The organism is Aeromonas sp. R1-2 (assembly GCF_040908505.1).
Lineage (GTDB): Bacteria > Pseudomonadota > Gammaproteobacteria > Enterobacterales > Aeromonadaceae > Aeromonas > Aeromonas veronii.
Window position 1 is genome coordinate 1 of record NZ_JBFODU010000028.1, and the last position, 109,173, is coordinate 109,173.

The window sequence follows — 109,173 nt, forward strand, 5'->3', positions numbered from 1 at the left end:
TGACTCATCAGCGCCAGCTGCTGCTCGAGTTCCTTGATGCGCTGTTCGGGCGTCTGGTTGTCGGGGTCAGGCATGGTGATGCTCCTGCCGGCGCGTACAGAAGCCCCCTGGCTCCAATCTTGCCGACCATGTTTACGCAACCATACCAGAACGGTGGAGCGGCCCTGAATGCCATAACGCACCTGAGCCTGTTTGTAGGTGAGCTCGCCTTTTTCAATCTGCTCGACCAGTGCCAGTTTAAAAGTCAGCGAGTAATCGCGCTGTGTCCGTTTCACACCTTGTCCCATCGGGTTCTCCATTTATTGGGGGGAAAGGTGTAAACCATATTCAGGACGGGACAGAGATAAAAAAAGAGGCCGCATCATGCGGCCTCTCGCGTTTCTGTTTGCCGGGGATCAGATCCCCGCCAGTTCCAGTGCCTGACGATAGTACTCGTTGGCCTTGTTGGTAAGGCGGCGCTTGTCCATCAGCTGGCCGAGGGCGTGGTAGGCGGCGGCGCTCGGCGCCCGCTCCACCTCCTGCTCCAGCAGCTTCTGGGCATCATCCAGCTGACCTGCCAGCAGATAGAGCTGGGCCAGTGCGGTGTCCACCTCCGGTTGCCCCTGCTGTTTTTGCAGCAGTGCCAGCAGCGGCTGGTAGCTGTCTAGTTTCAGCTTGGGCAGACGAGCCAGCAACTGGGGCATCGGCTGTTTGCGCAGCGCCTCCTGCCACAGGGTGGCAGCCTCGCCGTCGGCACCCAGCTGGCGCAGCAGATCGCCGTAGCAGGCCAGCAATTCTGGCTCAAGGCGCAGCTTGCGCGGCAGATCCTGCCATACCGCTTTGAGGGTCTCGAGGCTGCCGGCAGCCTGTTGCAGACGACCAGACCAAGCCTGTTGCAGCAGATCTTCTTCCTGTTTCGGGGTCAGCTTGCCCACCTTGTGCAGTGTCGGGATCAGGTCGCACAGGGCGCTCCAGTCCTGACGGGCCAGATGCACCTGACGCAGCTGATCCAGCACCATGGGGTGGCGCGGGTTGAGGGCGTAGACTGACTCCAGCATCGCCAGCGCGGTATCGTACTGGCCCTGCTCGATCTGCAATTGGGTTTGGGTCAGGGTGAGCGCCAGCTCGGCCTTGGGGTTCTCCTCCTGCGCTTTTTGCAGGTATTGATCCCGGCGGGCGTCGTCACCACGGGCCTGTGCCGCCTTGGCGGCGCTCAGGTAGTTGAGCAGCGGGGTGTCGCTGTTGCTGGCCCCCTTGATCAGCAGCTTTTCAGCCTGACTGTAGTGCCCTTCGGCCATTGCCAGGGTTGCGGCGACGGTCTGTTGATTGGCCTTGCGGCGGCGGCGCGAGCCGTACCAGCCAAGGGTCTTGCGGCGCAGGCCGAATACCCGGCCCAGCAGCCACTCGACGATCAGCAGGGCACCGTAGAACAGCACGGCCAGGATCACCGCGCTGGTGACGGAGGATTCGATGGTGTAATTGCCAAGGGCAATCAGCACATAGCCCTTGTTACCGGAGGCTTGCGGGCCAAAGATCAGCCCTGCGACCATCACGGCGACCAGAATGATTATACGGATCATGGTGCCCTCCTCAGCTGCTGGCCAGAATGCGTTGCAGGCGTTCGGTCAGTACCTGCTCCAGCATGGCCTGGGTCTTGAATTGGGCCGGATAGTCGATCTGGATCTGCTCACCCTTGAGCTTGTCGATCTCGCCCTGCATGTAGCGGGTGGCGCTGTTGTCGGTGTCGAAATACTGGGTCAGCCAGCGTTGGGCCTTGTCCAGGCTGTCTTCGTAGAGCGCCTGCTGCTCGCGATAGACGGAGAGCTGGGCCTGCAACAGCTTGGTTTTGAGGTTTTCACGCAGGAAGATCTCCTGCTGCGGCGAGAGCAGCGCCTCGACCGCGCCATCGCGGCGACGGATGGTGACGAAGTTCTCGGTGAACTTGACCCAGTTTTTCTTCAGGTTGCTCTCCCACTCGTCGGGATTGGTGCTAACTGCCTGATCCGGCTCGGCCTTGGCTTCCGGCATGCTGACGGTGGAGAGGGGCAGCAGCTCGATCTGGTCGGACAGCGCCGCCAGCTTGAGGGTCAGCCCCTCGCGGTCGATGCGCGGCATCCCCTTGAGCTTGGCGATATCCTCGGCCAGCGCCTTGCGGATCGGCATCAGGCTGGGGTCGTTGAGGGCGGCGATGCGCTCGTCAGCGTTGCCGAGCAAGGTGATGGCGGAGACGAGGTCATGCTCCAGCCACAGCTTGCGGCCCGCCATTCGTACCAGATATTCGGATTCGGCCAACATCCAGTCGTTGGGGCGCTTGTCGTTGAGATCCAGTACCCGATTCTGCAGGCCCTGCATCTCCCCCTGCAACCGCTGCTGGGTTTGATCCAGTGCGGCCAGCTGCTCGGCATCCTTGCTGCTGGTCTGGTCGATCTTGCTCAGGGCGCTCGCCAGCTGCTGCTTGAGCTGGGCCAGTTCGGCCTGCTGGGCCACGGCATTCTTGTGACCGTGCAGATAGAGACCGCCGGTCAGGCCAAGGGCCAGCAGGATGGCAACCCCTCCCAGTACGGCACCGGAGCGGCTCTTGCTGCCATTGACCGCAGCGGTCGGCTGGGGTTTGACCTGGGATTCTTGTTGTTCTGTCATTCCATCTTCCTCAGTTCCAGTGCGGCCGTCAGGGCCTGGTTGGATGCACCTTGGGCAATCGTGATATGGATAAAGCCCGCTGCGCTGGCCATCTCGGCCACGCGCGGGCTGGGGACCACCAGCAGGCGGTCAAAAAGCCAAGGCCGCTGGTGGTCGGGAACCAGCTCCAGCAGCCGTTGCAGCAGTTCACCACTGGTAATGAGCAGGCTGTCCAGCCCCGCTGCCTGCCAGTGGTGGGTCAATCTGTCCCCGTCCAGCTCGGGGTAGTGGCGCTCATAGGCCGCACAATAGTGCACCAGAGCACCGCGTGAGGCCAGCGTGCTGGCAATGAGATCCCGCCCGCCATTGCCGCGCAGGATCAGTACCCGTTTGCCTGCTACCTGCTGCAGTGCGGGCAGGGCCAGCAGTCCTTCGCTGCGCGGGTCATTCGGGCAACTTGCCGTGATGCCTATGGCTGCAAACGCATCTGCGCTGGCCTGACCCACCGCAAAGTACTCAATATGTGGCCAGGTCTGACCAGTTTGCAACAGAAAATCGTGTGCAAAATGAACGGCATGGATGCTGACGGCGATAACCACGTCAGCACTGCGCAACAGGTCGGGCAGGAGAGGGAGTTCACTGCCCGCCACGGTTTCCAGCAGCGGGCTGCAGAGTGGTGCATGGCCGTGCTGGCGCAGCAACTGCACCAGCTCGGCGGCCTGGGCGGCCGGACGCACCACCAGCGGGATCATGTGCGGTAGACCTCGGCCAGGATCTCGTCGGCACCGGCGGCCAGCAGGCGCTGGGCCAGTTGCTCGCCGAGGGCCTCTCCATCGGCCAGCGGACCGCGGATCTCGTCGCGGATCACCTGGGTGCCATCGGGACTGCCCACCAGACCACGCAGCCAGATCTGCTCGCCCTCGACCAGTGCGTAGGCACCGATAGGCACCTGACATCCCCCTTGCAGGGCGCGATTCATGGCGCGCTCGGTCAGCACCCGGGCGCGGGTCTCGGCGTGCTCCAGCGGCGCCAGCAGAGCGTGCAGCTCAGTATCGTCGAGGCGGCATTCGATGCCGACAGCCCCCTGACCGTTGGCGGGCAGACTCTGCTCCGGCTCGATAAAGGCGGTGATGCGGTGCGCCATCTCCAGTCGTTTCAGACCGGCGGCGGCGAGGATAATGGCGTCGTACTCACCGGCATCCAGCTTGGCGAGGCGAGTGTTGACGTTGCCACGCAGGTCGCGGATCACCAGATCCGGGCGGGCGGCGCGCAGCTGGCACTGGCGGCGCAGGCTGGAGGTGCCGACCACGGCCCCTTGCGGCAGTTCGGCAATGGCCTTGAAACGGTTGGAGACGAAGGCATCGCGGGGATCTTCCCGCTCGCAGATGGTGTGCAGGCCGAGCCCCTCGGGGAACTCCACCGGCACATCTTTCATGGAGTGAACGGCGATATCGGCCCGCCCTTCCAGCATGGCGGTCTCCAGCTCCTTGACGAACAACCCCTTGCCACCGACCTTGGCCAGCGGGGTATCGAGGATCTTGTCACCCTGAGTGCTCATGGGCACCAGTTCGACCTGCAACTGCGGGTGCAGGGCTTCGAGCCGGTCTTTGACAAAGTTGGCCTGCCACAGGGCCAGCGGGCTCTTGCGAGTGGCAATTTTCAGGGTTCGGGCTGCCATATCAATCAGTTGTTTCATTTTTAGAAGGAAATCGATATTACCACCCTTTGCCCGGGCTTTCATGGCGGAGCCGGCAAAAGCGGGGCCAAGCTCAAAAATGCATGCTGAAAATGATTTTCATTAAGCAAGTGGTGTTGATTAATTCATTGAATGTATTGGAATTTAATGATTTCCCCTGATACTTGATGTGGTCATACCAGAAATAATCTGGCGTTTAGCTGAAGGCTTGTTTACCACCGCTGTTTGCATTGTTAACATGATCACACTTTTTTGACGTATCCCCCTTTTGGTGCGTCATTTTCACTTAGGTGATAGGCAGGGCATTGCAGGAACACATCGATACGCTGGTTGCGCGTTATGACGATATTACCCGTCTCAAGACGCAACGGGCGTTAGGCCTCATGAGTCGCTATGGGCAGCAGGTATTCCAACTGCTGCCTGTCATGCTGCACTTCAATCATCCCCTGCTGCCCGGTTATGTCTCCGGTGATGTCCCTCATGGCATCTGGAGCTTCAGCGCCACAGCCGAGCAGCAAGCCTTTATCGATGACCTCTGCCGCAACGCCAACTGCCAGAGTGGTCTTGCCACCCATGATCGGGCCATTCAGGGGCTCTACTCCATGGGCAGCACCTCCTCCATCGGTCAATGCTGTCACTCCGATCTCGATATCTGGGTCTGCCACGTGGCCGGTTTGTCGCAGGAGCGGCTCGATCTGCTGGAGCTGAAATGCCAGCAACTCTCCAAGTGGGCCGAACAGCGCGGGGTCGATCTCAACTTCTTCCTGATCCCGGAAGACAAGTTCCGCCAGACCAACGATGCCCAGATGCAGGGGGAGAGCTGCGGCAGTGCCCAGCACCTGCTGCTGCTCGACGAGTTCTACCGCAGTGCCATGCGTATCGCGGGCAAACGCTTGATCTGGTATCTGGTGCCCACCGAGTGTGATGATCACTACGATGCGTATGTGAACGAGCTGTTCGAGAGCGGCAAGCTCAAGCAGGACGACTGGCTCGATCTAGGCAGTTTTGACCGTATTCCGGCCGAAGAGTATTTCGGCTCCGCCCTGTGGCAGCTCTACAAGGGGATCGACTCCCCCTACAAGGCGGTGCTCAAGTCGGTGCTGATGGAAGCCTACTCGCACGAGTATCCCAATACCCGCCTGCTGTCGATGATCGGTCGCGACTGGTTCCAGCACAACGAGGGGATGCACTACCGGCTCGACAACTACTGTCTGATGCTGGACAAGGTGACCAACTACCTCAAGTCCATCGGCGACATGGCGCGGCTCGATCTGGTGCGCCGCTGCTTCTACCTCAAGGTGTGCGACGGGCTCAGCCATCCCAAGGATGATCACTCCCCCGAGTGGCGTCGCGAGCAGATGAGCCAGCTGGTCTCCTACTGGGGCTGGAGTCAGGACAAACTTTATCAACTCGATCATCGCCATGAGTGGAAGATCGAAGAGGTGAAGATCGCTCACGCCGAGCTGCTGGAAGCCCTGATGCAGAGCTACCGCAACCTGATCCAGTTCGCCCGCCGCAACAACATCAGCGAGTCGATCAACCCGGAAGATATCGGCATTCTGTCGCGCAAGCTCTACGCCGCGTTCGAGAGTCTGCCGGGCAAGGTGCAGCGCATCAACCTCAAGATCGCGCCGGATCTCAGCGAGCCGGATCTCAGCTTCGTGCAGGTGCCGCACGGTCGCCTCAATCGCGCTGGCTGGTATCTCTACAAACATTCGCTGGAGCCGGTGGACATCATTGGCCGCGCGCCGCTGGAGTTCAACGGCTACATCAGCAAGCTGGTCTCCTGGGCCTACTTCAACGATCTGCTGACCCCCCAGTCGCGGGTGCACCTGTTCAATCAGGGCTCGGATCTGCACATCGACAATCTGCACCAGTTCTGCCGCGATCTCTCCGGCTGCTTCCCCGAGAAGTACCCGCTCGCTACCAACCTGGCCCTCAGTCGGCCGTGCGAGATCCGTCAGCTCTCCATCTTCCTCAATCTGGAGATGGACCCGACCAGCCATTGGGTCGGTCAGGTGATCGAATTTGACGCCAATACCGTGGATGTCTTCTCGTTCGGTCGCAATCAGGAGTGTCTGGTCGGTTCGGTGGATCTGGTCTATCGCAACTCCTGGAGCGAGATCCGTACCCTGCACTTCCAGGGGGATGAAGCCGTGGTCGATGCCCTCACCACCATCCTCGGCAAGATGCATCAGGATGCCGCCGCCCCCGAGATGATCGAGGTGTTCTGCTACAGCCAGCACTTCCGCTCTCTGGTGCGCTCCCGCTTCCAGACCCTGGTGGCGGAATGTATCGACCTGCGCCTGGCCCGCGACAAGCAGCAGCTGGTCAAGACCATGGCCCTTGGCCGCGAGAAGTACGGCATCTTCTTCGAGCGGCGCGGGGTGTCGGTGAAGAAGCTGGAAAACGCCATCGATTTTTACCGTCACATCTCCCACAACAAGCTGGATCACCTGCCGCTGCGGCTCGACAAGACCCACAGCCAGCATCTGCCGAGCATCGTCGATGCCTACGCCAGCGAAGGGTTGGTGCAGTTCTTCTTCGATACCCGTGATGCGGGCACCAACATCTATATCCTCGATGAGGCGAACCGGGTGGAGATCTACCAGCACTTTGCCGGCAACAAGGATGAGCTGGTGGCGGGGGTCAACCGCTTCTACACCTCCAATCACGAGCGGTTCAGCGATGATGGGCAGTTCATCAACTTCAACCTGCCCCAGTACTACGAGATAGTACAAGTGAATGGCGAGCTGGATGTGATCCCCTATCGCAGTCAGGGCACTCTGCGCGAACAGGTGCCGCCCGCTCGGGAAGTGGGCTGACCCGTCAGTTGGAATCGCAATAAAAAACGGCCTGCAGATGCAGGCCGTTTGCTTTGCCGGAAGGGCTCACGCGCCGAGGCGGGCCAGCAGCCAGCTGCGAATGTCGTCGAGCTGAGGGCGGCAGATCTCGTGACGCATCGGGTACTCGTGCCACTCGGGGGCGAGTCCGGCAGCTTCAAGCCGGTTCTTGGCATCCCAACCGAGCGACAGGCTCACCACATCGTCGTAGATACCGTGCATGTAGCAGATGGGCAGGGCGCGAGCAGCCTCGCTCATCTCGCCGAGCAGCTTGTCTGGGGTAGCTAGATAGGTGGACATGCAGAGCAGGCCTGCCAGCGTTGCCTGATAGCGCAGCGCGGTGAAGGAGGCAATCACCCCGCCCTGAGAGAAACCTGCCAGCACGATATGCTCGGGGGAAAACCCGTCGGCCACCAGCTGATCGAGCAATGCGGCAATCTGGTTGGCCGATTCACGGACATGGGACTCCACGGCCCGCTCGGCGGGATCCTCGAAGCTCCTGATGTCGTACCAGCCGCGCATCTTGTAGCCCATGTTGATGGTGATGGGGCGCTCGGGGGCATCCGGCAGCAGGTGACGCACCGGCAAGTCGGCGGGCAGATCCAGCGCGTCCACCAGCGGGGCGAGGCCGGCGCCGGAATCACCCAGCCCGTGCAGCCAGATCACCGCGTGACGGGCGCCCTGCGGGTGCAGGTCGATCATGGGAACACCACCTCTTCGCCCGCCTGGGCGGAGCAGGATTGGCTCAGCAGCGCCTTGAGCTCGTGGCCGAAGCGGTTGTCGATCCAGGTGTCACCCTGCAGTTCGAAGTGGAAGCCGTTCTCGCGGGTGGCGACCCAAATCTGGTGCAGTGGCTCCTGCTTGTTGATGATGACCTTGGTCTTGTTCTCGAAAGAGAGGGTCAATACGCCGCCGTTGCGTTCGCAGTCGATATCCGGATACCCCTCGTCGAGCGTGTCTTCCACATATTGGAAAAAGGCGTCGGTCAGGGCGTGATACTCGTGATCCTTCATCGGTTTATCCTGTTGCTTTTAACAATGTGAGTGCGATTATAGAGGGCCAAAAATTTTTTCGCAGCGAACCATTATGATCACCCAGTTCACCAAGTGTCTGCTTGCCACTCTTCTGTCCCTCGGGTTGGCCGCGTGCGGTCTGAAGGGGCCGCTCTATATGCCGCCCCCCGAGCAGCCACAGAGCCAGAGTACACCGCAAGCAGTACCGCCTGCGACCACTGAGGCTGCCACCGAGGCCGCGCCGCACTAATGCCGCACCCATTCTAGGAAGGAACCGCCCCCTTGGATCACTTTAACTACGACGCCGACGGCCAGCTTCAGGCCGAGCAAACCTCGCTGCAACAGCTTGCCGAGCAGTACGGTACCCCGCTTTACGTCTACTCCCGTGCGACCCTCGAGCGCCACTGGCACGCCTTCGACAAGGCCGCTGGCGATATTCCCCATCTGATCTGCTACGCGGTGAAGGCCAACTCCAACCTGGCGCTGCTCAACCTGCTGGCCCGTCTGGGCTCGGGGTTTGACATCGTCTCCGGTGGCGAGCTGTCGCGGGTACTGGCGGCGGGCGGTGATCCGGCCAAAGTGGTCTTCTCTGGGGTCGCCAAGAGTGAAGCCGAGATGCGCCTCGCGCTGGATAAAGAGATCCTCTGTTTCAATCTGGAGTCGGAAGCAGAGCTGGAGCGCCTCAATCGGGTGGCGGGCAGCATGGGCAAGAAGGCTCGCGTCTCGGTGCGGGTCAATCCGGATATCGATGCCGGTACTCACCCCTATATCTCCACTGGCCTCAAGCAGAACAAGTTCGGCATTCCCATCGAGCTGGCGCCCGCCATCTATCGCAAGGCGGCCGCGATGGCGAACATCGAGATCGTCGGGGTGGATTGCCATATCGGCTCGCAACTCACTGAATTGAATCCCTTTATGGAAGCGGCTGACAAGCTGCTGCGGCTGATCGACGGTCTGGCAGCGGAAGGCATTCATATCCATCATCTGGACGTGGGCGGCGGCCTTGGGGTCAACTACGGTTCCGAGCAGCCGCCTCATCCGACCGAGTACGCCGAAGCGCTGAAGCAGAAGCTGGCGGGCCGGGATCTGACCCTGCTGTTCGAGCCGGGCCGCGCCATCGTCGCCAATGCCGGCGTGCTGCTGACCCGGGTCGAGTACCTGAAGCCGGGCGAGACCCGCAACTTCGCGCTGATCGATGCCGGCATGAACGACATGCTGCGCCCTTCGCTCTACGGCGCCTGGATGAACATCATCGAGGTGGATAGCCGTGCCGGCCATGCTCCCGCGATCTATGACGTGGTGGGCCCGGTGTGCGAGACCGGTGACTTCCTCGGCAAGGAGCGCACCCTGGCGATTGCCGAGGGGTCGCTGCTGGCGGTGCGTTCGGCCGGTGCCTACGGCTTTACCATGTCATCCAACTACAACACCCGTCCGCGCGCAGCCGAAGTGCTGGTGGATGGTGCCGAGGCGCACCTGATCCGCGAGCGGGAGCAGTTGGCTGATCTCTGGCGCGGTGAGCACCTGCTGCCCTGATGGCGCAGGCTGGGACAATGATTTCATAACGGTTGACGGTGAGTTTTTACAGCCCTAACAGCACAGGAATGCACGATGTGGATAGATTGTTCCAGGATGCATGGGGCTTTGGACAACGACTTCATGGCGCTTGGCGACCCTTGGTTTGGTGAATTTTTACAGCCCTAACAGCACAGGAATGCACGATGTTGATAGATTTTTCCAAGATGCATGGCTTGGGCAACGACTTCATGGTGGTGGATGGCGTCACCCAGAAGGTATTTTTCAGCAATGACGTCATCAAGAAGCTGGCAGATCGCCACTTCGGGATCGGCTTTGACCAGCTGCTGCTGGTGGAGCCGCCCTATGACCCTGAACTCGACTTTCACTATCGCATTTTCAATGCCGATGGCAGCGAGGTGGAGCAGTGCGGCAACGGCGCCCGCTGTTTTGCCCGTTTCGTGCGTCTCAAGGGGCTGATCAACCGGGATCGCATCGCGGTCAGTACCGCCCGGGGTCGCATCGTATTGCAGCTGGAGGGGGAGAATCAGGTCACGGTCAACATGGGTGTTCCCCAGTTTGAGCCGGGCAAGATCCCGTTCCGGGCCCAGAAGGCAGAGAAAACCTATCTGCTGCGGGCGCAGGAGCATACCGTGATGTGTGGCGTGGTCTCCATGGGCAATCCCCACTGCGTCATCGAGGTGCCTTCGGTCGCCGATGCGCCGGTCGAGACGCTCGGTGCCATCATGGAGCGCCATGAGCGTTTTCCCGAACGGGTCAACGTCGGTTTCATGGAGATGGTCAACGCCACCGAGATCAAACTGCGTGTATTCGAGCGGGGCTGTGGCGAGACCCTGGCCTGCGGCACCGGTGCCTGTGCGGCGGCGGTGATTGGCATCAGTCAGGGCAAGCTCAAGGAGCGGGTCACCGTCAGTCTGCCGGGCGGCAAGCTGACCATCGCCTGGAAGGGGCCGGGCCAGCCGGTCTATATGACAGGTCCCGCCGAGCATGTGTTTGACGGCCAGATAGAGGTTTAGCCGATAAAGGTTCAGGTACGGGGGGCGTTGGCCCCCTTTGCCCATTATGTCGGGGCAGCGAGCCCCATTTCTCTGATGGATCAACCAATTTATGAGCGAACTCAAACGGCAGGAGCAATCGGTGGATGAAGCCACTGTGCTGGAGTACCTGGCCCGTTATCCCGAGTTTTTCCAACGCCATGCCGCCGTGCTGGACCGGATCCGCATTCCCCATGAACGCAAAGGGTCGGTCTCGCTGGTCGAGCGCCAGCTGGAGCGTCAGCGCGAGCGGATCGAACAGCTGGAGCAGGAGATCACCGAATTGATGGGGATCGCCAGCGAGAACGAGCGGATCTTCCGGGTCTATGCCGATCTCTACGGCGAGCTGTACGGTTGCCAGACCCTGTTCGAAGTGAGTGCCGTGATGGGCAAGGCCTTTGTCCAGCGGCTGCGCCTGACCGGGCTGCGACTCTGGCTCAACCCCAAGAAGTTTACCCTGAGCGGGCCCGAGCAGCGCTTTCTGGCACAGGGCAAGCAGCTCGAATCCCTGCTGGGTCAGCGTCTGCCGGGGCAGGATTACTACTTTGGCCGCCTGAGCCAGAGCGAGAAGCAGGCGCTGTTTGGCCACGATGTGCTGGTCAACTCGGTGGCCCTGATGCGGCTCGGCGATCTCGGTGTGCTGGCCTTCGCCAGCTCGGATCCCGGCCACTTTACTCCCCATAACGACACCCTGCTGCTGGGCCAACTGGGGCGCCTGCTGCAACTGCGTCTGCCCGAGTTGACTCATGGCTAGAACACCGGCCAAGTCGCCCGCCAAAGCTCCCGTCATCACACCGCCACTGCCCGCGGCACTGGTGGACGAGCTGGCGGCCTTTATCGAATACCTGAGGGTCGAGCGTCAGCTCAGCCCTCATACCCGCAATAACTATCAAGCCCATCTGGAGGCGATGACCGCCGAGCTGGTGGCCCTCGGGCTCACTGATTGGGGTCGGCTCGAGGCGAGTCAGGTGCGCACTCTGGTGACCCGGATGCACAAGGGGGGCCTTGCTCCTCGTTCCCTTTCCACCAAGGTTTCTGCCCTGCGCAGCTTTTGCGACTGGCAGGTGCGGCAGGGGCGGCTGACCGCCAATCCGGCCCGTGGCATCGTCACTCCCAAACAGGGGCGGCCGCTGCCGAAAAACCTCGATGTGGACGAGATGCACCAGCTGCTCAACATCACCGACGAGCAGGATCCGCTGGCGGTGCGGGATCGCGCCATCATGGAGCTGATGTACTCTTCAGGGCTGCGTCTGGCCGAGCTGGTGGGGATCAATCTGGTGGATCTGAAGCTCGACGACCGCCAGCTCAAGGTGACCGGCAAGGGCTCGCGGGAGCGGGTGCTACCCATCGGCCGGATGGCGGTCGAGTGGCTGCAGAAGTGGCTCAAGGTGCGCCCGCTGCTGGCCGGGGACGAGAGCGAGGCGCTGTTTGTCTCCAGCCGCAAGCAGCGGCTCTCGGCCCGCTCGGTGCAAGCCCGCCTTGATGGCTGGGGCAACAAGCAGGCGCTCAACGCCCACGTCCATCCCCACAAGCTGCGTCACAGCTTTGCCACCCATATGCTGGAGTCCTCCGGCGATCTGCGGGCGGTACAGGAGCTGCTGGGTCATGCCGACCTCTCTACCACCCAGATCTATACCCACCTCGACTTCCAGCATCTGGCCAAGGTCTACGACAGCGCTCACCCCAGGGCCAAGCGTGACCCGGATGCGCAGGACGATGAATAACGGGCTATGAGCCCCCGTTGCAGAGGAGAGTCCATGCACTTCTATCGCCGCTGGCAGCCGGTTGCTGCCATCTCGTTTGACCTCGATGACACCCTCTATGACAACGGCCCCGCCATCGTGCGCGCCGAGCAGTGGATGCTGAGCCATCTGCGCAACGAATATCTGGCTACCGCCATGCTCGACAAGCCGCGCTGGCTGGATCTCAAACGCGCTGTGCTGATGGCACGGCCCGAGCTGCGCCACGATGTCAGCCTGGCGCGCCTGCAGACCATCCGTACCGCCATGGTCGAGGGGGGGATGGCCGACCAGCAGGCCAGCCGCGAGGCGGAGCAGGTGTTTGCTGCGTTTCTGGCAGAGCGCTCGAAGATCGAGGTGAGCGAGTCCACTCATCAGCTGCTGGCCAGACTGGCCGAACGCTATCCGCTGGTGGTGATCACCAACGGTAATCTGGATCTGGCGCAGGCAGGGCTGGATCGCTACTTCACGCTGGTCTGCAAGGCGGGGGTGGGTGCCAGGATGAAACCGGCACCGGATATGTTTGAGCAGACCCGCAGCACCCTCAAGTTGCCAGCGGGGCGGATCTTACATGTCGGGGATCACCCCGAGACCGATGTACTGGGTGCCCGCTTGCACGGCTTTCGCGCCGCCTGGCTCAACGAACGGCAGCAACCGTGGCAACAGCTGCAACTGTTGCCGGACGTTGAGCTGACGGCACTGGAGGAGCTGGCCGAGCTGCTGCTCTGATGGCGCTGGCGGGTGGCCCGGCTCAGGCGGTAATGGCTGTCATCGAATAGCGATATATGGCAAGGGGTTACGCCCGCTATTTACGACAAACCAGCCCGAGCAGGGTGTAGCGATCGCGCTGGTTGACGCGGCAGTAACTGATGCCGACGGGTAGCGGCTGCTGCAGGGTGATGGCGCTGTTCTGATAGCGGCAGACCAGATAGAGCGGGCGCAGGCTGCTATCGAGCTGACTCCAGTAGTGGATCTCGTCGCTGTCGCCATTATCCGGTTTGAGTTGTGCCAGCTCGGCAGGATCTCCGTCGAACAGGGCCAGATTATCGAGCCGGTGGCTGAGGGTTTCGTCCGGTTTGCCATCGTCATTGCGGGTGAACGCCTGCCAGCCCTGCTGCGGGGTCAGCAGCTGTTGGCGAGTCTCTATGGTGGCGGGACAATCAAATTGCAGGCTGGCGGCAAGGGCCAGGGTTGTCAGTAACATGGCTGCGGTTCTCTCTTCACGTCCTCAATATCGTGCCATGCTACGTCATCTTCCACCGAACAGCTTCATCAGTTTATCAAGCAGATCAAGCTGTTGTGGTGGCTGTTTCATGGCTTCCGCCTCCCGCTCCAGCAGCGCCCGCTGCTCCTGCTGGCGGTCGCTCAGCACCCGGTAGAGGGGCTCGACCAGCGCCTCGCGCTGCATCACCAGCTCCTGAAACATTGCCTGATTGATGCGATAGGTTTCGACGGTGGCCACCGCCCGTACCGTGAAGGAGCTGGGCTCGCCGGTGAGCAGGCTCAGTTCGCCAAAAAAGTCCCCCGCGTTGAGCGTACCAAGCTTCAGCTCTCGCCCTTCGACATTGACCACCATCTCGGCTTCCCCTTTGACCAGCACGAACAGCCAGCTGGAGACATCTCCCTGCTCCAGCATGATGTCGCCGCTGACGAAGGGGGCGAACTTCACCTGATCGGCCAGCTGGAGCAGCTCGTTCTCTTGCAACATGGCAAACAGTGGCAGCTTGCGCAGGGTATCGGTTCGTTCGGCGGTGTGGCGCTTGTGGCGGGCATCCAGATGCTGCTTCTCCTTGGCCATAAAGACATTGAAGATCGGCGGGGTGAGGCGGCGATCGTTGCGGCGCAGGGCGGCATCGATCAGGCTGCGCACCATGGAGTCGGTCGGATCGTCGCGAGCCAGGTCAGTGAGCCAGTAGCGCACCGCATAGCGGGCAATCCCTCCTTCGACGTTCATCAATAGGCAGTCCGGTTGCGGGTGTTTGGCGACACAGGGGAGCTTGGTCTCTCGCAGGGATTTCTCGATCAGCGCGATGATCTGGGTCGGCAGGGTATCCAGGGTCAGATCGAACCAGACCCAGCGCCGCCACTGCAAGGGTTCGCCGCGACGGCGCCCGAGCACGGTGAAGCGCTGTTTGAGCAGGTGGCTGTTGGGGATGACCACCGTCTCCCAGTTGCGGGTCTCGATGGTGGTGGCACGCCAGTTGATCTCCACCACCCGGCCCTGGGTGGTGTCGACTTGCAGCCAGTCACCGATGGCGATGGAGTTGTCGAGCTGAATGGAGACCCCGGCCAACAGGTTGCCAAGGGTGTCCTGCATGGCGAAGGCGATGACCGCGGTGATGACCGCCGAGGTGGTGACTATCTCCCCGAGCGCCATGCCGGAGGCGTAGAGGCGAAACAGACCCCAGCCGATATAGCCGATGGTGATGACGATATCGGCGATGATCCGAGGGATCCGCACATGGCAGAGGGGGAGCAGAAATTCGAACAGCAGGATCCCCCATATTTTGACCAGTATCAGGCCGGCCAGCAGGGTGGAGATCTCGATCAGCAATTGATGGGGCAGCGGCAGTTTGAACCAGCCCCCTTCCAGCTGGATCAGCAGGATCACCACCGCGCTAATCATCACGAAACTGAGCTCGGAGAGCAGCTCCCGTCGCTGTCCCGGACGGCGCCAGAAGTGGATCAGCATCAGGGAGAGGGTGAGCAGGGTCCAGAATGGGTGTTCGCCAATCCAGATCAGCGTCGGTAGCGCGGTGAGGTTTTCGCCAGCCATAGCAGCACCTTATTGTGGTTTTATTTCCAGCATAGCTGCTGCGGCGCGGGGAAATGGTGCGTTGGGGCGGCAATTTATTTATCCTGTGCAGAACCGGGCAAAGGAGTGCGATTGAGTGAAATTTTCAAAGAAAATCATCTGTTTGATGGCCCTGTTGCCATTGGCGGGCTGCGACCTGCTGGCCGAGAAGTATCGGGTCGAATTCCGGGATGGCTCCTGGCGTGAAATAGCCATTACCCCCTTCTCCAGCGAGGCGCGCTGGCGCGAGGGGTGTGCCACCGGCGAGGTGCTGAGTGATATGAAGGTGCCTATCAAGCGGGGTGACACGGTCAATGGCCGCGAGCAGTTGCTGATTGGCGGCGAGAAGTTCGAACTGGATGACAACAACCTCTACCGCAGTAACGGCATGGTGTTTGGCCATTCGCCTGACCATATCCAGCGCGGGCTCAAGGGGATGGATATCTGCCGTACCCTGCGCCCCGAGCGGGGCGGACTGCCCAAGCTCAAGGCGCGCGGGTTTGGCGACTGAATCGATGAGGGGTTAACTCGCTGCCATCAATGCACAGCGTTGGCGGCAGGCATCGCCAAAGGCTTGAAATATCTTGATGGAGTGGGGGTTTTCATTGGCCTTCCACTCCGGATGCCACTGCACTGCCAGCAAAAAGGGTGACAGTGCGGGGGCATGAAGTGCCTCGATCAGCCCATCTTCGGCGTGGGCCAACGGCTCCAGACCCTTCCCCAACCGGTTGATGCCCTGTCCATGCAGGGAGTTGACCGGAATCTGTTCTTCCCCCATCAGTTCGGCAAACCAGCTGCCCGGCAGCAGTTTGATCTGATGGCTGGGTCCATACTGCTCGTCGACCGGATCGTCGGCATCCTCCCGGTGATCGTCATAACCCGGCTCGTTATAGACCTTCTGATGGATGTCTCCCCCCAGCGCCACGTTGATCTCCTGCATGCCGCGGCAGATCCCGAGGATCGGCAAGCCACGGGCGAGCGCCCCCGTTATGAGGGGCAGATCGAACAGGTCGCGATCCCGATCCTGCTGTTTCTCCGGCGTGAGGTTCTCCTGGCCGTAGAGGGCCGGATCGATATTGGAACCTGCACCACTCAGATAGACCCCATCGGCGAGATCCAGATACTGCTCCAGATCGGTGGTGCCGCAGCAGGTGGGCACCAGCAGCGGGACGCAGCCGCTTATCTCCACCAGCGGCATGATGTATTTGTGGGTCATCACCTGATAGGCGTGGCCGTTGCGGGGCTGGGCGCCCATGGTCATCAGCACGACAGGTTTACGGGTGGCGGGAGGCTGGGGATTTGGCATAGGGCACCTTGATTATCCTTGGCGTTGAAGTCTCATCCTGCGCCTTGGGCAGGCCCTTGCAAACCGCTAGGGCAAGGGCATGCCTCAAGGCATGGTCATGGGATCCCGCGTCGGGCCGGGTGGCAGAATCGTTGGTCAGCCTGGGCAGCGACAGCCTGGATCCTCTCTTCAGTCTGCCAAGGACGTTCAATATGTCAAACAAAATGATGCGAAATTGTTAACGGTTTTATTTTGAACTGCTCTGAAGGGGCGATTTAACGGGGCTGTTGAGATGGGCCGTTATGGCTGGGGTAGCAAAGTGGTGGATATATTAAACGCGCAGGGATGGCGGGGGATGTGGAGAGGAAAAGGCATCAAGATAAACACGCCTCCGCGAGGGGAGGCGTGTTTCGGGGATCACAGCAGGTCTTCGATCTCGCCGCGCAGATACTGGTACATCTCGCGGTAGGCGACCGGCGGCTTGTTCAGCTCCCGCTCCTTGTTGGCGGAGCGGATCAGCTGGCGTAGCTTCTGGCGATCCAGCTCGTGGAACTGGGACATCAGCTCATTGAGGGCGCTGTCACCTTCGGTGATCAGGCGCTCGCGCCACTGCTCCAGCCGATGCAGACGTGCATTCACGGTGGAGTGACGGTTCTTGATGATAGAGAGCGCTTCGGCAATCGGCTCGATATCGCGGCTGCGCATCAGGCGGCCGATGAACTGCAGATGGCGACGGAAGGACTCATCCTTCTTCGGCTTGAGTTTGCGACCCAGCTCGACAGCTTCTGCAAGCTCTTCATCCAACGGGATTTTTTCCAGCTCGCTGTGGCTGAGGGAGACGATCTCTTCCCCCATTTTCTGCAATGCTTCGGCATCGCGCTTGAGCTGGCTCTTGCTGGGGCCCCAGTCTTCGAACTCGTTGTCGTCTTGATATTGACTCATCGGTCTCTTGATTCCTGTCATTCACGTTTGGCTGATATGTTACCAGCTTCTCCCGCTGGGCGCAGGGGTCTGATATGCTTACCCCCCTTTCCTTCTTTCATACAGATGTGAGTTATGGATCAGCAAGACCAAATCCGCCAGGATCAAGCCCATCTCGAGGCCGTGGTTGCCGAAGCCCTGGAGATAGCCAAAGGACTGGGCGCCTCGCTGGCCGAAGTCTCCATCAGCAAGCAGACCGGGTTGTCGGTGAACACCCGGGGTTGTGAACTGGAAAGCATTGAATTCAATAAGGATGGCGCCCTCGGCATCGCCGTATATCGCGATGGTTGCAAGGGATCCTCCTCGACTACCGATCTGAGCAAACCCGCCATTCGTGCCGCCGTTGAAGCGGCCATCGAGATTGCCCGCCACACCTCGGCGGATGATTGCGCCGGTCTGGCGGACGCCGAGCTGCTGGCCTGGGATGCCCCCGACCTGCAACTGTGTCACCAAATCGAGCTGGATCCCCAGCGCGGCATCGAGCTGGCCATCGAGTGCGAGCGGCTGGCGCTTGGTCGCGATGCCCGTATCAAGCACTCCGACGGCGCCGGTTTCTCCAGCCATCTTGGCATCAAGGTCTATGGCAACAGCCACGGCTTCGTCAAAGGCTACGCGGCGTCGCGCAACTCGCTGAGCTGCGTGCTGATCGGCGAGCAGGATGGCGATATGCAGCGTGATTACGGCTACTCCTCCAGCCGTACCCTCGACGGGCTCTGGAGCCCGCAGCGCATCGCCGATGAGGCAGTGGAGCGTACCGTCTCCCGCCTCGGCGCCCGCAAGATCTCTACCCGTCATGCGCCGGTGCTGTTCCACCCTGACACAGCCTCCGGTCTGTGGGGCCATCTGGTAATGGCCATCAGCGGCGGCAACCTCTATCGCAAGTCGAGCTTCCTGCTCGACAAATTGGGCAAGCAGATCCTGCCCGAGTGGCTCACTATTCAGGAGTTCCCCCACCTGCTGGGCGGGCTCGCCAGTACCCCATTCGATGGCGAAGGTGTGCGTACCCGCGACATGGATATCATCCGTAACGGCGAGCTGATGAGCTGGCTGCTTACCTCCTACTCCGCTCGCAAGCTGGGGCTGACCACCACGGGGCACGCCGGTGGCATCCACAACTGGCAGGTCTCCAATACCGGCCAGGATTTTCAGGGCATGCTGAAAGAGATGGGCACCGGTCTGCTGGTGACCGAGCTGATGGGGCAGGGGGTCAATATCGTCAATGGCGACTACTCCCGCGGCGCTGCCGGTTTCTGGGTCGAGAATGGCGAAATAGCCTATCCGGTCGAGGAGATCACCATCGCCGGCAATCTGGCCGAGATGTTCAGCCATATCGTGGCGGTAGGTCGTGACGAGGATGAGCGATCCAGTCTCAAGACTGGCTCGGTGCTGGTAGAGAATATGAAGCTAGCGGGCCACTGATCCCGGTTTCAACAGAACCGAAACCATGAAAAAGGCCCCCTCGCCAACGCGAGGGGGCCTTTTTATCGGCCTGCGATCAGGGGGCTATCAGCCCTTGATGCGCTCGATGCGGCCACCCAGACCCTGCAGCTTCTGCTCGATGTCTTCGTAGCCACGGTCGATGTGATAGATACGGTCGACGATGGTGGAGCCTTCGGCCACGAAGCCGGCCAGTACCAGACTGGCGGAGGCGCGCAGATCGGTCGCCATCACCTGGGCACCCTTGAGTTGCTCGGTGTCACGGCAGATGGCCACATTGCCCTGCAGTTCGATGTCTGCACCCATCCGTACCAGTTCGGGAACGTGCATGAAGCGGTTCTCGAAGATGGTCTCGGTGACCATGCCGGTGCCTTTGGCGACGGCGTTCAGCACAGTGAACTGTGCCTGCATGTCGGTCGGGAAGGCCGGGTAGGGGGCAGTCTTGATGGTGACCGGCTTGAGGGTGCGGCCAGTCATGTCGAGGGTGATCCAGTCTTCACCCTTCTCAATCAGGGCGCCAGCCTCTTCCAGCTTGACCAGTACCGCTTCCAGCAGAGTCGGGTCTGTCTTGCGGCAGGTGATCTTGCCGCCGGTGACCGCTGCGCCCACCAGGAAGGTACCGGTTTCGATGCGGTCAGGCTGCACACTGTAGTTGCCGCCGTGCAGACGCTCGACACCGTCGATGGTCAGGGTGTCGGTGCCCGCGCCCTGGATCTTGGCACCCAGGGTATTGAGGAAGTTAGCCAGATCGACCACTTCCGGCTCGCGTGCGGCGTTTTCGATCACGGTGCGGCCATCAGCCAGGGTGGCGGCCATCATCAGGTTTTCGGTACCGGTCACGGAGACCATATCCATCAGGATGTGAGCGCCTTTCAGGCGGCCATCGACACGGGCCTTGATGTAACCATCTTCGATGGTGATCTTGGCGCCCATCAGCTCCAGGCCGTGGACGTGCAGGTTGACCGGACGGGCACCGATGGCGCAACCGCCTGGCAGGGAGACATCAGCGGCGCCGAAACGGGCGGCCAGCGGGCCCAGCGCCAGAATGGAGGCGCGCATGGTCTTCACCAGCTCGTAGGGAGCGACATGGTTGTTCACCGCACCGGTCAGCACTGTGACGTTGCCGTTGACTTTGGTGGTCGCGCCCAGCATCTCCAGCAGCTTGATGGTGGTGCCCACATCTTTCAGGCGCGGCACGTTGGAGAGGTGTACCTCTTCATCACAGAGCAGGGTCGCGAACAGGATCGGCAGCGCGGCGTTTTTGGCGCCGGAGATGGTCACTTCGCCGTTGAGAGTACAACGACCATCGATTTTGAATTTGTCCATTTTTACTTCGTTACCAAATCAGGAGGGCAATAGGAATTTACGTTCGCGTTTCCACTCGGCGTCGGTGAACGCCTTGATGGAGAGGGCGTGAATGGCGTTGCTGGCGATCTTGTCCATCAGCGGGGCATAGATGGCCTGCTGCTTCTTGACCCGGCTCATGCCGTCAAACATGTCACCGACGGCGATCACTTGGTAGTGACTACCGTCCCCTTTGACATGGACTTCGGACAATGGCAGAGCCTCAAGGAGTATCGCTTCAATTTCAGAGACTTGCATTATGCGTCCTCAGTTGTGAGCGGGGTTGACTGAAACAGCCCGGCCACCCCGTAGAGGTTGGCCAGGGTATAGAAATCACTGGAGGCGCCCACCAGTTGTGGTGTGGCGCCTCGCGCTAATACGGCTTTGGCCCATTTGACCAGCAGGGCCAGTCCGGCGGAGTCGAGGGTGGTGACGCCGCCGAGCTCGAGCTGGTCGTCCTGCCACCATTCAGCGCGGCGTTGCCACAGGTCATTGACCTGTGGCGCCTGCAGCTCACCGCTGAGGGTCATGGTTTGAGTACCAGCGGCTTGGCGTTGTGTTCGCGCAACTGGGCGATCACCGCATCGATGCCATTCTGGCGAATGAGGCCGCCCAGCTCGCTCTGTTTGGCGGAGAGCAGGCTGATCCCCTCTGCCACCATGTCGAAGGCTTTCCACTCGCCGGTCTTGTTGTTCTTGCGCAGCTTGAACTCGAGGAAGATGTCCGGTTTGCCGGCCTCTTTCACGCTGACGTTGACGGCGGTGATGTTGCCGCTGGGAGCTTTGCCCGGCTCGACCTTGACGGTCTGCTTGTCAAAATGGGCCAACGCGTCGGCGTAGGAGCTCACCATGTACTCAGTAAAGACTTCGACAAAGGCATTGCGTTGCGCCTCTGTGGTCTGCTTGATCTGGTTGCCGAGCACCTTGTAGGCGGCGAAGCGGTTGTCCACATAGGGCAGCAGCTCTTCGCGGATGATCACCCGCAGGTGATCCGGATTGCTCTTCACTTGGGCCTGATCGGCTTTCAGGCGGGCAAAGGTCTGCTTGGCAGCCTGATCCACCAGCGCATTGGGGTCGGTGGCATCGACTGCGGCCTGGGCAGACAGGGAAAAGAGCATGCTGGTCATCAGACCCAGCAGCAGGGCGATTTTCTTGAACATGATTACTCCTTCTTGCTGTCTGATTTGCTGTCGGAGGATTGGCTGTAGAGGAACTTGCCAATCAGATCTTCCAGCACGATGGCGGATTTGGTGTCTTCAATCAGGTCGCCATCCTTGAGCATCTCGGTGCCCATCTCCTCATCGCTGAAGCCGGGGGCCAGACCGATGTACTGCTCGCCGAGCAGACCGGAGGTGAGGATGGAGAGGGAACTGGTATCGGCAAACTGGCCAGCGCTCTTTTGCATCATCAGGGTCACTTCGGGCACCTGGGTTTTCGGGTCCAGTACGATGTCGCTGACCCGGCCTACCACCACGCCGCCGACCTTGACCGGCGAACGGACTTTCAGGCCGCCGATATTATCGAAATGCGCGCGCAGGGTATAGGTTTCTCCTTCCGGTTTGAAGCTCAAACCGGCCACTTGCAGGGCCAGTGCCAGAATGGCACCGATGCCAGCCAGCATGAAGGTGCCGACCAGGAATTCTACTTTGCTGAACTTCATCTTTACCTTATCCAAACATGACTGCAGTGAGTATAAAATCCAGGCCGAGCACGGCGAGGGATGAGTGGACCACGGTACGGGTCGTGGCCTGACTGATCCCGGCCGAGGTCGGCTTGGCATCATAGCCGTTAAAGAGCGCAATCCAGGTGACCACCAGGGCGAAAATCAGGCTCTTGATGGCGCCCTGCATGATGTCCTCATGCCAGTCGACGGAGGCCTGCATGGCAGACCAGAAGCCCCCTTCGTCCACGCCGAGCCAGTCCACACCGACCAGCTTGCCGCCGAAGATACCGATCAGGCTGAACATAAAGGCCAGCAGCGGCATGCTGATGACGCCAGCCCAGAAGCGGGGGGCAACCACCCGGCGCAGCGGGTCGACCGCCATCATCTCTAGGCTTGAAAGTTGCTCGGTGGCCTTCATCAGGCCGATTTCAGCGGTCAGGGCCGAACCGGCACGGCCGGCAAACAGCAGCGCCGTGACCACAGGCCCCAGCTCCCGCAGCAGGGAGAGGGAGACCAGCGGCCCCAGACTCTGCTCGGCGCCGAAATCCTTCAATACGTTGTAACCCTGCAGCGAGAGCACCATGCCGATGAACAGGCCGGAGACCAGAATGATGGCTACCGACTGTACGCCCACCACATACAACTGCTGGACAAGCAGCGGGAAATGCTTTCGCGGTTCGGGTTTGCCCGCCAGCGCATGGAACAACATGATGGTGGCGCGACCGACGGAGCTGATAAACCGCACTCCGACCCGCCCCAGCTTGCTTATTTGACTTATCAACATCAGAGATCCTGTAGCAGATCGCCTGCCGGAAAATGAAACGGAACAGGACCATCGGGCAATCCTTTGAGGAACTGCTCGACTTCGGGATTGTGCTCCTCGCGCAGCTGGTCCGGCGTGCCGTGCGCCACCACCTTGCGATTGGCAATTATGTAGGCGTAATCGGCGATGCTCAGCACCTCTTTCACGTCGTGGGTGACGATGACGGAGGTGATACCGAGGGCATCGTTCAGCTCCTTGATCAGCTTGACCAGCACCGCCATGGTGATGGGGTCCTGCCCGACGAAGGGCTCGTCATACATGATGAGGTCGGGGTCAAGGGCGATGGCCCGAGCCAGCGCTGCCCGGCGCGCCATGCCGCCGGAGAGCTCGGAGGGCATCAGTTTCGCTGCGCCGCGCAAGCCCACCGCCTGCAGTTTCATCATGACGATGGTGTGGATCAGCTCCTCCGGCAGGCCGGAGTGCTCCCGCAGCGGGAAGGCCACGTTGTCGTAGACCGTCATGCCGGTAAACAGGGCGCCGCTCTGGAACAGCATGCTCATCCGTTTGCGCACTTCATAGAGGCGCGAACGGGAGAGGGTGGGGATATCTTCCCCGTCAAACAGAATGTGACCGGACTCCGGCTTGAGCTGGCCACCGATCAGCCGCAGCAGGGTGGTTTTACCGATGCCGCTCGGGCCCATGACGGCGGTCACCTTGCCACGAGGAATGGTCAGGTTGATCCCGTCATACAACAGCCGATCTCCGTGACTGAAGGTCAGATCGGAGATGGTGATCAGGTCATTGTTCAAACAATTGTCCATCCGGTGTAAATGAGGTGCGAATTTTATGGGGTAGTCTAGGTCTAAGCAACAGCAAGGAACAACTATTGAACAGGCTGCAAGCCCATTTGCACGACAGTTTTCTGTAACAAAGTGCGTCATTGAGAGCGGGACTTGCCATCCGATTCGCTTATCCGGGCAGACTTTTTTATAATCCCGCAGCTAATTTCGGCCCGGAGCTGTGTCTTTATGTCTGTAAAGCCTGAGAAAGTGTCTGAACTGTTCGATTTTCGTCGCAGTGCCCGCGCGGTGCTGGACACAGAAAAGCAAGCCATTGATGGACTCTATCAGTATCTGAACGACGCCTTCGACAAGGCGTGCGAAATGGTGCTGCGCTGCGGTGGCAAGATAGTGGTCACCGGCATGGGCAAATCGGGCCATATCGGCAGCAAGATCGCCGCCACCCTCGCCAGCACCGGCACACCGGCCTTCTTCCTTCACCCGGGAGAAGCGAGTCACGGCGATCTGGGGATGATCTCCAGTGGCGACCTTATCATCGCCATCTCCAACTCCGGCGAGAGCGACGAAATCCTGGCCCTGCTGCCGGTACTCAAGCGCCGCGGCATTCCGCTCATCTGCATGACCGGTAATCCGGCCTCCACCATGGCCAAAGAGGCCAACGTGCACCTGTGTATCAAGGTGGAGAAAGAGGCCTGCCCGCTGGGTCTGGCACCCACTTCCAGCACCACGGCAACCTTAGTCATGGGCGATGCCCTGGCGGTCGCCCTGCTGGAAGCACGCGGTTTTACCGCCGATGACTTCGCCCTCTCTCACCCGGGCGGTTCCCTTGGCAAGCGTCTGTTGCTGCGGGTTGGCGATCTGATGCACAGCGGCGAGCTGTTGCCCCGGGTGGGGATAGATGCCACCATCAGCCAAGCGCTGCTGGAAGTGAGCCGCAAGGGGCTCGGTATGACGGCGGTGGTCGATGGCAATGGCCTGCTGGCTGGGCTCTTTACCGATGGCGACCTGCGCCGCATTCTTGACCAGCAGATCGATATCCATCACACCCCCATCAGCCGTGTGATGACGGCCAACTGTGTTACCGTAGGTCCAGAGATGATGGCTGCAGAAGCCGTCAAGCTGATGGAAACGAGAAAAATCAACGGATTACTGGTCGTGGATGAAGAGAAACGCCTGCTCGGCGCCTTCAACATGCACGACCTGCTGAAAGCCGGAGTAATTTGATGCAAAACGTACCGACCCTCTATGGTCCGGTGACGCGCAGCCAGTTCGACAAGGCGGCGCAAATCCGCCTGCTGGTGTGCGATGTGGACGGGGTGCTCTCCAACGGCCTCATCTACATGGGAAACAACGGCGAAGAGCTGAAAACCTTCTGCACCCGCGATGGTGCGGGCATGCGAGCGTTGCTCAATGTAGGGATCGAGATCGCCATCATCACTGGGCGCAACTCCCGTATCGTCAGCGATCGGATGAAAAGCCTGGGGGTGGCTCATGTGGTGCAGGGGGCTGATAAAAAGCTGCCTCACTTCGAAGCGCTGCTGGCCAAGCTGGGGCTGACTGCTGAGCAGGCCGCCTATATGGGCGATGACACCATCGATCTGCCGGTGATGGCCGCTTGCGGTCTGGGTATCGCGGTAGCCGATGCCCATCCGCTGGTGTTGAGTCGTGCCGATATGGTGACCCGGCTTGGCGGTGGCATGGGCGCGGTGCGCGAGGTGTGTGACCTCATTTTGCAGGCGCAGGGCCACGACGATTATCAGCCCGAGGCTTCGGTATGAGCAGACAGACTCTGTTGTTTGCCCTGCTGTTTCTGGTCGCGCTGGTTGCCTGGCAGTTGGGCAAGGTTGAGCTGGTGCCTGAGAGCGCCGTCAAAATCGAAAACTATCAGCCGGATTTTGTCGCCAAAGATCTGGTGACCACCCGTTTTGATATCAACGGCAAGCGCACCGAGCGGTTGGAGTCGACCTACGCCGAGTATTATCAAATCCTCGAGCAGGCCACCTTCGACAAGCCGGTGGTCTACATGTATGACGATCAGGGTGCCGCCGAGTGGAAGGTGACCGCCGAAACCGGCGTGCTCAACACCGGCGACAACGTCATCCTGCGGGACAAGGTGCATCTGGATGGTCTGCTGCCCACCTCTTTCATTTCCACACTGGATACCCCCTATCTGGAGCTGGATCTGGTGACGCAGGATGTGCGCAGCAACCGGGAAGTGAACATTCTGGGTCGGGATTTCCAGACCCAAGGAGTTGGCCTCAAGGGCCATCTGGACCGCAAATATTTTGAGTTACTGGATCAAGGCCATGCCATCTATTTCAATGAAAAACGCTAATCTGGCCCTCGCAGCCCTGTTGTTGTGTGGTGCGGTGACTGCCAAAGAGTCCGACTTTGCCGAGAAGGTCTACGTCGATGCCGTCAAACAGGTGGCCGAGATGCAGGACAACCGCATCACCTTCGAAGAGGATGTGACCATCAATCAGGGCACCATCCGGATCAAGGCTGACAAGGTGGTAGTGACCCGCTCCGGCGAGAAAGGGGCGGAGGTGATGACTGCCTACGGCAAACCCGCCACCTTCTTCCAGATCCTGGATAACGGCAAGCCGGTCAATGCCCACGGCAATACCATCCGCTACGAGCTGAAGAACCGGCTGGTGACTATCACCGGCAACGGTCAGCTCAAGCAGGAAGATAGCCAGGTCAATGGCGATCTGATTCGCTACGACATCGTCAAACAGAAGATGATTGCCGAGAGCAAGAGCCCGAGCCAGCGGGTCAAAACCGTGTTCCTGCCGGATCAGGTAGAGAATTTCGACAAGCCCGCCGACCAGAAGAAGCAGGGAAAATAAGCCATGGCAGTGTTAAAAGCAGTGGGCCTGCAGAAGAGCTACAAGCGCCGCATGGTGGTGAGTGACGTCAGCCTTGAAGTGGGCACCGGCCAGATTGTCGGCCTGCTCGGCCCCAACGGGGCGGGCAAGACCACCTCCTTCTACATGATCGTGGGGCTGGTACAGCGCGATGCCGGTCTCATCACCATCGACGATCAGGACATCAGCCTGCAGCCCATGCATGTGCGGGCGCGTAACGGCATCGGTTACCTGCCGCAGGAGGCCTCCATCTTCCGTCGCCTGTCGGTGTTCGACAACCTGATGGGCGTGATGCAGACCCGCAAGGGGTTGAGCCGTGAGGAGCGTGAAGACAAGGTTCAGCAACTGCTGGAAGAGTTCAATATCACCCACATTCGCGACAACCTGGGTCAGAGCCTCTCCGGCGGTGAGCGCCGTCGGGTAGAGATCGCCCGTGCGCTGGCGGCCGAGCCGCGTTTTATTCTGCTGGATGAACCCTTTGCAGGGGTTGACCCGATTTCTGTGATAGACATCAAGAAGATCATTCAGCATCTGAAAGATAGAGGCCTTGGCGTCTTGATTACCGACCACAACGTCAGAGAGACTCTGGACGTATGTGAGAAGGCCTATATCGTCAGCCACGGCAAGATGATTGCCGAAGGTGCACCGGCTGACATCCTTGCCGATGAGCAGGTCAAGCGCGTCTATTTGGGCGATCAATTCAGTCTATAGTAAGGGGGCATGCCTTCATTTCCTTTGACGAGTGCCTCGCTGAACATAAGGATATCCCGACGTAGATGAAGCCGACATTACAGTTGCGTCTCGGTCAGTCCCTGACCATGACGCCGCAATTACAACAAGCGATTCGTCTGCTCCAGCTCTCCACTCTGGAACTTCAGCAGGAAATTCAGCAAGCGCTCGAAAACAACCCTCTGCTGGAGCAGGAAGAGAGCGAGGCGCAAGAGACCAGTCCGGAAGCGCCGGTCGATGCCAGCCAGCTGGATTCCAGCGATGCCATGGCCCAGGAGCAGATGCCGGATGAGTTGCCGGTGGATACCACCTGGGACGAGGTTTACTCTGCCGGCACCGCCCAGAGCGCGGGCCCCATCCATGATGGGGAAGATAGCGTCTATCAGGGTGAAACCACCGAAAACCTGCAGGATTATCTGTTGTGGCAGATGCGGCTCACACCGTTCAGCGATGTGGATGCCGCCATCGCGCTCGCCATCATCGATGCCATCGACGAATCCGGTTATCTGACCGTTGCGCTGGAGGATATTCAGGCTGCCGTCACCAGCGATGACGTAGAGGTGGAACTCGATGAGGTCGAGGCGGTACTCAAGCGGGTGCAGCACTTCGATCCGGTCGGTATTGCTGCCCGTTCTGTGCAGGAGTGTTTGCTCATCCAGCTGGATCAGTATGACCCGCAGACCCCCTGGCTCAACGAGGCCAAGGAGGTGATCCTCGAGCACATGGAGCTGCTCGGCAACCGGGATTACCGCACCCTCGCCCGCAAGACAAAACTCAAAGAGAGCGACCTCAAGGAGGTGCTGGATCTGATCCAGCTGCTGGAGCCGCGCCCCGGCAATGGCATCATCCAGAGCGACTCCCAGTACGTGATCCCCGACGTCTCCGTGGTCAAGAAGGGCAGCAAGTGGGTGGTCGAGCTCAATCCCGACTCTGCCCCCCGCATCCGGGTCAACGAGACCTATGCCGCCATGGCCCGCAACGCCCGCAGCAGCACGGATACCCAGTTTATCCGCTCCCATTTGCAGGAAGCCAAGTGGTTCATCAAGAGCCTGGAAAGTCGCAATGACACCCTGCTGAAAGTGGCCAGTTGCATTGTCGAGCAGCAACAGGGCTTTTTCGAGTATGGTGAAGAGGCGATGAAGCCGATGGTGCTCAATGACATCGCCGAAGCGGTAGAGATGCATGAGTCGACCATCTCCCGGGTGACGACCCAGAAGTACATGCATACCCCCCGTGGTATTTTCGAATTGAAGTTTTTTTTCTCCAGCCATGTGAACACCGAAGGAGGAGGAGAGTGCTCATCGACCGCAATTCGCGCGCTCATCAAGAAGCTGGTCACGGCAGAGAATCCTGCCAAGCCGTTAAGTGATAGCAAGATCGCGGATTTGCTGGCCGAACAGGGTATTATGGTGGCGAGACGCACGATCGCTAAGTATCGCGAATCCTTGTTTATCCCACCTTCCAATCAGCGCAAACGCCTGGTTTAGGCAAACAAAAGGATGATGTTATGCAAATTAACCTGACCGGACACCATGTCGAGATCACCGAAGCTCTACGTGATTATGTGAATAACAAATTTGCCAAACTCGAGCGTCACTTCGACCACATCAACAATGTTCATGTGGTGCTTAGCGTGGAAAAACTGAACCAGATAGCGGAAGCCAAATTGCACGTCAGCGGTGGCGAAGTGTTTGCCAACTCTGAACATGCCGATATGTATGCTGCGATAGACACCTTGCTCGACAAGTTGGACAGGCAGATCATCAAGCACAAAGATAAGTTAAATAAAAAATAACCATGCAACTTGAACACATACTGAGTCGGGACTGCACCAAGAGTGCAGTCCCTTGTACCAGCAAGAAACGCGCCCTCGAAATCATCAGCGAGCTGGCCGCCGAACGCCTTGGCACCTCCCGTCAGGCGCTGTTTGAATGCTTGCTGGCCCGCGAAAAAATGGGTAGTACCGGGATCGGTGCCGGTATTGCGATCCCCCACGGTCGCATTGACGATGAGTTCCCGCCAACCGCGATCCTGATGACCTTTGCCGACCCTATTCCTTTCGACTCCATCGACAATCAACCGGTTGACCTGCTGTTTGCCTTGCTGGTGCCGGAAAGCGAGTGCAAGCAGCATCTCAAGACCCTTTCTCTGATGGCTTCCAAGCTGGGTGACAAGGCGGTTTGCCGCCAGTTGCGTCAGGCAACCAGCGACGAAGAGCTCTATCAGATCATGACCTCGGCCTGACAGCAGGCCAAGGATGAGACACCCGTTTTGGCGTGAGGGAACAAGATGCAGTTAATCGTGGTAAGTGGACGTTCGGGCTCCGGTAAAACGGTAGCCCTGCGAGTGCTGGAAGATCTGGGTTACTACTGTGTGGACAACCTGCCGGTCAATCTGCTGCCCCAGCTGATTGTGTCGGTGGAGAGCCAGTATGACAAACTGGCGGTCAGCATCGATGTGCGCAACCTGCCGAGCGATCCGGAGAAACTGGAAAATCTGCTGGCTCAGGTGCGCAATGAGGGGCGGGTAGAGTTCTCCAGCTTTTTCTTCGATGCCGACAACGGCACCCTGCTCAAGCGCTATGGCGAGAGCCGCCGCCTGCACCCCCTCTCACGCAACAAGCTGTCGCTGGATGAGGCGATTCGGGAGGAGACCCACCTGTTGGCGCCCATCTCCTCGACCGCTGACCTGCGCATCGACACCACCACCCTCAGCATTCATGACCTGAGCGAGCTCATTAAGACCCGGGTGCTTGGGAAGAAAGAGAACGAGCTGGTGCTGGTGTTCGAGTCGTTCGGCTTCAAGTACGGCATTCCCAAGGATGCCGACTTCGTGTTCGATGCTCGCTTCCTGCCCAATCCGCACTGGATCCCCGAGCTCAAGCCGTTCACTGGCAAGGATGAGCCGGTCGCCAACTACCTCTCGGCGCAGGCTGACGTGATGCTGTTTACCCAGCAGATCGAAAACATGCTGGTGACCTGGTTGCCCCATCTGGAGCGCAACAATCGCAGCTACCTCACGGTCGGCATCGGTTGCACCGGCGGTCAGCACCGCTCGGTCTTTATTGCAGAACGGCTGGCCAGTGCATTCCGTTTGCTCGGCAAGAACGTGCAGATCCGCCACCGTACTCTCGACAAGAGTGCCCCCCAATCCTGACGGACCAATAGGACGACCCGATGACTGTTTCCGCCTCGGTTGAAGTGAAAAACAAGCTGGGTATTCATGCCAGACCAGCCATGATGCTGTTCGAGCTGGTGCAGGGTTTCGATGCTCACGTGCTGCTGCGCAATGAAGATGGTGTGGAGGCCGATGCTGACAGTATCATCGGCCTGCTGATGCTGGATTCGGCGCAAGGGCGGCAGGTGGAAGTACAGGTTGAGGGGCCCGAAGAGGTCGAGGCCCTGGCAGCCGTGGTGGAGCTGTTCACCTCCGGCTTCAATGAGGAGTAGTCACTCCTCGTTATATGTTATGAACCGGTACGCGCCAGCGCTTTGAAGCTGGCAAAATCGCGACAAGCCAGCAGATTCCTGCTGGCTTTTTCATTCATCAGTGCCAGAAACAGGTCGTAGAGACCCATCGCCTCCTCGTAGTCGGCCTTGCTGATGGCCAGCACGAAGATGAGCATCGCGATTTCCCCGTTGCTCCAATCGATCCCCTGTGGTGCCAGTACGGTGTAAACCAGAGTACGGCGCGCCAGCAGACCGAGGGAGTGGGGCAGGGCGATCCCTTCTCCCAACATGGTGGAGACGATCCGCTCCCGCTCCTGCAGTGAGGCTCTGAAGCCGCTTTCCACCAGGTCTTCCGCCTCCAGCTGATCACAGATACGGGTAAACAGTTCGGCCTGGGTAAGGGGTTCTTTTACCACCATGAAGTGGTCGGCATCGAAATATTTGTCGAGCATGTAGGGGCGGGTGCGGTCGATCAGCACCAGCTTGCCAAGCTGCTCCAGCTGGTATTGGGTCGGGAAGGGGGCAACGAGTACCACGGGGGCGTTTTTTTCGTTCACCTTGACGGTACTGATGACAAAGTCCTGCGCGATCTGCGCCAGACCTTCGTAATCCCGCACCGACTCAAGCGTGGTCAGCTGCAACTGGGGATACTCCCGCTTGATGCGTGCTTCCAGCACCCGGAAGGTGGCGTTGCCCGCATCGCAAAGCAATAGCGCCTGCGGGCGGCGGGTATAGCCGATGTCGTAATGGCGCTCCAGCCCGACCCCGATATGGATCACCAGATAGCCGATCTCGTGATGGGTCAGTCGGTAGGGGGTCTGCTTGATCCACTCCGAAATGGCCGCCAGCGTGATGTCGTAGGCGAGGGGGTAGTACTGCTTGATATGATCTGCCAGCGGGTTGTGGTTGCCAATCTGGTATTTAACCCGCAGCAGCATGGCGCTGATATGGGTTTGCAGGTCGGCCCGCAGCTGTTGGTCGCCTCGCAGGTCGTAAGGGTAGTGTTGATGAATGTAGGTCAGCAGATGTTCCACCAGCTGTTCGCTCTCGGCGGCCATGGCAGGGCTGAGCTGGGGAGTATCGGCAATCAGGCGCGCCTGGATTTGGATAGCGAGACCGGCGATCTCGTCCTCTACGGGGGGCGTCAGGGTGGGTAATACCGCATATATATCGCGAGATACTGCCAGCAGCGGCAGAGTCAGATCCTCGCTGGCGAAGTGGTGCAACTCGTGACCGGATGCCTGACGCAGCAGGGCAACGGCGCAGTAGATGGTGAGCTGCTGCAGGCTCTCGTCAGCGAGACGCAGCTGATGTCGGGCAAGCTGGGCATGGATGTGATTGCCCACTACCTCCATCGTCTTGCTGGGGCAAAGGTTGGGTAGCAGGGTTTGCAACTGGTTGTTGTGCAGCAACTCCTGATAGAGCAGCTGGGTCAAACAGGCACGGATCGCCGTCTCCTCCCCCTGAATGCGCATCCCCAGGCGGGGTTTGCTCTCGACGCTGAGCCTGAAGTGGCTGAGCTGCTCACGGACTTCCGCCATATCCCCCTGCAGTGCCGCCCGGCTCAGATACCAGGTATCAGCCAGCTCATCGAGCTTGATCCCCTGCTCTGCCGTCAATAGCAGGATCTGCAGGTGCAGCACCCGCTCCCGGCTGGTGCGTGGCAGGCCGCTATCCTGACCCTGGGCCGCCAGCAGGGCGTCGAACAGTCCCTGATTGTAGATCTTGAGTTGGTAGCCGCTGCCACGCTGGTGGATCAGGTGGGCGCCGTGGGTGGCAATCAGTTCGTTGAGGGTCGCCACATCGGTGCGCACCGTGCGGGTGGAGACATTGAGGCGGCGAGCCAGCTCCTCCTGTGGCAGCGGTTCGGCGTGGAGCTGGATCAGCAGTTGATGGAGCCTGGGGTGTGGCAGCTTGATCATAGGGGGTATGCAAGACTCCTGTTGCGAGATAAAGGGTCGATGTTAACAAGTGGGTCATCAACAAGCCAGGCACCGGTCAGTGATTAAACCGGCGCCTGTGACTGCCATCAGGCCAACAGTCGTTTCACTATGGCCAGCAGAGTGCGAACATCCTCGGGGCGAGTGTGCCCGCTCGCGCTGTCGATGATGGAGCTGTAGACGTGGGGGATAACCTTTTCGACTCCGGCATCCAGCGCAATCCGCACTATCTCCTCGAAGTTCTCCAGATCGATGCCGCCGGTGGGCTCCAGCCAGAAGCCGTGGCGGGCACAAGCCTCGGCAACTGCCTGATACTCGTCGCGGCAGGCCAGCCCACCCATGGGGAAGAACTTGACTGAGCTGCCGCCCATGTCCTTGAGCAGGGCAATGGCGGTATCGATGGGCACTATGCCATCGGGCTGCCCGGCGCTGAGTGGACCGGTGGAGATCTTTACCATGCCCGGCATGCCGGTAGGGGAGATCAGCCCATTCACCAGCGTTTGTGATTGGCCGAGCAGCGCCCGGCTGGCGCCGACACCGGTGAACACCTGATTGACGTGCTGGGGCTGCAGCTGGCATGCCAGCTCGGCCACCATGGCGGATTGGCGTGGATCGCCGGCGCCCAGTCCGATGGAGAGGGCGTTGTCGATAAGCTTGGCGTACTCCTTCATATCGGCAACTGCGGAGGGAATATCCGGGTAGTTCTTGGAAAGCACACCGACCAGTACGTGGCCTTCGGCTGCGTCGTACACCTCGACGGCATTCTCTTTGGAACCTGCCAGCACGTTGAGACAGACCCGATCACGGTAGTAGTTGGGGGTAAGGGACATCAGCGATTCTCCTGAACGAGGTTGGCAATGGCAGAGTGGATTTGGTCGAGCTGGGGCACGGTGACGCTGCGCACATCGATCTCGATGTGCCCCTCGTTGGCCTTGTAGCCGCGGCAGTAGATGGCAGGCGTGCCCTGTTGCAGACGGCTGACGACCTGCACTGTGGTCATGCCGATCTTTTGGTGGTCAAAAGCGATATCGGTGCGGGCAATGTCGCGTCCTGCGCTGTCCCATACCACCTTGGCGGTGACGCCGGGCAGCAGGTTGAGGCGCTCGATGAAGGGGCTCATCTTGGCGACCATGGCGGCGCCGCTCTCTTTCTCTTTGGCCAGATAGCGCTCTATGGCGTGGGTCAGGCCGAGGATCCCCTCCTTGCCCACCTTCATGGCGCGACCGATGCCATTGGCCTGCTGTTTGACCCACTCCACGTACTGACGCTTGCCCAGCACCAGCCCGCTGGTGGGCCCTTCAATGGCCTTGGCGCCGCTGTAGATGACCAGGTCCGCCCCCTGGTTGTAGTAGAGGCGCAGATCCTCCTCGGCGGCCGCATCGACGATGAGCGGGAGCCCGTGGGTCTTGGCCACCTCGGCGGCCTCTGCCACCGACAGAATGCTCTTCTGCACGCAGTGGTGGGACTTGATATAGAGGATGGCTGCTGTGTTGGCATTGATGGCGGCTGCCAGCTGGGAAGGGGAGCACTCGTTGGCGTAACCGGCTTCCACTACCTTGCCGCCACCCAGATTGACCATGGTACCGACCGGGGCGCCGAAGTTGACGTTATGCCCCTTGGGCAGCACGATTTCACTCGGCACCTCATGGGGATGGGCATGCAGGTGCTCGAGGCGGTAGGGATCGCCGCGCACTATCATGGCGGCGACTGACTGGGCGATGCCGGCGCTGGCACAGGAGACCACCACCGCATCTTCCACATTCAGTAAACCAGCCAGATAGGTGCCGGTCTTGTTGACCAGATCCTTGACCTCGAAGTAGTGGCCCAGGCCAAAATTGACCGCATCGACCACCTCCTGCTCGGGGGTGGAGACGCCGAGAATGGTCATGCGCCCGGAGGCGTTGATCACCGGTTTGAGCTGATATTTCTCATAAACAGAAGACATGGTGTGATTTCCCATAGTGAGTCAGAACCAGTTCGCCACCGACCAGGGCGGCGAGAGGCTGCAGTTGTTGGTCACCGCTGCGGGACTGTGCTTCGGTATCCATAAACAGGGTCGGGCCGCTGGCGACCTCGAACAGGGTCAGGTCGGCATCGGCGCCCACCTCGAGCCGCCCCTTGCCGGATAGGCGCAGGGCATCGGCCGCTTGATGGGTGACGCAGGCGAGCACTTGCTCCAGTGTCATGCCGATGGCGAGAAATTTCGACATCACGTGGGCCAGACTGTAGACCGGCCCCTTGATGCGGTTCTTGCAGTAGATGTCTGAGCTGATGGTGCGGGGCAGGATCCCCTGCCGGATAGCCAGCTCCGCCACCTCGAAGCTGAAGCTGGCGCCGCCGTGGCCGATGTCGAGCAACAGGCCCCGTTTCATCGCCTCGCGCACCGCGACCCGCAGCTCGCCAGCCGGAGTCAGGATGCGGTTCGGTTTGCCGTTGAAGCAGTGGGTCAGCAGATCACCATCCCCCAGCAGAGCGACGATCTCGTCCAGATCCGGCGGCGTGTTGCCCACGTGTACCATCAGCGGCAGCTGGTCGTGAGCCTGCTGCAGCGCCTTGGCCATGCGCAGCGGTTGCAGGCCGTTTTCACCGACCACGCTGCCGCTCATCCGCGCCTTGATGCCGACAATAAAGTCGGGGTGGCGGCGAATGGCTGCCGAGGCGAGATCCATATCGAGGTCCCGGCTATCCGCCAGCTCGTTCTGGCGCAGCAGACCGATACGGGAGATGTTGAGCAGGGCATGCACCCGGGTCTTGCAGCCCGCAGCGATCTGCTGGAAGCCATCCACATCGTCGGCTCCGGTGCTGCCCGCGTCGATGACGGTGGTGACGCCGGACTCTACGCCCACCTTGTCCGGCTCATCGTGATAGATGGGGGAGGCGGGGTAGCAGTGGGTGTGGCCGTCGATCCAGCCGGCGCTCACATGCACCCGGCCGGCGAGATCCAGTGTCTGCCGTGCCGTTGCCGTCTTCGGTAGGGAGCCGATGGCGGCGATTTTGCCCTCCCCGATGGCGATATCGACGAGCTGGCCATCTCCCTGGCGCCCCGCTTTGATGATCATGTCGTACATGCTGATAACCTCTGGCGAGCCGCCCCGCAGGGCGGCTGGTACTTACACAAGGGCGACCGGGAAGAAGGTACCCAGCAGCATGGCCCCCAGAATGGCACCGCCGGTGATGGGCTTGCCCCACACGTAGAACAGCAGGGCACCCAGCAGGGAACCTATACCGATGGGGATGGAAGCGCCCATGGCGGAGAGGATGATGAGGGGACCGAGAAAGCGGCCAGAGCTATTGCCAGCTCCCATCATCACGTCAGCACCGTAAGTGGAGTTGCTCTGGTTGATGGTGAACTTGCGCGCCAGAATGATGACGTAGCCGATGGCCAGACCAATCCCCATGCCGGTTGCCAGCGAGGCACCGAAGTTCTCCACCGGATAGACGATGCCGGCTCCCAGCAGCAGGGCGGGAACGCCCAGTCCGACCCCGGTCTGGATAGCGCCGCCGATATCCAGGATCCCCACCAGGGATCCCTCGATGATGCGGGCGAACAGGAAGCTGGCACCGAACGCGGCTACCGCGCCGTAGGCACCCGTGTCCATTCCGGCTTTCAGCATGGCGACGAAGGCTACCTCGTTGAAGGCACCGACCCCGTACAGATAGAACATGTGGGTACCGGCAAAGACCCCGGCCGAGAGCAGGCCGACGAAGATAGGGAATGACCAGTCGGCATACCAGAAGTTGTTTTTCAGTTTCTCATCCATGGTGTGACCCCTTATTTGCCGCTCAGCAGGTTATGGACACTTTCCAGCCACAGGGGGACACCCATATGGAAGGATTCAATCAGTTTCATGTCGAAGCCGCGGAAGAATCCGCTCAGCACGAACAGCAGGACGATGGCTGCCATCATCACCTTGGTGACATGGTTCCAACCGCTCTCTTCCACACCCTTGCCGATCAGGATGCCGAGCACCAGACCCGGTACCGCGTTGCCCATGATGAGTTGGGCCAGACCGCCGAAGATGGTGGCCCAGAAACCGGATTTCTTGCCCGCTTCGATGGCGGCCAGCCAGAAGATCACCGGCATGACGGTATTGACCAGCAGGTTGGCAGCCGGTACCAGCACCTTGACCGCAGTGACCTGCAGGGCGGCCGGGACGGCAGCAGCCGTACTGTTGAGGAAGGCGACCACGATGGCACCTATGATGCCGCCAGCGATGGCCATCTTTTTCGGGTCGTGCAGAGTGGTGGCGAGATCCCGATTTTTGAACAGCAGTGCCGCCGTGGCCCAGTGCGGGATGATGCGGTGATCCACATCCTGGGTGAAGGCGCCTGCCGCCACGGTCGAGGCCCAGGCGTTGAAGAAGAAGCCCAGACCAAACGAGAAGTGGGAAGCGGGATCCCCCTCGCAGGAGTTAAGTTCGCCCAGGGTGCGGAAGGCACCCATGCCCTGTACGGTCGGGGCGTGGAACATCCGCGCCGCGCCGGCCCCCACCCCGACGCCAACCAGGCCGCCAATGATGAGTGACTTGATAAAAATGATTAGAAACATCCAACGTATCCTTCTTGTGGGGTTGTGCCTGCGCAGGCATCACACCTGGGTGAACGTCACCTTGGCGACATCCAGACTGGTGACCTGAACCTTGATCTCCAGCTGGACGCGGTATTCGCGGTGCTGGCGCGGCAGGAAGAAGAACAGGAACTTCTCCACCCGGACCGACTCCTCGGCTTTGAGCACCTGTACATCGACCGGCTCAATACGCAGCAGTACCTGCTGGTTGTCCTTGAGCAGTGTGGGTTGCACCTGGCTGAGGGCGGAGGCAAACGCCTGCTGGCGGGTCGTCCCCTTGCCGTTGACGATGACCTGGGTGGTGAAGTTCTCTTTCATCAGGCGCGTCCGTGCTTCTTGGCGAAGGCTTCGACCAGCTTCTGGCCCAGCTCTTCCTTGTCCATGAAACCGAAGCCCAGCACCACGCACCCTTCGTTGATGGCGGTGACGCCCTCTTCAACAGAGCGCATGCCGTAGCGGCACTTGTAGCCGTATTTGGTCTGGGCGGTGATCGCCCCGGCGCCGCCGCTGCCGCAGAAGGAGATGCCGAGATCCGCCTGCTCCTTGTTCATCACGTCGCCGAGCTTCATGTCAGCGGCCATGCCGGGGATGATGGTCACGTTGGCCCCGGCAGCTTCCGCGCCTGCGCCCACTTTCTGACCCTTGCCGAGACGGTCTCCAATCACGAGTTTGATGGCTGTCATATCGATTTCTCCTTGAGTTACTGGTTCTGCACCGAGCTGAGTTCGTTTTCTTTGGCGACTTCAAAATGGACGGACAAGAGGTGTGCCTCCTCATAAGCAAGCTGGTCCAGCCAGCTGACGACCTGTTCGGCGAGACGCAGTGAGAGGGGGGAGATCTCTTCAAACAGGCTGAGGTCAACTTCTGGCAGGGGCTCACCGCTGTGGGAGCGCCACACCATGGCTTTGACATGGGAGGCCAGCATCTGCTGCTGTACCTCGTTGGGGATGATGCCCTGTTCGGCCAGCAGGGGATAAATGCGCGCGAGGATATGATCGGTCTGGCGCAGCAACTCCGGGCTGTTCGGGGTCAGGGTCTGGTCGTGAGTCTCTGTTTGCAATGTCTGCTCTCCAAGGCTGGCAGAAGGTATGGCGTTACCCTAAGCCTGCGCGTCGATGTGGAGGAGGCAGTGTTTTTCCGATTCGAAGCGGAAATTCCTGAGGAAATGGCCCCAAAGTGAGCGTTTGGATACTGAAAAGACAAAAAGAGTGCTTATTGGGGCCGGTTTTGTGTGATCGGTAGCGCACAAATCGGGGGGCGGGGGCAGGGCAAGCGTTGCGGGAAACTGTGAGTCATCTCACGGTAGAAACGTTGCCGAGAGGGCAGATATGGAAAAGGGCGGTTTCCCGCCCTTCTCATTAAAAGGAGTGACGCTAGCTGGCCGATGCGGCGCTCGAGCTGGCCGTTCTCTGCTGATAGCGCAGGTCTTCCTCTATGGTGACCACCACTTCCAGCGGCTTGCCGGAGCGGAATACCGAGATGGTCAGCTTGGTGCCGGGGCGGCTCTCGACAATCTTGTCCATGGCGCTGCGCACGCCACTGATGGCCTCTCCGTTGATCTTGAGCAGCACATCCCCTCGCTGCAAACCACCTTTGGCCGCCGGGCCGTTGGGATCCAGACTCTCCACCACCAGACCACGCAGGTCGCCGAGGTTCATCATCCGCGCGACTATGGGGTTGATCTCGACGCTGGAGATCCCCAGGTAGCCGCGGATCACCCGGCCGTTGGCGATCAGCTCATCCATGATCCGTTTGGCCAGCCGGTAGGGGATGGCGAAGCTGATGCCGTAGCTCTCCTGATTGCCGTTGAGGTGATAGGTGGCGGTGTTGATACCCACCAGATCGCCACGGCCGTTGACCAGCGCGCCGCCCGAGTTGCCCTCGTTGATGGCGGCATCGGTCTGCAGCAGATCCTGACGGCCATTGCTGTCGGGCCCCATACTGGAGAGGCCGGTACGGCCGGTCGCACTGATGATGCCCTGGGTGATGGTCTGGCCGACGTTGTAGGGGTTGCCGATGGCGAGCACCACATCCCCCACTTCTGGCAGTCGCTCGGGATCCTGCGGGATCACCGGCAGGTTGTCTGACTCGATATAGAGCACGGCGAGGTCGGTGAGCTGGTCGGTGCCGACCAGCTCGGCACTGAAGACGCGGCCATCCTGCAACGCGACGATGATCTGGTCGGCATCGGCGATGACGTGGTAGTTGGTCAGCACATAGCCGCGCTGGTTCATGATGACGCCAGAACCCAGCCCTTGCGGGCGCAGTTCCCCCTGATTGCCCTGATTGGGGGCAAAGCTGCGGGTGTAGATGTTGACGACGGCAGGGCCTGCCCGATGGGCTGCATAGGAGAAACTCAGTTCACGGGCATTGGTGATGATGCCGGGCAGTTGGGCACCACCGCGAAAATGGGGAAACAGCAGCAACAGCAGCGCCGCGACGGTCAATCCAAAACCGACAGACTTGCCCAAGTAACTGACTAAAGGGGGGATTTTCATGTCATTCTCATCCGTACAGGCTGCGCGCAGAGAATAACACTATCGATGGATAAAAATCACCCGCGGTGAAGGCCGCGGGTGATGGAGGGGTTGGCGAACAACTTGAGCGTTAGCGGATCACCAGATAGAGCGAGGAGTCGCCACGCTGGATGTTGAGCGCCAGCACGTCAGGCTTGTTCTTGAGCGCCTTGGTCAGCTCGCCCAGGGTGTTGATGCGCAGGCGGTTGACCCCGATGATGATGTCACCCTTCTGCAGGCCGGAAGCGGCTGCCGGAGAGCGAGGATCAATATCGGCCACCGCGACACCGGAGACCGGGTCGGTAGTGGTGCTCAGCTTGGCCCCTTCCAGTGCCGGATGCAGCGCACTGGCGCGTACTTCGCTGTCATCAGCCTGCTTCAGGGTCACCTTGGCGGTTTGCGACTTGCCATCGCGGATCAGCCCTAGTTCGACCTGCTTGCCAGCGCCCATGGTGGCGATCTTGGCGCGTAGCTCGCCGAAGGAGCGAACCGGTTTGCCATCGATGCTGACGATGATATCGCCGGCCTTGATGCCCGCCTTGTCGGCCGCCGAATCAGGCATGACCTGATTGACGAAGGCACCATCCTTCTTGTTGTAACCGAAGGTTTTGGCGATGTCGGAGGTAAGTTCGGTGCCGGTAATACCCAGCTGGCCGCGACGTACTTCACCGTACTTGACGATCTGCTCGGTCAGATCCCGCACCATGTTGGAAGGGATGGCAAAGCCGATGCCAATGTTGCCGCCGTTCGGGCCCAGAATCGCGGTGTTGATACCGATTAGCTCGCCACGCAGGTTGAGCAAGGCGCCGCCGGAGTTACCGGAGTTGATGGCCGCATCGGTCTGGATGAAGTTCTCCAGATTCTCGATGTTGAGGCCGCTGCGGCCCAGCGCACTGACAATACCGGAGGTGACGGTCTGGCCCAGACCAAACGGGTTGCCGATGGCTAGCGCATAGTCTCCCACCCGCAGCTCGTCGGAGTCGGCAAACTTGATCTGCACCAGATCCTCGGCCTTGATTTGCAGCAGGGCGATGTCGGACTGCTTGTCTTCACCGATCTTCTTGGCCGCGTACTCACGACCATCCTTCAGATTGACCTTGATCTCGTCCGCCTCGTGAACCACATGGGCGTTGGTGATCACGTAACCCTTCTTGGCATCGACGATGACACCGGAGCCGAGCGCCTGGAATGGCTGCTCGCTCACCTGTTCATCGGGCATGTTGGGGCCGAAGAAGAACTTGAACTGTTCCGGCAGACGCTGACGGGTAATTTTTTTGCCAGAAACCGAGATATTGACCACCGCTGGGGTGACCTGTTCGAGAACAGGCGCCAGGCTTGGCATCTCCTGATTTGAACCTAACAGGGAAGGCAGTGCAGCCTGAGCAGGGGCCGCAGACATGGCGATACCGACACTGAGGGCTAGCACACTGAGCATGGAAAGAGGTTTACGCATATGAAAAACAGCTCCCAGAAAAAGTTGCATTGCAATCGTCAAGGTCAGACCACGGGACTGGCCAATTAGTTCCGCGAGGAACTAGTTTGGTTGCTTGAGCAGTCCGGAAGAGGCGCCAGCATAGTCGCGAGGCGGAACGCCCGGCTCTTCTGCCACATTGGCAGGGGCTTCTTCTACCAATGACTCGCGGAACAGCGGTTCCTGCGCCTTGGCCAGGAATTTGCTCTGCTCGGCCATGTGGCGATAGAGGGTCTGATACTGCTCGGCCAGTTGCTCCATCAGGGCGGCACTGTCGGCGAAGTGGGTGTTGATCTGGCCCTGATAACTCTCGAGCTCCTTGTGGGCCTTCTTCAGTTCCTGTTCGAGACGGCCAGCATCGCGGCTACGCACCGAAAAACGGCCGAGAACGATACCGATAATCAAGGCCGCGACAGCCAGCAGGATCCCAGTTAACAGACTCATAGATGCTCCTTGTTACAGCTAAAACAGAGTGGGTTTATGCGGTCGTCATAACCGCCATGCCTTGATGGCACTATACCGTGCGTCCTGAGGCCGTGATACCATTTTGTCCTCGATTCAGGGACTTGGAGAGGCGCTCAAGGATGACACCGCAGCAAAAATACCAGCAGGATCTGCTGCGCCCCGGCTTTGTGGCCGACCCCGCACAGGGGATGGCCATTAGCAGGCTGGAGCGACTGTATCAGGATTTGCTACGGCGCCCGACTCCGACCAGATCTCGAGGGCTGCTGGGGTGGCTACAAAAGCCCAAGCCGCCGGAGCCCGTCCTCGGTATCTATATGTGGGGCGGAGTGGGCCGAGGCAAGACCTGGCTGATGGATACTTTTTTCGACAGCCTGCCGGGGACGCGCAAGATGCGCAGCCATTTCCACCGCTTCATGCACCGCATTCACGATGAGCTGCAGGGGCTGAGCGGGCAATCCGATCCCCTCAAGCTGGTGGCCAGCAAGCTTGCCAGTGAAACAGACATCATCTGTTTCGACGAATTTTTTGTCTCCGACATCACCGATGCCATGTTGTTGGGCACGCTGTTTCAGGAGCTGTTTGGTCACGGTGTCGTGCTGGTCGCCACTTCAAATATTCCGCCGCATGATCTTTATCGCAACGGGTTGCAGCGAGCTCGTTTTCTGCCTGCTATCGAGCTGATCGAGCGCCATTGTGAGGTACTTAACGTGGATGGTGGTATCGACTATCGCCTGCGTACGCTGGAACAAGCCGAGATTTATCACTGCCCGCTGGATTTGCAGGCAAAAGCCAATCTTGACCACTATTTTCAGCAATTAACCGGCGGACACACGGCTTGCGAGGGGACGTTCGAGGTCAATCATCGTCAGCTGACGTCGCTCGGGATGGGGGAAGGGGTGCTCTATATGGAATTTGAGCAACTTTGCTGTACTCCCCGCTCCCAGAACGACTATATCGAGCTGGCCAGGCTGTTCCATACCGTTCTGCTGGCCAATGTGCAACCAATGGGCACAGGCACGGATGACGCGGCTCGCCGCTTCATTGCCATGGTCGATGAGTTCTACGAACGGCACGTCAAACTCATCATGTCGGCGGCGGTTCCCATGACAGAACTCTACGGCGAAGGGCTGTTGAATTTTGAATTCAAACGCTGTCTTTCGCGGCTTCAGGAAATGCAATCGCACGAATACCTTGCCAGAGTGCACCTTCCTTAGTCACAATACCGCGCCTGCCAGTCGGATGGGCATCTGCGGCAGGTAGGGCCGGGCGACATTTGCTGGTTTCATGGCAGTGAAATTAGCAGGTGATATTTAAGGCAACTTCACTTATAATCGCCCGGCCCACGTTACAGCTGTCGATAAGACAGCAACACTTTAAGCTTTACTTGTATTCGAAGGGGTACAGGTAGGCCATCGTTTGTTGTTTGTGGGAGAGCCCCCATAAGCAATTGGGTCTGTAACAGGTAATTGGGTTTAACTTAATGAAAACTTTCGTTGCCAAGCCAGAAACCGTAAAACGTGACTGGTACATTGTGGACGCAGAAGGTAAAACTCTGGGTCGTATCGCAACCGAGATCGCTGCTCGTCTGCGTGGTAAGCACAAAGCTGAGTACACTCCGCACGTTGACACCGGTGATTACATCATCGTTGTAAACGCTGAGAAGGTACACGTAACCGGTAAGAAATTTACCGACAAAATGTACCACGCTCACTCCGGTTTCCCGGGTGGTATCAAGTCAATCAGCTTCGACAAGCTGATTCAGCGTAAACCGGAAATGGTAATCGAAGCAGCCGTCAAAGGCATGCTGCCGAAAGGTCCTCTGGGCCGTGCCATGTTCCGTAAACTGAAAGTTTACGCAGGCGCCGAGCATGCTCATGCTGCTCAGCAACCTCAAGTACTGGATATCTAATCGGGAACTGGCAACATGGCAGAAAATCAATACTACGGTACCGGCCGTCGCAAAAGCTCCACTGCTCGCGTATTTATCAAAGCGGGTAGCGGCAAGATCGTAATCAACCAGCGCTCTCTGGAGCAGTACTTCGGCCGTCCGACTGCCCGCATGGTAGTTCGTCAGCCGCTGGAACTGGTTGAGATGACCGAAAAACTGGACCTGTACATCACCGTTAACGGTGGTGGCATCTCCGGTCAAGCTGGTGCGATCCGCCACGGTATCACTCGTGCTCTGATGCAGTACGACGAAACCCTGCGTTCCGAACTGCGTAAAGCTGGCTTTGTTACTCGTGATGCCCGTAAGGTTGAGCGTAAGAAAGTTGGTCTGCACAAAGCTCGTAAGCGTCCGCAGTACTCCAAGCGTTAATTCGCTTTTGGTACTCACTCTTTCGAGTGTCAAAAAAGCCTGGCAACTGCCAGGCTTTTTTTATTGGTAATATTACCGACATCAATGCTAACCACGCGTCACAAAAGACAAAAAATTGTTTCTTTATTGTTTTCATTGCTCACCGCTCTTTCTTGTCAAGTTGTTATCTTTTCTTTAAAATTTCCCCTGTTTTCTGTGGCAATTGTAAATCCAGCTTCCGCCGCTGTTGTCACGGGAAAAATGGGGAACAGGGACACTATAAGAATGTGCGGAGTCCACATGGGAGAGTTTTTGGATGAGCAATGCGCCAGTTGATACCGGTCGCCGCAGATTTCTTACCTGGTCAACGGTTGCCGTTGGTGGGGTAGGAGCTGCGTTTACCGCAGTGCCGTTTATAAAGTCATGGAATCCGAGCGCCAAGGCCAAAGCAGCCGGTGCGCCGGTTGAAGTCGATATCAGCAAGTTGGAACCGGGTCAGCTCATCCGTGTCGAGTGGCGAGGCAAGCCTGTCTGGGTGGTGAAACGCACCAAACAGACGCTGGATGCCTTGGCCGCGCATGATGACAAGCTGCGGGATCCCTCATCTGAAGAGCCGCAGCAGCCTGACTATGCCCATAACGGGTATAGGTCGATTAAGCCCGAAATTTTTGTCGCGGTCGGTATTTGCACCCACTTGGGGTGTTCACCTTCCTATCTGCCTGACAGCTTTGGCGAGCAGGTGCAGGGCGTTACGTCCGGCTTCTTCTGCCCGTGCCATGGCTCCAAGTTCGACATGGCCGGCCGTGTGTTCCAGGGGGTGCCTGCACCGCTGAACCTGGTCATTCCGCCCTATCAATTCATTAATGACACCACCATCCAGGTCGGTGCCGATGGCAAGGAGGCCTGACCATGTTGAGTAAACTGATGGGCTGGATCGATTATCGATTCCCGCTCACGGCCATGTACAACGACCACATGGCCAAGTATCCGGCACCGAAGAACCTGAACTTCTGGTACTTCTTCGGCTCGCTGGCCATGCTGGTGCTGGTCAATCAGATCATCACCGGTATCTGGCTGACCATGAACTACAACCCCTCCGCGGAAGGTGCGTTTGCCTCCGTGGAGTACATCATGCGCGATGTGGAGTACGGCTGGTTGCTGCGTTACATGCACTCAACCGGTGCGTCTGCATTCTTCATCGTGGTCTACATGCACATGTTCCGTGGCATGATCTATGGCTCTTATCAGAAGCCTCGTGAACTGCTATGGATCTTCGGCATGCTGATCTTCCTGGTGCTGATGGCGGAAGCCTTTATGGGCTACTTGTTGCCCTGGGGCCAGATGTCATTCTGGGGTGCCCAGGTCATCATCTCGCTGTTTGGCGCCATTCCGGTCATCGGTGACGATCTGACCCTGTGGATCCGCGGTGACTACGTGATCTCCGGTGCGACCCTTAACCGCTTCTTTGCGCTGCACGTCATCGCGTTGCCGCTGGTGCTGGTGATGCTGGTTGCCATGCACATTCTGGCGCTGCACGAAGTAGGCTCCAACAACCCGGACGGTATCGACATCAAGAAGCACAAGGACGAAAACGGCTGGCCGCTGGATGCGGTGGCGTTCCACCCTTACTTCACCGTCAAGGATATGATCGGTGTGGCAGGCTTCCTGTTCTTCTTCTGCGCCATCATCTTCTTCAAACCGGATATGTGGGGTTACTTCCTCGAGAAGCCGAACTTTGAAGTGGCCAACGGTCTGAAAACTCCGGAGCACATTGCGCCTGTGTGGTACTTCACGCCGTTTTACGCCATTTTGCGGGCGGTGCCGGACAAGCTGCTTGGCGTCATCATGATGGGTCTCTCCATCGTGGTGCTGTTCCTGCTGCCGTGGCTGGATCGCTGCAAGGTGCGCTCGGTGCGTTATCGCAGCATGCTGCACAAGCTGAACATTGCCCAGTTTGTGGTCTGCTTTATCATCCTGGGGGTGTTGGGGGTGCTGCCATCGACGCCGACGTTGACGCTGGTTGCCCAGATCTGTTCACTGGGATATTTCGGGTTCTTCGTCCTGCTGTTCTTCTATAGCAAGAATGAAAGCACCAAGCCGCTGCCGGAGAGGGTGACATTTAAATGAAAAGAATAATATTTGCAGTGCTGACCCTGCTGCCATCTCTGGTATTTGCAAGTGGCGGAGCTGTTCATCTGGACAAAGCCAATTACGATCTGAGTGACAAGGCATCGCTGCAACGTGGCGCGGCCACCTTCATGAACTATTGCGCCGGATGCCACTCTACCCAGTATCAGCGTTATAACCGGGTCGCAGAAGATCTCGGGATCCCCGAAGATTTGATGAAAGAGAACCTGATTTTCACCGGCGCAAAGGTCGGTGACCTGATGAAGAGCGCCATGTCAGAGAAGGATGCCGCCAAGTGGTTTGGTGCGCCGCCCCCCGATCTGACTCTGGTTGCCCGGGTGCGCGGTGCAGACTGGATCTACACCTATCTGCGTTCCTTCTACGTGGATGAGACCCGTCCGTTCGGGGTGAACAACGCCGTGTTCCCGTCCGTGGGCATGCCCCATGTGCTGGAGCCGTTGCAGGGAACCCCCCGTGCAGAGTTCGCTACTCACACGGTCGACGGAGTGGAAACCCAGCAGGTTGTCAGCATCAAATCTGACGGTAATGGTGAAATGGATGACGAAGAGTATGATCAGACGGTACTGGATCTGGTAAACTTCTTGGTCTACTCGGCTGAACCGGTACAACAGGAGCGTGAACGCATGGGCTTCTGGGTGCTTGGATTCATCGTGATCTTCTTCATCTTCACTGTGCTGTTGAAGAAGGAATTCTGGCGCGACGTTCACTAAGCGACCAGATACGGGTAATATAATGCACGGCAATGAAGACCAAGATGCTTCATTGCCGTTTCTGCTTTTTAATGACGGGAGGGTTCAATGGCTGTAGCTGCCAATAAGCGTTCGGTAATGACGCTGTTTTCCGGTGCCAACGATATGTTCAGCCATCAGGTGCGTATTGTCCTGGCGGAGAAGGGTGTTAGCGTGGATATCTGCCAGGTTGATCCAGCCAATCTGCCGGATGAGCTGGCCGAGCTGAACCCGTACAACTCTGTACCGACCCTGGTTGATCGTGAGCTGGCACTCTACACCTCGCGCATCATCATGGAGTATCTGGACGAGCGCTTCCCGCATCCGCCCCTGATGCCTGTTTACCCGGTTGCCCGTGGTAACAGCCGTCTGATGATGCACCGCATCGAGCTGGACTGGTACTCATTGGCCGACAAGATCATGGCCGGTACCGATGCTGAAGCGGCACGCAACGAACTTCGTGACAACCTGCTGGCCATCGCGCCGATCTTCGGTGAAATGCCCTATTTCATGAGCGAAGAGTTCGGTCTGGTGGATTGCTACATGGCACCGCTGCTGTGGCGTCTGCCGAGCCTTGGCATCGACCTGACCGGTCGTGGCGCCAAAGAGCTGAAGGCCTACATGGTTCGTCTGTTCGAGCGTGAGTCCTTCCAGGCTTCCCTGACCGAAGCCGAACGCGAGATCCGTGCTGGCGTATGAGCATGGAACCGACAATGACACCGAGCCGCCCGTACTTGTTACGGGCGTTCTTTGACTGGTTGCTGGACAACGAACTGACCCCTCATTTGGTGGTCAACGTCAACATTCCCCATGTGATGGTGCCGATGCAGTTTGCTCAGGACGGGCAAATTGTACTGAATATCGCACCCCGAGCCGTGATGCAATTTCACATGGATAACGAGGCTATCAGCTTCAGTGCCCGCTTTGGCGGGGTCTCCCAGCAGGTCTATATCCCGATGGCAGCCGTACTGGCTATTCATGCCCGGGAGAACGGCGTGGGCACCATGTTCCCGCCCGAGCCGGGTTACGATATCTGGCTGGAGCAGGCTGAAGCGCCGGTGGAGCCTGAGCCGGAACCGCCGCGTCCAAGCGGTCGTCCAACCCTGAAGGTGATCAAATAAAAAACGCAGCCGATTGGCTGCGTTTTTTTATGTGCGGTCGGGCTTAGTTCTGGGCGAACTCGAAGGCCTTGATCACGCGCTTCACGCCGGTGACATGGCGGGCGATGTTGACTGCCTGCTCTCCCTCCTGGCGAGTCACCAGACCAATCAGGAACACCTCGCCGTTCTCGGTGACCACCTTGACCTTGGTGCTGTCGAAGTTCTTGGTGCCGAACATGTCGGCTTTCACCTTGGAGGTGATCCAGGAGTCATTGCTGCGAGTGGTGAAACTGGCAGGTTGGCCGATGCGCAATTCGTTGTAGACGTGGCGGACCCCTTCGATGCGACTGACAATTTTGCCCGCCTCAATCTTGTAAACGTCAGAAGGTGTCTGGCCGACCAGCAGGACGCGGCCATTGTTGCTGTAGACGCTGATCTTGCTGGCTGCGCTGAGGGGTTTGTTGTCGGCCAGCAGATTGGCCGCTTTCAACTCGATGGTCTGGTCATCCCACTGCGCGCCCAAGGTTCGGCGATCGCCAGAGGCCTTGGCAGTCCCTGCGGCGCCGCCAACAACCAGGGCTGCGCAGCCTTGCAGCAGCAGGGTGCTAACCAGCAGACCGAGCAGGATAGTGTGCTTTTTCATGGTTTCAATCTTCCTGTTGCGGGAAAAGAGTCTGGTCGATGAGATCACACAGGCAGTGCAGGGTCAACAGGTTCACTTCCAAAATGCGAGGGCGACGGGCGGAGGGAACACGGATCTCAACATCGTTCGGGCCGAGCAGACCAGCCATTTCGCCACCGTCACCCCCGCTCAGCACCACTATGGTCATGTCGCGGGAGAGGGCGGCTTCGGCGGCCTTGATCAGGCTGCGGCTGTGGCCAGAGGTGGTGATGACCACCAGAATGTCGCCAGGCTGGCCCAGCGCGCGGATCTGCTTGGCGTAGACCTCTTCAAAACCGTGGTCGGTGGCGATGGCGCTGATGGTCGCCATGTCCGGGGTCAGGGCCATGCCGGGCAGGGAGGGGCGCTGGGTCTCGTAGCAGTTGACCAGCTCGGAGATAAACAGTTGCGCCAGTGCGGCAGAAGGACCGTTACCGCATGCCAGCACCTTGTGGCCATTGAGCAGGCAGATGGTGATCATCTGGGCTGCAGTATGGATGGCATCCGGCAGCGCCTCGGCGGCGGCTATCTTGGTCTGGATGCTTTCGGTGTAGTTCTCTTTGATGCGATCAGTCATAGGGTCCTCTTAAAATGCGTTCTGGATCCAGGCTGGCTGGTCGCCTTCGAACGCAATCACATCGAATCGGCAGGCCTGATTGGCCTCGTTGATGGCATGTTGCTTCAAATAGTGGCGCGCTGCCAGCATGATCTTGTGCTGTTTGCTGCGGGTGACCGAGCTGGCGGCCCCGCCATGGCTGCCGGTGGCCCGGTAGCGCACCTCAACAAACACCAGGGTCTGGCCCTGGTGCATGATGAGATCTATTTCACCGCCACGACAGCGGTAGTTGCGAGCTACCGGTTGCAGGCCCCGAGCCTGCAACCAGCGTTCAGCGACTTGTTCAAAGTGCTGTCCCTTGCTCGTTGGTGAGGGGAACAGGCTCGGCAACTGCTGGCGCATCCGTTTCCATAGTCCTTTCATTGGAGGGCTCCTCCAGTTGCTGAACGGCGTTCTCGTCGACCAGTTTGCCGTTCTGGTAAGTACCCCAGCTCAGCATCCGCACGATATTGCCCTGGGCATCCACGCTCAGCTGACCGCTCATGCCGGCCTGCTGCATGCCACCCACCTTGCGCATCTGCTGCAGGTTCTCAGCCAGACTGACGGCATCGTAGCCCATGGCAAACAGACGCAGCAGGTCACCCTGAGTCTGCGGCCAGAGCAGGGCGATCTGCTCGCGCTGTTTCTCGTAGCCGCCCAGCAGCAGCGGCATATCGGCGATATGCATGCCGTTGAGCTCGGAGGCGACCTCGGTGGCTGCGCTGTCGTAGCCACGGGAGCTGGTGTAGATGGGCAGGCTGCCCATCGGATTGACCGAGACATCCACGTAGGGCTTGATCATCCGGGTTTCCAGGCTGTTGGCCACCACATAAACGGCATCGATGCTGCGCGGTGCGGCATCAGAGAGTTGCACTACCTCGCCAGCACGGGCGGTAGAGCGGCCGCTCAGGGCATTCTTGACCATCCCCTGCACTTCGTTGCGGGCACCGAAGGTGGCAACGACTGGCTTATCCTGGCTCAGGGTAGCCCAGCTCTGCTCGAACGCCTTGATACTGCTGTAACCGATCCGCCCCTGGGCGGCGATCAGCAGCGGTTTGCGGTAGCCCTGTGTGTAGAGGTACTGGGCTGCCTGCGCGGCATCTGCGGCGGCAGAGAGGGAGAAGTAGTAGGTGGTGTCGTTGACGACCGGCTTGTCCAGCTCGTTGAGCGCCAGTACCGGCACTGTCGGATTGGCCTTGAGCAGCTCCTCGACCCGGTCTTTCAGCAGCGGGCCGATGATCATGTCTGCCCCTTCCTGAATCGCCTGCTTATAAAGGTCGCCGGTCGACTTGCTCTGGGTGTCGTAGAAGTTCAGGGTGAATTGCCCCTGATTTTCCTTATAAGACATCAGCATACCGTTACGGATGGCGGCACCCTGCGGCTCCAGATTGCCGGAGAGGGGCAGCAGCACAGCGATCTGTTGCACCGAGGTGCTGGCAGTTGCGGCGAGATCACCCAATCCTGCCGGCATATCTTTCTGGGCCGGATGGTTGGGGAAGTCGCGCTTCCAGCCTGCCAGCTGGCGGGCCAGCAGGTTCGGCTGGGCGCCAAACTCGTTGACCAGTGCCGCCAGTCGCAACCAGCCGGTGGTCACATCAGGGGCTGGTGCTTCTTCCAGTGCCTGCAAGGTGGAGGGGGTCATGCTTTTGAGCAACGACCAGATTTGCTGATGGTTGGTCGCCTGCTCGCTCTGATTGAGGTAGGACTCCAGTGCAATCAACGACTTGGCTGCGCCAAATTTGTTGTTGATGTCGAGCTGCAACACCACGCGCTGGCGATACCAATCCTTCTGGGTATCGGCATCCAGCACCACCTCGGGTTTGCCTTCCAGCAGGATCAGCGCCTGATTGGCGTGGCCTTGCGCCAGCAACAGATGGGCTTGCAGCAGTTGCAACTGCGCCTTCTGAACGGGGTCCTTGGCCTGCTTCTGCAATTGCTGGAACAGTGCCGAGGCCGGTTTGGCCTGGCCCAGCGCCAGATAGCTGCGTGCCGCCAGCATCTGCCAGGTAAAGGCTTCGGCCGGCTTGGCCGGGTCCACCTGCTCAAGATACCACTGGGCATTCTTGGTCAGATTGGAGAACGCAGAGGGCATGCCTGACGGCCCTGACGGTTGATTGGGCTCCGACGCACAGGCGGCGAGCAGTACTGCCGCGAGTATGATGCCGAAGAGTCGTGATACACTTAGCTGCTTTGTAACCCGGTTCAAGTTCATTCCCCGACCAGTGTTGAAGTTCCCCATAGTGTAAACGGGCCAATATGGCGACACAATTGTCGGGGCACTCGGAGATCCCATGAGTGACATCCCAACCCTGTATATAGTCCCCACTCCGATCGGCAATCTGGCGGACATCACCCAGCGTGCATTGGACATTTTACGCAGTGTCGATCTGGTGGCAGCCGAAGATACCCGTCATACCGGTATCCTGCTCAGCCACTACCAAATCTCGGTGCCGACCTTCGCCCTGCACGATCACAACGAGCAGCAGAAAGCCGATGTGCTGATCGGCCGGATCAAAGAGGGCAAGAGTGTTGCGCTGGTCTCCGATGCCGGCACTCCGCTCATCAGCGACCCCGGTTATCACTTGGTCACCCGCTGTCGTGAAGCCGGGGTCAAGGTGGTGCCGCTGCCCGGTCCCTGTGCTGCCATCACCGCTCTGAGCGCGGCCGGTCTGCCCACTGATCGCTTTGCCTTTGAAGGCTTCCTGCCCGCCAAGAGCAAGGGACGTGACGATCGCCTGCAAGCCGTTATCGAAGATACCCGTTCGCTGGTGTTTTACGAATCTCCGCGCCGTGTGCAGGATACAGTGGAAGCGATTGCTCGCATTCTCGGTGAGCGTCAGGTGGTGGTGTGCCGCGAGCTGACCAAGACCTTTGAGTCGATCCACGGTCTGCCAGCGTCCGAAATGCTGGCCTGGCTTGGTGAGGATGACAACCGCTGCCGCGGCGAGATCGTGCTGGTCGTGGCTGGCGCCTCCAAAGAGGAAGAGGATCTGCCGGCCGAGGCGATCCGCACTCTGGGGCTGCTGGTAACCGAGCTGCCACTGAAAAAAGCGGCCGCCCTGACCGCCGAGATCCACGGCGTGAAGAAGAATGCCCTCTATAAATACGGCCTCGAGCACTATTGAGTCGGTTAATAGGTCATCAGACTGTTTTTTGACCTGCGCAATCCCTTGTATCGACAATCAGTCAACCTGTAAACGGGGGCCAAGCGCGATAAATGGCTGTAAACGGGAATTGCCGGTTTACCCCGTGCGTATCGCAAGGCTATAATCCGCGCCTCGGAGTTGGCTGGGCAATCGCTGCTTCGTCGTTGTGTCCCTCGGGACAGACGGGCGGAGGGGAGGAAAGTCCGGGCTTCACAGGGCAGGGTGCCAGGTAACGCCTGGGGGGCGCGAGCCTACGACCAGTGCAACAGAGAGCAGACCGCCGATGGCCCGCAAGGGATCAGGTAAGGGTGAAAGGGTGCGGTAAGAGCGCACCGCGCGACTGGCAACAGTTCGTGGCACGGTAAACTCCACCCGAAGCAAGACCAAATAGGCCCCTATTGGCGCGGCCCGCGTTGGGGGCGGGTAGGTTGCTTGAGCCAGCGAGCGATTGCTGGCCTAGAGGAATGATTGCTACCCGGGGCAACCCGGTACAGAACCCGGCTTACAGGCCGACTCCGACCTCATTCCGCGTGAACCGTCACGCTAAAATCCCGGTGCCTAACGGCACCGGGATTTTTATTATTCACGCCGAGATGCACCGCATGGCGGCTTTCTGGAATTTGTAATAAAGTTCTCACCCTTTTTGGTCGATATACGTCGGCTGGACTGTCTGTATCTATCACACTGCTGGCCTGATGAGCGACCCTGTGGCAGTAAGGCGAGATGAAATGGTTAAGGTGGATTATTAATGTCATCAAGCAGCGCAATGCTCACACCTTCCCGGCTGCTTAGCGCAGAACGGGGCAGAACCCTGCCTCATTATGATCTGTTGGGTGTCGAGCGGCTTAATCACGCCCGCTTGAAGCAGGTCAATGGCCAGTTGAGCACATTTTCCCTGCAAGCTGCGAGTTGTATGGCCCAGCTGTTCAACAGTGCGGAGTGCGAACTGAATTATGGCGAGTTTGCCTTTTCCGGTCCGGCAGAGACAGATGGCGCTGATATCTGGGTCGAAGCGAGAAGTCCGCTTGAACCACAGCGTGCCGTCTATTTCTCGATCGCACCTCTGGTCATCTATCGTCTTGCGGTCCTCTTTTTCGGCGGCACCTTGCAGCAAAAAGAGGAGCATGTTCAGTCTGGCAAAGGGCTGACCGATACCGAACAGCGGCTGTTATTGCGGCTTTGCCAGTATCAGGTTGATATCTGGTGTGCTTGTCTGGGGTTGGGGGATCTGAAGTGGCAGTTGCATGTTGTGCCACGGGATTCCATCGCCCACCGCCAGCTCTGGACCACGCAGGCAACCCTGCAGGCAGGTAATTGCACTCATCACTGGCAGATGTGGTTGCTTCCCCCCGAGGAGTTCATTTCTCCGGTCAGTCATTCATTGCCGGCAGGTCAGTTGGAACAGGCTCTGACTCATGTCCCGGTTCGTCTGCGGGTGGTGATGGGCCAATTGTCCATGACGCTGGCGGATCTTGAGTGTCTCCAGGTGGGTGATGTGCTGTCACTGGACTTGCCTGAAGTTGTGCCAGCACTGATTGGCAGCCGTCCCTGCTTCAGTGGACGAATCGCAGAACACAAAGGCAGCCTGGTCTATCAGGTCGCGACGGTTGTAGAGGAGTAAATTGAATCATGAGCGAGCACAATATGAATGATCCGCTGGATCTGGATGGACTGGATCAACTGTTTGGTGACGACATCAGTATGCCTAGCGCTGCAGACTACTTGGCCCCCACCAGTAGCAGCAAACAACGGGATCTCTCCTTCTTTCGCCAGATCCCGGTCAAGGTGACGCTGGAAGTGGCCAGTACCGAAGTGCCGCTCGGCGATTTGATGCGCGTCGAGGAGGGGGCTGTCATTGAGCTGGACAAGCTGGCGGGCGAACCGCTGGATGTGCGGGTGAATGGCCGTCTGCTTGCCAAGGGCGAAGTCGTCGTTGTGAATGGCAAATATGGTTTGCGCCTGGTTGATGTCATCGATACCAACCTGCTGGGTGGCATGGACGACTGATGCGCTATCTGCTGCTGACGCTGCTGTTATTTTCGCTGCCCGGCTGGGGGGCGGACATGACCCTGTTCTCGGTATCGCCAGGCGCTTCAGGGGGCGAGGACTACAACATCAAGTTGCAGATCCTCTTCTTTATGACCCTTTTGGGTCTGCTCCCGACCTTGTTACTGATGATGACCAGTTTTACCCGGATCATCATCGTACTGGCCATATTGAGACAGGCACTTGGCCTGCAGCAGAGCCCTCCCAACCGGGTGCTGATCGGCATCAGTCTGATCCTGACTGTGGTGATTATGCGTCCGGTCTGGACGGACATGTATCAGAATGCATTTGTCCCTTATGACCAGAATGAAATAACCCTGTCAGAGGGGATCGCCAAGGCAGAAAAACCCCTGCGCAAATTCATGCTGGCCCAGACCCGTGAACCGGATCTGGAGCAGATGCTGCGCATCTCTGGCGAACCAACTACGGTCGCCAAAGAGGATGTGCCTTTCGGGGTGCTGTTGCCCGCGTTTGTATTGAGTGAGTTGAATACCGCATTTCAGATTGGCTTTATGCTGTTCATTCCCTTTCTGGTGATCGATTTGGTGGTCGCCAGCGTCTTGATGGCGATGGGGATGATGATGCTCTCCCCGCTGATCATCTCGTTACCCTTCAAACTGATGGTGTTTGTGCTGGTCGATGGCTGGTCGATGACCGTCGGCACCTTGGCCGCCAGCTTTGGTGGGGGAGGCTGATATGACCCCTGAGCAGAGCGTTGCCCTGGTTGGTGGCGCGGTCAATCTGGTGGTGACCATGGTCTCGGTGCTGATTGTACCGGGCCTGATCGTAGGTTTGGTGGTCAGTATTTTTCAGGCGGCCACCCAGATCCAGGAGCAGACGCTCAGTTTTCTTCCCCGTTTTATCGTGACTCTGATGACCCTTATCTTTACGGGTAACTGGCTGTTGTCGCAGATAACCACCTTGTTCCAGGATCTTTTTCTTAAAATCCCCGGGTTTATCGGATGAATTCGCTGCTGTCCCTCAGTGCTGCTGACCTGACCGCATGGTTGGGACAGTGGTGGTGGCCGTTTATCCGGATCGGTATGGCATTCTGGGTGATGCCGGTCTTTGGGGATACCCGGGTGCCTGCGCAAGTTCGCCTGATGCTGGCGTTCATCATCAGCCTGCTGCTCGCCCCCATGATGAAGGATATGCCGGTTGTCGATCCTTTCAGTGCCGGTGCGCTGGTCCTGGCGGTGGAGCAGCTGCTGTTTGGTTTGCTGTTTGGTCTGTGTGTCCAGTTGCTCTATATGGTGATGACCACTGCGGGGCAGATCCTCTCCATGCAGATGGGGCTCGCGATGGCGGTGATGAATGATCCGGTCAACGGGGATTCTGCACCCATCATCAGTCAGGTCATGATGGTGTTTTGCGCCTTGCTCTTTCTGGGGCTGAATGGCCATCTGGTGGTACTGGATATTCTGGTGCAGAGCCTGCGTAGCTGGCCGCCGGGTTCATCTCTGGATCTGATCGATATGAAAGGTGTGATCGGGTTGTTTGGCTGGTCTATCGGTGCCGCCCTGTTGCTGACGTTGCCTGCCGTTGTCGCCATGTTGATGGTTAACCTGACCTTCGGGGTGATGAACCGGACCGCCCCTTCGCTCAATATCTTTTCCCTCGGTTTTCCCATGACCCTGTTGCTCGGGTTGCTTACCATGGCGCTCTCCATCAGTGGTGTGCCCTCCCGTTATCTGGATTTGGTTACCCATGTGCTTGAACAGCTGCGAGGCTTGACCCCGGCATGAGTCAGAACAGCGCACAGGACAAAACCGAAGAGGCCTCCAGCCAGAAACGCCAGAAAGCGAGGGATGAGGGGCAGATCGCCCGCTCAAAAGAGCTCAGTTCTGCCGGTTTGCTGCTGCTTGGCGGGTTGGTGATGCAGTGGATGGTGCCGGGGTTTGGCCAGTTCTTTGCCGAGTTGATGAAGCGTCCGCAGCGTTTTGACTGGCAAGGAGCCCGTGACCCGCAGATGATGATCCATTGGTTGGGTGAAGCGCTCATAAACATGCTGTGGGTGCTGCTGCCCCTGTTTGGTTTTCTGGCCCTGATGCTGGTGTTGCTCAGCATAGTGCCGGGCGGTATGGCGTTGACCTGGAAAAAGCTGCTACCCAGCGGCGAGAAGATGAACCCTTTGAAGGGGCTGGGGCGCATGTTCTCCAAGAACAGCCTGATGGAGTTGCTGAAGTCACTGCTCAAGGTGACGCTGATCGGCGGCACGCTGGCGTTGATGTTAAATCATCAATGGCCTTCCTTGTTGATGATGAACCGGATGCCCCCTCAGGCGGCCCTCGAACAGGCGCTACGAATCCTCTCCCAGGCATTTATTCTGCTGGGGAGTGTACAGATGCTGATTGCCGTGCTGGATGTACCCTATCAGCGCTGGTCGCTTAACAAGCAGCTCAGGATGACCAAACAAGAGGTCAAGGATGAGCACAAGAACAGCGAAGGGCGTCCCGAAATCAAAGCCAAAATCCGCCAGGTACAGGGAATGCTTGCCCGCGCGCGTATCGAACAGCGGGTACCACAGGCGGATGTGATCATCGTTAACCCGACCCATTATGCGGTGGCCATAAAATATGATGCGGCTCGTGCCAATGCCCCTTTCGTGATTGCCAAAGGGGTCAACAGCATGGCCGAGCGGATCCGTCAGGTTGCCAAGCAGCATGACAAGATGGTGATGAGCTTGCCCGAGTTGACGCGAGCCATCTATCACTCGACCAGGGTGGATCAGGAAGTCCCCGCAGGGCTGTACACGGCAGTTGCCTATGTATTGAATCATGTATTGCAGTTAAGGGCGTATGAGGCAGGCAAGGGGAGGAAACCGACCCCTCTTGCCCCGTTATATGTACCGCCCGAGTTACGTCAACCTGAGAGGTAAGTTGTGAACTGGCGTGTATTCACCCAATCCTATACCGCAATTCCGCTGATGTTATTGGCCATTCTGGCCATGATGATCCTGCCTCTGCCCGGTTGGCTGCTGGATGCGCTCTTTACCTTCAACATCGTGTTGGCGGTACTGGTGTTGCTGGTATCCGTCTCGGCCCGCAGACCACTCGATTTTTCGGTATTCCCAACCGTGTTGCTGGTTGCCACCTTGATGCGGCTGTCGCTGAACGTGGCCTCTACCCGTGTGGTGTTGCTGCACGGTCATGAAGGGCATGAAGCGGCCGGTAAGGTCATTCAGGCGTTCGGTGAAGTGGTGATCGGTGGCAACTATGTCGTCGGTCTGGTGGTCTTCGTGATCCTGATGATCATCAACTTTGTGGTGATCACCAAGGGGGGCGAGCGGATTTCGGAAGTATCCGCCCGCTTCACTCTGGATGCTATGCCCGGCAAGCAGATGGCCATCGATGCCGACTTGAATGCCGGCACCATGGATCAGCATCAAGCCAGGGCTCGCCGTGAGGAGATCGCGCGCGAGGCGGACTTCTATGGTGCGATGGATGGTGCTTCCAAGTTCGTTCGTGGTGACGCGATAGCTGGCATGCTGGTGCTGATCATCAACCTGGTGGGTGGGTTGGCCATCGGTATCTTCCAGCATGCCTTGCCCGTTGCCGAAGCCTTCCAGCGTTATGCGCTGCTGACCATTGGTGATGGTCTGGTTGCCCAGATCCCGTCCCTGCTGATGTCGACTGCTGCGGCCATTATCGTGACCCGGGTCAGTGATGAGGGGGAGATGGCTGATCAGGTTGGTCAGCAGATCCTGGCATCGCCTCGCGTTATCTATACCTCTGCAACCATCATGCTGATCCTGGGTCTGGTGCCCGGAATGCCGATGCTCGCATTCCTCAGTTTCGCAGCTGTACTGGCCTGGACAGGTTGGAGTGTCAGCAAGCGAGTCGTCAATGTGCCGGATCTGGATGCAGCGCAAGAGCTGACTCGTCAAATGATTCAGCCTGAACAGCAGGCACTGGAGTGGCAGGATTTGCCGCCAGTCGATACGGTCGCCATCGAGCTTGGTTATCGTCTGGTGCCATTGGCTGAAACGGATAAAGGGGCTGAACTGCTTGCACGAGTGCGCGGGATCCGCAAAACCCTCTCCGAGCAGTACGGTTTTCTGCTCCCCGAGATCCGGGTTCGCGACAATTTGCAGTTGCAGCCGGATCAGTACCGGATCAAGTTGTCCGGTGTCGCGTTGGCGATGGGGAATGTGGATTGTCAGCGCTTGATGGCCATCAGCAGTGGTGAGACCTATGGCGCTTTAGATGGCGAGTTGACTCAGGACCCGGCCTACGGCATGAGTGCGGTCTGGATCTCCCCTGAGCAAAAGGCCAAGGCCCTTAATCTTGGTTACTCGGTGGTGGATTCGGCCACCGTGATTGCCACTCACGCCAGCAAGTTGTTGCGTGAACAACTTGATGCACTTTTTGGTCACGATGAAGTTGGCAAACTGGGCCAATACCTCGCCAGTCAGTCCCCCCGGTTGGCTGAAGAGCTGAATCTGGCGCTGACCCAGATGCAGCAATTGAGAGTGTTTCGTCAATTGCTAAAGGAGCAGGTCAGTCTTACCGATATACGAACCGTTGCCACGACGCTACTGGATGCGAGCGAGCTGACCAAAGACCCTGTCTTGCTGGCATCCGATGTGCGCTGTGCCTTGAAGCGCCAGATTGTGCGGCAGGCCATTGGTAATCGCGATGTGCTGGCTACGTTTACGCTGGATGATCGCCTTGAGCAGACATTGCTGGCTGCAATGAATCAGTCACAACAGCAGGGCAAAATCCAGCTGGACAGCTTCCCGGTTGATCCACAATTGCTGGCCCAATTGCAGCAAAATATGCCGTTGGTGAAGGAGCAGTTGCAGCAGTTGGGACATGCCCCCGTATTGGTTGTTATGCCGCAACTGAGACCGCTTATGGCCCGTTATGCCCGGTCATTTGCAAAAGGCCTCAAAGTGCTTTCCTACAATGAGATACCTGAAGAGCTACGGGTGGAGGTAATTGGTACACTTGGTTAATTACTGTTGGATAAATATCCTGAAGGGAAGTGTTTTTTCCGCCCCTGCTTGAATTGCCGTATGAATACTATATGATGTGGCGAAAATTGACGCAGCAATGTGTGAAAGTTAAATAACAAAAACAATATTAATTGTGTTGCCACACGCTTAGCCCATCAGGCTGGGCGTGTTATCACATTGTAAGGGCAAACTGAACTGAAAAGTCAGGACGCAAAGCCTCCGGTCTAACAGCAGGAAAGCTAATGACAGCGGGGTTACCAAGGTGAGTTTGGATACAATTCCGTTACCATCTAGATACAAATTGCACCTTTGTAAGTGCGAATTTGTATTTCTCCTTTGTGTCTGATAATTCAGCTCTATTGATTGTTCTATCCACAATCACAGGTGTCGGACGTCTATGTCTTCGGGATTACCAATAAATACAACAATCGGGTTGTGTGGCGATAGCTTGGCTGGGCCCCATATATTATTGATTCAGCCGCTAATAGTTGCCGAAAATGAGGTTGAAAAAATCCTATCCAAGGAAGGCATCAGGGTATCAAGCGTTAATTCTGTTAAACAATCAAAGGGCATTATTGCTGATGGTAATGTCAATTTGATCCTGCTCGATATGGATGCTATGACCGAGCTTGGGCCGCGTATTCTGCGTGAGTTTGAAGGGCTCGATTGTGTCATTATGGTTAATGAGCATCAGGCCGCAATTGCTGCAGAAGCCATGTGTGCCGGGGCTGTTGACTATATTGTCAAACCCTTCTGCCCCCAGCAATTGCTCGATGCTGTCCGTGGTGCTCTACGCCTTCGTCAGGCGATCCCCAATCTTATCGCTGTGTCGCCCATGAGCCTGCAGGTCTTGCAACTGGCCCGACGAGCAGCCAAAACCTCTGCCACCATTCTGATCGGTGGTGAGTCAGGAACCGGTAAAGAACGGTTGGCCCGTTATATTCACGAAATGTCTGCCAGAACGGAAAAACCATTTCTGGCGATTAATTGTGCAGCAATTCCTGAGGCAATGCTTGAGTCAATTCTTTTTGGCCACAATAAAGGTGCATTTACCGGTGCTGTTTCTGCCCAGCCCGGAAAATTTGAGTTGGCTCAGGGGGGGACCCTGTTGCTGGATGAAATATCAGAGCTTCCTTTGAACCTGCAGGCTAAATTATTACGGGTGCTGCAAGAAAAAGAAGTTGAGCGACTTGGCAGTAATCAAACGATTGCTCTTGATGTTCGAATCATTGCCGCCAGCAATAAAGATCTGCGCAAACTGGTTGCATGTGGGCTATTTCGTGAAGACCTTTTCTATCGTCTTGATGTATTGCCAATGAATTGGCCCGCATTGCGTGAACGTCCTGAGGATATTATTCCGCTGGCCAACTACTTTATTGAGCGTTATGCATCCCAACAGGGCTATCGCCTGAGTGAGCGTGCCTGTCAGTTGTTGCTGTCATATGAATGGCCAGGAAATGTACGAGAGCTGGATAATGTTATGCAACGGTCATTAATCATGGCGCGTGGTTTGCATATACAGTCCGTCGATTTGATGTTGCCAAATTGTATTCTTCCAGAAGAAACAGTCGCAGCAGACACGTGGCATGCTCCCGAGGGGTTAAGTGAAACCCGGCGGCATGCCGAGTTCCAATTTGTATTAGAGACCTTGCGCCGCTTTCGTGGCCATCGTACCCGCACAGCCGATGCACTGGGCATGACAACCCGGGCATTGCGCTACAAGCTTGCGGCGATGCGTGAGCAAGGCATTGATATTGAACAGCAGATTCAAGCAGAGGGATAAAGAGTGAAGATTCAGATGATGTCATCACAAGTGACACTACTGCAGCAGATGCAGGAGATGCAGCGTGTCGCAAGCCAGACCCCTTCTATCGAATCCAATGATCTGTCGGGAGCATCATTTACTGATGCTATGCGGGATGTGGTCGGGCGTGTCAATGAACAGCAGAATGTCGCGTCAAAATTAATGGCATCGGTCGATGCTGGGCAGAGCGATGATCTGGTGGGCGCCATGGTGGCGAGTCAAAAAGCCGGCTTGAGTTTTTCAGCCTTGATGCAGGTTCGCAACAAGCTGATGACCGGTTTTGACGACATTATGCGCATGCCGCTCTGAGGTAACAGATGACTGAACTGGTAACGTCTCCTCAGGGGGCAGCCCCTGATTCGCTCAAAATCAGGCTACAAGAGGGATTACGCAACTGGCGTACCCTCTCCCGTGACAATAAATCGATCCTGACCATTGCTCTGCTGGCTGCCATTGTGGCAGGCACCATAGTCGTTATCCTGTGGACCTCCAGCAAAAACTATGTACCCCTGTATGGCAAACAGGAGCTATACGATACCGCCAACATCATGGAGATGCTGGAGAAAGAGCAGGTGCCTTTCCGTCTGGAAAAGAGCACCGGTCAGGTACTGGTTCCTGAAAACCAGCTGGCTCATGTCCGGATGGCGCTTGCTGCACGAGGGGTGCGTGCAGCCATGCCTTCTGGTCTGGAAGGGCTGGACAACGTAACCGGACTGGGTACCAGCGAATTCATGGAAGGGGCGCGTTATCGTCATGCCCTGGAAGGGGAGCTGGCACGTACTATCATAGCGCTCGATGCCGTGCGCAGTGCCCGTGTTCATCTGGCTATTCCGAAACGCACGCTGTTCGTGGGGCGCGATGAGGAGAAACCCAGCGCATCGGTAATGCTCGATATGCAACCGGGCCAATCCATCGAAGCGGGTCAGGTCGAGGCGATTGCCAATCTGGTGGCGGGCAGTATTTCCGGAATGAAACCTGGTGCTGTGACCGTGGTGGACCAATCTGGCCAGTTGCTCAGCGCAGAGCTGGGGGACAAGGTCGGTTTTGGCAAGCAAAGTGTCCAACAGATGGAGTATGTCCGCAAGCTGGAACAATATATCCGTCAGCGTGCCAATGACATGCTCTATCCCATGTTGGGCAGCACCAATTTCAAGGTGCAGATCGCGGCAGACGTGAACTTCAATGCCGTCGAAGAGACCCAGCAGCAGCTCGATCCGCAAGGTGTGGTGACTCAAGAGTCCAACAAGTCCGACAAGACTATCGATGCGCTGGCGATGGGGATCCCGGGGGCGTTATCCAACCGCCCGCCTGAAACGGCGGCAAAAGATGAAAAGGCTGGTGCTGACAAAGGCAATGCAAATGCCAATACCGCGACACAACAGAACGACACTCGTACCGAGCGTCAGGAAATCAGCAAGCAGTACGAAAACAGTCGCACCATAGTGCACACCCGTTACCAGCAGGGGCGGCTGGAGCGAATTAACGTCTCCATTCTGCTTAACCAGCAGATCGCACCAGAAGGAGGTTGGAGTGCCGAGCAACTGACACAGATCCGTCAGATGGTGGAGCGTGCAGTCGGTTTCGATGAGACGCGTGGCGATCAGATCAGCCTGCAGGCCTTCGATTTCAATGGTGCAGTACAAGTAGCCGCTCCCGAATCCAGCTGGTGGGAAACCCCTTATTGGCAAGACTCCCTGCGTTATCTGGTCGGCGGTTTGCTTGGCCTGACACTGGTCTTCTTCGGTATTCGGCCGTTGGTGAAACATCTGGTTCGTACCCAGCAACAGCCGGATATGGAAATGAGTGAGACTGAGGAAGATCTGGAGCCCACTGTCGGATTGTCCATGCGCAGGGATGACGATGATCCCCAGCTGACGTCTGCACTTTCAAATAGTCTGATCCGTACTGACAACAAGATGGAGCCCCAGTTCTCGTCACTCGATATGGAGTCGTTGCCGGAACCTGGATCCGAGCTGGAGGTTCAGCTCAAGCATTTGCAGTTGCTGGTTGAAAAAGATACCGCCCGGGTGGCGGAGGTTGTCAGAGCATGGGTGAGTGGCAATGAACAGCGTTAACTTGAATCAGAGTGCCGTTGATATCGATATCGACAACCTTGAGAAGGCCGCCATCTTGTTGCTGAGCATGGGGACCGAGTCTGCTGCCAAGGTAATGCAAAAGCTCTCCCGTGACGAGGTGCAACGTTTGATTTCCAAGATGGCCTTTCTCTCTGGCGTCAGCTCGATGGAAGCCAAGTGGACGTTGCAGCAGTTCTTCAATCACTACCGTGAGCAGAGCGGAATTGGCAGTGCTTCACGGGAGTATCTGGAACAGACGCTGGATCTTGCTCTGGGGCAACGACTCTCCCGTAGTCTGCTCGACAGTCTGTACGGCGATGTGATGAGCCAGGATATCCAGCGTCTGCAGTGGGTACCTGCCGATGTGCTTGCCCGTTTCTTCCGCAACGAGCATCCCCAGATGCAGGCTGTGCTGCTGGCCTTCCTGCCGCCCCAGACTGCGTCCGCCGTGCTTGATGCCTTGCCCGGCTCGGTGCATGACGATTTGCTGGTGCGCGTCGCCAGTCTCACCAGTGTCAGTGAACATGTGCTGGGCGAACTCAGGCTGACACTGGATCGCTGTCTCACCTATGTGGCGGATCAATCCGGTGCCAAGGTAAACGGGGTACGGCAGGTAGCCGATATTCTCAACCGTTATCAGGGGGACAAGGAGCAGATGCTCTCCCTGTTGCGTGAACACGACGGTGACATGGCGCTGGAAATCGAGAAGAACATGTTCGATTTCATGGCGTTGCGCCGTCAGAGCGACGACACCTTGCAACGGTTGGTGCAGGAGCTGCCCAGCGAATTGCTGGCATTGGCTCTCAAGAACACCGAAACCAGTTTCCGCAAGGTGGTGTTGGGTGCCATGCCGAAGCGGATGGCTCAGGCGCTGGACGATCAGATCCAGAACCAGGGCAGTGTCTCTTTGCGCAAGGTCGAGCAGGCAAGGGAAGAGGTCATGCAACTGGTCCGCGAGTTGGTGGAGCAGGGCGAGATCGAGTTCCAGCTGTTCGAAGAGCCCACCGTCAGTTAACAGGAGGCATTCATGAGTCACAATGTGCGCAAATTGATGCCTGGGGCGACCCGTCTGTATCGTTTCCCTGCGCTCGGTCAGAGTGGGGAAGAGGCACGGAGTCAGCAAGAACAGTTTGAATTCGGCTATCAGCAGGGGCTGGAGCAAGGTCATGACGAAGGCTATCAGGCTGGCTATCAGCAAGGGCTGACCAGCGGCCTGCAGGAAGGCGAGAGCACCGGTTTGCAACAAGGGCAAACCCGCGGGTTTGCTCAGGGCCTTTCGGAGGGGCGAGCCGCCTTCGAACAGGCAATGGTGCCGTTTGCCAAGCTGCAAGAGCAGTGGGAGTCACTGAGCCGGGCCCGGATGGCCGAGCAGAAAGAGCTGATTGCCCAGCTGGTGGCGCAGGTGGCCAAGCGGGTCATCATGGCCGAGTTCACCCTCAATCCGCAGCAGGTGATGAATCAGGTCGAACAGGCGTTGGCTACCTTGCCGAGTGGGTCGGAAGAGCTGGTGATCTACCTCAATGAGGGAGACCGACAGCGACTCGCCGAGCAGGGGGTGACTCGCTGCGAAGGGTGGCCATTGCAAGTTGATGCAGCACTTGGGGTAGGCGATGCCCGTATCGAAACGCGCGCTGCCGTCGTCGAGGTAAGCACCAGCTCCCGCCTGGCAACCTGCATCGAACAGCTCAACAGCTCGCTGGACGTGCCGCAAGATGCATGAAGCCTTGCAGCAGGCACTGACCAGTGCGCTGGACAATCTGGATGAGCTACCCGCATTTCGTCGCTTTGGCCGGTTGGTGCGAGTCACCGGTTTGACTCTGGAAGTAGTCGGCTGCCAACTTGTGATGGGGCAGCGTTGTCGTGTCAGCACGGCAAGTGGCGCCCCCTTGCTGGCCGAGGTCGTCGGTTTTAACCGGGATATCTCTTACCTGATGCCGCTGCAGCCGATGAGTGGCCTCTTCGCGGGGGCTCAGGTCGAACCGATCGATGGAGAGGAAACCGTTCGGCTTGGTAGTCATCTGCTGGGGCGGGTACTCGATGGACTGCTGCAGCCCCTCGACGGGCAGCCGTTACCCGATGTTGGTGACAGTGTCCCCCTGTTTGCTCTTCCCCCCAATCCGCTATTGCGAACTCCGGTACGTGAACCGCTGGATGTCGGTATCCGCGCCATCAATGGCCTGCTGACGGTTGGCAAGGGCCAGCGTTTGGGGCTGTTCGCCGGCTCGGGGGTAGGCAAGAGTATGTTGCTGGGCATGATGACCCGAAATACCGCAGCCCAGATTGTGGTGGTGGGACTGATTGGTGAGCGGGGCCGTGAAGTGCGCGAATTCATCGAACACAGTCTGGGGGCGGAAGGTCTGGCTCGCGCGGTGGTCATCGCGGCGCCAGCGGATCAATCTCCCCTGATGCGGTTGCGAGCAGCCCAGCTATGCCACCGGATTGCCGAGTATTTCCGTGAGCAGGGGCAGGATGTGCTGCTGCTGATGGATTCACTGACTCGCTATGCCCAGGCGCAGCGGGAAATTGCGTTGGCTATCGGTGAACCCCCCGCGACCCGGGGTTATCCGCCCTCGGTATTCAGCATGCTGACCCAGCTGGTGGAGCGAGCCGGTAACGGCACACATCCGGATGGCAGTCTGAGTGCGTTCTACACAGTGCTGGCGGAAGGGGATGACCAGCAGGATCCGGTGGTCGATGCGGCGCGCGCCATTCTCGATGGTCATATCGTGCTGACCCGCCGTCTTGCGGAAGAGGGCCACTATCCCGCCATCGATATCGGTGCCTCGGTCAGTCGGGTTATGCCGCAAGTCGTACCTGCCGAATGGCAAAAGCTGGCGGTCACCTTGCGCCAGCTGTGGGGACGCTATCAGCAAGTGCGTGAGCTGCTGCCACTGGGTGGTTATCAACCCGGGGCCGATCCGCAGATGGATGAAGCTGTTCAGCGTTATCCGGGGATTGCGGCATTTCTGCAGCAAGGCTTGCATGAAGAGATGGCCTTTGAACAGGTGATGGTTGGTCTCAAGCAGGTGCTGGGGCAGGGATAAGGATTCGTTATGCTGAAGTCTTATCTGGGGTTGCAACAGGAAGAGCTGGAAAATCTTGGCGCCGAGCGTCAGCGTTTGCGGGAGCTGGCGTTGCGGGAAGAGCTGCGAGCACACAAATTGCAGGAAGTGATCTCCTCGCTGCGACCCGGTTCCGACAAGTTTCACCCTTTGCTATGGCAAAACAAGCAACAGATGGATGGCCAGTTGCGCCGTTTGCTCTCCCATCAGGTGCAGCAATCTGCGCTGGCCAGACTGGATCTGGAGCGCCACGAAGGGGAACTTGTCCGGCAGTTCGGGCGGGTCAAGGGGCTGGAGCTATTGCTGGCACGACGTGATGATGTTGCTCGCCAGCAGCAGGAGAGGCGGGATCAACTGCAGCTGGATGAGCTGGCGAGTTTGCGTCACCTGACCCGCCAAGAGTAAGGGAGTAAGGCGCAAGGTTAATCCGTAATGCTGTCCGGGTCGCGATAACCTGACTCTTGTCCCAACAGCGAATGAATCGTCTCCATCTGGCCTGCCAGCAGGCGGCCATTGAGATCATTCTGGCGCAGACACTGGTGCAGCAGCTGTTCAAGCTGTTGCCATTGATTGGTTACCGTGGTGCGCAGGGGAAGTGGCAGCTTGGCTATCAGGGTGGCCATCCCCTTCTCATCGGGTTTGAGGCCCAATGTCTGCAGCTGCTGGCAGCGTAACTTTGCCTGTTGTGTCACTTTGGCCATCAGCGCGGTCTGCTGCTCGTTATGGACTTGCAGGCCATCGACATCATGGCTTGCCAGCAGTGCATGTTGGCGCAGCAACAGGGCGGTGAGTTCGGTATAGTGGCTGTAATCCTGCTGGATCCCGAGGATCAATGCCTTGACGGTGGCCTTGGTATCCACGCTCATCGGCGATGCATATCCAGAATGGCCTGACCCAGCGCATCCAGATCGATTTCCAGCTTGCCTTCACTGATGGCTTTGCGGATCTCGTTGACCTTGTCCATGTCGACGTCGGATGTGGTGGCCAGCTGGCTGCGGGCGTTGGCTACTGACTGCGCTGTGCTGCTGATCCGGGTTTCGGATGACTGTGCGGATCTGGTTTCCGGCTTGGTCGTGACATCCGGTTTGCGGCCAGGCTGGTTTTGAATATAGAGCGAGTCAGTACGGGTAATTTTCATAACATAAATTCCTGATGGTCTGTCTATGACAAGCGACCCAAGGCTTGTCGAACTTGAATCAAATTGCGATCTTGGTTCAAAAACGGGTTTCAACTTCCCCTATATCAGTCACCCATGCCTGTATCTCTTTGCCAGAGCTAAGATTTTTCACTCTGATCCCGTCGCCTATTTCGCCATTATCGAGGGCCTCCCCTCTGGTTGTGGCGGAGAACTCACCTTTCCCTGCGCGGATCAGTACCCCTTCCCCCTGTTTGACCGCCCAACTTTTTTGTAAGTCCAGCTCACCGATGAGCTGTCCGCTTCTCAGATGCCGGTTGCTTTTATGGCCCAGCAGGGAGTGATTGCTCGGGGTAAACCCGCGCTGTATGCGGCTGACATCCAACTCTTTCTCTACCAGATCGCTGGCGCTGATGGCCTGGCCTTTTGCGATATCTCGTGCAGCAACCCAGACCGGCAACAGTAGCGAGACATCTACCCGCCCGCGCACCTGCCAGACGGGATCTGTGCATTCGATGAGATAGGGGCGTCGTCCCCAGGGTTGCCGATACTGGCCACCTGCTTGTAACGAGAGTGAGTGTGAGGGACAGGGAGGAAGGTGCTCGGCGGAAGGAGCAAGCCAGACCTTAAACTCCCCTGAGGCTGCGGGCCATCCCTGTTGGGTGACGTAGTCATCAAGACTCTGGCGGGCATCTTGTTCAAGCAACTGTTCAAGCATGGCGCTTTGCACCTGCGGGGCACCGTGCGCGAATGCGCTCAGCAGTAGCCAGAGGATGCCGCTCCATTTCCACACGGGAAGTCGCACTTCCTCATTTTTCATCTGCTTGCGGCGGATGGTGCATGGTAACCGCTTGAAACTAGGTATCTTCATGGTTGGCATGAGTCTTGATAAGGGTAACCCCGGTCTGAGTGAACGATAAAGGATGAAGCATGAGTATCTCATTTGACAGCGCCCTCGGCGTACACCCTTATGCCCTCGATGTCAGGGCGGAGCGGGCGCGTATTCTGGCGGGAAATCTGGCCAACGTGGATACACCGGGCTATCTGGCTCGGGATGTCGATTATAAGACGATTCTGGGCCGTGTCGCGCAGCAAGTTGCTGCGGGCGAGGAGAGTCAGGCCATCAACCAGGGCACCATGCGTGACGATATGCGTCACCCCCTCTATCGCATTCCTTATCAGGTCTCCATGGATGGCAATACCGCCGAATTGGGGGTTGAGCAGGGCAAATTTGCCAACAACGCCACCGATTTTCAGACCAGTCTCACTTTCCTCAATATGAAGATTACCGGGATCGCCAAGGCGATCGAGGGCCGTTAACCATGTCGTTCAACAAGATTTATGACATCGCTGGCAGTGCCATGCGCGCCCAGACCGTGCGGCTGGATACCGTTGCCTCCAACCTGGCCAACGTGGATAGCGCGGCCGCCAGTGAAGACGCCGCGTTTCGTGCCATCAAGCCGGTTTTTTCCACTCTCTATCAGAAGATTCAGGATGCCGATGGCCTCGGGGCTGCGTCGGTGCAAGTGGCGGGTATCGTACAGTCCGACCGTCAGGTAGAGAAACGGCTGGAGCCGACCAACCCGATGGCCGATCAGGATGGTTTTGTCTACTACTCCAACGTCAATGTGGTGGAAGAGATGGCCGACATGATGAGCGCCTCTCGCGGTTTTGAAACCTCGGTGGAGGTGATCAACCGGATCAACAGTATGCAGCAAGGTTTGTTGCGTCTTGGTCAGGGAGCCTAAGCCATGAGTCTGCCACAGATAAGCAGTCTGGATACGGCGCGTGGTACAGGTCAGGCTGTTGCTGACCCCAAGATCGCCAGCAATGGCGCCGGTGCTGCTCAGGAAACGCAAGCCAATCAGAATAGCGGGATGCAACTGCGTAACGAATTCCTGCAGATGATGGTGGCGCAGATCCAGAACCAGGATCCCACCAACCCACTTGATGGAGCCCAGTATGTTGCCCAGCTGGCCCAGTTCAGCATGGTAGAGGGCGTCGAAGGACTGAAGAAGCTTCAGCTACAGAGCAACACCAAGATGGATACCCAGCAGGTGTTGCAGAGTACCGCTTTGGTCGACAAAGAGGTCATGGTGCCGAGCAAAACCCTTAAACAACAGCAAGAGCACAAGATCCGCGGTCAAATCGAGCTGCAAGGTGCGGTGGAGCAAGTGGATCTCAAAGTGTATGACCAGCACGGCGTGCTGGTGGCCAGCAAGAGTTGGGGTGAGAGCAAGGCGGGCGGGCTGGATTATGAACTGCCCCCCCTTCCTGCCGGAGAGTACCGCTTTGAGGTCAAGGCCTCGGCGGGCAAGACCCTGGTGGCGACCAAAAATTATGTGGCGAGCAAGGTGGAACGTGTTGCCTTGCCCGGTACGGGAGAAATCATGCTGCAGGTTGCCGGTGTAGGCGATGTCCCGCTGTTCAGTGCAATCCAGTTCGGCAAATCAGCGTAATTAGAGAGGAGCGACACAGTGTCTTTCAGTATCGGATTGAGCGGCCTGCGCGCCGTAAACCAGGAATTGAGCGTTATCAGTAACAACGTTGCTAACGCCAGTACCGCAGGCTTCAAATCCAGCCGTGCCGAGTTTGCTGCCATCTATGGTGGTGGTCAGGCTGGTGGTGTCGAGATGAACAACGTCTCACAGAACTTCGATCGCAACGGCGATGTGATGCGCACCGGGCGAGGGTTGGATCTGGCCATTTCTGGCAGTGGCTTTTTTGTGCTGAAAGATGGCAGCGGACAAACCTCCTACACCAGAGCGGGCATGTTCCAGCGTGATAGCGGTAACTACCTGACCACGGCGAGTGGTACCCGTCTGCAGGGTTATACCACTGATGACGCGGGCAAACTGCAATCTGGTGTGGTTGGGGATATTCAGGTCAAGGCGGGCAGCCTGCCAGCCAAGCCATCCAACAAACTGGAGTTTGTGGCGAATCTCAAAGCGGATGCCAGCAAAATTGATCAGACGGTAGCTGCTAATAAGTTCGACCCGACAAAGTCAGAGACCTTTAACTATTCCCAATCCAGCAAGGTTTATGACTCTCTGGGCATAGAACATACCTTGACCCAGTATTTTGTTAAAACTGGCGACAATACTTGGGAGCGATACAGTACCTTTGATGGCAAAGTGATTGATGCGGCTGGCGCGGAGCAACCGCCAGCGTCTCCAGTGGCTTATACCTCCATTGACACTCTTACGTTCAGTGGAAATGGTACCCTTGCAACCTTCAAGACCCCATTACTAACCATCAAGGCGCCAGGGGCTATGGATATCGCTCTCACCATCGACATCAGCAAGATGAGCCAGTATGCCTCTGACTTCAACGCGACTCGCAACCAGTCCAATGGTTATACCGCAGGCGATTTGACCGGTGTACGGGTTGATGCCGATGGCGGTGTCTATGCCACCTTTACCAACGGTCAGAGCCTGTTGCAGGGCCAGGTCGTGATGGCGAACTTCACCAACCCCAATGGTCTGCTGCAGACCAACAACACCACCTGGCAACAGTCGTTCAGTTCCGGCCAGCCGGTACTGGGGGCGCCGGGAACCGGCACCTTGGGCAAGCTGACCGCCGGGGCTTATGAGAGCTCCAACGTTGATCTGACCGGTGAACTGGTTAGCCTGATGACGTCCCAGCGTAACTATCAGGCCAACGCCAAGACCATCAGTTCCGCTGACAAGATGACCCAGGTTCTGTTCAACTCCTTCTAAGGGTAACCCGTGGAAAAGCTTATCTACACCGCCATGTCCGGGGCGCAACATACCCTGATGGCCCAGCAAATCCGGGCCAATAACCTGGCCAACGTCAATACCGCCGGTTTTCGGGCTGACTTTGAGCGGGTTTCTGCTTATGCCCTGACGGGCGATGGTTACCAGAGCCGGGTAATGGCCCGAGAAGAGATGGCAGGTACCAACTTCAAGGCTGGCCCTCTGATGCAGACGGGGCGCAAGCTGGATGTGGCGATTCGTGGCGAGGGTTTTCTGGCGGTGCAGACGCCTGATGGCAAAGAGGCCTATACCCGTGCTGGTAACCTGGAGGCCGATGCCGACGGGCTGTTGACCCTCAATGGTCGGCCGGTGCTGGGGGAGGGTGGCGAGCTGGTGCTGCCCGCTTATCGTGACATCAGTTTCGGCAAGGATGGCACCCTGAGCATCACCCCTCCGGGTGGTGGCGCCCGACTTGATGTAGGCCGCCTGAAGCTGGTCAATCCTGATCCGGCTGAGCTGGTAAAAGGCCACGATGGTCTGTTCCGGATGCGCCAGGGGGGGGATGCCGAAAGCAGCGAGCAGGTGGTGATGGCATCCGGCTTTTTGGAAGGGGCCAACGTCAATGCCGTGGATGAGCTGGTCAGCAGTATGTCATTGACCCGCAATTTCGAACTGCAGGTCAAGTTGATGAAAGCGGCGGATGATCAGGCTCGACAAGGGGCCAAATTGATTTCCGGTCAGGGTTGATATTGACGGCATCGGGCAGATATCCGATGCCTTGCCACATCCCTGTGGATGAGGCTTGATGAACAAGGTGAAATAACAATGCACGCAGCATTATGGGTCAGTAAAACGGGTCTATCGGCACAAGATGCCAAGATGTCCAGCATCTCCAACAATCTGGCTAACGTGAACACGGTCGGCTTCAAGCGCGATCGAGTTGCTTTTGAAGATCTCTTCTATCAGGTGCAGCGCCAGCCGGGTGCCCAGCAAGATCAGCAGAATCTGGCGCCTATCGGTATTCAGATGGGTAATGGTGTGCGGGTAGTCGGTACCCAGAAGGTCTTCACCTCCGGCCAGTTCCAGAACACCAATCAGGAGCTGGATATGGCGGTGGTCGGTGCCGGTTTCTTCGGCGTCGAGCGCCCGGATGGCGAGACGGCCTATACCCGTAATGGTCAATGGCATCGCAATGCCGAGGGGCAACTGGTTAACGCGGATGGTTTGCCCATGGTGCCGCAGATCCAGATCCCCGATAACGCCACCAAGATCTCCATAGGTACCGACGGCACTGTCAGCGCCTCGTTGCCCGGTCAGCAAGAGAACGTCGAGCTGGGCCGCATCACCCTGACCAATTTCGCCAACCCGGCCGGTCTGGAAGCGCTCGGTGGCAACCTCTACCGTGCAACCGGCGCGTCCGGTGAGCCCATTGAAGGTGTACCGGGTGAAGAGGCGATGGGGGCCGTCAAGCAATTCACGCTGGAGAGTTCCAACGTGAACGTGGTTGAGGAGATGGTCGACATGATCACGACCCAGCGGGCTTACGAGATGAATGCCAAGGTGGTCTCTTCCGCCGACCAGATGCTCAAGTTTGTCACTCAGGCTCTGTAATGATGAAGTCGATGCTGCGTTATATCTGGTTGGTATTGTTGCTGGGCGGCTGTGCCACCTATGAGCTGCAGGCACCCGAGCCGGGTGACGAGAAATGGGCACCATCCCGTCCCAAGGTGACCGCGACTGCGCAGGGCGAAGATGGTGGCCTCTATCGGGGCAACTACATGATGACCCTGTTTCAGGATCGGCGTGCTTACCGTGTTGGTGACATTCTCACCGTGGTGCTGGAAGAGCGTACCCAGTCGAGCAAGAAAGCCAATACCAGCATGAGCAAAAACAGCAGCATGAATGTGCCGGCCCCCTCTATTGGCGGTAAACTGCGCCCCGACTGGGGGGCCGCCCTCAGTGCGGATCGGGATTTTGATGGCGGAGCGACCTCCAGTCAGCAAAATACCCTGGCAGGTTCCATTACCGTGACCGTGGCAGAAGTGATGCCCAACGGAGTGCTGGGGATCCGCGGTGAAAAGTGGATCCGTCTCAATCAGGGGGATGAGTATATCCGCTTGGGCGGCATGGTGCGGGTCGAGGATATTGATCAGAGCAACCGTATCTCGTCCCAGCGCATTGCCGATGCCCGCATCACCTACGCCGGTCGCGGTGCCCTCGCCGACAGTAACCAGATGGGGTGGCTGGGCCGCTTCTTTAGCTCGGCGTTTGCGCCATTTTGAGGAATCACATGAACAGATGGTTTATCGCCCTGCTGTGTCTCTGCTTGCCCTGGGTTAGTCAGGCTGCCGCACCGGCCAAACGAGCCTTGCTGGATATTGCCGATGTGCAGGGGCTGAGAACCAACCAGCTGGTGGGTTATGGTCTGGTGGTCGGTCTCTCCGGGACCGGTGACAAAAGCCAGGTCAAATTTACCGGCCAATCCATGGCCAACATGCTCAAGCAGTTTGGCGTGCAGTTACCGGACGATCTCGATCCCAAGCTCAAGAACGTGGCAGCCGTTTCGGTCCAAGCCACGCTACCAGCCTTGGCTGGCAAGGGGCAGTTGCTCGATGTAACCGTGACTTCCATTGGGGATGCCAAGAGTCTGCGTGGCGGTTCTCTGTTGCTGACCCCCCTGCGTGGTATCGACGGTGAAGTCTATGCCGTGGCGCAGGGCAATTTGGTCGTCGCCGGGGTGAAAGCGGAAGGGCAATCAGGTTCATCGGTCACGATTAACGTGCCGACAGCCGGGATTATCCCAAATGGCGCCACCATCGAGCGAGAGGTGGTCAGCAATTTTGCCGAAAAGCCGGAAGTGACCCTCAATCTACACCAACCCAACTTCAAGACGGCCCGCAATGTGGAGCGTGCCATCAATCATCAGCTGGGGCCGGTTGCCCGCGCGGTGAGTGCCGGGCGGGTTCAGGTTGCTGCTCCCAGGGACGAGAGTCAGCGCATCGCGTTTATGGCACTGTTGGAAGATATAAAGGTGGATCCGGGTCAGGAGCGGCCGAAGGTGGTCTTCAACAGTCGAACCGGTACTGTGGTGATGGGGCAGGGGGTCAAGGTCCACAAGGCTGCCGTCAGTCATGGCAGTCTGACGGTGACCATTGGCGAGAGTCAGACGGTCAGCCAGCCCAACGCCTTCTCCAACGGGCAAACCACCACGACCCCCAACTCCAAGATCCAGGTCGATCGGGAACGTAACAACATGTTTGTCTGGCCGGATGGCACTTCCTTGGAAGTGATCGTCAAGGCTGTCAATTCACTCGGGGCAACCCCCGATGATGTCATGGCCATCTTGCAAGCGCTCAATGAGGCTGGCGCCCTTGAGGGTGAGCTGGTGGTTATCTAAGGATTATCATGACCAGAATTAGCTCGGATCCCGGTTTTTATCAGGATCTCAATGAATTGCAGCAAATCAAAAGCAACCCGGATCAGCGTGCCGCGCTGGATGCTGCAGCCGGTCAGTTTGAAGTCAGTTTTCTGCAAACCGTGCTCAAACATATGCGCTCGGCGACGGATGCCCTGCAGGATGAGGACGACAAGATCATCAAGGGACAATCCCTCTATCGCGATATGTATGACAGCCAGTTGGCGATGAGCATGGTCAAACGTGGTGGCATCGGTCTGCGGGAGCAGATGGTCAACCAGCTGGCTCCGTCATTAAAGAATCCGGACGGGATGGTCGCTTCAGAGCAGCAGACCCTGGCTGCGTTCAGCCAGCCTCTCAACTCGGCAAAAATGAAGAAGGTTGACTGATGTCACTGCTCAATATCGGCGCCAGCGGACTAAATGCAGCCCAGATTGCATTGAACCTGACCGCCCAGAATATCGCGAACGTTAAGACCATCGGGTATAGCCGTCAGGAAGCCATGATGGGCAGTCTGTCCGGTTTCGGGCGGTTGGATAATGGTGCCGGTGTCGAGGTGACAGGTGTACGCAGGGTAACGGATGACTATCTGGTTGCTCAACACTGGCGTAGCCGTTCGGCCACCGGTTCTTCTTATGCCTTTCATCAGTACATCAATACGACAGAGCAGTTGCTGGGCAGTGAGTCGATGAATATCGCAAAAGGGCTCGACAGCTTTTTTGCCTCGCTCAGTGCTGCGCTCGACAGTCCGGAAACCCCGGCACAGCGCAGCCAGATCGTCAGCTCGGCTGGGGCGCTCGCCAACCGCTTTACCCAGCTGGACGAGAGCCTGGTCACCCAGGAAAAACAGATCGACGATCAGTTGAGCAGCACGGTTTCCCAAGTGAACAGCTACCTGTCACAACTGGCCGAATTGAATGTCCAGATTGGCGATCAAGCAGCCAAGGGAGTCAATACCTCAGCGCTGGAAGATAGTCGCGAACAGGTTGTTCGTGAGTTGTCGACCTATATGGAAGTGCGGGTTAATCGTCAGAGTGACGGCGCTTTCGCGATCAGCCTGCCCCAAGGACAGCCGCTGGTGTTGGGGGGAAGCAGCAGTACTCTCGCGCTTGCTGGCGATAAACTCAGCCTCGCTTTCGGTGGTCAGACGTTTGAAGTTCCTAAATTGCACGGTGGTTCGCTGGCGGGGGTGATGGATTATCGCACCACAGTATTGCGGCCGACCAGAGAGGCGCTGAATCAAATTGCAAGCAAACTTGCTGATGAATTCAATGCAAAGCAGAGTGGTGGGGTTGACCTTAATGGGAATGGTGAAGCCGGTAAGCCAACCAGCAAAAAAATGTTTACCTATGACAAGCTAAATCCAGCTGGAACATTACGAGTCGCTGTCGATTTTACCGGAGACGACCTGGCTTTTGCCAAGGCCGGTGGTGGCAAGGGCGATAACCGCAACCTGCAGGACCTGCTGACGATAAAAAATGGCCAATACGATGCCTATAGTGCCCTGCTTGGCAAGATGGCGGTGCAGAGCGGGCAGGCGAAAGCGAGCATGCAGGCCGATGCCAATATGGAAAAACAGATGGCGGCCAAGCTGAGCAGTGTCAGCGGGGTGAATACCGATGAGGAAGGGGTGAAAGTGATGGCTTACACCAAGGCTTATCAGGCCAATGCCAAGGTGATCAGCACCTCGGAACAACTCTTCAATTCCATTCTGAATATGTTCTGAGGAGGGTGACCATGCGCATCAGTACCAACCAGATCCAGCTCAGCATGCTAGACAACTTGCAGCATGGCTTCGGTGAATATGCCCGGCTTGATCGCCAAATCTCCACGCAAAAACGCATTCTTCAGCCCTCTGATGATCCTGTTGGTAGTGTGCAACTGCTGGGCTTGCAGAAAGAGCAGGTGGCAATGGCGCAGTACCAGAAAAATATTGCCAACGCCAAGAGCCAGCTCTCTCAAGGGGAACTGCAGTTTGAAACCATGACCAACATGCTGATGCGGTTGCGGGAGTTGACCCAGACAGCTGCAACAGGCTCTTTGTCGGATGCGGATCGTAAAGCGGTAGCCAGCGAGGTCGCCATTATCAAGGATGGTCTGCTGGATCTGGCCAATGCGCGTAACGAGAGTGGCTCCAGCCTCTTTACCGGTAGCAAGGTTGATCAGACTGCATTGGTAAAGCAGGCGAGTGGTGACTACAGCTACCAGGGGGACAATCTGGTGCGTGAGGTCAGTATTGCAAACGGCGTCACCGTGGGCTTGAACCAGACTGCTGACCAGCTGTTTCTGAAGCCTGACGATTTTTTCAAACGACTCGATAGCATGGTGACGGCAATTAATGACGCAGCACCTGACGCCGTCGATCAAGCCCGAGCCATGCTCGGCCGCAGCCAGACACTGCAAGATAGTATCAGCCAGGCGGTGAGCACGATTGGTGCCCGGATCAATCTGCTGGATCAGATTGACGAGAGCCATGCCGAGAAAGGTGTCTATAGCAAGGAAGTGAGCAACCAGATAGAGTCGCTGGATTATGTCGAGGCCGCGACCCGACAGGCCCATGTCCTGATGGCATTGCAGGTGCAGCAGCAAGCTTTTGCCAAGGTTAATGGCCTTAGCCTGTTCAACTACATGCCGTAACGAGTGAAGGAGTCATGATGCAGATCCAGCAAACCCGTCTTGGGGGCGTTGCCGAGGCGCAGGCAAAGCCCAAGTTGCAGGGCCGCGCAACTGCACAGGCTCACACTCCGGAAAATCGAAAGCAGAACGAGCGCCACCCCAATATTATCCGGATGGATAGATGGGCCCTGATCGGCGCAGCGCAACAGCGCATTGCCCATGCTCAGGGTGGGGAACAGGCACTCAATCAGGTTTGGGGCGAATTGAAGCGGCTGGAACGCCAGTTAGGTCAGCGTGAGCTGGCCAGCAGTGACGTTGCCAACCGCTTAAAAATGCTGGAAGAGAAAGTCACCCAACCAAGAGGCCCTTTGACTGATGAGCTCAAGCCCAGACTTCTTGCGTCACCTCAGGAGCTGCGCACCCGGTTCAGTGCCGAGCATCTGGATTTATTAAGCGCCAAAAATAGCACTGAGCGACTGGTGTTTTCTTTCCCCCAAAGCAGTAGTGCGGTGGAGGTGACCATCCCCGCCGGAGCACGAGAGGGGGAGGTCGCAACCATACTCGATCGGGCGCTGCGCAAAGAGCATATCCGGGCTCGGCTGAATGAGCTGGGCAAGCTGGAGCTCTCTGTCGCTGACCCCCATCGTCGCAAACTGGATGAGCCGGTACTGATCCGGGGCGAGGGGATTCGTATCCCGGCAGGCAACCCGATCCCGGTGCAGTTCAAGCCCAGGGCCGGAGCGCTTACTCACATGGCCGAAGGGATTGCCAAAGGGGAGATCCGTCAGGAGCGGCAGCGGCTGCAAAAAGTACTTGGCGAGATTGAGCAATCGGTTCGGGAGTTGAAACAGTTTCGCCAGAAGATGGTGCTGCAACTGGATAAGGTCAAGGCTCGCAGTCAGAACCTGAAACAGGAAGAGCTGGCACAGTTGCAATCCTCTCTGGCCGCCCGCCTCTCACAAGGCGGCTATATGGGCACCATGTCCGGTCTGCTGGCGCAGGCCAACGTCACTCGGCAAGGGGTGGTTGCGTTACTCACTTGATAGCGCTGGGCTGTCTCCTCGTAAAAAACCGCACAAGCTGACTTGTGCGGTTTTTTTATCTCTGTGATGCCCTCTTGAGCCAGTGACGACGCTATCTGCTCGCGGGCCCACTGTTTCGCATCCGAACGGGGGGCCAAGAGAAACTGCCGTTCAGCAAAAAAAGATTTAATTTTCACGACGCCGTGGTCGTTCTTCATTGGGGTCAACCCAAACGCTGCCTGTGGCAGCATCTATTTCGAGGAAACGAAAATGAGTCTGTCAATTCATACCAACTTTGCATCCATGGTTACCCAGAACCAACTGACCACCACCAACAAGCTGGCCAGCACTGCCATGCAGCGTCTGGGTACCGGTCTGCGCATCAACTCTGCCGCTGACGATGCCGCTGGTCTGCAAATCGCTACTCGTCTGCAATCCCAGTCCAACAGCCAGAAGATCGGTATGCGCAACGCCCAGGATGCCATCTCCATGATGCAGACTGCCGAAGGTGCAATGGACGAGATGACCAATATCGTTCAGCGTATGAAGGATCTGGCTACCCAGGCTGCCAACGGCACCAGCAGCGAGAAAGATATTGCCGCCATGAACGCCGAATTTGGCGAGCTGACCAAAGAGCTGAAAAATATCGCCAGCAACACCACCTTCGGTGGCGAAAACCTGCTGGATAGCAAAAACGGCAAGTTCGCCAAGGGTGAAGTGACCTTCCAGATCGGTGGCGCTGACGGCGAGCGTCTGACCGTGTCCATCGGTGATACCTTGAAGAAGGTGGTGGGGGGCAGAACACTGACTGCCGCCGAGCAGGGTATTTCAGTCGATGTTACTACCAAGCAGGGGGAGCTTAAAACCGCTACCGACGACTTCAATACAGAAAATAATAAGTTGCCAGCCCTGCAACTGACACTGACCGATGCTGAAAAGGCACTGTTGGATAACACCGATCCAGCCAAAACTGGTGGATTGCAAGCAGCAGTAACAAACGCTAAAAAAGCGCTGGAAGCACAAGAGACGGCGATCGTTCCTAAAAAAACCGCTATGGATGAGGCTACCAAAGCGTTTGATGGCGCGACTGCAAAATTAATGACTGTGGGTGATGGTCTGGATTCCGAGACGCTGAAAACCGGTCTGAAGTCACAAAAGCATGCCCAGGCTGCCATCGGCGAGCTGGAATCCTTTATGCAGGATATCACCAGCGTACGTTCCGCTTTCGGTGCCAATATCAACCGTCTGGAGCACACCGTTAACAACCTCTCCAACATGAAAGAGAACACCGATATCGCCAAGGGCCGTATCATGGATGCCGATTTCGCCACCGAAAGCACCAACATGACCAAGAACCAGATGCTGATGCAAGCTGGCATGTCTGTGCTGGGTCAGGCAAACCAGATGACTGGTATGGTCACCGGTCTGCTGCGTTAATCGCTATAAGGGCCGCTACCTGTGTGGCGGCCTCTTTCCTTTCCCTTGCCGGTTGAAAAGTGCTGGCGAAACAGCGTTTTTCAACAAGCAAGTCTTGCCCTGATACCGAAGGAGTTGATATATGCAGGTCGATCCCGCTTCAGCCGCGATGAATATGGTGACCAATGAGCGCAAGAACATGGACAAGCTGCTCAAGGGGCAGCTAGCCAATGTCAAGGCGCAGCAGAGTTCGCTGTCATCCATTAACTCCAAACTCTCCAGCTTTCAGACTCTGCTGAAAGATTTGAACAAGCCGGCGGCGTTGCAGGCCCAGAAAGCCAGCCTCTCACAAGAGGGGATCATGACGGTCACCAGCAATGGCAAGGCGACCCCGGGGCAATACAACTTTGAGGTCAAGCAACTGGCACAGGCCCATCAGTTCGGGGTGCAACTGGCAGATGAAAAGGCGCTATTGCCAACCACCGGCAAAGTGTCGTTCACCCTTGATGGCAAGGCGTTTGCTATCGACTTGGCGACCTTGCCTGCGGGGGCGACAGCCCAGAGTCTGGTTTCTGCGATAAATGATTCGGCGGATAACCCTGGGGTCAAGGCAAGCCTGATCCGCACGGATGGCAAGGTTAACCTGGTGCTGACCAGCAAAGAGAGCGGAGTAGCCAAGGTGTTTACCCCCACCTATGATGGCGACCCGGCTTCTGCGTTAGGCAAGGCTTTTATCAATGGCAAGGTGATCACACCGGGTCAGGACTCCATCATCAAGATGGGGGTTGGTGACGGTGCGCTGGAGATCAAGTCGCCGACCAACAAAATTGAAAACGTAGTTGAAGGGCTGACGCTGGATCTCACCAAGGTGCAAAAGCCAACCGATGGCCCGATGCAGGTGACAGTGGCTTATGACAATGAAGCCGTCACCGGCTCATTGAAGAAATTTGTTGATAGTTACAATGAGTTGCTGGATCTGTTGAACAAAGAGACATCCACCGATATCAAGGCGAAAGGCGTACTGGCTTCTGATGCCACGGTGCGAGGTTTGAAAGGTGCGCTGGCCAACGCGGTTCGCAATCTTCCTGCTGGCATGACCCTGACTCAGCTTGGTATCAAAACTGAGAAGTCGGGCAAGCTGGTGTTTAGTGACTCTGATTTCAAAAAGTCGCTCGAGAAGGACCCTGAACTGCTGGGCAAGGCGCTGATGGGGGATGACGGTTTGCTCAAGCGGATGAGCAAGGTGCTCGACCCTTTCTCCAAGAGCAACGGGGTGATGGCCACTCGCAAGAGCACATTGGAAGCCAATCAAAAGCGACTTGATGATAAAATGGAGTCGCTGGATAAACGGATGGAGTCTGTTTACAAGCGTTACCTCAATCAATTCACCACCATGAACCAGATGATGCAGACCATGGGAGCACTTTAAGCTTTTTCCCTGGATGAACTGGTTTTGAACCTGCAATAGCGAGTGACCCATGTTTGAATCCGAAGATGGCTACGACGCCTATCGATTTGCTGCCACAGAAGCCAAGGCGGCCAGTGCCGATCCATATCAGCTGGTGCTGATGTTGATGGATGGCTTACTTGACGAGATTGCCAGAGCCGAAGGGCATATCTTGGCGAAACAGTTTGAGCGCAAAGGGTTGGCCATCAACAAGTGTCTGCAGATCCTGGGTGGGCTGGACAGTGCACTTGATATGAATAAGGGGGGCGAACTGGCGGTCAATCTGCATCGTCTTTATGACTACTGCGGTCAGAAATTGTTCGAAATCAGCGTTTCCAACAATGTTGAGGGATTTGCCGAAGTGCGCAAAATCCTGCAAGAGCTGAAAGAGGGTTGGGAAGCAATGGCGCGTCATCCTCGGTAATACGGAAGTAGTACTTCCTTCCTCTCTGTTCTTCCTCACGCCCAACATATTGAAATTTCTTGGTTCTCGGTCTGGCCCACTCCTTGCTTGTGGGCTGGTTCATCTTCTTTTTGGGGCTCGTCATGTCAGGTATTGCGCCCGTGTTACGTGAGACCGAACTGCAGACGCGCCAGCGCCAGTTATTGGGGTTGGGTACGCTATTGCTGCAACAAGCGCAAGCTGGCCAGTGGGAAGCTGTCAGGCTAACCGATGGACGCTTCGCGCAATTTGTCTCTCAAGTTAGCCGGAATCCCCAACTCTGGGCTGCGTTGCAACCAGCAAGAGATAAAGCCCGGGTGTTGTATCGACAAGCATTGCAGCTTTGCGAGCAGGAGACCTTGATTCGTAAACAGGAGTGGCAGCAGCTTTCTTCGATTCGTGAAGGCTTGACTGCTTACGGTGAGACAGAGCAATGGGATTGATTCAATTTAGCGGTTTTGATGCGGTGAATTCGCCGGATGTCACGGCCTTGAACCGTTTGTCCGGCCAAGCCGGCAGTGAAGGGGAGTTATATCAACCGCTGGATGAGGTGGTTGATCCTCTGCTTGCGTTGCCCTTGCCCGAGTTGGTTGCCAGTGATGTTCCGGTAGACGAAGCAGAGAGCGAACAATCAGGAGCGGAAGGCGACCCGGTTGAACAGCTGCAAGCGTTTACCAATGTGCCTCCTCTCTTTGTCAGAGTAAGTGATGCCGATCTTGATGGTTTTCGTGTAAGCCGTACTTTTTCCCGAGCTGAAGGTAGCACTGGTGGGCAGCAGGTGGTGGTGGATAACAAATTGCCGCCCTCTCTTCGTGCCTTGATGGGGAGTGCGACCACGCTGCCCGAGCAAGAGGTGATGCCGCGTCGTGAGACGGTTTCTGCCGCTGCGGAACAGGCGCTCTCTACCTTGCTTGCCAAATCAAATGGGCAAACCGGTGTATTGCCCGGCCGCTTCACCTTGCCGGTTATGGCTGCCGGTTTCGATGCTGGAAATGTGCCTGATACCGCAGCGGTAGAAAACAGGCTGCCAGATGCTCGCCAGCTGGCAGTTGGCCAACTCGCTGCGACGCCGTTGCGACCTGCCGACTATCAGTGGGCACCTGTCCGGTTGTCAGACAACCAGAGCCAGTGGGGGCAACAGTTGGTTAGCCTGCTTCAGGACAAGGTTGAGCTGCAAGTCAATCAACAGGTGAAACAGGCCCACATCCGGCTGGATCCGCCAGAGCTCGGGCGATTGGAGTTGACCGTCAAGCTCGATGGTGACCGGCTCAATGTCCAGTTGAATGTGACTAACCCGGCGGTGCGCGATGCAATGATCCAGTCGATGGAGCGCTTGCGCATGAGCCTGGCTCCCCATCATGCCGGCGGCGTTGAGGTCAATGTGGGGCAAGGCGGCGAGCAGGGGCAGCAGGATCGGTGGCAACAGGAGAAGATCCTGGCTGGCCGCCGTCAGTGGTTGGATGAACCAGAGTCCCAATGGGGGACGATGCACGACTGGCTCAATACTCTGGTCTGATTTTTAACACGTAATAACGAGAGTGGTTTTACATTATGCGGCGTGTCATGAAGTGGTTGATGGTTGTCGTCATTGCCCTGTGTCTGCTGGTTTTGCTGGCATATGGTGCCTGGTTGAAACGCGATGTAATTGAAGTCTGGCTCGGATTGGCAGAGCCAAAGCCAGAGCTGAGCAGCACTCCGCTGTTCAAGCCGATGGAGCGCTTCGTTATCAGTCTGGAAGGGGGCGAACAGTCCCATTATCTGGTGCTGGAGCTGGCACTGGTGACCTACAACCCGGAGCAGGTTGCCAAGCTGGATGAGCTGACTCCACTGATCCGCAATGCCATGGTGCAGTATTTCAGCCACCGCTCCCATGATGACGTAAAGGTCGAGCTGCAGAATATTTCCAAGCTGCAGGTCTCTTTGCGCGACAAGCTGGTCACTACGGTGCAGGGATATGGCTACAAGCCCTATCTGGACGAAGTGCTGATCACCAAGGTACTGGTACAGTAATTACCATATGACTGATTCTGCTTGGGATTCTCAACAAGAGTTTGCGGATACGCCAACAATTCCCCGTACTGGTGAACAGGCCATTCTGACTCGCTATCTGCCTCTGGTTAAGAGGGCTGCTTGTCACCTGCGTAGCCAGGTCAGTGCCTGTTTTGATCAGGAGGATATGGAACAGGTAGGGATGATGGGATTGCTGGAGGCGTGGCGTCGTTATGGTAGTGAACCTGATGCCCAGTTTGAAAGTTACGCCTTCAAACGGATTCGTGGTGCCATGCTCGATGAGCTGCGGCGTCTGGACTGGCGGCCTCGCCAGTTGCGACAGCAGGTACACGGCCATAATCAGGTGCAGCGTGAACTGCACAATCGTTTGGGGCGCCCCCCCTCAGAGCAAGAACTTGCTGCTGCGCTCGACTGTTCGGTGGATGAGGTGCGTCAGTTGTCCTACGCCAGCCAGGCTGAAGCGCTACAGAGTCTGGAAGAGTGGCTGGAGAATGGTGGCAAGGCGCCAACAACCGAGTCTGATGATGTCGATATGGCGATGACAATCAGCAAGGTGTTGGCCACTCTGGATAAACGCGAGCAGCTATTGCTTGCCCTCTATTACCAGCAAGAGCTCAATATGAAAGAGATCGCGCTGGTGCTTGGATTAACCGAATCCCGGGTTTGTCAGCTGCACAAGCAGTGCGTGCTTCAGCTAAAGCAGCGATTGGTCGACTCCATATAGTAGTGCTTCACCTTTACTGGTGACCCTTCTTGTATCGTGCGGGAACATTCATGCAAAAACAGATTGGCATCGGCGTCATTTTAGTATGCGTGCTGGGTGGCTTCATGATGGCCGGGGGGAACCTCGTCGCCTTGTGGCAGCCAGCCGAGCTCATCATTATCATCGGCGCAGCGGTAGGCTCCATGTTTCTGGGCAACTCGAAAGAGGTGATGCACGAAATGTGGCGGCAGATCAAAATGTGCTTCAAGCCTCCTAATAACGAAGAGAGCGAGGTCTATCGTGAGCTGTTGACTCTGATGCATCAACTGCTGGAGGAGACTCGCAACAAAGGGATGAAGGCGCTCGACGAGCATATTGAAAATCCCCAGCAGAGCTCGGTTTTCTTGATGTACCCCCAGATTTCGGAAGATCCCCAACTGCTAGGTTTCATAATCGATAACCTGCGTCTGCTCGGGATGGGCAAGATCACACCCCATGAACTGGATACCGTGCTGGAGCAGGAGATCATGGCCATTGAAGAGGACATGCTCAAGCCTGCCCATGCTTTGCACAAGACCGGCGAGGCCTGCCCGGGCTTCGGCATTCTTGCTGCGGTGATGGGGATCATCATCACCATGCAGCAATTGGACGGCCCCCTGAGTAACATTGGCGTTCATGTAGCTGCCGCTCTGGTGGGAACCTTTATCGGGATTTTTCTCTGTTACTGCTTGCTGGAGCCGGTCAGTAACGCAATGGAAGAGATGGTCAGGCGTCGTATTAGCCTGTTGATGTGTATCAAGTCGATCCTGATTGCCCAGTTGCGTGGCAAGACACCGCTGCTGGCCGTCGATTCAGGTCGCAAGATCCTGGAGCCTGAAGTCAAACCAAGCTTCCTTGAACTGGAAGATTGGGTGAACAACAGGGCAATGTAATGCGCAATCACGAGCAGATTATCGTCAAGCGCCAGCAGCGACGTAATAGTGCCCCTAAAGGAGGGGGTGCCTGGAAGGTGGCATTTGCCGACTTCACGTTAGCTATGATGGCTTTCTTTATGGTGCTCTGGATCCTAGCGGTATCTAACCAGGAGGAGCGGGAAATTGTTGCCAGCCGTCTGCGGGACTACAGCATCATGGACAGTGAGTCCAACCCGTTTGACATACGCAATAGCCCCTATCCTGTCGATTTGGGGGGGAATCCCTCGGTGATCGATGAGCTGAACCCTAAGTTCGATCAGCAGGGGCAGCTGATGCCCAGGCATATGGATCGCCGTCAGAGCATTTTTTCAGATGGGCCTAACGGCGGGTACGAAAATCTGCTGGTTGGAAAGCTCGAAGGTGAAGGCCAGATGCAGCAATTAGCTGGATTCATCAATGATCTGGCTGAACAAATGCAAGCTAACAATAACCTCGAGATTCAGATTGTTCCCCAAGGATTGCGGATCTTGATCCGCGATGACGCTGATCGGGAAATGTATAGCCGTGGCAGTGCCCGTATCACTCCATTTTTTCGTCACCTGTTGATGGCATTGGCCCCCATTTTCCAGCGTATCGAGAATCGGGTCATGATTTCTGGCCATACCGACAGTACACCGTTTGCGGGTGACAACTACACCAACTGGGAACTCTCGTCAGACCGCGCCATGATGGCAAGGCGGGTATTGCTAGCGGGCGGCATGCCGTCTGATCGGGTCGCGCAGGTGGTCTCTATGGCTGATACCATGCTGGAAGATACCCGGAATCCGCAAAGCAGCCGTAATCGGCGCATTGAATTGCTGGTTATGACAACTCAGGCAGAAACCAATCTGGAGCAACTTTTCAGCTCCCAAACGCAAGCGGCAACCACCCATGCCAAGGAGATGATTTCCCATGGACGACCCTGAGATCGAGTTTCCGCTGCATACCTCGCACAATGATCCACGCCGAAAGGTGCCGCGCTGGTATCTGCACGATGGAACAACGCCTTTCGAGTCACAGAGTTGCGGGATTGCGGCCAGATTGCTGATTTCCGGATTGCTGTTTGACAAGAGCATCGGCCGCGCAGTGATAAAAGATATTGGCCCGGGCGGGGTCGGTTTCCTTGCTCCGGCCCGATTTGAATTACCCGAAACGGTGACGCTCTCCCTGTTGCCGCGAATTGCGCTGGATTGCAACATCACTCATCGTCGCGCTATTGGTCGGCAGCTCTGCTTTTACGGGGCTCGCTGGTCATATCCTGAAGAGGTTGATTTGGCTCCGGTACTGAGCCATTGGCGCCACTGTTTCATGGTGCCGCAATTAGCGGCCGCTTCTGCTGAATCCCAAGAGGATCAGGCAAGCGTTCCAGTCTGATCTCGCCTCGACTCATATCAAGCCCCCTGGCAGCTTTCAGCAACAGGGGATCATGCAGACTGTCCAGTGAGACTGCTTTGACAATGGCGGTCGCCCCTTTCTTCTGGTTGGCGGTGGGGGCTTTGCCCTTGCTGTAGACGATAGGGCAATGGGTTATCCCTTGCGCGACAGGGAGTTGCCAGGCCGGATTCCAGCGGCTGGCTTCATTCATTGATACGCCTTTTGCCTGAGCCCACGCGGGCAGTGAGCAGCCGTTCGGATGACGGAATATTTGCAAGTCATTGCCGCTGTGCCATGGCGGAAGTTGAAACTGATAGCTGTCAGCCATATCAAGCAGTCTTGCCAGCGCAACAAAGCGCGCGACATAAAAGCGTGTTTCAGTCGGAAGATCCAGTTCCCATATATTACGTGTCCCCGCTTTTAAAACCGCATTGAGTACCCGCCCTTCTCCTGCGTTGTAGGCGGCCAAAGCAAGCAGCCAGTCATTGCCAAAGAAGCGATACAGCCATGCCAGATAGGAAAGGGCAGCCTCTGTCGCCAATGGCAGTGAATAGCGCCCATCAAATTCGCTGGTGATGGGAATGGCAAATCGGGTGGCGGTATCTGGCATCAGCTGCCAAAGGCCTGCGGCGCCAGCAGAAGAGACCACATCCAATCGGTAACTGCTTTCCAGTAAAGGAACAAAGGCAAGCAAGGGCGGCAGTTTGCGTTCGTGAACCTGTTCCGCGACCCAGCGAATAACGGGCTGTGTCTCCGCAAGACGTTGTTGAAGATAAGGGCGCTGCTTCAGCAGGAATTGTTGCTGCTGGCTGACCAAGTCGACCCCTTTTCCCTGGATCGGGATTGGGAAACCAGCTTGCCAGTGATAATTGTGATAAGCATGGCAAGATGTTGATATCATTAACATCCCGCTCATTAGCAAAAAAACGAGCCGGGTCATGGGGCAATTGTTGAGCAAGGATCGCGCAATAATAAAAACATGATATATCTCAACAGTTTTTTGAATTTAAGGTCGTCTGATCATGTGTAATCCAGGACGTAGCAAGCATGATAACACGAGTAAAAAAGAGCCCAAATTCGGGTAAAGCGATTCAGAAGTTTTTGCTGTATCTGATACTCGCCAATTTCATTCTGATGGGCTTGTACATTGGTTACGCTCAAGAGCTGACATTTGCCACCAATATTCTGCTGACATCCCTGCTGATTATTTACAATCTGTTGCTTTGTCAGCTGGTGTCTCTGCGTGCTCGCCGTTCGAAAGATGGTTACATCATCTATCCAGTGATATGTGTCAGTATTTTGCTCTGTGCCGTGGTATTGTTCCGTTTCATCATATCGCCCAGATAGTGACCGCTAACCGACTTGCTGCTTATTAATCACTTTCTGTTTTTTCAGCAATAACTCTTGGAAAATCAACCTACTCAATCCGCAGCATGCAATTGCTGCGTCAATATGTTCCCTCTGTCCCATCTCCTTGCTTGAAAAGCCCCCTGCACGTCCTTAAACTTCAAGGTGGGGAAAAGTGGATCAAAGTGGTTTTTAGAGGGGCAATCTGCCTGCTCACTCACCTTCAGGGACTGCAATTTGTTGCGTGGCGCTCATGCCATCAGCCTGGACAGTAAAGGGCGGCTGGCAATTCCGACCAAATTCCGTGATTGGCTGCGCGACGAAAGCGACGGCCAGCTGGTCTGCACCATCGATATTGCCCATCCCTGTCTGCTGCTTTATCCCCTGAATGAGTGGGAAGAGGTCGAGCGCAAGCTCAAGACGCTTTCCAGCATGAATCCCGCAGAGCGCCGTTTGCAGCGACTGCTGCTGGGACATGCAACCGAATGCGAGCTGGATGGCAATGGCCGTCTGCTGCTCAGTCAGCCACTGCGCAACCATGCGGGGCTGGACAAGAAAATCATGCTGGTGGGCCAGCTCAACAAGTTTGAGCTGTGGGATGAAGCCCGCTGGCAACAACAGGTCAATGACGACATCTTGGGTCTGCCCGGGGACGATTGGGCAAGCTCACCACGACTACAGGATTTCTCTTTATAAATGACCCAAGCCGCTGAACACATCACAGTGCTGCTGCACGAAGCCGTCGAAGGTCTGGCCATCAAGCCGGACGGTGTCTACGTCGACGGTACTTTTGGCCGTGGTGGTCATTCTCGTCTGATCCTGCAGCACCTTGGCCCCAATGGCCGCCTGATCGCCATCGACCGCGATCCCCAGGCTATCGCCGAAGCGGCCAAGATCCAGGATCCCCGTTTCGAAATCGTGCACGGCCCCTTCTCCGGCATCGCCTCCTATCTGGATGAGCGCGGTTTGCTGGGCAAGGTGGATGGCTTCCTGTTGGATCTGGGGGTCTCTTCACCCCAGCTGGATGATGCCGAGCGCGGCTTCAGCTTTATGAAAGATGGTCCGCTCGATATGCGGATGGACCCCACCTCCGGCCAGAGCGCCGCCGAGTGGCTGGCCAAGGCCGATGTGGATGACATCGCCTGGGTGCTGAAGACCTTCGGTGAGGAGCGTTTTGCCAAGAAGATCGCCCGTGCCATCGTGCATGACCGTGTGACCGAGCCTTATGTGCGCACTCGCCAACTGGCGGAGATGATTGCCCGGGTCAATCCGAGCAAGGAGAAGGGCAAGCATGCGGCAACCCGCAGTTTCCAGGCCATTCGCATCTATATCAACAGCGAGCTGGACGAGATCGAAACCGCGCTCAACGGTGCACTGGAAGTGTTGGCACCACACGGCCGCCTGTCAGTGATCAGCTTCCATTCGCTGGAAGACCGGTTGGTGAAGCATTTCATCCGCAAGCACGAGAAGGGGCCGGAAGTGCCTTATGGCATTCCGTTGACCGAGGCCCAGCTGGCTGGCGGTCGCAAATTGAAGTCGGTCGGCAAGGCACTCAAGCCTTCTGATCATGAAGTATCTGAAAACAGCCGGTCACGCAGCTCGGTGTTGCGGGTTGCCGAACGGCTGGCGGAGTAAGCGATGAGCGAAGTGCGTGTTCATCTGGCCAAGGAGATCGTTGCCGATCTCTGGCGGCACAAGCTGCAGATTTTTCTGTCGGTCGCCGTGCTGGTGACCGCGTTTGCCGTGATCCTGGTGACCAACATGACCCGCGGTCTGACGGCCAAGCAGAACGATCTGATGGCAGAAGAGGATCGCCTCAATATCGAATGGCGCCACCTGCTGCTGGAGCAGGGCACCCTGGCTGAACACTCCCGGGTGGCGAGTCTGGCGATGGACAAGTTGCAGATGGGTCGTCCGCTGGTGACCACCGAGAAGGTAATTACCCAACCATGAAACGCAAGGCTACAGCCAAAGCTGCCAAAGCGAATGTCAAAGCGCCATCGATCTATCCGTGGCGCTTTCGCACGCTTGCGGTGTTTATCGGCATCGCGTTTGTGGGTCTGATCCTGCGTCTGGCCTGGATCCAGGTGATCAATCCGGATCGTCTGCGTCAGGAAGGGGACATGCGTTCCCTGCGTACCACCTCTACCCAAGCGGTGCGCGGCATGATCACCGATCGCAACGGCGAGCAGCTGGCGGTTTCTGTGCCGGTCGAAGCTGTCTGGGCCGATCCCAAGACGGTGCATGAATCTGGTGCCATCAATAATGAGCGAGCCTGGCTGGCTCTCTCCGCCGTGCTCAAGCTCGACATCAATACCCTCAAACACCGCATCGCCAACCCCAGCAAACGCTTCGTCTATCTGCAGCGTCAGGTTACTCCTGCGGTGGCGGAATATATCAAGGGGCTCAAGCTGGGTGGCATCTACCTGCGCCCCGAAGCGCGCCGCTTCTATCCGACCGGCGAGATCAGCGCCCATCTGGTGGGGGTGACCAACATCGATGGCAGCGGTATTGAAGGGATTGAGCGCAGCTACAACGAGTGGCTGACGGCGACACCCGGCGAAATGCGGGTGCGCAAGGATCGGCAGGGGCGCGTCATCGAACGCCTTGGCATCGTCAAAGAGGGCAAGAACGCCAACGATCTGCAGCTCAGTATCGATCAGCGGGTGCAGGCACTGGCCTACCGTGCCCTTAAGCGGGCAACCGACGAGAACAAGGCGACCTCCGGCTCCATGGTGATGCTGGATATCAAGACCGGTGAAGTGCTCGCCATGGTCAACACCCCCTCCTATAACCCGAACAACCGAGGCCAGTATCAGAGCTTCCGGGTACGCAACCGGGTGGTGACTGATACCTACGAGCCAGGTTCGACCGTCAAGCCATTGATTTTGCTCAGTGCCTTGCAGGCAGGTGTCACCAGCTGGAAGGATTTCATTCCCGGTGGTCCGCTCTTTATCGGTGCCAAGCAGATCAAGGACGTCAGTATCCATAAGGCGACCAACCTCTACGATATCCTGCGTTACTCCTCCAACATCGGTATGTCGCGCATTGCGCTGCGGATGCCGGCGCAGGAGATGATCAATACCCTCAGCATGTTCGGTTTCGGCATGGATACCGGTAGCGGCCTGATGGGCGAGAGCAGCGGCATGCTGCCCCAGCGCCGTCGCTGGTCCGATATCGAGCGGGCAACCCTCTCGTTCGGTTATGGTCTGCGAGTCACCCCGCTGCAGCTGGCTTCCGCCTACGCTACCTTGGCCAACAAGGGCAAACGGGTGCCGCTCTCCATCGTCAAGGTGACTACGCCGCCCAAGGGTGAGCAAGTTATTGATCACAACAACGCCGCTGCCATGTTGCAGGCGCTGGAGTATGTGGTCGACAACGCCATTCCAAAAGCCAAGATCCCGGGCTATCGGGTTGGCGGCAAGAGTGGTACCGCCAAGGTCGCCGTCGCCGGTGGCTATGGCAAGGATTACATGGCTTGGTTTGCCGGTTTCGCACCCGCCAGTGATCCCCGTTTCGTCATGGTGGTGGTGATCAACGAGCCAAAAGGCAGCGCCTATTATGGCGGCGCCGTGGCGACCCCACCGTTTGCAGAGGCCATGGGCGGGGTGCTGCAGCTCTTCAATATTCGTCCCGATGCGGTGCCGCCTGCGGTGCCCACCAAACTTGCCCGTACGGAGGCTTCTCTTGTCCCGCGCACTTGATGCATTACTGCGCCCCTTCGGTATCCAGGCGCCGGCGCTCATCCTGACCGATATCCAGCTGGATAGTCGGCGGGTTGGCCCCGGCTCGCTCTTCGTGGCCATTCGTGGTCATCAGGTGGATGGCAGACGGTTTATCGAACAGGCGGTGGCTCAGGGAGCGACCGCTGTTGTGTTTGAGGAGGATGGTGAATTTATCCCACCATCGACTCCGGTTCCCTGTATCGGGATGCGGGATCTGCCCGCTCACCTCTCTGCTCTTGCTGGCTATTTCTACGATCAGCCAGCCCAAAAATTGGATCTGGTCGGGATCACCGGCACCAACGGCAAGAGCACTACCGCTTTGCTGGTCGCCAACTGGCGCACCCTGCTGGGTGGCAAGGCGGGTGTGATGGGCACCATCGGCAACGGCCTGTTTGGCAATTTGATCGAAGCGGAAAATACCACCGGCAGTGCCGTTCAGGTGCAAGCCAATCTGGCTGCGCTGCAAGCGCAGGGGGCGGATCTGGTGGCGATGGAAGTTTCAAGCCACGGTCTGGTACAGCACCGTGTTGCCGCGCTGCCCTTTGCCGCCGCTGTCTTCACCAACTTGAGCCGGGATCACCTCGACTACCACGGCACCATGGAAGCCTATGGCGCCGCCAAGGAGCAGCTGTTGCAGCTGGTCGATGAGTCGAATGCGGTGATCAACCGTGATGACGAGCTGGGTGCCAAGTGGCTCGAAAAATACCCGGCAGCGGTGGCCTTCAGTGTGGATGGCCCGATTGAACACCATTCTGGCCGTCAATTAACGGCGCAGCAGCTCGATTTTCACCAGCAAGGTTTTCGCGCGCAGATTAACTCCAGCTGGGGGAATGGTGTATTATCCGCCCCCTTGCTCGGGCGCTTCAACGTCAGCAATGTGCTGGCCGCGATGGGCGTGATGCTGGTGCTTGGTTACGACTTCAACGAGCTGCTGGCAACTGCCCCGAAATTGCAGCCAGTGACAGGTCGCATGGAGTGCTTTGGCGGTGGTGATACGCCTCTGGCGGTGGTCGATTACGCCCACACCCCGGATGCGCTGGAGAAGGCATTGCAGGCCCTGCGGGTGCACTGCACAGGGCAGCTCTGGTGTCTGGTCGGTTGTGGTGGCGACCGCGATCGCGGCAAGCGCCCCATGATGGCCGCCATGGCCGAGCAGTATGCGGATCGCGTGATCCTGACCGACGACAATCCCCGTACCGAGGAGCCGGCCCGGATCATGGCCGACATGGTGGCGGGTCTTCGCGATCCTGCTGCGGTGCAGGTGGAGCACGACCGGGTCAAGGCGATTGCGCTGGCCATCGGTCAGGCGAGCAAACAGGACATCATCCTGGTGGCCGGTAAGGGTCACGAGGATTATCAGATCATTGGAACCGACAAGCGGCACTACAGCGACCGGGAAACCGTCGTGGCCGCCTTGCACACATTATTGGAGTCATTCAAATGATGACCCTCAGGCTTGCCGAGCTGGCGCAGGTACTCGATGCCCGTCTGATTGGTAACGATGACGAGATCACCGTCGTCAGTACCGATACCCGTACTCTGGGTGCTGGCGCTCTGTTCGTTGCCCTGCGCGGCGAGCGCTTCGATGCCCACGATTTTTGCGAGCAGGCCGTTCAGGCAGGGGCCTCTGCCCTACTGGTCGAGCGTGAGCTGCCGCTGGCCATCCCCCAGCTGGTGGTGACCGACAGTCTGAAGGGGCTGGGCCGTCTCGGCAAACTGGTGCGTGAGCGCATCAATCCGAAAGTGCTGGCCATTACCGGCAGCTGCGGCAAGACCACGGTGAAGGAGATGGCAACCGCCATCTTGCGCAACGAAGGGGAAGTGCTGGCCACCGCTGGCAACTTCAACAACGAGGTGGGCGTGCCGCTCACCCTGCTGCGCCTCGAACCGCAGCACAAGTTTGCGGTGATGGAGCTGGGTGCCAACCATCCGGGCGAGATCGCCTGGACTACCTCGCTGGCCAAACCCGATGCCGCCATCATCAACAACGTGGCGGCGGCCCATCTGGAGGGCTTCGGCTCGCTGGAAGGGGTGTTCCACGCCAAGAGTGAAATCTTTGAGGGCTTGAGCGAGGGTGGCACCGCCATCGTCAATGCCGACAACGAATTCTGGCCGAAGTGGCGGGAACGCGGCATTCAGTGCGCCTTCTCCATCGACGATCAGAGCCAGCCGTTCCATGCTCGCGATGTAGTTCTCAACACTCAGGGTTGTGCCGAGTTCGTGATGGTGACCCCGCAAGGGGAGCTGAGCCTGACTCTGGCGATCCCGGGTCGCCACAACGTGGCCAATGCGTTGGCCGCCGCCGCGGGCTGTCTGGCACTCGGCGCATCCCTCGCCTGTGTCAAGGCGGGGCTGGAGCAGATGGCACCGGTCAAGGGGCGCTTCTGCGTGCAGCGCTGGGGCGGTCTGACCCTGGTGGATGATACCTACAATGCCAGCGTGGAATCCGTGCTGGCGGGCATCGATGCCCTGACCGCCATGGGCGGCTTCAAGGTGCTGGTGTTTGGTGATATGCGGGAACTGGGTGAGGAGTCTGCCGAGCAACACGCCCGGGTTGGCCGTCATGCCCGCGAGCGCGGTCTGGATGCCGTGCTGACAGTGGGGGAAGAGAGTCGCCACACCGCAGATGCCGCGGTTGGCCGACATTTCGATAACAAGGCGTCGTTGTTTGAAGTGCTTGCGCAAATGATAAATACACATCAGGAAATTTCGATTCTGGTCAAGGGGGCACGTGGCTCCCGCATGGAAGATATCGTCGAGATGGTCAAAGACCGTCAGGAGTCAGCCACATGCTAGTCTGGCTGGCCGAACTGCTCACCCCGCACTTCACCTTCTTCAACGTCTTCTCCTACCTGACGTTTCGCGCCATCCTGTCGATCATTACCGGACTGGGGGTTGCCCTCTGGATGGGGCCACGCCTGATCCGTCGCCTGCAGATCCTGAAATTCGGTCAAGTGATCCGCAACGACGGTCCCGAGTCCCACCTCAGCAAGCGGGGTACCCCGACCATGGGTGGCCTTATGATCATTGCTGCGATTTTCACGTCTGTGCTGCTCTGGTGCCGCCTCGACAATCCCTATGTCTGGCTGGTGTTGTTTGTGCTGGGTGCCTATGGCGCCATCGGCTTTGCCGACGACTACCTCAAGGTGGTGCGCAAGAATACCGACGGCCTGATCGCACGCTGGAAGTATTTCTGGCAATCCGCGGTAGCGCTGGCGGTGGCTGTGTTCCTTTATGCGACCGCAACCCATGATGGGCAGACCCAGCTGGTGGTGCCTTTCCTCAAGGATGTGATGCCGCAGCTTGGCCTGATGTTTATCGTGCTGACCTACTTTGTCATTGTCGGTACCTCCAATGCGGTCAACCTGACCGACGGTCTCGACGGCCTGGCCATCATGCCGACCGTGATGGTGGCGGGGGGCTTTGCCCTGATCGCCTGGGCTACCGGTAACGTCAACTTTGCCAACTACCTGCACATTCCCTACGTGCCCTATACCTCCGAGCTGGTGATCGTCTGTACCGCCATTGTCGGGGCGGGTCTGGGTTTCCTCTGGTTCAACACCTATCCGGCGCAGGTCTTCATGGGGGACGTTGGTTCCCTGGCGCTGGGCGGCGCGCTCGGCACCATCGCCGTGCTGGTCCGTCAGGAGTTCCTGCTGGTGATCATGGGCGGCGTCTTCGTGATGGAGACTGTCTCGGTGATCCTGCAGGTGGGTTCATACAAGCTGCGCGGCGTGCGGATCTTCCGCATGGCGCCGATCCATCACCACTACGAGAAGAAGGGCTGGCCGGAGCCGCGCGTCATCGTGCGCTTCTGGATCATCACCCTCGTGCTGGTGCTGCTGGGTCTTGCCACCCTGAAGGTGAGGTAAGGCCATGGTCATCATCATCGGATTGGGCAAAACCGGGCTCTCCTGTGTCGATTACTTCCTCGGCCGTGGCGTGACGCCACTGGTGATGGATACCCGCGCCAACCCGCCCGGCAAGGATCAACTGCCGCCTGAGGTTGAGCTCATTCACGGGCTCGACGAGGTGCTGCTCAAGCAGGCGCACATGATAGTGGCGAGCCCCGGTATCGCACTGGCGACCCCCGAACTGAAAGCCGCTGCCGAGTGTGGCGTGCAGATCGTCGGTGATATCGAGCTGTTTGTGCGCGAGACCCAGACCCCGGTCATCGCTATTACCGGCTCGAACGGCAAGAGCACCGTCACTACCCTGGTGGGCGAGATGATTGCCGAAGCCGGTCTCAATGTCGGTGTGGGCGGCAATATCGGCACGCCTGCGCTGGAGCTGCTCAAGCAGCCGATGGATCTCTGCGTGCTGGAGCTCTCCAGCTTCCAGTTGGAAACTACTCACAGTTTGCGTGCTGCCGCCTCCGTGGTGCTGAACCTCTCCGAAGATCACATGGATCGTTATCAGGGCATGGCCGACTATCGCGCCGCCAAGATGGAGATCCATCAGCACTCCAAACACATTCTGGTCAATCGCGACGATGCCCAGACCCTGCCCGATGTGGGTCAGGTGTGGCAGAGCTTTGGTCTCGATTGCAATGGCTATGGCCGTTGCCTGCTGGATGGCCGCCACTGGTTGACCCTGCACGGCGAACCGCTGTTGGCAGTGGACGAGATGAAGATCGTCGGCGCCCACAATCAGGCCAACGCCCTTGCGGCCATGGCGCTGTGCGATGCGGTCGGCATTCCCCGCACTGCGCAACTCACCGTGCTGCGCCGCTTCGAGGGCTTGCCCCATCGCGCCCGCTTCGTGCGCGAGGTAAACGGGGTGCGCTGGATCAACGACTCCAAGGCCACCAACGTGGGGGCCACGCTGGCTGCCGTTGCCGGTGTGCGCGAGTCGGTCAAGGGGCGCCTGTTGCTGCTGGCCGGTGGTCAGGGTAAGGGGCAGGATTTTGGCCCGATCCAGGCGCTGCTGGGCAACCAGATCGATCACATGTACTGCTTCGGTCAGGATGCCGAGGTGCTGCTGGCACTGGGCGAGCAGACCGAACGGGTGGCCGACCTGGCCGCTGCAGTTGCCAAAGCGGCGGCCGATGCCAAGCCCGGTGACTGGGTGCTGCTGGCGCCGGCCTGTGCCAGCCTCGATCAGTTCAAGTCGTTCGAGGTGCGCGGCGATCGCTTCACCGAGATGGTGTTGGCGCTATGAACGCCCTTCGCGCAGCAGCGGGTCTGTTCCAGCGCTGGTTGTTACCGGCGCGCCCTGCCGGTCTCTACGATCGGCAGCTGGTACTGCTGGCGCTCTCCCTGATGGCGGTCGGGGTGGTCATCGTGGCCTCGGCGTCGATTCCCGAGGGGATTGCGCTGGGGGATGACCCCTTCATGTTTGTGAAGCGTCACGCCCTGTTTCTGGTGATGGCGCTCGGTATCTCCTGGTTTGTGTTGCAGGTGCCGATGGCGCGCTGGCAACAGCACAACGGCCCCATGCTGCTGCTGGCGATCTTGATGCTGGTGCTGGTGCTACTGGTGGGCCGCAACGTCAACGGTGCGGTGCGCTGGTTGCCGCTTGGCCCCTTCAACCTGCAGCCTGCCGAGTTTGGCAAGCTGGCGCTATTTGTCTATCTGGCCGGTTATCTGGTGCGGCGCCAGAGCGAAGTGCGCGAAGCCTGGATCGGCTTCCTGAAACCGCTGGCAGTGTTCGGGGTGCTGGCGGTCTTGCTGCTGTTGCAGCCTGACCTGGGTTCCACCGTGGTGATGTTCGTTACCTCGTTCGGCATGCTGTTTCTGGCCGGTGCCCGACTGGGGCAGTTTTTGACCCTGATCGGCGCGGGCCTCGGCTCGGTGGTGATGCTGATCATCGTCGAGCCCTACCGGATGCGGCGGGTGACCTCCTTTATGGATCCCTGGGCCGATCCATTCGGCAGCGGTTACCAGTTGACCCAGTCGCTGATGGCGTTTGGTCGTGGCAGCTGGTTTGGCGAAGGGCTTGGCAACTCTATCCAGAAGATGGAATACCTGCCGGAAGCGCACACCGACTTCGTGTTTGCGATCCTCGGTGAAGAGCTGGGTTACGTCGGGGTGCTGGGCGCCCTGTTCCTGATTTTTGCGCTGGCGGTCAAGGCGCTCAAGCTGGGGCATCGTGCGCTGGTGGCAGAGCGGCTCTATGACGGTTATCTGGCGATCGGCATCGGCATCTGGTTCAGCTTCCAGACCTTCGTTAACGTCGGCGCGGCCAGTGGCATGATGCCAACCAAGGGCTTGACCCTGCCGCTGGTGAGTTACGGTGGTTCCAGTCTCATCATCATGTCGGTGGCGGTGAGCATGTTGATTCGAATCGATTTTGAGTTGCGTCAGGCGACAGCCCAGGCGCGCGTGCGGGAGGTTTAGTGAGCAAGACTCTGTTGGTGATGGCGGGTGGTACCGGTGGGCATGTGTTCCCCGGTCTGGCCGTGGCCGATCGCCTGAAGGCCCAGGGCTGGACTGTCCACTGGCTCGGCACTGCCGACCGGATGGAGGCGGAGCTGGTGCCCGCCCACGGTTATCCCATCTCCTTCATCGATATTCAGGGGGTGCGTGGCAACGGCATCAAGCGACTGCTGGTGGCGCCCTATCGCATCGTCAAATCGATCCTGCAGGCGCGTCAGGTGCTCAAGACCGTTCGCCCTGATGTGGTGCTCGGCATGGGCGGTTTTGCTTCCGGCCCGGGTGGCGTGGCGGCCTGGTTCTCCGGCATCCCGCTGCTGCTCCATGAGCAGAATGCCGCTGCCGGTATGACCAACAAGTTGCTGGCTCGTATCGCCAGGCGGGTGCTGATGGCATTTCCGGGCGCCTTCGCGCCGAGCCGTCGCACCGCCGTGGTCGGTAATCCGGTGCGTCCCGAAGTGGTCGCTCTGCCGGATCCACAACTGCGCAGCGGGGATGAGCCACTGCATCTGCTGATCGTGGGCGGCAGTCTGGGAGCGCGGGTGCTCAACGAGCAGGTACCTGCTGCGGTGGCAGCATCCGGCGTGCCTATTGAAGTGCGTCACCAGTGTGGCAAGGGCAATGCTGAGGCCGTCTCTGCTGCCTATGCCCAGCACGGCATCAATGCCGAGGTGAGCGAATTTATCAAGGATATGGCCAGCGCCTACGCCTGGGCTGACCTGGTGGTCTGCCGTGCCGGTGCACTGACTGTTTCCGAAGTGGCTGCCGCCGGTGTGGCTGCCATTTTCGTGCCGCTGCCCCATGCGGTGGATGATCACCAGACTCGTAACGCCCTGACACTGGTCGACGGCGGTGCGGCCGAGTTTCTGCCCCAGTCCGAGCTGAATACCGCATCGCTGGCGGCGCGCCTGACCTGGCTGGCTGGTCGCCGGGAGACCCTGTTTAACATGGCGAAAGCGGCTCGTCGCGTTGCCATCACAGATGCGGCCGAGCGGGTTGCAGATGAGTGCAAACAGCTCGCAACCGGGCAGCGTGGTAAAGATTGATGAGCAAGGTTGCAGCGGTGACACCGTGCAGCCTTGTACCTGTATGTATTGATGCCGCCGTGCAGCCGCGCTTTGACGGCACACGGCCTGCGGCAGACTAAAGAGACGATTATGACCAAGGTTGAACTGGCAAAACTGCGTACTGTGATCCCCGAAATGCGCCGCGTGCGTCGCATCCACTTTATCGGCATCGGTGGTGCCGGTATGGGCGGGATCGCCGAAGTGCTTGCCAACGAAGGGTATCAGGTAACGGGTTCTGATCTGGCTCGCAACGCCGTGACCGAGCGGTTGGCCGGACTGGGCGCCCACATCTTCGTCGGCCACAGTGCCGAACACGTTGAGGGTGCCAGCGTGGTGGTGGTCTCTACCGCCATCAAGCAGGACAACCCGGAGCTGCTGGCTGCCCGCGAACTGCGGATCCCGGTGGTGCGCCGTGCCGAGATGCTGGCCGAGCTGATGCGTTTCCGCCACGGTATCGCCATCGCCGGTACCCACGGCAAGACCACCACCACCAGTCTGGTGGCGAGCATCTATGCCGAAGCCGACCGCGATCCGACCTTCGTCATCGGTGGTCTGCTCAACAGTGCCGGCACCAATGCCCGCCTGGGCAGCAGCCGCTACCTGATTGCCGAAGCGGACGAGAGCGACGCCTCTTTCCTGCATCTGCAGCCGATGGTCTCTATCGTGACCAATATCGAAGCGGATCACATGGATACCTACGGCGGTGACTTCTCCAAGCTGAAGGCCACCTTCATCGAGTTTCTGCACAATCTGCCCTTCTACGGGCTGGCGGTGGTCTGCATCGATGATCCGGTGATCCGTGGCATGTTGCCCGAGATTGCCCGTCCGACCCTGACCTACGGTCTCTCTGATGATGCGGATGTGCAGGTGCTGGATTTTGTCCAGACCACCAACCACAGCTGCTTCCGTGTTCGCCGCAAAGAGGCGGGTGAGCTGCAGGTGACCCTCAATTTGCCGGGTATTCACAACGCATTGAACGCCGCAGCGGCGATAGCTGTCGCGACAGAGGACGGTGTTAGCGATGAGGCCATCATCTCTGCACTGGCCAAATTTGAAGGGGTTGGTCGTCGCTTCCAGCAGTATGGCGAGTTTGAAACCGGTCGCGGCAAGGCGATGCTGGTGGACGATTATGGTCACCACCCGAGCGAAGTGAAGGTCACCATCAACGCCGCCCGTGCCGGTTGGCCCGAGAAGCGTCTGGTGATGGTGTTCCAGCCGCACCGTTATACCCGCACCCGCGACCTCTACGAGGACTTCGCCGATGTGCTTTCCAAGGTAGACGTGCTGGTGATGCTGGAGGTTTATGCTGCCGGTGAGGAGCCGATCCCGGGCGCTGATGGACGGGCACTGTGCCGCTCCATTCGCTCGCGTGGCAACCTGGAACCCATCTTCGTCGCCACGCCAGATGACGTGCCAGCCGTACTGGCCGACCTGATCGTCGAGGGGGATTTGGTGCTGACTCAAGGCGCCGGGAACGTCGGGGCGCTGGCTCGTCGTCTCGGAGAGATGAAATTGAGCATAGATAGCATGAAATCTGGCGCCTGAGGGCCCAATGAGTATTTTGACCGCCAAGCCGGGGCCTATATAATGGCGAACCGGTCTGTCAAAGGCCGGTTTAGCGCGTTACACGGGGATCGATCGGGTGGAGGCAAGGGCACAGGGGCGCACCAAGGGTGGCTTCATCGCAGGGGTAGCATTTTTCCTGCTGGTGATATGGGGCTGCTACCGGACGGCGCTGGATGTTAAAGGTTGGCTGACAGATGCCAACCGGTTGCCCATGAGCGAGCTGTTGCTGCAGGGGCAACACCAGTATTTGCAAACCGAAGAGCTGCGGATGGCCGTGCTGGATGGCGCCGAGCTGCGCAACTTCTTCGAATTGGACGTCAACGAATTGCAGGCAAGGCTCAACGCCCTGCCATGGGTGGCCTCGGTCTCGGTACGAAAGAAGTGGCCGAACAAGATCAAGATCTACCTCACGGAACAAGATGTGGCGGCGCGCTGGAATGGCAACCGCTTCGTCAACACCAAGGGCAAGGTATTCAGTGCCCCGGATCGGGTCAAGACGCCGCTGTTGCAGCTGTCAGGGCCGGATGACCAGGCCGCCCGGGTGTTGAAAGAGAGTCGGCAGTACGAGTCGCAACTGGCTGCCAAGGGATACAAGTTGCTGGGGGTGAATCTGACCCCCCGCCATGCCTGGGAACTGACCCTGGATGGCAATATCAAGCTGTTCCTGGGACGCAATGACATTGCGCTCCGGTTGCAGCGGTTTATCGATGCCTTCCCGGTTATCGAACCCCGTGCGCAAGTCGCCTACGTGGATCTTCGATACGACACCGGAATGGCAGTTGGCTGGAAGAAGAGCGAAGAGAAAGTGCATGACCAACACCGCAGATAGGAATTTGATTGTCGGACTGGATATCGGCACAACCAAGGTGGCGGTTCTGGTCGGGGAAGTATTGCCGGACGGTGAACTGAACGTCATCGGTATGGGCAGTCACGCTTCTCGCGGAATGGAGAAGGGCGGGGTCAATGACCTCGACTCCGTGGTCAAGTCACTGCGCCGCGCGGTGGAAGAGGCCGAGATGATGGCAGATTGCCAGATCAGCTCGGTCTATCTGGGGTTGTCCGGCAAGCATATTGATTGCCGCAACGAGACCGGCATGGTGCCCATTTCCGATGAAGAGGTGACCCAGGAGGATGTGGACAACGTGATCCACACTGCCAAGTCGGTTCGCCTCTCCGATGAGCTGCGTGTGCTGCATGTGCTGCCTCAGGAGTTTGCCATCGATTATCAGGAAGGGATCAAGAATCCGGTCGGCCTCTCCGGTGTGCGGATGGCAGCCAAGGTTCACCTGATCACCTGCCACAACGACATGGCTCGCAACATTGAGAAATGTGTGGAGAAGGTCGGCTTGCGCGTGGATCAACTGATCTTCTCCGCGCTGGCCTCCAGCTATGCGGTGTTGACCGAAGACGAGAAAGAGCTGGGTGTCTGCGTGGTGGACATCGGTGGCGGCACCATGGATATGTCGCTGTTTACCGGCGGTGCCCTGCGCCACACCAAGGTGATCCCGTACGCTGGCAGCACTGTGACCAGCGACATCGCGTACGCCTTCGGCACGCCGCCGCTCGACGCGGAAGCGATCAAGGTGCGCTACGGTTGCGCCCTCGGCCGTCTGGTCAGCAAGGAAGACAATATTGAAGTACCCAGTGTCGGCGGTCGCCCGGCGCGCAGCCTGCAACGGCAGACACTGGCTGAAGTGATTGAGCCCCGTTACACCGAGTTGCTCTCCATGGTGAATGATGAGCTGGTGCGGGTACAAAGCGAGTTGAAAGCGCAGGGGGTCAAGCATCAGCTGGCAGCCGGTGTGGTCTTGACCGGCGGCGCTGCCCAGATTGAAGGCATTGTGGAGTGTGCAGAGCAGATCTTCCAGAGCCAGGTCCGGGTGGGAGAGCCCATGAACATACGTGGTTTGAGTGATTACGTGCAGGCACCGGTGTACTCGACTGCGGTCGGGTTGCTGCAATATGGCCGCACCCATCAAGCCACAGGTAGCAACAAAGAATATGCCGCCAAGGCAAGCGTCGGTGGCCTGGTCAAACGGGTTAGTAACTGGCTGCGTGGCGAGTTCTAAGAATTTTGCTGAGTCAGGCAAATAAAGCGGAGAGACAACATGTTTGAATTTATGGATAGCCACACTGACGAAGCCGTCATTAAAGTGATCGGTGTAGGTGGCGGCGGCGGTAACGCTGTCGAGCACATGGTTCGTCAAAATATTGAGGGTGTTGAGTTCATTACTGTCAACACCGATGCCCAGGCACTGCGTAACTCCAGCGCCAACACTACCCTGCAGATCGGCGGTGGCATCACCAAGGGTCTGGGTGCCGGAGCCAATCCGGAAGTGGGTCGTGATGCGGCCATGGAAGATCGCGAAGCACTGCGTGAGCTGCTGACCGGTTCCGACATGGTGTTCATCGCCGCCGGTATGGGTGGTGGTACCGGTACCGGTGCTGCGCCGATCGTGGCCGAAGTGGCGCGCGAGATGGGCATCCTGACCGTTGCTGTGGTGACCAAGCCGTTCTCCTTCGAAGGGAAGAAGCGGATGGGCTTCGCCGCGCACGGTATCGAAGAGCTCTCCAAAAACGTCGACTCCCTGATCACCATCCCCAACGACAAGTTGCTGAAGGTGCTGGGTCGCGGTATCTCCCTGCTGGACGCCTTCAAGGCGGCCAACGATGTACTGCTTGGCGCGGTACAGGGCATTGCCGAGCTGATCACCCGTCCGGGCTTGATCAACGTCGACTTCGCGGACGTACGTACCGTAATGCGCGAAATGGGTACTGCCATGATGGGTACCGGTTCCGCCTCCGGCGATGACCGTGCCGAAGAAGCGGCCGAGAAAGCCATCTCCAGCCCGCTGCTGGAAGATGTGGATCTGGCTGGTGCCCGTGGCATCCTGGTCAACATCACCGCCGGCATGGACATGACCATCGAAGAGTTCGAAACCGTGGGTAACGCGGTCAAGGCCTTCGCTTCCGAGAACGCCACTGTAGTAGTGGGTACCGTAATCGATCCGGAAATGCACGACGAACTGCGTGTGACCGTGGTTGCTACCGGTATCGGTGCCGAGCGCAAGCCGGATATCACTCTGGTTAAGAGCAGCCAGGTGCAAGAGCGCCCGGTGCGTCAGCCGCTGGTTAGCGACATGATGCAAGGCCGCGTGATGGACGAAGCCCCGGCCAAGGTGGTCAACGCCGAGCCGCAAGCTCGTCGTGAACCGGATTACCTGGATATTCCGGCGTTCCTGCGCAAGCAAGCTGACTAAGCCTCTTATGGCTCTCGTTTGTTTGTTGTTCAAGGAATGTGCTAAGATGGCCTGCCAACGACCATCTGGTCCGGATTTTAAGCTGTTTAGGGTACACCCATGATTAGACAAAGAACCTTGAAAACGAGTGTACAGGCGACTGGTGTCGGCCTGCATTCGGGCCGGAAAGTCACCATGACGTTCCGTCCGGCGCCTGTGAACACAGGGATCGTTTACTTGCGTACCGACCTGAATCCTGTGGTGGAGCTGCCAGCCAATGCCGATCAGGTGCGCGATACTGTGCTTTGTACCGCTCTGGTCAACGAAGCCGGTGTCCGTGTCTCTACCATTGAGCACCTCTCTGCCGCGCTGGCCGGGATGGGGATCGACAACCTCTACGTTGAGGTTGACGCACCCGAGATCCCGGTAATGGACGGTAGTGCGCATCCCTTTATCTACCTGCTGCAGGAAGTCGGGATCCGTGAGCAGAATGCTGCCAAGCAGTTTGTGCGGATCAAGAAGAGCATCCGGGTTGAAGACGGCGACAAGTGGGCGGAATTCCACCCCTATCGCAACGGCTTCAAGATGGATCTCGAGATCGATTTCCAGCATCCGGTCTTTGAAGGGCGCAATCAGCGTTGCGTACTGGACTTCTCCGGTGCCTCCTTCGTGAAAGAGATCAGCCGTGCCCGTACCTTCGGGTTCATGCGTGATATCGAGTACCTGCGTTCCCAGAACCTGGCGCTGGGCGGAAGCCTGGAAAACGCCGTGGTACTGGACGACTATCGGGTGCTGAACGAAGACGGTTTGCGTTATGAGGACGAGTTCGTCAAGCACAAGATGCTGGACGCGATCGGTGACCTCTATATGTGTAACCGCAGCATCATCGGTGAGTTCCGTGCCTACAAGACCGGACATGCCCTGAACAACAAGCTGCTGCGTGCCTTGCTGGCCGAGCAGGAGGCTTGGGAACTGGTGACCTTCGAGGGTGAGGGCGACAAAGCGCCTATCGCTTACTACGATAACGGTCTGGTTCTGGCCTGATAGCTGTGCAACGGAACGTCGGTCCTCTCTCCGCACCGACGTTCCGTCATTTGTTTACTCCATCCTTTAATACCGATTATCTCCCGGTTTTATTTCCCGTGCAGGCTCTTGGCCGCACCTGACCGAGCAGACTGATTTCTATGAGCATTACCCTGATCCTCCACGGCAAGCAGCGACGCAAGTTGCACCTGCCCAAACAACGTCTGGCCTGGGTCGGCGGTATTCTCTTCTCCCTGTTGGCCCTTGGTGGTGGTTGGCTCTGGCAGAGCTGGCACCAGAAAATGGAGGCGCTGGAAGTGGCGCTTGCCGTTGCCGAGCAACAGTCCGTTGACCAGAGTGGTGACGAAGCCCGTGAACAGTTGGCAATGCTGGCAGCTCAGGTGGGCACCATGCAGGGTCAGCTTGGCCGTCTCAATGCCCTCGGTGAACGATTGACCGAACAGGCCGATCTCGATCCCGACGAGTTCAATTTCAAAGAGCTGCCCCCCATGGGCGGCCCTTCTTATGATGAAGAGCTGGAAGTGAGCCTCAACGAGCTGCAAGCCTCGATGAAGCACCTCAGCCAGCAGCTCAGCAGCCGTGAAGAGCAGCTGTCGGTACTTGAATCTTTCATCATGAATCACCATATCACCGATGCCGGTTTTATTTCCGGCACGCCAGTCAAACAGGAGCGAGTTTGGGTCTCGTCCGGGTTTGGTGGACGGGTCGATCCGTTCAACGGGCGTGCCAAGATGCACAAAGGGGTCGATTTCCGTGGCAAACCCGGAACCCCGATTCTGGCCACCGGGCCCGGCATTGTCAGCTGGGCGGGCCGTCATCCGGAATTTGGCAATATGGTGGAGATTAATCACGGCAATGGCCTGGTCACCCGCTATGCCCACAACTCCAAGTTGCTGGTCGAGGTGGGCACCCTGGTTGATCAGGGGCAGAAGATTGCCTTGATGGGACGCACCGGTCGCGCGACCGGGGTCCATCTGCATTACGAAGTGTTGAAAGATGGTCGTCAGGTCAACCCCGCACGCTTTCTCAGTGCCAGACGGGGTTAGGTTTTTTTCTTCAGGTTCCAGTGACGGAACGCTTTTATAACCAGAAATAGTTGGTACCCATGATTAGCACACTGCTTACCAAGATTATCGGCAGCCGGAACGACAGAACGCTCAAGGCTTTGCGCAAAATTGTAAAACAGATCAATGCCATGGAGCCGCAGTTCGAGGCTCTCTCCGATGCCGAGTTGCAGGCCAAAACGGCTGAATATCGTCAGCGTATCGAGCAGGGTGAGACCCTGGAGCAGTTGTTGCCGGAAGCGTTCGCGACCGTGCGTGAAGCCTCCAAGCGGGTGTTTGGCATGCGCCACTTCGACGTGCAGCTGATCGGCGGCATGGTGCTGAACTCCAACCGTATCGCGGAAATGAAGACTGGTGAAGGTAAGACTCTTACTGCGACTCTGCCAGCTTACCTGAACGCACTAAGTGGCCGTGGTGTGCACGTGGTAACGGTGAACGACTATCTGGCCAAGCGTGATGCGGAGGCGAACCGCCCGCTGTTCGCCTTCCTCGGCATGACCGTCGATTGCAACGTGCCTGGTATGGATGCGTCCCAGAAGCGTGACGCCTACGCCGCCGACATCACCTACGGTACCAACAACGAATTCGGTTTTGACTACCTGCGCGACAACATGGCGTTCTCGCCGGAGCAGCGGGTACAGCGTCCGCTCAACTACGCGCTGGTGGATGAGGTGGACTCGGTGCTTATCGATGAAGCCCGTACTCCGCTGATCATCTCCGGCCCAGCTGAAGACAGCTCAGAGCTCTATATCCGCGTCAACAAGCTGATCCCGCTGCTGGTCAAACAGGACAAGGAAGACACCGAAGAGTACACCGGTGACGGTCACTACACGGTGGACGAGAAGAACCGTCAGGCACTGCTGACCGAAAACGGCCAGATCTTCGTGGAAGAGCTGCTCAAGAAAGAGGGGCTGCTGGACGAGAACGACTCCCTGTTCTCCGCCTCCAACATCAGCCTGCTGCACCACGTCAATGCGGGCCTGCGTGCTCACACCCTGTTCGAGCGCAACGTGGACTATATCGTCCAGAAAGACGAGATCGTCATTGTCGACGAGCACACCGGCCGTACCATGCCGGGTCGTCGCTGGTCTGATGGTCTGCATCAGGCCGTTGAAGCGAAGGAAGGAGTGAAGATCCAGAACGAGAACCAGACGCTGGCATCCATCACCTTCCAGAATTACTTCCGTCTCTACAACAAGCTGGCGGGGATGACAGGTACTGCAGATACAGAAGCCTTTGAATTCCAGCAGATTTATGGCCTGGATACCGTGGTTATCCCGACCAACAAGCCGATGGTGCGCAAAGACATGGGCGATCTGGTCTACCTGACCGCCAATGAGAAGTATGCCGCCATCATCGAAGATATCCGTCAGTGCGTGGCCAAGGGCCAGCCTGTATTGGTTGGTACCGTCTCTATCGAGAACTCCGAGCTGCTCTCCGGCATCCTGACCAAGGAGAAGATCCCGCACAAGGTGCTGAACGCCAAGTTCCACGCCATGGAAGCGGAGATCGTCGCCCAGGCCGGTCAGACTGGCGCTGTCACCATCGCCACCAACATGGCCGGTCGTGGTACCGACATCGTGTTGGGCGGCAACTGGCAAGCAGAGATTGCCAAGCTGGAGAACCCGACCAGCGAGCAGATTGCCGAGCTGAAAGCCGCCTGGCAGGTGCGTCACGATGCGGTGCTGGCCGCCGGTGGTCTGCACATTATCGGCACCGAGCGTCACGAATCCCGTCGTATCGACAACCAGCTGCGCGGCCGTTCCGGTCGTCAGGGTGACCCGGGCTCCTCCCGTTTCTACCTCTCTATGGAAGATACCCTGATGCGGATCTTCGCCTCCGATCGCGTGACCGGCATGATGAAGAAGCTGGGCATGGAAGAGGGCGAAGCCATCGAGCACCCGTGGGTCACCAAGGCGATCGAAAACGCTCAGCGCAAGGTGGAAGGCCGCAACTTCGACATCCGCAAGAGCTTGCTGGAGTTTGATGACGTTGCCAACGACCAGCGCAAGGTGGTCTACGAGCAGCGCAACGAGCTGCTGGATACCAACGACATCTCCGAGACCATCCACGTTATCCGTGACGACGTCTACGGCGCGGTGATCGACGAGTACATCCCGCCCCAGTCTCTGGAAGAGATGTGGGACGTGCCGGGTCTGGAAGCGCGCCTGAAGGCGGACTTCGCGCTGGATCTGCCGCTGCAACAGTGGCTGGCGGAAGATGACAAGCTGTATGAAGAGAAGCTGCGCGAGCGCATTCTGGACGAAGCCACCAAGCTCTATGCCCACAAGGAGGAGCTGGTCGGCAAAGAGGTGCTGCGCAACTTCGAGAAAGCGGTGATGCTGCAAACCCTGGATGGTCTGTGGAAAGAGCATCTGGCGGCTATGGATCACCTGCGTCAGGGCATCCATCTGCGCGGTTATGCCCAGAAGAACCCCAAGCAGGAGTACAAGCGCGAATCCTTCGATCTGTTCACCCAGATGCTGGAAACCCTCAAGCGCGACGTGGTCAGCATCCTGAGCCGTGTTCAGGTGCAGGAGCGCGATGTAGAGGCGATGGAAGAGCAGCAGCGCCAGCAGGCGGAAGCCGCTCCCCGCACCTATACCCACGCCGCCGCTGAGAGCCAGCTGGCCGATGAACAGGCCGCAGGCGAAGAGGGGCACACCACCTTCGTACGTGACGAGCAGAAGGTCGGTCGCAACGATCCCTGCCCGTGCGGCTCCGGCAAGAAGTACAAGCACTGCCACGGTCAGTTGACCTGATCGACGCTATGCCATAACAGGCGGGCCAAGTGCCCGCCTTGTTATTGGTGGCAACAAGCGAACAGAGGTAATTGATGGAACAGAAAAAACGGATCTGGGTGGCGGTTGGCGTCATCGAGAATGAACGGGGCGATATCTTCATCGCCCGACGCTCCTCCGATCGCCATCAGGGGGGTCGCTGGGAGTTTCCCGGTGGCAAGGTGGAGTCGGGTGAGGATCTGCTCACCGCGCTGGATCGGGAGCTGTGGGAAGAGATCGGTATCCGGGTATTGGATTGTGCCCCCTTTATGGAGCTGCAGCACGACTACCCCGAGAAGCAGGTGTTGCTGGATATCTGGAAGGTGACCCGTTTCAGCGGCGAGCCGTTCGGAAAAGAGGGGCAGGAGTGTCTGTGGGTGCCGGTGGCAGAGCTGCATAACTACCACTTCCCCGATGCCAACGGTCCGATTGTCGCGCGGCTTCAAGGCCTGCTGGCTTGAGCCGGTAGTAATCAACAATGTCTAGTCCTGAAATAGGTTTACACATTTTCAACTAACATTTCTCTACTCAGAACCCCCTATGTACCGCATCGGGGGTTCTGTATTTCAACGCA

At 58.1% G+C, this 109,173-nt stretch carries 119 protein-coding genes, 1 other RNA gene, 2 pseudogenes and 1 riboswitch; of the genes and pseudogenes, 84 read left to right on the forward strand and 38 right to left on the reverse strand.

All coding sequences use genetic code 11. The features are described from left to right. The 5 genes and pseudogenes from AB5Y76_RS11110 to hemC form a co-directional block, all read right to left on the reverse strand. A pseudogene (locus AB5Y76_RS11110) lies at nucleotides 1-287 on the reverse strand (IS3 family transposase); the annotation flags it as partial. Between the two features lie 108 nt (nucleotides 288-395). Beyond that, entirely contained in the window at nucleotides 396-1,559 is a 1,164-nt protein-coding gene (locus AB5Y76_RS11115; RefSeq protein ID WP_263718010.1) for a heme biosynthesis HemY N-terminal domain-containing protein, read from the reverse strand. A gap of 10 nt (nucleotides 1,560-1,569) precedes the next feature. After that, nucleotides 1,570-2,619: a uroporphyrinogen-III C-methyltransferase gene (locus AB5Y76_RS11120; protein WP_005336380.1), complete on the reverse strand. Its 1,050-nt coding sequence runs from the start codon at nucleotides 2,617-2,619 to the stop codon at nucleotides 1,570-1,572. Then, nucleotides 2,616-3,350, reverse strand: a complete 735-nt coding sequence (locus AB5Y76_RS11125) for a uroporphyrinogen-III synthase (RefSeq protein ID WP_263718011.1) — start codon at nucleotides 3,348-3,350, stop codon at nucleotides 2,616-2,618. The genes AB5Y76_RS11120 and AB5Y76_RS11125 overlap by 4 nt, the downstream gene beginning before the upstream one ends. Further along, nucleotides 3,347-4,276, reverse strand: a complete 930-nt coding sequence (gene hemC / locus AB5Y76_RS11130; RefSeq protein ID WP_263718063.1) for a hydroxymethylbilane synthase — start codon at nucleotides 4,274-4,276, stop codon at nucleotides 3,347-3,349. The genes AB5Y76_RS11125 and hemC overlap by 4 nt, the downstream gene beginning before the upstream one ends. A gap of 323 nt (nucleotides 4,277-4,599) precedes the next feature. On the opposite strand from hemC, the gene AB5Y76_RS11135 reads away from it, so the two are divergent. Beyond that, a complete protein-coding gene (locus tag AB5Y76_RS11135) occupies nucleotides 4,600-7,119 on the forward strand; it encodes a class I adenylate cyclase (RefSeq protein WP_123172211.1) in 2,520 nt (839 codons plus the stop codon). Nucleotides 7,120-7,185: 66 nt separating this feature from the next. Here AB5Y76_RS11135 and AB5Y76_RS11140 read toward each other — a convergent pair whose 3' ends face one another. Together AB5Y76_RS11140 and cyaY are read right to left on the reverse strand one after the other, a co-directional pair. Beyond that, nucleotides 7,186-7,839 carry an alpha/beta hydrolase gene (locus AB5Y76_RS11140; protein WP_179902991.1) on the reverse strand — a complete coding sequence of 218 codons (654 nt, stop codon included), beginning with the start codon at nucleotides 7,837-7,839 and terminating at the stop codon, nucleotides 7,186-7,188. After that, nucleotides 7,836-8,150 (reverse strand): iron donor protein CyaY, encoded by a 315-nt coding sequence (gene cyaY / locus AB5Y76_RS11145; protein ID WP_106843461.1) that lies wholly within the window; start codon nucleotides 8,148-8,150, stop codon nucleotides 7,836-7,838. Before cyaY ends, AB5Y76_RS11140 begins: the two co-directional genes overlap by 4 nt. A gap of 73 nt (nucleotides 8,151-8,223) precedes the next feature. Between cyaY and AB5Y76_RS11150 the strand changes: the two genes are divergently transcribed. From AB5Y76_RS11150 to AB5Y76_RS11175, 6 genes are all read left to right on the forward strand, one after another. After that, the gene (locus tag AB5Y76_RS11150; RefSeq protein WP_074042653.1) at nucleotides 8,224-8,400 is read left to right on the forward strand and encodes a lipoprotein; all 177 of its coding nucleotides are present in this window, start codon (nucleotides 8,224-8,226) and stop codon (nucleotides 8,398-8,400) included. A 32-nt stretch (nucleotides 8,401-8,432) separates the two neighbouring features. Next, the gene (gene lysA / locus AB5Y76_RS11155; RefSeq protein WP_088868282.1) at nucleotides 8,433-9,683 is read left to right on the forward strand and encodes a diaminopimelate decarboxylase; all 1,251 of its coding nucleotides are present in this window, start codon (nucleotides 8,433-8,435) and stop codon (nucleotides 9,681-9,683) included. Between the two features lie 185 nt (nucleotides 9,684-9,868). Beyond that, on the forward strand, nucleotides 9,869-10,699 hold the full coding sequence (dapF, locus tag AB5Y76_RS11160; protein ID WP_005336371.1) for a diaminopimelate epimerase: 831 nt from the start codon (nucleotides 9,869-9,871) through the stop codon (nucleotides 10,697-10,699). Nucleotides 10,700-10,790: 91 nt separating this feature from the next. After that, nucleotides 10,791-11,471, forward strand: coding sequence for a DUF484 family protein (locus tag AB5Y76_RS11165; protein ID WP_043821859.1), 681 nt, complete (start codon nucleotides 10,791-10,793; stop codon nucleotides 11,469-11,471). Continuing rightward, entirely contained in the window at nucleotides 11,464-12,441 is a 978-nt protein-coding gene (gene xerC, locus AB5Y76_RS11170) for a tyrosine recombinase XerC (protein WP_263718012.1), read from the forward strand. The genes AB5Y76_RS11165 and xerC overlap by 8 nt, the downstream gene beginning before the upstream one ends. A 33-nt stretch (nucleotides 12,442-12,474) precedes the next feature. Then, complete coding sequence (locus AB5Y76_RS11175; RefSeq protein WP_263718013.1) at nucleotides 12,475-13,185, forward strand: HAD-IA family hydrolase; 711 nt, start codon at nucleotides 12,475-12,477, stop codon at nucleotides 13,183-13,185. Between the two features lie 76 nt (nucleotides 13,186-13,261). Here AB5Y76_RS11175 and AB5Y76_RS11180 read toward each other — a convergent pair whose 3' ends face one another. Further along, nucleotides 13,262-13,660, reverse strand: coding sequence for an STY0301 family protein (locus AB5Y76_RS11180; protein WP_128814801.1), 399 nt, complete (start codon nucleotides 13,658-13,660; stop codon nucleotides 13,262-13,264). A gap of 45 nt (nucleotides 13,661-13,705) precedes the next feature. After that, nucleotides 13,706-15,232: a cyclic nucleotide-binding domain-containing protein gene (locus AB5Y76_RS11185; protein ID WP_005356684.1), complete on the reverse strand. Its 1,527-nt coding sequence runs from the start codon at nucleotides 15,230-15,232 to the stop codon at nucleotides 13,706-13,708. A gap of 145 nt (nucleotides 15,233-15,377) precedes the next feature. On the opposite strand from AB5Y76_RS11185, the gene AB5Y76_RS11190 reads away from it, so the two are divergent. Beyond that, nucleotides 15,378-15,761, forward strand: coding sequence for a hypothetical protein (locus AB5Y76_RS11190; protein ID WP_040069030.1), 384 nt, complete (start codon nucleotides 15,378-15,380; stop codon nucleotides 15,759-15,761). 12 nt (nucleotides 15,762-15,773) lie between these two features. Here the strand turns inward: AB5Y76_RS11190 and AB5Y76_RS11195 are convergent, their stop codons facing one another. Then, complete coding sequence (locus AB5Y76_RS11195) at nucleotides 15,774-16,556, reverse strand: gamma-glutamyl-gamma-aminobutyrate hydrolase family protein (RefSeq protein ID WP_263718015.1); 783 nt, start codon at nucleotides 16,554-16,556, stop codon at nucleotides 15,774-15,776. Between the two features lie 396 nt (nucleotides 16,557-16,952). After that, the gene (gene yjgA, locus AB5Y76_RS11200) at nucleotides 16,953-17,477 is read right to left on the reverse strand and encodes a ribosome biogenesis factor YjgA (protein WP_005336359.1); all 525 of its coding nucleotides are present in this window, start codon (nucleotides 17,475-17,477) and stop codon (nucleotides 16,953-16,955) included. A gap of 114 nt (nucleotides 17,478-17,591) precedes the next feature. On the opposite strand from yjgA, the gene pmbA reads away from it, so the two are divergent. After that, nucleotides 17,592-18,935 (forward strand): metalloprotease PmbA, encoded by a 1,344-nt coding sequence (pmbA, locus tag AB5Y76_RS11205; protein ID WP_040068810.1) that lies wholly within the window; start codon nucleotides 17,592-17,594, stop codon nucleotides 18,933-18,935. A gap of 87 nt (nucleotides 18,936-19,022) precedes the next feature. Here pmbA and murA read toward each other — a convergent pair whose 3' ends face one another. Genes murA through mlaF form a run of 7 tightly spaced genes read right to left on the reverse strand, consistent with a single transcriptional unit; the run spans nucleotide 19,023 to nucleotide 23,543 of the window. After that, the gene (gene murA, locus AB5Y76_RS11210) at nucleotides 19,023-20,279 is read right to left on the reverse strand and encodes a UDP-N-acetylglucosamine 1-carboxyvinyltransferase (protein WP_005336355.1); all 1,257 of its coding nucleotides are present in this window, start codon (nucleotides 20,277-20,279) and stop codon (nucleotides 19,023-19,025) included. Nucleotides 20,280-20,297: 18 nt separating this feature from the next. Next, nucleotides 20,298-20,555 carry a BolA family iron metabolism protein IbaG gene (ibaG, locus tag AB5Y76_RS11215; protein ID WP_005306001.1) on the reverse strand — a complete coding sequence of 86 codons (258 nt, stop codon included), beginning with the start codon at nucleotides 20,553-20,555 and terminating at the stop codon, nucleotides 20,298-20,300. Then, nucleotides 20,555-20,827 carry a lipid asymmetry maintenance protein MlaB gene (locus AB5Y76_RS11220; RefSeq protein ID WP_005336352.1) on the reverse strand — a complete coding sequence of 91 codons (273 nt, stop codon included), beginning with the start codon at nucleotides 20,825-20,827 and terminating at the stop codon, nucleotides 20,555-20,557. The genes ibaG and AB5Y76_RS11220 overlap by 1 nt, the downstream gene beginning before the upstream one ends. After that, a complete protein-coding gene (locus AB5Y76_RS11225) occupies nucleotides 20,824-21,456 on the reverse strand; it encodes a phospholipid-binding protein MlaC (RefSeq protein ID WP_019444850.1) in 633 nt (210 codons plus the stop codon). Before AB5Y76_RS11225 ends, AB5Y76_RS11220 begins: the two co-directional genes overlap by 4 nt. 2 nt (nucleotides 21,457-21,458) lie before the next feature. Next, on the reverse strand, nucleotides 21,459-21,956 hold the full coding sequence (gene mlaD / locus AB5Y76_RS11230) for an outer membrane lipid asymmetry maintenance protein MlaD (protein WP_019444849.1): 498 nt from the start codon (nucleotides 21,954-21,956) through the stop codon (nucleotides 21,459-21,461). 7 nt (nucleotides 21,957-21,963) lie between these two features. Next, nucleotides 21,964-22,743 (reverse strand): lipid asymmetry maintenance ABC transporter permease subunit MlaE, encoded by a 780-nt coding sequence (mlaE, locus tag AB5Y76_RS11235; protein WP_005336345.1) that lies wholly within the window; start codon nucleotides 22,741-22,743, stop codon nucleotides 21,964-21,966. Further along, nucleotides 22,743-23,543, reverse strand: coding sequence for a phospholipid ABC transporter ATP-binding protein MlaF (gene mlaF / locus AB5Y76_RS11240; protein WP_005336343.1), 801 nt, complete (start codon nucleotides 23,541-23,543; stop codon nucleotides 22,743-22,745). The genes mlaE and mlaF overlap by 1 nt, the downstream gene beginning before the upstream one ends. A gap of 207 nt (nucleotides 23,544-23,750) precedes the next feature. Between mlaF and AB5Y76_RS11245 the strand changes: the two genes are divergently transcribed. From AB5Y76_RS11245 to npr, 10 genes are all read left to right on the forward strand, one after another. Continuing rightward, nucleotides 23,751-24,746, forward strand: coding sequence for a KpsF/GutQ family sugar-phosphate isomerase (locus AB5Y76_RS11245; protein WP_021231835.1), 996 nt, complete (start codon nucleotides 23,751-23,753; stop codon nucleotides 24,744-24,746). After that, nucleotides 24,746-25,300: a 3-deoxy-manno-octulosonate-8-phosphatase KdsC gene (kdsC, locus tag AB5Y76_RS11250; protein ID WP_263718016.1), complete on the forward strand. Its 555-nt coding sequence runs from the start codon at nucleotides 24,746-24,748 to the stop codon at nucleotides 25,298-25,300. Before AB5Y76_RS11245 ends, kdsC begins: the two co-directional genes overlap by 1 nt. Further along, nucleotides 25,297-25,857 carry an LPS export ABC transporter periplasmic protein LptC gene (gene lptC / locus AB5Y76_RS11255; RefSeq protein ID WP_005336338.1) on the forward strand — a complete coding sequence of 187 codons (561 nt, stop codon included), beginning with the start codon at nucleotides 25,297-25,299 and terminating at the stop codon, nucleotides 25,855-25,857. The genes kdsC and lptC overlap by 4 nt, the downstream gene beginning before the upstream one ends. Continuing rightward, nucleotides 25,844-26,371 (forward strand): lipopolysaccharide transport periplasmic protein LptA, encoded by a 528-nt coding sequence (lptA, locus tag AB5Y76_RS11260; RefSeq protein WP_040068817.1) that lies wholly within the window; start codon nucleotides 25,844-25,846, stop codon nucleotides 26,369-26,371. The genes lptC and lptA overlap by 14 nt, the downstream gene beginning before the upstream one ends. Before the next feature lie 3 nt (nucleotides 26,372-26,374). Beyond that, nucleotides 26,375-27,100, forward strand: coding sequence for an LPS export ABC transporter ATP-binding protein (gene lptB, locus AB5Y76_RS11265; protein ID WP_005336333.1), 726 nt, complete (start codon nucleotides 26,375-26,377; stop codon nucleotides 27,098-27,100). Nucleotides 27,101-27,165: 65 nt separating this feature from the next. Further along, nucleotides 27,166-28,605: an RNA polymerase factor sigma-54 gene (locus tag AB5Y76_RS11270; RefSeq protein WP_005336331.1), complete on the forward strand. Its 1,440-nt coding sequence runs from the start codon at nucleotides 27,166-27,168 to the stop codon at nucleotides 28,603-28,605. 20 nt (nucleotides 28,606-28,625) lie between these two features. Continuing rightward, entirely contained in the window at nucleotides 28,626-28,913 is a 288-nt protein-coding gene (gene hpf, locus AB5Y76_RS11275; RefSeq protein WP_005336323.1) for a ribosome hibernation promoting factor, read from the forward strand. Between the two features lie 2 nt (nucleotides 28,914-28,915). After that, nucleotides 28,916-29,362, forward strand: a complete 447-nt coding sequence (ptsN, locus tag AB5Y76_RS11280) for a PTS IIA-like nitrogen regulatory protein PtsN (RefSeq protein WP_005336322.1) — start codon at nucleotides 28,916-28,918, stop codon at nucleotides 29,360-29,362. Between the two features lie 45 nt (nucleotides 29,363-29,407). Beyond that, nucleotides 29,408-30,274 (forward strand): RNase adapter RapZ, encoded by an 867-nt coding sequence (gene rapZ / locus AB5Y76_RS11285; RefSeq protein WP_021231839.1) that lies wholly within the window; start codon nucleotides 29,408-29,410, stop codon nucleotides 30,272-30,274. A 20-nt stretch (nucleotides 30,275-30,294) separates the two neighbouring features. After that, nucleotides 30,295-30,567, forward strand: coding sequence for a PTS phosphocarrier protein NPr (gene npr, locus AB5Y76_RS11290; protein ID WP_005336318.1), 273 nt, complete (start codon nucleotides 30,295-30,297; stop codon nucleotides 30,565-30,567). A 17-nt stretch (nucleotides 30,568-30,584) separates the two neighbouring features. Here npr and AB5Y76_RS11295 read toward each other — a convergent pair whose 3' ends face one another. The 12 genes from AB5Y76_RS11295 to AB5Y76_RS11350 form a co-directional block, all read right to left on the reverse strand. Continuing rightward, nucleotides 30,585-32,489, reverse strand: a complete 1,905-nt coding sequence (locus tag AB5Y76_RS11295) for a transcription antiterminator (protein WP_263718017.1) — start codon at nucleotides 32,487-32,489, stop codon at nucleotides 30,585-30,587. 107 nt (nucleotides 32,490-32,596) lie between these two features. Then, nucleotides 32,597-33,337, reverse strand: a complete 741-nt coding sequence (locus tag AB5Y76_RS11300) for a KDGP aldolase family protein (protein ID WP_181269563.1) — start codon at nucleotides 33,335-33,337, stop codon at nucleotides 32,597-32,599. Beyond that, a complete protein-coding gene (locus tag AB5Y76_RS11305) occupies nucleotides 33,337-34,452 on the reverse strand; it encodes a DgaE family pyridoxal phosphate-dependent ammonia lyase (protein ID WP_263718018.1) in 1,116 nt (371 codons plus the stop codon). The genes AB5Y76_RS11300 and AB5Y76_RS11305 overlap by 1 nt, the downstream gene beginning before the upstream one ends. Beyond that, nucleotides 34,436-35,575, reverse strand: a complete 1,140-nt coding sequence (locus AB5Y76_RS11310) for an amidohydrolase/deacetylase family metallohydrolase (protein ID WP_263718019.1) — start codon at nucleotides 35,573-35,575, stop codon at nucleotides 34,436-34,438. Before AB5Y76_RS11310 ends, AB5Y76_RS11305 begins: the two co-directional genes overlap by 17 nt. A 42-nt stretch (nucleotides 35,576-35,617) precedes the next feature. Continuing rightward, on the reverse strand, nucleotides 35,618-36,268 hold the full coding sequence (locus tag AB5Y76_RS11315) for a DUF4310 family protein (protein WP_005355144.1): 651 nt from the start codon (nucleotides 36,266-36,268) through the stop codon (nucleotides 35,618-35,620). Between the two features lie 11 nt (nucleotides 36,269-36,279). Next, complete coding sequence (locus AB5Y76_RS11320; RefSeq protein WP_005355143.1) at nucleotides 36,280-37,056, reverse strand: DUF4311 domain-containing protein; 777 nt, start codon at nucleotides 37,054-37,056, stop codon at nucleotides 36,280-36,282. 39 nt (nucleotides 37,057-37,095) lie between these two features. Then, nucleotides 37,096-37,392, reverse strand: a complete 297-nt coding sequence (locus AB5Y76_RS11325; RefSeq protein ID WP_042079672.1) for a DUF4312 family protein — start codon at nucleotides 37,390-37,392, stop codon at nucleotides 37,096-37,098. Next, nucleotides 37,392-37,757, reverse strand: coding sequence for an SFCGS family glycine-rich protein (locus AB5Y76_RS11330; RefSeq protein ID WP_005355141.1), 366 nt, complete (start codon nucleotides 37,755-37,757; stop codon nucleotides 37,392-37,394). Before AB5Y76_RS11330 ends, AB5Y76_RS11325 begins: the two co-directional genes overlap by 1 nt. A 17-nt stretch (nucleotides 37,758-37,774) precedes the next feature. After that, the gene (locus tag AB5Y76_RS11335) at nucleotides 37,775-38,134 is read right to left on the reverse strand and encodes a transcriptional regulator (protein ID WP_263718020.1); all 360 of its coding nucleotides are present in this window, start codon (nucleotides 38,132-38,134) and stop codon (nucleotides 37,775-37,777) included. 313 nt (nucleotides 38,135-38,447) lie between these two features. Then, nucleotides 38,448-39,572, reverse strand: a complete 1,125-nt coding sequence (degS, locus tag AB5Y76_RS11340; RefSeq protein ID WP_005336297.1) for an outer membrane-stress sensor serine endopeptidase DegS — start codon at nucleotides 39,570-39,572, stop codon at nucleotides 38,448-38,450. A gap of 109 nt (nucleotides 39,573-39,681) precedes the next feature. Continuing rightward, complete coding sequence (locus AB5Y76_RS11345; protein WP_005336295.1) at nucleotides 39,682-41,043, reverse strand: Do family serine endopeptidase; 1,362 nt, start codon at nucleotides 41,041-41,043, stop codon at nucleotides 39,682-39,684. 81 nt (nucleotides 41,044-41,124) lie between these two features. Beyond that, nucleotides 41,125-41,505, reverse strand: a complete 381-nt coding sequence (locus tag AB5Y76_RS11350) for a YhcB family protein (protein ID WP_005356646.1) — start codon at nucleotides 41,503-41,505, stop codon at nucleotides 41,125-41,127. 140 nt (nucleotides 41,506-41,645) lie between these two features. Here AB5Y76_RS11350 and zapE point away from each other — a divergent pair, with 140 nt between their 5' ends. From zapE to AB5Y76_RS11390, 8 genes are all read left to right on the forward strand, one after another. Beyond that, nucleotides 41,646-42,740, forward strand: a complete 1,095-nt coding sequence (gene zapE / locus AB5Y76_RS11355) for a cell division protein ZapE (RefSeq protein WP_259584614.1) — start codon at nucleotides 41,646-41,648, stop codon at nucleotides 42,738-42,740. 266 nt (nucleotides 42,741-43,006) lie between these two features. Then, the gene (gene rplM / locus AB5Y76_RS11360) at nucleotides 43,007-43,435 is read left to right on the forward strand and encodes a 50S ribosomal protein L13 (protein ID WP_005336289.1); all 429 of its coding nucleotides are present in this window, start codon (nucleotides 43,007-43,009) and stop codon (nucleotides 43,433-43,435) included. 15 nt (nucleotides 43,436-43,450) lie between these two features. Continuing rightward, complete coding sequence (gene rpsI, locus AB5Y76_RS11365) at nucleotides 43,451-43,843, forward strand: 30S ribosomal protein S9 (protein ID WP_005336286.1); 393 nt, start codon at nucleotides 43,451-43,453, stop codon at nucleotides 43,841-43,843. A gap of 295 nt (nucleotides 43,844-44,138) precedes the next feature. Beyond that, the gene (gene petA / locus AB5Y76_RS11370) at nucleotides 44,139-44,729 is read left to right on the forward strand and encodes a ubiquinol-cytochrome c reductase iron-sulfur subunit (RefSeq protein ID WP_005336284.1); all 591 of its coding nucleotides are present in this window, start codon (nucleotides 44,139-44,141) and stop codon (nucleotides 44,727-44,729) included. A 2-nt stretch (nucleotides 44,730-44,731) separates the two neighbouring features. Continuing rightward, nucleotides 44,732-45,949 carry a cytochrome bc complex cytochrome b subunit gene (locus tag AB5Y76_RS11375; protein WP_005336282.1) on the forward strand — a complete coding sequence of 406 codons (1,218 nt, stop codon included), beginning with the start codon at nucleotides 44,732-44,734 and terminating at the stop codon, nucleotides 45,947-45,949. After that, complete coding sequence (locus tag AB5Y76_RS11380; protein WP_005336280.1) at nucleotides 45,946-46,680, forward strand: cytochrome c1; 735 nt, start codon at nucleotides 45,946-45,948, stop codon at nucleotides 46,678-46,680. Before AB5Y76_RS11375 ends, AB5Y76_RS11380 begins: the two co-directional genes overlap by 4 nt. 87 nt (nucleotides 46,681-46,767) lie before the next feature. Then, nucleotides 46,768-47,397, forward strand: a complete 630-nt coding sequence (gene sspA / locus AB5Y76_RS11385) for a stringent starvation protein SspA (RefSeq protein WP_005336279.1) — start codon at nucleotides 46,768-46,770, stop codon at nucleotides 47,395-47,397. After that, entirely contained in the window at nucleotides 47,394-47,819 is a 426-nt protein-coding gene (locus AB5Y76_RS11390; RefSeq protein WP_263718021.1) for a ClpXP protease specificity-enhancing factor, read from the forward strand. The genes sspA and AB5Y76_RS11390 overlap by 4 nt, the downstream gene beginning before the upstream one ends. A 43-nt stretch (nucleotides 47,820-47,862) precedes the next feature. On the opposite strand, the gene dolP is transcribed toward AB5Y76_RS11390, so the two are convergent. Genes dolP through AB5Y76_RS11410 form a run of 4 tightly spaced genes read right to left on the reverse strand, consistent with a single transcriptional unit; the run spans nucleotide 47,863 to nucleotide 51,146 of the window. Beyond that, entirely contained in the window at nucleotides 47,863-48,441 is a 579-nt protein-coding gene (gene dolP / locus AB5Y76_RS11395) for a division/outer membrane stress-associated lipid-binding lipoprotein (RefSeq protein WP_005336277.1), read from the reverse strand. Between the two features lie 4 nt (nucleotides 48,442-48,445). Then, the gene (locus tag AB5Y76_RS11400) at nucleotides 48,446-49,036 is read right to left on the reverse strand and encodes an SIS domain-containing protein (protein WP_005336275.1); all 591 of its coding nucleotides are present in this window, start codon (nucleotides 49,034-49,036) and stop codon (nucleotides 48,446-48,448) included. A gap of 9 nt (nucleotides 49,037-49,045) precedes the next feature. Next, entirely contained in the window at nucleotides 49,046-49,438 is a 393-nt protein-coding gene (locus AB5Y76_RS11405) for a YraN family protein (RefSeq protein WP_235695306.1), read from the reverse strand. Further along, nucleotides 49,359-51,146, reverse strand: a complete 1,788-nt coding sequence (locus AB5Y76_RS11410; protein ID WP_263718023.1) for a penicillin-binding protein activator — start codon at nucleotides 51,144-51,146, stop codon at nucleotides 49,359-49,361. Before AB5Y76_RS11410 ends, AB5Y76_RS11405 begins: the two co-directional genes overlap by 80 nt. Before the next feature lie 199 nt (nucleotides 51,147-51,345). Between AB5Y76_RS11410 and rsmI the strand changes: the two genes are divergently transcribed. From rsmI to lfiJ, 16 genes are all read left to right on the forward strand, one after another. Further along, nucleotides 51,346-52,179, forward strand: a complete 834-nt coding sequence (gene rsmI / locus AB5Y76_RS11415) for a 16S rRNA (cytidine(1402)-2'-O)-methyltransferase (RefSeq protein ID WP_005336254.1) — start codon at nucleotides 51,346-51,348, stop codon at nucleotides 52,177-52,179. Nucleotides 52,180-52,334: 155 nt separating this feature from the next. Continuing rightward, nucleotides 52,335-52,721: RNase P RNA component class A (gene rnpB / locus AB5Y76_RS11420), an RNA gene on the forward strand. A 227-nt stretch (nucleotides 52,722-52,948) separates the two neighbouring features. Further along, a complete protein-coding gene (lfiM, locus tag AB5Y76_RS11425) occupies nucleotides 52,949-53,821 on the forward strand; it encodes a lateral flagellar motor switch protein LfiM (RefSeq protein ID WP_263718024.1) in 873 nt (290 codons plus the stop codon). Between the two features lie 8 nt (nucleotides 53,822-53,829). Beyond that, a complete protein-coding gene (gene lfiN, locus AB5Y76_RS11430; protein ID WP_019444828.1) occupies nucleotides 53,830-54,207 on the forward strand; it encodes a lateral flagellar motor switch protein LfiN in 378 nt (125 codons plus the stop codon). Beyond that, nucleotides 54,207-54,941, forward strand: a complete 735-nt coding sequence (gene fliP / locus AB5Y76_RS11435; RefSeq protein WP_005336248.1) for a flagellar type III secretion system pore protein FliP — start codon at nucleotides 54,207-54,209, stop codon at nucleotides 54,939-54,941. The genes lfiN and fliP overlap by 1 nt, the downstream gene beginning before the upstream one ends. A 1-nt stretch (nucleotide 54,942) precedes the next feature. After that, nucleotides 54,943-55,212, forward strand: coding sequence for a flagellar biosynthesis protein FliQ (gene fliQ, locus AB5Y76_RS11440; RefSeq protein WP_005336246.1), 270 nt, complete (start codon nucleotides 54,943-54,945; stop codon nucleotides 55,210-55,212). Continuing rightward, nucleotides 55,209-55,991, forward strand: coding sequence for a lateral flagellar biosynthetic protein LfiR (gene lfiR, locus AB5Y76_RS11445; RefSeq protein WP_005336245.1), 783 nt, complete (start codon nucleotides 55,209-55,211; stop codon nucleotides 55,989-55,991). The genes fliQ and lfiR overlap by 4 nt, the downstream gene beginning before the upstream one ends. Further along, nucleotides 55,988-57,124, forward strand: coding sequence for a flagellar biosynthesis protein FlhB (flhB, locus tag AB5Y76_RS11450; RefSeq protein ID WP_263718025.1), 1,137 nt, complete (start codon nucleotides 55,988-55,990; stop codon nucleotides 57,122-57,124). The genes lfiR and flhB overlap by 4 nt, the downstream gene beginning before the upstream one ends. Before the next feature lie 3 nt (nucleotides 57,125-57,127). Next, entirely contained in the window at nucleotides 57,128-59,203 is a 2,076-nt protein-coding gene (lfhA, locus tag AB5Y76_RS11455; protein WP_263718027.1) for a lateral flagellar biosynthesis protein LfhA, read from the forward strand. A 174-nt stretch (nucleotides 59,204-59,377) separates the two neighbouring features. Continuing rightward, a riboswitch (cyclic di-GMP riboswitch) is annotated at nucleotides 59,378-59,465 on the forward strand. A 135-nt stretch (nucleotides 59,466-59,600) separates the two neighbouring features. Then, nucleotides 59,601-60,986: a lateral flagellar response regulator transcription factor LafK gene (gene lafK / locus AB5Y76_RS11460; protein WP_263718028.1), complete on the forward strand. Its 1,386-nt coding sequence runs from the start codon at nucleotides 59,601-59,603 to the stop codon at nucleotides 60,984-60,986. Between the two features lie 3 nt (nucleotides 60,987-60,989). Beyond that, nucleotides 60,990-61,316, forward strand: coding sequence for a lateral flagellar hook-basal body complex protein LfiE (lfiE, locus tag AB5Y76_RS11465; RefSeq protein WP_005336241.1), 327 nt, complete (start codon nucleotides 60,990-60,992; stop codon nucleotides 61,314-61,316). A 17-nt stretch (nucleotides 61,317-61,333) separates the two neighbouring features. Then, complete coding sequence (gene fliFL, locus AB5Y76_RS11470; RefSeq protein ID WP_263718064.1) at nucleotides 61,334-63,082, forward strand: lateral flagellar M-ring protein FliFL; 1,749 nt, start codon at nucleotides 61,334-61,336, stop codon at nucleotides 63,080-63,082. Next, nucleotides 63,069-64,097, forward strand: coding sequence for a lateral flagellar motor switch protein FliGL (gene fliGL, locus AB5Y76_RS11475; protein WP_263718029.1), 1,029 nt, complete (start codon nucleotides 63,069-63,071; stop codon nucleotides 64,095-64,097). Before fliFL ends, fliGL begins: the two co-directional genes overlap by 14 nt. Before the next feature lie 12 nt (nucleotides 64,098-64,109). After that, on the forward strand, nucleotides 64,110-64,802 hold the full coding sequence (gene lfiH / locus AB5Y76_RS11480) for a lateral flagellar assembly protein FliH (RefSeq protein ID WP_118854511.1): 693 nt from the start codon (nucleotides 64,110-64,112) through the stop codon (nucleotides 64,800-64,802). After that, nucleotides 64,795-66,126 (forward strand): lateral flagellar FliI-like assembly ATPase LfiI, encoded by a 1,332-nt coding sequence (gene lfiI, locus AB5Y76_RS11485; RefSeq protein ID WP_108614340.1) that lies wholly within the window; start codon nucleotides 64,795-64,797, stop codon nucleotides 66,124-66,126. The genes lfiH and lfiI overlap by 8 nt, the downstream gene beginning before the upstream one ends. Before the next feature lie 9 nt (nucleotides 66,127-66,135). Next, complete coding sequence (gene lfiJ, locus AB5Y76_RS11490) at nucleotides 66,136-66,549, forward strand: lateral flagellar protein LfiJ (protein ID WP_263718030.1); 414 nt, start codon at nucleotides 66,136-66,138, stop codon at nucleotides 66,547-66,549. A gap of 17 nt (nucleotides 66,550-66,566) precedes the next feature. Here the strand turns inward: lfiJ and AB5Y76_RS11495 are convergent, their stop codons facing one another. From AB5Y76_RS11495 to flgA, 3 genes are all read right to left on the reverse strand, one after another. Next, the gene (locus AB5Y76_RS11495) at nucleotides 66,567-67,010 is read right to left on the reverse strand and encodes a flagellar protein FlgN (protein WP_263718031.1); all 444 of its coding nucleotides are present in this window, start codon (nucleotides 67,008-67,010) and stop codon (nucleotides 66,567-66,569) included. Continuing rightward, the gene (flgM, locus tag AB5Y76_RS11500) at nucleotides 67,007-67,282 is read right to left on the reverse strand and encodes a flagellar biosynthesis anti-sigma factor FlgM (protein ID WP_043821914.1); all 276 of its coding nucleotides are present in this window, start codon (nucleotides 67,280-67,282) and stop codon (nucleotides 67,007-67,009) included. Before flgM ends, AB5Y76_RS11495 begins: the two co-directional genes overlap by 4 nt. A gap of 76 nt (nucleotides 67,283-67,358) precedes the next feature. Then, nucleotides 67,359-68,150 carry a flagellar basal body P-ring formation chaperone FlgA gene (flgA, locus tag AB5Y76_RS11505; RefSeq protein ID WP_318528162.1) on the reverse strand — a complete coding sequence of 264 codons (792 nt, stop codon included), beginning with the start codon at nucleotides 68,148-68,150 and terminating at the stop codon, nucleotides 67,359-67,361. A gap of 59 nt (nucleotides 68,151-68,209) precedes the next feature. Between flgA and lfgB the strand changes: the two genes are divergently transcribed. From lfgB to AB5Y76_RS11620, 23 genes and pseudogenes are all read left to right on the forward strand, one after another. Continuing rightward, entirely contained in the window at nucleotides 68,210-68,599 is a 390-nt protein-coding gene (gene lfgB / locus AB5Y76_RS11510) for a lateral flagellar basal body rod protein LfgB (protein WP_088868307.1), read from the forward strand. A gap of 2 nt (nucleotides 68,600-68,601) precedes the next feature. Further along, a complete protein-coding gene (flgCL, locus tag AB5Y76_RS11515; RefSeq protein WP_019444815.1) occupies nucleotides 68,602-69,027 on the forward strand; it encodes a lateral flagellar basal body rod protein FlgCL in 426 nt (141 codons plus the stop codon). A 3-nt stretch (nucleotides 69,028-69,030) separates the two neighbouring features. Further along, nucleotides 69,031-69,738 (forward strand): flagellar hook assembly protein FlgD, encoded by a 708-nt coding sequence (locus AB5Y76_RS11520; protein ID WP_279498791.1) that lies wholly within the window; start codon nucleotides 69,031-69,033, stop codon nucleotides 69,736-69,738. A gap of 18 nt (nucleotides 69,739-69,756) precedes the next feature. Beyond that, nucleotides 69,757-70,998: a lateral flagellar hook protein FlgEL gene (gene flgEL, locus AB5Y76_RS11525; RefSeq protein WP_368177724.1), complete on the forward strand. Its 1,242-nt coding sequence runs from the start codon at nucleotides 69,757-69,759 to the stop codon at nucleotides 70,996-70,998. 9 nt (nucleotides 70,999-71,007) lie between these two features. Continuing rightward, entirely contained in the window at nucleotides 71,008-71,742 is a 735-nt protein-coding gene (gene lfgF, locus AB5Y76_RS11530) for a lateral flagellar basal-body rod protein LfgF (RefSeq protein WP_005336213.1), read from the forward strand. Between the two features lie 78 nt (nucleotides 71,743-71,820). Beyond that, entirely contained in the window at nucleotides 71,821-72,606 is a 786-nt protein-coding gene (lfgG, locus tag AB5Y76_RS11535; RefSeq protein ID WP_005336212.1) for a lateral flagellar basal-body rod protein LfgG, read from the forward strand. Continuing rightward, nucleotides 72,606-73,277, forward strand: a complete 672-nt coding sequence (gene flgH, locus AB5Y76_RS11540; protein WP_040068881.1) for a flagellar basal body L-ring protein FlgH — start codon at nucleotides 72,606-72,608, stop codon at nucleotides 73,275-73,277. The genes lfgG and flgH overlap by 1 nt, the downstream gene beginning before the upstream one ends. Nucleotides 73,278-73,285: 8 nt before the next feature. Beyond that, entirely contained in the window at nucleotides 73,286-74,392 is a 1,107-nt protein-coding gene (gene fgIL, locus AB5Y76_RS11545) for a lateral flagellar basal body P-ring FlgIL (protein WP_047438683.1), read from the forward strand. Between the two features lie 8 nt (nucleotides 74,393-74,400). Continuing rightward, nucleotides 74,401-74,799 (forward strand): rod-binding protein, encoded by a 399-nt coding sequence (locus tag AB5Y76_RS11550; protein ID WP_118854516.1) that lies wholly within the window; start codon nucleotides 74,401-74,403, stop codon nucleotides 74,797-74,799. After that, entirely contained in the window at nucleotides 74,799-76,136 is a 1,338-nt protein-coding gene (gene lfgK, locus AB5Y76_RS11555; RefSeq protein ID WP_342401363.1) for a lateral flagellar hook-associated protein LfgK, read from the forward strand. The genes AB5Y76_RS11550 and lfgK overlap by 1 nt, the downstream gene beginning before the upstream one ends. Before the next feature lie 11 nt (nucleotides 76,137-76,147). After that, nucleotides 76,148-77,047, forward strand: a complete 900-nt coding sequence (gene lfgL, locus AB5Y76_RS11560) for a lateral flagellar hook-associated protein LfgL (RefSeq protein WP_368176150.1) — start codon at nucleotides 76,148-76,150, stop codon at nucleotides 77,045-77,047. 14 nt (nucleotides 77,048-77,061) lie between these two features. Then, on the forward strand, nucleotides 77,062-78,069 hold the full coding sequence (locus AB5Y76_RS11565) for a hypothetical protein (RefSeq protein ID WP_342401365.1): 1,008 nt from the start codon (nucleotides 77,062-77,064) through the stop codon (nucleotides 78,067-78,069). 249 nt (nucleotides 78,070-78,318) lie between these two features. Next, nucleotides 78,319-78,804 (forward strand): annotated as a pseudogene (locus AB5Y76_RS11570) (Lateral flagellin); the annotation flags it as partial. A gap of 438 nt (nucleotides 78,805-79,242) precedes the next feature. Further along, complete coding sequence (locus tag AB5Y76_RS11575; RefSeq protein WP_232297811.1) at nucleotides 79,243-79,485, forward strand: flagellin; 243 nt, start codon at nucleotides 79,243-79,245, stop codon at nucleotides 79,483-79,485. Nucleotides 79,486-79,606: 121 nt separating this feature from the next. After that, nucleotides 79,607-80,893, forward strand: coding sequence for a lateral flagellar capping protein LafB (lafB, locus tag AB5Y76_RS11580; RefSeq protein WP_139400322.1), 1,287 nt, complete (start codon nucleotides 79,607-79,609; stop codon nucleotides 80,891-80,893). A gap of 49 nt (nucleotides 80,894-80,942) precedes the next feature. Beyond that, complete coding sequence (gene lafC, locus AB5Y76_RS11585; protein ID WP_005336195.1) at nucleotides 80,943-81,335, forward strand: lateral flagellar export chaperone LafC; 393 nt, start codon at nucleotides 80,943-80,945, stop codon at nucleotides 81,333-81,335. 59 nt (nucleotides 81,336-81,394) lie between these two features. Then, entirely contained in the window at nucleotides 81,395-81,796 is a 402-nt protein-coding gene (locus AB5Y76_RS11590; RefSeq protein ID WP_342401366.1) for a LafX, read from the forward strand. Continuing rightward, nucleotides 81,787-82,869 (forward strand): flagellar hook-length control protein FliK, encoded by a 1,083-nt coding sequence (locus AB5Y76_RS11595; RefSeq protein ID WP_368177725.1) that lies wholly within the window; start codon nucleotides 81,787-81,789, stop codon nucleotides 82,867-82,869. Before AB5Y76_RS11590 ends, AB5Y76_RS11595 begins: the two co-directional genes overlap by 10 nt. Before the next feature lie 59 nt (nucleotides 82,870-82,928). After that, entirely contained in the window at nucleotides 82,929-83,363 is a 435-nt protein-coding gene (lafF, locus tag AB5Y76_RS11600) for a lateral flagellar basal body-associated protein LafF (RefSeq protein WP_272868740.1), read from the forward strand. Between the two features lie 7 nt (nucleotides 83,364-83,370). Continuing rightward, on the forward strand, nucleotides 83,371-84,087 hold the full coding sequence (gene lafS, locus AB5Y76_RS11605; RefSeq protein WP_064335303.1) for a lateral flagellar system RNA polymerase sigma factor LafS: 717 nt from the start codon (nucleotides 83,371-83,373) through the stop codon (nucleotides 84,085-84,087). 50 nt (nucleotides 84,088-84,137) lie between these two features. Further along, the gene (gene lafT / locus AB5Y76_RS11610) at nucleotides 84,138-84,998 is read left to right on the forward strand and encodes a lateral flagellar motor stator protein LafT (RefSeq protein ID WP_216947466.1); all 861 of its coding nucleotides are present in this window, start codon (nucleotides 84,138-84,140) and stop codon (nucleotides 84,996-84,998) included. Then, nucleotides 84,998-85,945, forward strand: a complete 948-nt coding sequence (gene lafU / locus AB5Y76_RS11615; RefSeq protein WP_368177726.1) for a lateral flagellar motor protein LafU — start codon at nucleotides 84,998-85,000, stop codon at nucleotides 85,943-85,945. The genes lafT and lafU overlap by 1 nt, the downstream gene beginning before the upstream one ends. Beyond that, nucleotides 85,932-86,393 (forward strand): hypothetical protein, encoded by a 462-nt coding sequence (locus AB5Y76_RS11620; protein ID WP_005336178.1) that lies wholly within the window; start codon nucleotides 85,932-85,934, stop codon nucleotides 86,391-86,393. Before lafU ends, AB5Y76_RS11620 begins: the two co-directional genes overlap by 14 nt. Here the strand turns inward: AB5Y76_RS11620 and AB5Y76_RS11625 are convergent. Continuing rightward, on the reverse strand, nucleotides 86,326-87,300 hold the full coding sequence (locus AB5Y76_RS11625) for a lytic transglycosylase domain-containing protein (protein WP_368177727.1): 975 nt from the start codon (nucleotides 87,298-87,300) through the stop codon (nucleotides 86,326-86,328). The two genes, AB5Y76_RS11620 and AB5Y76_RS11625, sit on opposite strands and share 68 nt — an antisense overlap. Before the next feature lie 677 nt (nucleotides 87,301-87,977). Between AB5Y76_RS11625 and mraZ the strand changes: the two genes are divergently transcribed. From mraZ to mutT, 18 genes are all read left to right on the forward strand, one after another. After that, nucleotides 87,978-88,436: a division/cell wall cluster transcriptional repressor MraZ gene (gene mraZ, locus AB5Y76_RS11630; protein WP_033115394.1), complete on the forward strand. Its 459-nt coding sequence runs from the start codon at nucleotides 87,978-87,980 to the stop codon at nucleotides 88,434-88,436. Beyond that, the gene (rsmH, locus tag AB5Y76_RS11635) at nucleotides 88,437-89,375 is read left to right on the forward strand and encodes a 16S rRNA (cytosine(1402)-N(4))-methyltransferase RsmH (RefSeq protein WP_005336168.1); all 939 of its coding nucleotides are present in this window, start codon (nucleotides 88,437-88,439) and stop codon (nucleotides 89,373-89,375) included. 3 nt (nucleotides 89,376-89,378) lie between these two features. Then, complete coding sequence (ftsL, locus tag AB5Y76_RS11640; RefSeq protein ID WP_005336166.1) at nucleotides 89,379-89,693, forward strand: cell division protein FtsL; 315 nt, start codon at nucleotides 89,379-89,381, stop codon at nucleotides 89,691-89,693. Further along, nucleotides 89,690-91,444, forward strand: a complete 1,755-nt coding sequence (locus AB5Y76_RS11645; protein ID WP_019444792.1) for a peptidoglycan glycosyltransferase FtsI — start codon at nucleotides 89,690-89,692, stop codon at nucleotides 91,442-91,444. The genes ftsL and AB5Y76_RS11645 overlap by 4 nt, the downstream gene beginning before the upstream one ends. Further along, nucleotides 91,377-92,909 carry a UDP-N-acetylmuramoyl-L-alanyl-D-glutamate--2,6-diaminopimelate ligase gene (gene murE / locus AB5Y76_RS11650; RefSeq protein ID WP_263718045.1) on the forward strand — a complete coding sequence of 511 codons (1,533 nt, stop codon included), beginning with the start codon at nucleotides 91,377-91,379 and terminating at the stop codon, nucleotides 92,907-92,909. Before AB5Y76_RS11645 ends, murE begins: the two co-directional genes overlap by 68 nt. Beyond that, entirely contained in the window at nucleotides 92,906-94,261 is a 1,356-nt protein-coding gene (murF, locus tag AB5Y76_RS11655; protein ID WP_263718046.1) for a UDP-N-acetylmuramoyl-tripeptide--D-alanyl-D-alanine ligase, read from the forward strand. Before murE ends, murF begins: the two co-directional genes overlap by 4 nt. Further along, entirely contained in the window at nucleotides 94,255-95,337 is a 1,083-nt protein-coding gene (mraY, locus tag AB5Y76_RS11660; protein ID WP_019444789.1) for a phospho-N-acetylmuramoyl-pentapeptide-transferase, read from the forward strand. Before murF ends, mraY begins: the two co-directional genes overlap by 7 nt. 4 nt (nucleotides 95,338-95,341) lie before the next feature. Further along, nucleotides 95,342-96,625 carry a UDP-N-acetylmuramoyl-L-alanine--D-glutamate ligase gene (gene murD / locus AB5Y76_RS11665; RefSeq protein ID WP_263718047.1) on the forward strand — a complete coding sequence of 428 codons (1,284 nt, stop codon included), beginning with the start codon at nucleotides 95,342-95,344 and terminating at the stop codon, nucleotides 96,623-96,625. Continuing rightward, nucleotides 96,622-97,803 carry a cell division protein FtsW gene (gene ftsW, locus AB5Y76_RS11670; protein WP_005336154.1) on the forward strand — a complete coding sequence of 394 codons (1,182 nt, stop codon included), beginning with the start codon at nucleotides 96,622-96,624 and terminating at the stop codon, nucleotides 97,801-97,803. Before murD ends, ftsW begins: the two co-directional genes overlap by 4 nt. Further along, complete coding sequence (gene murG, locus AB5Y76_RS11675; RefSeq protein WP_005355117.1) at nucleotides 97,803-98,885, forward strand: undecaprenyldiphospho-muramoylpentapeptide beta-N-acetylglucosaminyltransferase; 1,083 nt, start codon at nucleotides 97,803-97,805, stop codon at nucleotides 98,883-98,885. The genes ftsW and murG overlap by 1 nt, the downstream gene beginning before the upstream one ends. Nucleotides 98,886-98,996: 111 nt before the next feature. Next, nucleotides 98,997-100,451: a UDP-N-acetylmuramate--L-alanine ligase gene (gene murC, locus AB5Y76_RS11680; protein ID WP_115522400.1), complete on the forward strand. Its 1,455-nt coding sequence runs from the start codon at nucleotides 98,997-98,999 to the stop codon at nucleotides 100,449-100,451. 97 nt (nucleotides 100,452-100,548) lie between these two features. Further along, nucleotides 100,549-101,301 carry a cell division protein FtsQ/DivIB gene (locus AB5Y76_RS11685; RefSeq protein ID WP_005336149.1) on the forward strand — a complete coding sequence of 251 codons (753 nt, stop codon included), beginning with the start codon at nucleotides 100,549-100,551 and terminating at the stop codon, nucleotides 101,299-101,301. Continuing rightward, a complete protein-coding gene (ftsA, locus tag AB5Y76_RS11690; RefSeq protein ID WP_005336148.1) occupies nucleotides 101,282-102,541 on the forward strand; it encodes a cell division protein FtsA in 1,260 nt (419 codons plus the stop codon). The genes AB5Y76_RS11685 and ftsA overlap by 20 nt, the downstream gene beginning before the upstream one ends. Nucleotides 102,542-102,580: 39 nt before the next feature. Then, entirely contained in the window at nucleotides 102,581-103,732 is a 1,152-nt protein-coding gene (gene ftsZ, locus AB5Y76_RS11695) for a cell division protein FtsZ (RefSeq protein ID WP_005336147.1), read from the forward strand. A 99-nt stretch (nucleotides 103,733-103,831) separates the two neighbouring features. Further along, nucleotides 103,832-104,755, forward strand: a complete 924-nt coding sequence (gene lpxC, locus AB5Y76_RS11700) for a UDP-3-O-acyl-N-acetylglucosamine deacetylase (protein WP_005336146.1) — start codon at nucleotides 103,832-103,834, stop codon at nucleotides 104,753-104,755. A gap of 140 nt (nucleotides 104,756-104,895) precedes the next feature. Next, entirely contained in the window at nucleotides 104,896-105,801 is a 906-nt protein-coding gene (locus AB5Y76_RS11705; RefSeq protein ID WP_005355107.1) for a M23 family metallopeptidase, read from the forward strand. 59 nt (nucleotides 105,802-105,860) lie between these two features. After that, on the forward strand, nucleotides 105,861-108,581 hold the full coding sequence (gene secA, locus AB5Y76_RS11710) for a preprotein translocase subunit SecA (RefSeq protein WP_005336144.1): 2,721 nt from the start codon (nucleotides 105,861-105,863) through the stop codon (nucleotides 108,579-108,581). Nucleotides 108,582-108,655: 74 nt separating this feature from the next. Then, nucleotides 108,656-109,060 (forward strand): 8-oxo-dGTP diphosphatase MutT, encoded by a 405-nt coding sequence (gene mutT, locus AB5Y76_RS11715; RefSeq protein WP_167573346.1) that lies wholly within the window; start codon nucleotides 108,656-108,658, stop codon nucleotides 109,058-109,060. Nucleotides 109,061-109,173 lie beyond the last annotated feature (113 nt).

Coding starts and splice junctions, on each gene's coding strand:
- AB5Y76_RS11310 (WP_263718019.1), bottom strand. CDS start 35,575: ATGTACGACATGATCATCAAAGCGGGGCGCCAGGGAGATGGCCAGCTC.
- lptC (WP_005336338.1), top strand. CDS start 25,297: ATGAGCAGACAGACTCTGTTGTTTGCCCTGCTGTTTCTGGTCGCGCTG.
- mutT (WP_167573346.1), top strand. CDS start 108,656: ATGGAACAGAAAAAACGGATCTGGGTGGCGGTTGGCGTCATCGAGAAT.
- AB5Y76_RS11320 (WP_005355143.1), bottom strand. CDS start 37,056: ATGTTTCTAATCATTTTTATCAAGTCACTCATCATTGGCGGCCTGGTT.
- npr (WP_005336318.1), top strand. CDS start 30,295: ATGACTGTTTCCGCCTCGGTTGAAGTGAAAAACAAGCTGGGTATTCAT.
- AB5Y76_RS11225 (WP_019444850.1), bottom strand. CDS start 21,456: ATGTTCAAGAAAATCGCCCTGCTGCTGGGTCTGATGACCAGCATGCTC.
- dapF (WP_005336371.1), top strand. CDS start 9,869: ATGTTGATAGATTTTTCCAAGATGCATGGCTTGGGCAACGACTTCATG.
- AB5Y76_RS11140 (WP_179902991.1), bottom strand. CDS start 7,839: ATGATCGACCTGCACCCGCAGGGCGCCCGTCACGCGGTGATCTGGCTG.
- AB5Y76_RS11375 (WP_005336282.1), top strand. CDS start 44,732: ATGTTGAGTAAACTGATGGGCTGGATCGATTATCGATTCCCGCTCACG.
- murD (WP_263718047.1), top strand. CDS start 95,342: ATGGTCATCATCATCGGATTGGGCAAAACCGGGCTCTCCTGTGTCGAT.
- AB5Y76_RS11410 (WP_263718023.1), bottom strand. CDS start 51,146: ATGCCCTCTGCGTTCTCCAATCTGACCAAGAATGCCCAGTGGTATCTT.
- mlaF (WP_005336343.1), bottom strand. CDS start 23,543: ATGGACAATTGTTTGAACAATGACCTGATCACCATCTCCGATCTGACC.
- lafU (WP_368177726.1), top strand. CDS start 84,998: ATGCGCAATCACGAGCAGATTATCGTCAAGCGCCAGCAGCGACGTAAT.
- AB5Y76_RS11625 (WP_368177727.1), bottom strand. CDS start 87,300: ATGTTAATGATATCAACATCTTGCCATGCTTATCACAATTATCACTGG.
- AB5Y76_RS11520 (WP_279498791.1), top strand. CDS start 69,031: ATGAGTCTGCCACAGATAAGCAGTCTGGATACGGCGCGTGGTACAGGT.
- AB5Y76_RS11405 (WP_235695306.1), bottom strand. CDS start 49,438: ATGAAAGGACTATGGAAACGGATGCGCCAGCAGTTGCCGAGCCTGTTC.
- AB5Y76_RS11150 (WP_074042653.1), top strand. CDS start 8,224: ATGATCACCCAGTTCACCAAGTGTCTGCTTGCCACTCTTCTGTCCCTC.
- AB5Y76_RS11315 (WP_005355144.1), bottom strand. CDS start 36,268: ATGGATGAGAAACTGAAAAACAACTTCTGGTATGCCGACTGGTCATTC.
- lfiH (WP_118854511.1), top strand. CDS start 64,110: ATGAGTCACAATGTGCGCAAATTGATGCCTGGGGCGACCCGTCTGTAT.
- AB5Y76_RS11400 (WP_005336275.1), bottom strand. CDS start 49,036: ATGACTGATCGCATCAAAGAGAACTACACCGAAAGCATCCAGACCAAG.
- lafS (WP_064335303.1), top strand. CDS start 83,371: ATGACTGATTCTGCTTGGGATTCTCAACAAGAGTTTGCGGATACGCCA.
- xerC (WP_263718012.1), top strand. CDS start 11,464: ATGGCTAGAACACCGGCCAAGTCGCCCGCCAAAGCTCCCGTCATCACA.
- lptA (WP_040068817.1), top strand. CDS start 25,844: ATGAAAAACGCTAATCTGGCCCTCGCAGCCCTGTTGTTGTGTGGTGCG.
- dolP (WP_005336277.1), bottom strand. CDS start 48,441: ATGAAAAAGCACACTATCCTGCTCGGTCTGCTGGTTAGCACCCTGCTG.
- yjgA (WP_005336359.1), bottom strand. CDS start 17,477: ATGAGTCAATATCAAGACGACAACGAGTTCGAAGACTGGGGCCCCAGC.
- AB5Y76_RS11165 (WP_043821859.1), top strand. CDS start 10,791: ATGAGCGAACTCAAACGGCAGGAGCAATCGGTGGATGAAGCCACTGTG.
- lfgB (WP_088868307.1), top strand. CDS start 68,210: ATGAGTATCTCATTTGACAGCGCCCTCGGCGTACACCCTTATGCCCTC.
- AB5Y76_RS11550 (WP_118854516.1), top strand. CDS start 74,401: ATGACCAGAATTAGCTCGGATCCCGGTTTTTATCAGGATCTCAATGAA.
- AB5Y76_RS11565 (WP_342401365.1), top strand. CDS start 77,062: ATGATGCAGATCCAGCAAACCCGTCTTGGGGGCGTTGCCGAGGCGCAG.
- AB5Y76_RS11185 (WP_005356684.1), bottom strand. CDS start 15,232: ATGGCTGGCGAAAACCTCACCGCGCTACCGACGCTGATCTGGATTGGC.
- AB5Y76_RS11390 (WP_263718021.1), top strand. CDS start 47,394: ATGAGCATGGAACCGACAATGACACCGAGCCGCCCGTACTTGTTACGG.
- flgA (WP_318528162.1), bottom strand. CDS start 68,150: ATGAAGATACCTAGTTTCAAGCGGTTACCATGCACCATCCGCCGCAAG.
- AB5Y76_RS11300 (WP_181269563.1), bottom strand. CDS start 33,337: ATGTCCCTTACCCCCAACTACTACCGTGATCGGGTCTGTCTCAACGTG.
- lfiI (WP_108614340.1), top strand. CDS start 64,795: ATGCATGAAGCCTTGCAGCAGGCACTGACCAGTGCGCTGGACAATCTG.
- AB5Y76_RS11350 (WP_005356646.1), bottom strand. CDS start 41,505: ATGAGTCTGTTAACTGGGATCCTGCTGGCTGTCGCGGCCTTGATTATC.
- flgM (WP_043821914.1), bottom strand. CDS start 67,282: ATGAAAATTACCCGTACTGACTCGCTCTATATTCAAAACCAGCCTGGC.
- AB5Y76_RS11330 (WP_005355141.1), bottom strand. CDS start 37,757: ATGACAGCCATCAAACTCGTGATTGGAGACCGTCTCGGCAAGGGTCAG.
- secA (WP_005336144.1), top strand. CDS start 105,861: ATGATTAGCACACTGCTTACCAAGATTATCGGCAGCCGGAACGACAGA.
- hpf (WP_005336323.1), top strand. CDS start 28,626: ATGCAAATTAACCTGACCGGACACCATGTCGAGATCACCGAAGCTCTA.
- AB5Y76_RS11575 (WP_232297811.1), top strand. CDS start 79,243: ATGCAGGATATCACCAGCGTACGTTCCGCTTTCGGTGCCAATATCAAC.
- lafC (WP_005336195.1), top strand. CDS start 80,943: ATGTTTGAATCCGAAGATGGCTACGACGCCTATCGATTTGCTGCCACA.
- AB5Y76_RS11325 (WP_042079672.1), bottom strand. CDS start 37,392: ATGAAAGAGAACTTCACCACCCAGGTCATCGTCAACGGCAAGGGGACG.
- flhB (WP_263718025.1), top strand. CDS start 55,988: ATGAGTCAGAACAGCGCACAGGACAAAACCGAAGAGGCCTCCAGCCAG.
- murE (WP_263718045.1), top strand. CDS start 91,377: ATGCGGTGCCGCCTGCGGTGCCCACCAAACTTGCCCGTACGGAGGCTT.
- cyaY (WP_106843461.1), bottom strand. CDS start 8,150: ATGAAGGATCACGAGTATCACGCCCTGACCGACGCCTTTTTCCAATAT.
- degS (WP_005336297.1), bottom strand. CDS start 39,572: ATGAAAATCCCCCCTTTAGTCAGTTACTTGGGCAAGTCTGTCGGTTTT.
- murF (WP_263718046.1), top strand. CDS start 92,906: ATGATGACCCTCAGGCTTGCCGAGCTGGCGCAGGTACTCGATGCCCGT.
- AB5Y76_RS11220 (WP_005336352.1), bottom strand. CDS start 20,827: ATGACCCTCAGCGGTGAGCTGCAGGCGCCACAGGTCAATGACCTGTGG.
- mlaD (WP_019444849.1), bottom strand. CDS start 21,956: ATGAAGTTCAGCAAAGTAGAATTCCTGGTCGGCACCTTCATGCTGGCT.
- AB5Y76_RS11705 (WP_005355107.1), top strand. CDS start 104,896: ATGAGCATTACCCTGATCCTCCACGGCAAGCAGCGACGCAAGTTGCAC.
- hemC (WP_263718063.1), bottom strand. CDS start 4,276: ATGGCAGCCCGAACCCTGAAAATTGCCACTCGCAAGAGCCCGCTGGCC.
- petA (WP_005336284.1), top strand. CDS start 44,139: ATGAGCAATGCGCCAGTTGATACCGGTCGCCGCAGATTTCTTACCTGG.
- ftsW (WP_005336154.1), top strand. CDS start 96,622: ATGAACGCCCTTCGCGCAGCAGCGGGTCTGTTCCAGCGCTGGTTGTTA.
- AB5Y76_RS11115 (WP_263718010.1), bottom strand. CDS start 1,559: ATGATCCGTATAATCATTCTGGTCGCCGTGATGGTCGCAGGGCTGATC.
- lfiN (WP_019444828.1), top strand. CDS start 53,830: ATGAGCGAGCACAATATGAATGATCCGCTGGATCTGGATGGACTGGAT.
- AB5Y76_RS11295 (WP_263718017.1), bottom strand. CDS start 32,489: ATGATCAAGCTGCCACACCCCAGGCTCCATCAACTGCTGATCCAGCTC.
- fliP (WP_005336248.1), top strand. CDS start 54,207: ATGCGCTATCTGCTGCTGACGCTGCTGTTATTTTCGCTGCCCGGCTGG.
- AB5Y76_RS11305 (WP_263718018.1), bottom strand. CDS start 34,452: ATGTCTTCTGTTTATGAGAAATATCAGCTCAAACCGGTGATCAACGCC.
- lfgG (WP_005336212.1), top strand. CDS start 71,821: ATGCACGCAGCATTATGGGTCAGTAAAACGGGTCTATCGGCACAAGAT.
- AB5Y76_RS11120 (WP_005336380.1), bottom strand. CDS start 2,619: ATGACAGAACAACAAGAATCCCAGGTCAAACCCCAGCCGACCGCTGCG.
- rsmH (WP_005336168.1), top strand. CDS start 88,437: ATGACCCAAGCCGCTGAACACATCACAGTGCTGCTGCACGAAGCCGTC.
- rapZ (WP_021231839.1), top strand. CDS start 29,408: ATGCAGTTAATCGTGGTAAGTGGACGTTCGGGCTCCGGTAAAACGGTA.
- AB5Y76_RS11195 (WP_263718015.1), bottom strand. CDS start 16,556: ATGCCAAATCCCCAGCCTCCCGCCACCCGTAAACCTGTCGTGCTGATG.
- AB5Y76_RS11190 (WP_040069030.1), top strand. CDS start 15,378: ATGGCCCTGTTGCCATTGGCGGGCTGCGACCTGCTGGCCGAGAAGTAT.
- ftsZ (WP_005336147.1), top strand. CDS start 102,581: ATGTTTGAATTTATGGATAGCCACACTGACGAAGCCGTCATTAAAGTG.
- AB5Y76_RS11270 (WP_005336331.1), top strand. CDS start 27,166: ATGAAGCCGACATTACAGTTGCGTCTCGGTCAGTCCCTGACCATGACG.
- lfgK (WP_342401363.1), top strand. CDS start 74,799: ATGTCACTGCTCAATATCGGCGCCAGCGGACTAAATGCAGCCCAGATT.
- ftsL (WP_005336166.1), top strand. CDS start 89,379: ATGAGCGAAGTGCGTGTTCATCTGGCCAAGGAGATCGTTGCCGATCTC.
- AB5Y76_RS11495 (WP_263718031.1), bottom strand. CDS start 67,010: ATGAGCGTGGATACCAAGGCCACCGTCAAGGCATTGATCCTCGGGATC.
- lpxC (WP_005336146.1), top strand. CDS start 103,832: ATGATTAGACAAAGAACCTTGAAAACGAGTGTACAGGCGACTGGTGTC.
- AB5Y76_RS11175 (WP_263718013.1), top strand. CDS start 12,475: ATGCACTTCTATCGCCGCTGGCAGCCGGTTGCTGCCATCTCGTTTGAC.
- rplM (WP_005336289.1), top strand. CDS start 43,007: ATGAAAACTTTCGTTGCCAAGCCAGAAACCGTAAAACGTGACTGGTAC.
- flgH (WP_040068881.1), top strand. CDS start 72,606: ATGATGAAGTCGATGCTGCGTTATATCTGGTTGGTATTGTTGCTGGGC.
- lafF (WP_272868740.1), top strand. CDS start 82,929: ATGGTTGTCGTCATTGCCCTGTGTCTGCTGGTTTTGCTGGCATATGGT.
- fliGL (WP_263718029.1), top strand. CDS start 63,069: ATGAACAGCGTTAACTTGAATCAGAGTGCCGTTGATATCGATATCGAC.
- ptsN (WP_005336322.1), top strand. CDS start 28,916: ATGCAACTTGAACACATACTGAGTCGGGACTGCACCAAGAGTGCAGTC.
- lptB (WP_005336333.1), top strand. CDS start 26,375: ATGGCAGTGTTAAAAGCAGTGGGCCTGCAGAAGAGCTACAAGCGCCGC.
- kdsC (WP_263718016.1), top strand. CDS start 24,746: ATGCAAAACGTACCGACCCTCTATGGTCCGGTGACGCGCAGCCAGTTC.
- mraY (WP_019444789.1), top strand. CDS start 94,255: ATGCTAGTCTGGCTGGCCGAACTGCTCACCCCGCACTTCACCTTCTTC.
- ibaG (WP_005306001.1), bottom strand. CDS start 20,555: ATGCAAGTCTCTGAAATTGAAGCGATACTCCTTGAGGCTCTGCCATTG.
- AB5Y76_RS11380 (WP_005336280.1), top strand. CDS start 45,946: ATGAAAAGAATAATATTTGCAGTGCTGACCCTGCTGCCATCTCTGGTA.
- pmbA (WP_040068810.1), top strand. CDS start 17,592: ATGGATCAGCAAGACCAAATCCGCCAGGATCAAGCCCATCTCGAGGCC.
- lfiR (WP_005336245.1), top strand. CDS start 55,209: ATGAATTCGCTGCTGTCCCTCAGTGCTGCTGACCTGACCGCATGGTTG.
- lafB (WP_139400322.1), top strand. CDS start 79,607: ATGCAGGTCGATCCCGCTTCAGCCGCGATGAATATGGTGACCAATGAG.
- lfgL (WP_368176150.1), top strand. CDS start 76,148: ATGCGCATCAGTACCAACCAGATCCAGCTCAGCATGCTAGACAACTTG.
- lfiM (WP_263718024.1), top strand. CDS start 52,949: ATGTCATCAAGCAGCGCAATGCTCACACCTTCCCGGCTGCTTAGCGCA.
- fgIL (WP_047438683.1), top strand. CDS start 73,286: ATGAACAGATGGTTTATCGCCCTGCTGTGTCTCTGCTTGCCCTGGGTT.
- AB5Y76_RS11180 (WP_128814801.1), bottom strand. CDS start 13,660: ATGTTACTGACAACCCTGGCCCTTGCCGCCAGCCTGCAATTTGATTGT.
- murA (WP_005336355.1), bottom strand. CDS start 20,279: ATGGACAAATTCAAAATCGATGGTCGTTGTACTCTCAACGGCGAAGTG.
- sspA (WP_005336279.1), top strand. CDS start 46,768: ATGGCTGTAGCTGCCAATAAGCGTTCGGTAATGACGCTGTTTTCCGGT.
- mlaE (WP_005336345.1), bottom strand. CDS start 22,743: ATGTTGATAAGTCAAATAAGCAAGCTGGGGCGGGTCGGAGTGCGGTTT.
- flgCL (WP_019444815.1), top strand. CDS start 68,602: ATGTCGTTCAACAAGATTTATGACATCGCTGGCAGTGCCATGCGCGCC.
- AB5Y76_RS11595 (WP_368177725.1), top strand. CDS start 81,787: ATGGGATTGATTCAATTTAGCGGTTTTGATGCGGTGAATTCGCCGGAT.
- lafT (WP_216947466.1), top strand. CDS start 84,138: ATGCAAAAACAGATTGGCATCGGCGTCATTTTAGTATGCGTGCTGGGT.
- AB5Y76_RS11125 (WP_263718011.1), bottom strand. CDS start 3,350: ATGATCCCGCTGGTGGTGCGTCCGGCCGCCCAGGCCGCCGAGCTGGTG.
- AB5Y76_RS11345 (WP_005336295.1), bottom strand. CDS start 41,043: ATGCGTAAACCTCTTTCCATGCTCAGTGTGCTAGCCCTCAGTGTCGGT.
- zapE (WP_259584614.1), top strand. CDS start 41,646: ATGACACCGCAGCAAAAATACCAGCAGGATCTGCTGCGCCCCGGCTTT.
- AB5Y76_RS11645 (WP_019444792.1), top strand. CDS start 89,690: ATGAAACGCAAGGCTACAGCCAAAGCTGCCAAAGCGAATGTCAAAGCG.
- lafK (WP_263718028.1), top strand. CDS start 59,601: ATGTCTTCGGGATTACCAATAAATACAACAATCGGGTTGTGTGGCGAT.
- rpsI (WP_005336286.1), top strand. CDS start 43,451: ATGGCAGAAAATCAATACTACGGTACCGGCCGTCGCAAAAGCTCCACT.
- fliQ (WP_005336246.1), top strand. CDS start 54,943: ATGACCCCTGAGCAGAGCGTTGCCCTGGTTGGTGGCGCGGTCAATCTG.
- lfiJ (WP_263718030.1), top strand. CDS start 66,136: ATGCTGAAGTCTTATCTGGGGTTGCAACAGGAAGAGCTGGAAAATCTT.
- rsmI (WP_005336254.1), top strand. CDS start 51,346: ATGAGTGACATCCCAACCCTGTATATAGTCCCCACTCCGATCGGCAAT.
- AB5Y76_RS11620 (WP_005336178.1), top strand. CDS start 85,932: ATGGACGACCCTGAGATCGAGTTTCCGCTGCATACCTCGCACAATGAT.
- AB5Y76_RS11245 (WP_021231835.1), top strand. CDS start 23,751: ATGTCTGTAAAGCCTGAGAAAGTGTCTGAACTGTTCGATTTTCGTCGC.
- ftsA (WP_005336148.1), top strand. CDS start 101,282: ATGACCAACACCGCAGATAGGAATTTGATTGTCGGACTGGATATCGGC.
- murC (WP_115522400.1), top strand. CDS start 98,997: ATGACCAAGGTTGAACTGGCAAAACTGCGTACTGTGATCCCCGAAATG.